We start from the raw sequence: 111,073 nt of genomic DNA, 5'->3' as shown, positions 1-111,073 counted from the left end.
CGGGCGAGTATGCCGGCGCCTTCGACTGGCCGGCCGAGCCAATCGGCGAGGAGGGGCTGCTGCGCCGGCTGGCCCGTGCGCTCGGCCGCGACTTCCCCGAGAACGCCCTGCGCATAGAGGCCGAGCGCGAAGGGTTCCGCATTTCTGGATTCGCTGGCCTGCCTACCTTCCATCGTGGCACCTCGGCCGGCGTGCATCTCTCGGTCAATGGCCGGCCGGTGCGTGACAAGCTCCTTCTGTCCGCCGTGCGCGGCGCCTATGCCGACGTCGTCCCCTCCGACCGGCACCCGGTGCTCTTCCTCGATGTCGGCTGCGAACCCCGCGCCGTCGACGTCAATGTTCATCCCGCCAAGAGCGAGGTGCGCTTCCGCGATCCGGCTCTGGTGCGCGGCCTCGTCGTCTCGGGGCTGAAGGCGGCGCTCGCCGCCGCCGGCCACCGCGCCACCACCACCGGCGGCGCCCGCACGCTGGACGCCTTCCGCGCCGTTTTCTCGGCGGGAGGCGGTCCTTCGATTCCGCGTCCTGCTTTCCCCGCGACGCCCGCCTGGCAGGCGTCGGAGCCATGGCCGGACGCAAGTGGCTGGCAGCCGTCGCATCCCGCAGCGCCGGCGCAATCCGGCTTTTCGGATTTCGCCGCGTCCTCCGCCGACGCCCGCGCCCATCTCGCCGAGCCCTCGGCAGACGCGCTCGACCGCCCGCTCGGCGCCGCCCGCGCCCAGCTCCACGAGACCTATATCGTCGCCCAGACGCGCGAGGGCGTCGTCATCGTCGACCAGCATGCCGCCCACGAGCGGCTGGTCTATGAGCGGCTGAAGGCGGAGCGCGCCCGCAACGGCATCGCCCGTCAGCCGCTGCTGCTGCCCGAGGTGGTGGAGCTCGGTCCGGTCGATGCCGATCGGCTGATCGCGGCGGGGAGCGAGCTCGAAAGCCTCGGCCTCGTGTTGGAATCCTTCGGGCCCGGCGCCGTGCTGGTGCGGGAGGCTCCCAGCCAACTTGCCGGGGGCAATCTGCAGCGTCTCGTCCGCGATGTCGCCGATGCGCTCGCCGAGCATGGAACCGCCGGCTCGCTCGAACGCCGCCTCGACCATGTGCTGGCGACGATGGCGTGCCACAACTCCGTCCGCGCCGGCCGCCGCCTTCGTCCCGAGGAGATGGACGCGCTGCTGCGCGAGATGGAGGTCACGCCCAATTCCGGCCAGTGCAATCACGGCCGGCCGACCTATGTCGAGCTGAAGCTTGCAGATATCGAGCGGCTGTTCGGGCGGCGGTGAAGCGGGACAGCCTCAGCCTCCGGGAGCGACCTCGTTCTGCGTTCCGTGAAGTCACGAAAAAGCCCGCGCGAGACGATCGCGCGGGCCTGACAACCAGTGCTGCCGAGCTTAGAGCAGGCCGAGCATCGTCTCGGCGCCCGAGCGATCGGCCTTGCCCGCGGCTTCCTCGACATTGAGCGCCTTCACCACGCCGTCTTCGACGAGCATCGAGTAGCGCTGCGAGCGAACGCCCATGCCGAAGCCCGAGCCATCCATGCTGAGGCCGATCTCCTTGGCGAAGTCGCCGTTGCCGTCCGAGAGAAACTCGATGACGCCGGCGCCGCCGGTCGCCTTCGCCCAGGCGTCCAGCACGAAGACGTCGTTGGTCGATGTCACCATGATGGCGTCGATCCCCTTGGCCTTGATCTCGTCGGCCTTGGCGAGATAGCCGGGCAGATGGTTCTTGTGGCAGGTCGGCGTGAAGGCGCCGGGCACCGCGAAGAGCACGATCTTGCGCCCCTTGAACAGGTCGTCCGTGGTCTTGGCCGCCGGTCCTTCGGCCGTCATGACTCGGAACGTCGCCTGCGGAAGCTTGTCACCCACCTTGATCGTCATACGCCCGTCTCCTGAAGCTTGCGGCTCGCCGGCCGCCGCCTCCCCGGATTAGAGCATCGCGCGACAAAGTGGAATTGATTTGGAGCATGAAGCCCTGGCCCCCGCCGCGGGCCGGGGCTCTCCCGCTACGGCTTCACCGGCGGGATGTCGAGTTCGAGCCGCGTTTCGACCGCCTTCGGCGCGCCGGTGACGGTGAAGATCAGCGGGATCGGCCCGGAAGCGCCCTTGGGCCGGTCGTTGATGCGGATCTGAGCCAGCACCGTGCCGTCCGCCTGGGGCGTCAGGCGCGGTCTCCCGAAGGACCACATGCCGGGCCCCTCGACGAAGATGTCCTCGATCCCGCCGCCATGGGGCACCTGCAAGGTGAGCTTGAGGCCGGGATCGACCACGCTGTCGTCGAGGCCAGCCTCGAGGATCGTGGTTTTCTCCCTGTGCGGGCCGGGCTTCACCGGGGCGGGCACGCGCGCCTCGTAAGCCTCCAGCCGTGGGGAGGTCACGGAGGTCACGCCGGGCTCCAGCCACAGCCGTGCCTCGCCATGGGCGGGGATGCAGATCTTCTGGCAGACGGCGAAGTCCAGCTTCAGCACGACCATCACCGGGCGCGACGGATCGACAGGCTGGAGGGAGACGGGGATGACCACCTCGCCGACATAGCCGACCGAATAGCCGGCCGAGTCCTCGAAGCGCTGCGGAGCCGGCCAGCGCACGTCGAGGCCGCCGATATTGCTGGAGCCCGACCAGTCGAAGCTCGGCGGCACGCCGAATTCGCCGGGACTGCGCCAATAGGTCTTGTAGCCGGGCGACATCACGATCTCGACGCCGACGCGCTGCTTGCCGCTGGGCGTGGTCGGCCCCGCAATGAGGCGCAGCCTGGCATGCTCGCCGGCCGACCAGGGCGAGCTGGCGGCCTCGTTCGGGGCCTCCTGCGCGCCAACGGCGCCGGCCCAAACCACTAGTACCAGAAGGGACAAGATGCGGATCACGGCATTGCCTTAGCGATTGCCGGGCCGGAAAGCGAACAAAACCGGGGGTCCTCACGCAAATGCGACGGAAGGGAAGGCAAGACCATGCCGGGGGAATGGGGCGCAATCGCGGTGCCGAGAATTTCTCTCACGCGCGGTTTTCAGTGCGAGGGTGTTTGATCTAGCATGCCGGAATGAAGATCGGCTCGCAGGCCCGCCTCGGCGGACGCAACTATCTCGACGGGCAGTGCCTGATCGCCATGCCCGGCATGGCCGACCAGCGCTTCAGCCGCAGCGTGGTCTATGTCTGCGCCCATTCCGAGGACGGGGCGATGGGCATCATCGTCAACAAGCCGGCGGGCGACACCAGATTCCCGGAGCTGCTGGTCCAACTCGACGTCATCCCCTCCGAGGAGATGATCCGCCTGCCGAGCCGCGCCGAGCGGATGCAGGTGCTGCGTGGCGGGCCGGTCGAGACCAAGCGGGGCTTCGTGTTGCACACGGCCGATTTCTTCCTGGAATCGGCGACGTTGCCGATCGATGACGGCATCTGCCTGACCGCGACGCTCGACATCCTGCGCGCCATCGCCGTCGGCAAGGGGCCGGAGAACGCCGTGCTGGCGCTGGGCTATGCCGGCTGGGGCGCCGGACAGCTCGAAGCCGAGATCCAGTCCAATGGCTGGCTGCATTGCGAGGCGGATGCGGCGCTGCTCTTCGACGAGGGCGTCGACACCAAATACCAGCGGGCGCTGAACAAGATCGGCATCGACCCGGCCTTTCTGTCGCGCGAGGCGGGGCACGCCTGAGGCCGGGCGCTTTGTCGCCCTGCGCGCAAGGCGGGATCAATCGAGGCGATACCGCGTTCCCTGGGCTTCTTTCACAGCCGCGGGATGCGCATGTCTCTCTCGATCCTTGCCCTCAACTGCACCTTGAAGCCGGAAGGCTCCTCGTCGACGCAGAAGCTCCTGGAACTGGTGCTGGCCGAATTCGGCCCCGCTTGCCGCCATGAGATCGTCCGCGTCGCGGCCCTCGACATCAAGCCCGGCGTTTCCTCGGACGAGGGGGACGGCGACGCCTGGCCGGAGCTTCGCCGCAAGATCGTCGCGGCGGACATCCTTCTGATCGGCTCCCCGATCTGGTTGGGGCAGCCGTCGAGCGTGGCCAAACGCGTGCTCGAACGGATGGACGCGTTCCTCGATGAGACGGACGACGCCAATCGCACGCCTGCCTACGGCAAGGTGGCCGCCGTCGTCGTCGTCGGCAATGAGGATGGCGCTCACCACGTCTCGGCGGAGCTCTACCAGGCGCTCGTCGATGTCGGCTTCACCATTCCGGCCGGCGGCCCGAGCTATTGGGTCGGCGAGGCGATGGGGGATGTCGACTTCCTCGATCTCGAGGAGATACCCGAGAAGACGGCGACGACGAACCGGATGCTCGCCCGCAATGCCGAGCATCTGGCTGGCCTGCTCGCGAACTCGGCCTATCCCGGCTACTGAAGCGCTCGGCGCCCCCTTCGCGCAGGGCTAACCTCAGGGCTGACGTCAGGCCGCTTCCGTCGCCACGACCTTGGCACCCATCAGGCGCCGCGCTTCCGCCGCGGTCATCGCCTGACCGAAGATGTAGCCTTGCGCATACTGGCAGCCGAGCTGGTAGAGCTCGATCGCGTCGGATTCGCTCTCGGCGCCTTCCGCGACCACATCCATGCCGAGGTCGCCGGCCAACTGGACGATCGAGCGCAGGATCACCGGCGGGCGGCCATTGCCCATCTGGCGCACGAAGCTCTGGTCGATCTTGATCGTGTCGAAGGGGAAGCGCTGCAGATAGGACAGCGACGAATAGCCCGTTCCGAAATCGTCGAGCGAGAGGCCAGCGCCGAGATCGCGGATGCGGTGGAGCATCTGCGCGGCGTATTCCGGGTTCTCCATCACCAGGCTCTCGGTGATCTCCAGCTTGAGCGTGCCCGGCAGCACGCGCCGGCGGCCGAGCACGGTCTTGACGTCGTGCAGCAGGTCGTGGCGCAGGAGCTGGCGGCTCGACACGTTGACGCTGGCGAAGATCGGCGGCTCGACCTCGAGCGCAGCCTGCCAGGCTTCCAGCTCGCGCGCCGTCTTGTCCATGACATAGACGCCGAGATCGACGATCAGCCCGGTCTCTTCGGCGATGGCGAGGAAGTCCTGCGGCATCAGCCGGCCCTCGCGCGGATGGTCCCAGCGCACCAGCGCCTCGAATCCCGCGATGGTCCGGTCCTCCAGCCGCACGATCGGCTGGTACATGACCTGGATCTCGCCGCGCTCGATCGCGCGGCGCAGGTCGCTCTCGAGAGCGAGGCGGTCGTTGCGATCAGTCCGCATCGCCGGCACGAAGACCTCGATCTTGTTGCCGCCCTGCCGCTTGGCATGGGCCATGGCGAGCTCTGCGTTCTTCAGCGCGTCGTCCTTGCGGGCGGCGGGGGCCGGATCGAACAGCGCGAGCCCGATCGAGGGCGTGAGCACGATCTCGCGCTCGGCATAGGTGATCGGTGTGGAGACGGCCCGCCGTACCAGCTCGGCCAGAGCCAGAATGCGCTCGGGATCGCGTTCCGAGACCAGGATCATCGCGAAGGTGTCGCCACCGATGCGCGCCAGCGTGTCCTGCGCCCGCAGCAGCCGGCCGAGCCGGCGCGCCAGCGTCAGCAGGATCGAATCGCCGGCCGAGAACCCGACCGATTCGTTGACCTGCTTGAAGCGGTCGACATCGACCACCAGCACCGTCGGGCGGATGTTGTCGTCGGCGCGGGTGAAGCCGAAGACCGCGCCGAGCCGATCCTGGAACAGCTTGCGGTTGGGCAGGCCGGTCAGGTTGTCGTGCACGGCGTCGTGCAGCAGCCGCTCCTGCGCCGTGCGTTGGTCGGTGACGTCGGCGAGCGTGCCGATGACGCGGATGACCTCGCCATCGGAGCCCAGCACAGGTCGCGCCTTGATATTGAGCCAGTGATAGGCGCCGCTCGAGGCCCGCAGCCGCACGTCGAGATTGAGCTTGCCGCGTCGCTGCTCCAGCACCGCGTCGAGCGTGACGCGGTAGCGGTCGCGGTCGGCGACATGCATGAGCTCGAGCCAGCGAGAGGCGGAGCCTTCGAGAGACCCCTTGGGCAGGCCGAGCAGCACCTCGATCTGAGGCGAGACGAAGATCTTGTCGGCACTCACGTCCCAGTCGAAGACGAGGTCGCCCGAGCCCGACAGCGCCAGCGCCCGCCGCTCCGTGTCCGAGACCAGCCCCTGCGACAGGCCGCTGCCGGCAAAGGCGTGCTGGATCACGGTGAAGCCGATCAGCAGTACGATCAGCACGAGGCCGCCCAGCAGGGCCGGCGCGACGAGGTCCCGCTGGAACTGACCCGTCACCGTGAAGCCCGCCGCCGTCACCCAGACCGCCAGCAGGAACCAGGTCGGGATCAGCATCACCGCTCGCTCATAGCCATGGGTGGCGAGATGCACGACGAGGATGAAGCCGACCGCCGCCACCGCTGCGATCGAGATGCGCGCGATGCCTGCCGCCATCGGCGCGTCGAACACCGCAAGCCCGACGAGGCCGGCGAGGCCCAGGATCCAGAGCAGGGTGATGTGGCCGTAGCGCACATGCCAGCGCGACAGGTTGAGATAGGCGAACAGGAAGACGACGAGCGTCGCCGCCAGCACCACCTCGGCGCCCGCTCGGTAAATTCTCTCGATCTGCGGCGTCAGCGGGAAGAGCCGCTGGAAGAAGCCGAAATCGAGGCCCGCATAGGCCAGAACGGCCCAGGCGAGCGCGGCTGCGGCGGGGAAGATCACCGCGCCCTTCACCACGAAGATGATCGTCAGGAACAGTGCCAGCAGGCCGGCGATGCCGATGATGATGCCCTTGTAGAGCGTCAGCCCGTTGGTCTTCTGCCGATAGGCGTCGGGCTCGTAGAGATAGAGCTGCGGCAGGTTTGGCGACTTCAGCTCGGCGACGAAGGTCACCGTGGTGCCGGGGTCGAGCGTGATCAGGAAGACGTCGGCATCGGGGCTGGCTTCGCGGTCGGGCGAGAGGCCCTGGCTCGCCGTCACCGCCTCGATGCGCCGGTCGCCGAGATCGGGCCAGATCACGCCGGAACCGATCAGGCGGTGGAACGGCGCAACCAGCAGGCGGTCGATCTGCTCGTCGGAATCGTTGGTCAGCGCGAAGACGATCCAGTCCGGCCGGGCGCCCGACTCGCGCGCCTTCACCGCGATGCGCCGCACGATGCCGTCGGGCCCCGGCGCGGTCGAGATCTGGATGACGTCGCCATCCGACTTGTTGCGCTCGACGATGGTGGTGAGGTCGATGACGGGGGCGTCGATCGGCACCCGCACCGCATCGACCGCCCGGGCCGGCTCGATGCCGGCAAAGCTGAACCATACGACAAGGCCGGCGACGGCCAGGCCGATCCGGAGGAGACGCTCGGAAATGGACAAGCTGAACTCGGGAACCAGACGGGAGAAGATCGTTCGATATTGAACGAATTTTCGTAGCCCCCGCTCGTGGCGAGGGCAAGGCACGCCTTGCCCTCCGTCCACCGCCGGCCTCACGCGCGGCCGTCCGTCGGCTTGTCGGTGGAGAGCGCGGCGTAAAGCAGATGGTCGGACCAGGCGCCGTTGATCTTGAGATAGGCCCTCGCCAGCCCTTCGTGCCGGAAGCCGACTCGCTCGAGCAGTCGCCGCGAGGGCTCGTTGTTCGGCAGGCAGGCTGCCTCGACCCGGTGCAGCGCCAGTTCCGAAAAGGCGAAGCGCAAGGCGCCTCGCACCGCTTCGCTCATATGGCCCTTGCCCGCATGGCGCTGTCCCATCCAGTAGCCGAGCGTGCAGGCCTGCGCGACACCGCGCCGGATCAGGCCGAGCGTCAGCCCGCCGAGCAGCGTCTCGCTATGAGCCTCGAAGATGAACAGCGAATAGGCCTCGTCGCTGGCGATCTCGCGGGCCGCGCGCTTGGTCCGCAGGCGGAAGGACTGGCGGGTGAGGTCGTCCTCGTTCCAGGTCGGCTCCCACGGCGTCAGGAATTCGCGGCTCTCCATGCGCAGCACCGCCCAGGCGGAATAGTCGTCCGGATCGGGCGCGCGCAGATAGAGGTTGCCGGTGCGGATCAGCGGGCGGCTCTGCGGCTCGCTCGGGAAGCGGAAGAGCGCCATGGTCGGTCAGTCCGCTGCCCGCGCGGCGCGGCGCAGGTGCTTGGCCGGCGGCAGGCCCTGGAGCAGGCCGATCGCCGCGATGGTCGGCTGATGGCCGAGCAGGGATCGCCCGGCCGCGCGCACATCGTCCAGCGTCACCGCGTCGAGCCGGGCCGCCAGCTCCTCGCGCGGGATCGCCCGGCCGAAGAGCAGCACCTGCCGCGCCATCTGCTCCAGCTTGCCGCCGGGGCTCTCCAGCGAGGCGAGCAGCCCGACCTTCATCTGGGCGCGGGCGCGCGCGACCTCGGCCTCCGTCACGTCCTCCGCCGCCTTGCGCAGGCAGGCGAGCGCGACCTCGACGAGCTCGCCGACATCCTCCGGCGCTGTGCCGGCCCCGATGCCGAAGACGCCGCAATCGGAGAAGGGCCAGTGGAAGGCGTCGACCGCATAAGCCAGCCCGCGCTGCTCGCGCACCTCCTGGAACAGCCGCGAGGACATGCCGCCGCCCAGCACGGAGGCGAAAATCTGCAGCGCGTAATGCTGCCCATTGGCGAAGGGCTTGCCGGGCAGGCCGATAACCAGATGCACCTGCTCCTCATCGGAGCCGATGCGGGCCTCGCCGCCGCGGTATTCCCCGCCTTGGCGCGGGACGATTTCGCTCGGCTTTGCCGGCAGGCGGGCGAGATGCTCGCGCGCCAGGGCGACCAGCTCGGCATGGTCGACGGCGCCTGACGCCGCCAGCACCATATTGTCAGCGTGATAGTGGCGCGCCAGATAGGCGCGGATCGCATCGGCCGTGAAGCTCTTCACCGTCTGCGCCGTGCCGAGGATCGGCCGGCCGATCGGCTGGTCGGGGAAGGCCGCCTGCAGGAAGCGGTCATAGACAAGATCGTCCGGCGTATCCTGCACGGCGGAGATTTCCTGCAGGATCACGCCCTTCTCGCGCTTCAGCTCCTCTTCGGTCAGGGACGAGGAGGTGACGATGTCCGCGAGGATGTCCACCGCCAGGCCGAGGTCCGAGCCCAGCACGCGCGCCGTGTAGCAGGTGTATTCGACGCTGGTCGCGGCGTTGAGGTCGCCGCCGACGCTCTCGATCTCCTCGGCGATCTGCAGCGCGTTGCGCCGCGCGGTGCCCTTGAAGGCCATGTGCTCCAGCAGATGCGCGATGCCATGCTCGTGAGGCAGCTCGTCGCGCGAGCCCGCACCGATCCACAGCCCCAGCGAGACCGTCGCGGCGTTGTCCATGCGCTGCGAGACGATGCGCAGGCCGGACGGGAGCGTGGTCAGCCCGACATCCGGATCATGCACGCCTTGTCCCGCCGCCGGGGCGGCGATCTCGGCGGCCTCGGCCGGTCCGGCGACGCTCACGCCGCCGCTCCACGCACCGCACGCGCCCGCTCGCGGACGAAGGTCTCGATGGCGGCAAGATCGTTGGGCAGGACCGTGAAGCGCTCCTGGCGTTCCATCAGGTCGGCCAGATGCGCCGGCAGCTTCGGCACGATGCCGCAGGCGGCCTCGACGGCCGCGGGGAACTTGGCGGGGTGCGCGGTGCCGAGCACGATCACCGGCGTCGCCGGATCGCGGCCCAGCCGCTGGCGCGCCGCGCCGACGCCGATCGCGCTGTGCGGATCGAGCAGATAGCCGCTCTCGCTCCAGGTCTCGCGGATTTCGGCGGCGATCTCCGCCTCGCTCAGCGCAGCTGCGTCGAACTCCCTGCGGATGCGCGCGAGCGGCTCCGCGCCGATCTCGAAGCGCCCCGATTGCTGCAGGGATTGCATCAGCCGCCGCACGGCCGCGCCGTCGCGTCCATGCGCCTCGAACAGCAGACGCTCGAAATTCGATGAGATCTGGATGTCCATCGAGGGCGAGGTCGTCGCATGCACGCCACGCATCTCGTAGACGCCGCTCTGGAGCGTGCGGGTCAGGATGTCGTTGCTGTTGGTGGCGATCGTCAGCTGCTCGATGGGGAGCCCCATCTGCTTGGCGACCCAGCCGGCGAGGATGTCGCCGAAATTGCCGGTCGGCACCGCGAACGACACCTTGCGATGCGGCGCGCCGAGCGAGACGGCGGCGGTGAAATAATAGACCACCTGCGCCGCGATCCGGGCCCAGTTGATCGAGTTTACGCCCGAAAGCCCGATCTCGTCGCGGAAGGCGTGGTGGTTGAACATCGCCTTCAGCAGGTTCTGGCAGTCGTCGAAGGTGCCCTCGACGGCGATGGCATGGACGTTCTGTGCATCCACCGTCGTCATCTGCCGGCGCTGCACGTCCGAGACGCGGCCCTGCGGATAGAGGATGAAGACATCGACGCTCTTCAGCCCCTTGAAGGCGTCGATCGCGGCGCCGCCTGTATCGCCGGAGGTCGCGCCGATAATGGTGGCGCGCTGGCCGCGTTGGCCCAGCACATGGTCCATCAGCCGCCCGAGCAACTGCATCGCCACATCCTTGAAGGCGAGCGTCGGGCCGTGGAACAGCTCCAGCACGAACAGATTGTCGCCGATCTGCGTCAGCGGGCACACGGCCGGATGCCGGAAGGTGGCGTAGGCCTCGTGGATCATCTGGCCGAGCGCGGTCGGCTCGACATCGCCATCGCTCAGCGCGCCGATGACGCGCTCCGCCACCTTGGCATAGGTCTGCCCCGAGAATCCGGCGATCGTGGCGGTGTCGAGGCGCGGCCAGCTCTGCGGCAGATAAAGGCCGCCGTCACGGGCGAGCCCGGCCAGAAGCGCGTCGGAGAAGGAGAGCGCGGGGGCTTCCCCACGGGTGGAGACATGCAGCACGTCGAATGAGCCCTGTGATGATCGCTGATGCTATAGGCCGGTCTGCGGCTTTGGGCAAAACCGGTTTGCGTCAGGGTGCGACCTTGGGTTTGCGAGACTGGACGGCGAATACCGTGAACACCCCGATCAGCGTCGCCGCCAGGCCGAACCAGGTCAAAGCGTAGGACAGGTGGTTGTCGGGAATGCGATCGATCAGCTCGCGCACATCGACGCCCGCGGGCGGGGTGAGACCGTCGCCCTCCCGCCTGGCCTCAAGATAGAACGGGGCTGCCGGCAGGCCCAGCGCCGCGGCGATGGCCGCCGGATCGCGCGTGTAGAATTCGCGCTTGGCCGGCAGGTCGGCCGGCGTGAAGCTGTTGCGCGGCTCCGGCGCGCGCAGGAAGCCGTCCACGACGGCACTGCCGGTCGCAGGGGCGACCTGGCCGAGCCGGCCTTCCGGAACGAAACCGCGATTGACGAGAATGACGCCGCCATCGTCAAGCCGGAAACCCTGGAAGATCCAGCGGCCGAAGCCGGAGAGCTGGCGCGAACCCGGCGGGCCGGAGGCGATGGTGGTGCGGACACTCGCGATGGCATCGCCGATATAGCTGCCCTTCGCCGCGACATGGGTCAGGTCGAGGGCGGCGGGATCCAGAGTGTTCCAGGTGGTGCCGGGCGGGACGGGAGCGGCGCTGCCGGCGGCCTGCTGCGTCAGCCGCTCGATATAGGCGTGCTTCTCGCCCATCCGCTCGATCTGCCAGACGCCGAGCCCGCACAGGATCACCGTGCCGAGCGCTGTCAGCAGGGCCGGGACCAGCAGGCGCGGTCGCTTCGCCATCTCGGACGCGGCGCTCATTTTTCGAGCCGGCCTTCCTCGGCCTTGTTGGCGTATTGCAGGGCAACGGCCAGCCCCTTCATCGGCCGCAGCAGCCCGAGGCAGACGATGATGGCCAACGGCAGCCAGATCACCAGATGCAGCCAGATCGGCGGCTCATAGGTGATCTCGACATAGAGCGCGCAGCCCAGCACCAGGAAGCCGGCGATCAGCATGATGAAGACGGCCGGGCCGTCCGCCGAATCGGCGAAGGCGTAGTCCAGCCCGCAGGCGCTGCAGCGCGGCTTCAGCTTCAGATAGCCGTCGAACAGCGTGCCTTCGCCGCAGCGCGGACAGCGCCCGGTGAGCCCTGTCGCATAGGGCGAGGGGAGAGCAGGGCCGGGCTGCGACATGAAGGAAGCCTCCGAAAGAGGAAAGGCGGCCGCGAGGCCGCCTTTCTTGCAGGTGACCGCTAGGAGCGCGGTACCGAACTTAGTGACCGGCGCTCGTCGACGCGCCGGCGCCCCAGACATAGATCGCGGCAAACAGGAACAGCCAGACCACGTCGACGAAGTGCCAGTACCAGGCTGCGAATTCGAAGCCGAGATGCTGCTTCGGCGTGAAGTGGCCGAGATAGGCCCGGTACAGGCAGATCGCGAGGAAGATCGTGCCGATGATCACATGGAAGCCGTGGAAGCCGGTCGCCATGAAGAACGTCGCGCCATAGATGTTGCCGCTGAAGGCGAAGGTGGCGTGCGAATACTCGTAGGCCTGGCACAGCGAGAACAGGATGCCGAGGATCACGGTGAGCCACAGGCCCTGCTTCAGGCCCGCGCGATCATTGTTGATCAGCGCATAATGCGCCCAGGTCACGGTCGTGCCCGAGGTCAGCAGGATCAGCGTGTTGAGCAGCGGCAGGTGCCAGGGATCGAAGGTCTCGATCCCCTTCGGCGGCCAGTGCCCGCCGGTGAACTCGTAGCGCAGGAAATTGATGTGCTCGCCCGCGAACAGGCTGGCGTCGAAATAGGCCCAGAACCAGGCCACGAAGAACATCACCTCGGAGGCGATGAACATGATCATGCCGTAGCGATGGTGGAGTTGCACCACGCGGGTGTGGTCGCCGTGCTGGGCTTCCTTCACCACGTCCATCCACCAGGACAGCATCGTGTAGAGCACGCCGAGCATGCCGACGCCGAAGACGAGCGGGCCCAGATGCATGCCGCCGACCGGCATGGCCTTCATCCACATCACGGCGCCGATCGCCAGCACCGTCGCGCTGGTGGCGCCGACGAGCGGCCACGGGCTCGGATCGACGAGGTGGTAGTCGTGGTGCTTGGTATGGGCCCCGGCCATTGTCGGTCTCCGCGTGCGGCTTTGTGATCCGCGCTTCGTCTTGAGCGCGTTTTACAGTTTCGGGTTCGTCGCGTCACCTGCGGCGGGGGCGGCCTTGCTTTCGACGACAGGCTGTCCCGCCTTGGAGGCGAAATAGGTGTAGGATAAGGTGATGGCGTTGATGCCGTCGAGCTCGCGGTTCGCCGCGATCTCCGGGTCGATGTAGAACACCACCGGCGCCTCGAAGCTCTCGCCGGGCTTCAGCGTGTGCTCGGTGAAGCAGAAGCACTGGATCTTGACGAAGTAGGCGGCGCTCTGCTCGGGCGTGATGTTGTAGGTCGCGACGCCTGTGACGGTGCGGTCGGACCGGTTCGTCATCTTGTAGAAGACGGTCTGGGTGATGCCGACCTGCGCCTTGATCTCGGGGCTCTCGGGCTCGAACTTCCAGCCGAGCCCGGGCGCGACATTGGCGTCGAACCGCACCGACATCGTCCGGTCCAGCACCTTGCCGGTGGCGGCGGTGCCGATCTTCGGCGTGCCGCCAAAGCCAGTCGCCTTGCAGAACAGGTCGTAGAGCGGCACGGCGGCGAAGGACAGGCCGAGCATGCCGAAGACGGTGCCGACGCAGAGCAGCGCGGTGCGGCCCATATTCTTCGGACGGGCGGGGGTTGGTGCGCCGGTCATCACAGCGGCCTGTTCAGGATGGCGGGGCCGGTCTTCACCAGCGTCACCACGAAGAAGAAGACGACGAGCCCGGCGAGCACGAGCGCGAGAGCGATCGAGCGCCTGCGGCGGCGCGCCATGTCCTCGCCCGAGAACGGCGCCGGAGCGCGCGGGGGCTGCCCGTTGTCGCTCATCCGAACACCTTGGGCAGGGATACCATCAGGCCCAGCCCATTCTCCGCCAGCAGGACGGCGAAGAGCAGGAAAAGATAGAAGATCGAGAAGCCAAACAGCGAATAGGCCGCCTTCACGGCAGGCTCGCCCTCGGTGCGTCGCCAGACGCGGAAGGCCAGCACGATCATCGCCAGACCCGTCGTCACCGACGCGACGAGATAGATCAGGCCGCCGAAGCCCATCAGGGCGGGCAGAACCGCGACGGGCGCCATCAGCAGCGAATACAGCACGATCTGCCGGCGCGTCGCGGCGGGGCCGGCGACGTTCGGCATCATCGGGATGCCAGCGCGGGCGTAATCGCCGGACTTCACCAACGCCAGCGCCCAGAAATGCGGCGGCGTCCACAGGAAGATGATCGCGAACAGCACCAGCGAGTGCCAGCCGAGATGGCCGGTGACGACTGCCTCGCCGATCATGGGCGGGAAGGCGCCCGCTGCGCCGCCGATCACGATGTTCTGCGGCGTCGAGCGCTTCAGCCACATCGAATAGACGACGGCGTAGAAGAAGATCGTGAAGGCGAGCAGGCCTGCTGCGAGCATGTTGGCGACGAGGCCGAGCACGAGGACCGCGCCGACCGACAGCGTCAGTCCGAAGGCCAGCGCCTCTGAGCGCAGGATGCGGCCGGATGGGATCGGGCGCTTGGCGGTGCGGCTCATCAGCGCGTCGATATCGGCGTCGTACCACATGTTGAGGCAGCCCGACGCACCGGCGCCGACCGCGATCGCCAGCAGCGCGGCAGCGGCCAGGACCGGATGGACGCTGCCGGGCGCGGTCGCCATGCCGGTCAACGCCGTCAGGATGACGAGCGACATCACCCTCGGCTTCAGCAGCGCGAAGAAATCGCGGGCTTCGCCGGTCGAGACGGCAACGGTGCCTTCGGTGTGGGTGTCGAACGCGGCGGACATCGATCGATTCGTCTTCGTACTCTGGCAAAGGCGCCTGGCGTCGGGCGCGGTATCGGTGCGGCGTCTTCAGTGCCGCCCGTCTCCGGAGCGCCTGCTGCCAGGCGCTCGGGGGAGGGGCGGCGGCGGGCCGGAAAGCCCGCCGCCTGCATTTTCAGTGATCCGAGCCGGTGATGCGCGGCAGCGTCTCGAACTGGTGGAACGGCGGCGGCGAGGACAGGGTCCACTCCAGAGTGGTCGCGCCTTCGCCCCACGGATTGTCACCGGCGAGCTCCTTGCGGCTGAAGGCCAAGGCGATGCCGTAGAGCCAGACCAGCAGGCCGGCGGCGAAGATGTAGGAGCCGATCGACGACCAGAAGTGCCACCCGGCGAAGGCGTCCGGATAGTCGACATAGTGACGCGGCATGCCGGCCAGGCCCAGGAAGTGCTGCGGGAAGAACAGCAGGTTGGCGCCGACGAAGGCGATCCAGAAGTGCAGCTTTCCGATCCAGTCGGGCATGATGTAGCCGCTCATCTTCGGGAACCAGTAGTAGAACCCCGCGAAGATGCCGAACACGGCGCCCAGCGACAGCACGTAATGGAAGTGGGCCACGACGTAATAGGTCGCGTGCAGCGAGCGGTCGACGCCCGCATTGGCCAGCACCACGCCGGTGACGCCGCCGACGGTGAACAGGAAGATGAAGCCGATCGCCCAGACCATCGGCGCGGTGAAGCGCAGCGAGCCGCCCCACATCGTCGCGATCCAGGAGAAGATCTTGATGCCGGTGGGCACCGCGATGACCATCGTCGCGAACACGAAATAACGCTGCGTGTTGAGCGAGAGGCCGGCGGTGTACATGTGGTGCGCCCACACGATGAAGCCGACCACGCCGATCGCGACCATGGCGTAGGCCATGCCGAGATAGCCGAAGATCGGCTTCTTCGAGAAGGTCGAGATGATGTGGCTGATGATGCCGAAGGCCGGCAGGATCATGATGTAGACTTCGGGATGGCCGAAGAACCAGAACAGGTGCTGGTAGAGGATCGGGTCGCCGCCGCCGGCCGGGTCGTAGAAGGTCGTGCCGAAATTGCGGTCGGTCAGCAGCATGGTGATCGCACCGGCCAGCACCGGCAGGGCCAGCAGCAGCAGGAAGGCGGTGACCAGCACACCCCAGGCGAACAGCGGCATCTTGTGCATGGTCATGCCGGGCGCGCGCATGTTCAGGATGGTGGTGATGAAGTTGATCGCGCCCAGGATCGAGGCTGCGCCGGCCAGATGCAGCGACAGGATGCCGAAATCGACCGAAGGGCCGGGATGGCCGGAGGTGGAGAAGGGCGGATAGACCGTCCAGCCGGTGCCGACGCCGTTGACGCCGGGCGCGCCGGGCACGAACAGCGAGATGCAGAGCAGCACGAAGCCGGCCACCGTCAGCCAGAACGAGATGTTGTTCATGCGCGGGAAGGCCATGTCCGGCGCGCCGATCATCAGCGGCACGAACCAGTTGCCGAACCCGCCGATGACCGCCGGCATGACCATGAAGAAGATCATGATCAGTCCGTGGCCGGTGACGAAGACGTTGTAGGTCTGGCCGTTCGCGAAGATCTGCAGGCCCGGATACATCAGCTCGATGCGCATCATGATCGACAGGAAGCCGCCGACCAGGCCCGCGACGATCGAGAAGATCAGATAGAGGGTGCCGATGTCCTTGTGGTTGGTGGACAGGAGCCAGCGCCGCCAACCGGTCGGGTGGTCGTGCGCGGCGTCGTGGCCGTGAGCGTGCTGAGCCGCTGTCGCCATCGTGGTCTCTCCTCGAATCTTACTGCGCTGCCGCGGCGAGCTTGTGGCCCGCATCTTCGGCATTCGCGAATTTCTGCTTCGCCTCGGCGAGCCACGCGGCGTAGCGCTCCTGGCTCACAACCCGGAAGGCGATCGGCATGTAGGCGTGGTTCTGCCCGCAGATGAAGGAGCACTGCCCGTAATAGATGCCTTCGCGCTCGGCCTTGAACCAGGTTTCGTTCAGGCGGCCGGGGATGGCGTCGATCTTGATGCCGAAGGACGGCACCGTGAACTTGTGGATGACGTCGGCGCCGGTGACCTGCACGCGCACGATCTTGCCGACCGGGACCACCGCTTCGTTGTCGACGGCGAGCAGGCGCGGGGCCTCTTCAGCGGCGATCTTCTTGCTCGCGATTGCCTCGGCGCGGGCCTTCTCGTCCAGCATCAGCGAATCGAAGCCGAACGGGCTGCCGCCGTCCTGCGCGTATTCATAGGACCAGTACCACTGCTTCCCGGTGACCTTGAGCGTCATGTCGGGCTTCGGCACCTCGAGCTGCAGCTTGAGCAGGCGGAAGGAGGGAATGGCGATCACGACCAGGATCAGGACGGGGATGATCGTCCAGGCCACTTCGAGCAGGGCGTTGTGCGTCGTCTTCGAGGGGACCGGATTGGCCTTCTCATTGAAGCGGAAGATCACATAGACGAGCAGCGCGGCGACGAAGAGCGTGATCACCGTGATGATGATGTTCAGCCAGTCGTTGAACCAGTGAATGTACTCGGAAACCGGCGTGGCGGCGCCCTGCAGGTTCATCTGCCACGGGGTCGGCATGCCGGTGCCGGCCCAGGCGGGCATGGCCGCCGCCGCCGCGGCAAGGGCGGATGCGGCCGCCATCGCAAAGGTCCTGCTCAGAAATCGCATCGGTCCGACATAGCTCCTCAATCGACCTGCATGGGAGCCGAACCCCCGGTCCACGCATGACGGGGCGGCCGCGAGGCCTCCCTGTTCTTCGGGATTGCGATAAATCAAAGATCACAGTTGCGCCAGAGGGCAATGGTAGGCTTGCGCAAGCTCCTGCGGCATTAAGGCGCGTATGGGCTGTGAAGGCCGGCGGCGGGAGGCCGCCCGTGCCTTGACAGGGCGGGGCCTGCATGGTCCCAACGCAGTTCTGACGATGGCCGGCGCCATGTCGCGGCGTGGTCGGGGTTTCGCCCGATTCCCGCAGCCTGGCTTGAGTCGCGCCGATCCGGCGGTTCTGGAAGAAGGTGCGTGGGATGATGAGGATCCTCGGGGCGTTCGGCGCTGTCGTGCTGGCGCTCTTGGCGACCGGCCTCGCCAGCGGCTCCGCTTTTGCGCAGGGCGCGGTGCGCTCCACACATGGCGACTGGCAGATGCGCTGCGAGACGCCCCCCGGCGCCAAGGCCGAGCAATGCGCGCTCGTCCAGAACGTCGCCGCCGAGGACCGTCCGAATCTGACGCTTCTGGTCATCGTGCTGAAGACCGCCGATCAGAAGAGCCGGCTGCTGCGCGTGGTCGCGCCTCTCGGCGTGCTGCTGCCGTCCGGCCTCGGCCTCAAGATCGACGACAAGGATATCGGCCGTGCGGGATTCGTGCGCTGCCTGACGACCGGTTGCGTCGCCGAGGTGGTGATGGACGAGACCCTGCTCGGGCAGCTCAAGGGCGGCAAGACCGCCACATTCATCGTGTTCCAGACGCCGGAGGAGGGGGTGGGCGTGCCCGTCTCGCTCAACGGCTTCGGACCTGGCGTGGAGGCCTTGCCGTGATCGACCGGAGCTTGAACGCGGGCCGCTGGCTCGCTCTGCCGCTGCTGTGCCTGGGCCTGGCCGGCTGCGGCTCCTCGGGTTCGTCCGGCGGCAGCACGGCGCTCAACGTACTGATGTTCCAGTCGGCGACGCCGCCCCCGGCCGACCAGCTGCCGAAGGACGAGGAAGACGTCATCGTTTGTCCGGAGGTCATCATCGCCGATGGCGGCGCGGCCGTCCGCCAGGGCGGTCAGGATGCCGGGGCCGTGCGCTACCAGATCTCGATCAACGACGTCGCGCGCGAATGCATCGCGACCGGCAAGGGCGGTGGCTACCGCCTCAAGGTCGGTGTCCAGGGCCGCGTCCTGCTTGGCCAGTCCGGCGGCGCCGGCGCCTATGGCGCGACGCTCTCCACCACGGTGACGCAGGGCGGCAAGGTCGTCGCACGGCGCACCTCCCGCGTCGGCGCGACCATCCCCGGCGGCCAGACCGGCGCTGACTTCACCCATGTCGAAGACGGCATCGCTGTGCCGCCCGGCAGCGGCGACGTCGAGATCATCGTCGGCCTCGGCCAAGGCGGCGCCGCTCCCGCCCGCCAGCGGCGCCGCTGACGCCGCCTCTCCTGGCGGCCGTCGCCTGTTGGCAAGGCAGCCACCGCCCTCAAAGAAGGCGCCGCCCGGATTGACTGGGCCGGCGCCTTCTGTATCTCTGCCTCCAGCCGCACATCCCCGCGGGAGAGACCGGGCCTGATCCGTCAGGGCCGGCGCCGAAGGCGCAACCGCCCCGGAAACGCTCAGGCAAAAGGACCGCTTGGGGACTTGGCGCTCTGGAAAGAGGCGGGAGCGATTCCGCCCACCGACGGGTGTAACCTGCGGCGGCCATGGCCCTGCGGGGAAATCTCTCAGGTCCCAAGACAGAGGGGGCGCGCTCCGGACATCCGTCCGGGGCTTGCGCTCGATTCTGGAAGGGCCCGCCATGGCCGAAGCCGCTGACGCCAAAACTGCCGACGGCAAGACCGCCGACGCCGCTGGCACCGCCACGCTGCTGAAGACCCCGCTGCACGCCCGCCATGTCGCGCTCGGCGCCCGCATGGTGCCCTTCGCCGGCTACGACATGCCGGTGCAGTATCCGATGGGCGTGCTGGGCGAGCACAACTGGACACGCGAGAAGGCCGGGCTCTTCGACGTCTCGCATATGGGCCAGTGCTTCCTCGTCGGTCCCGACCACGAGACGGTCGCCAGGGCGCTCGAAGCACTGATTCCCGCCGATATCGTCAATCTCGCCCCGGGCAAGCAGCGCTATTCGCAGCTCCTGAACGAGGATGGCGGCATCCTCGACGACCTGATGGTGACCCGCTCGGCCGATCCGGACGAGGACGGCGCGCTCTATCTCGTCGTCAACGCCGCCTGCAAGGAGGCCGACTACGCCCATATCGAGGCGCGCCTGCCGGCGAATGTGAAGCTGATCAAGGCGGAGCATCGCGGCCTGATCGCGCTGCAGGGGCCGGGCGCCGAGGCCGCGCTGGCCAAGCTCGCCCCCGAGGCCGCCGAGATGGGCTTCATGACCTCCCGCACCGTCAAGGTCGCCGGCATCAAGGCCAATGTCAGCCGCTCCGGCTATACCGGCGAGGATGGCTACGAGATTTCCGCCGCCGCGAACAGGATCGGCGAGATCTGGGACACGCTGCTGCTCGACGCCACCGTCAAGCCGATCGGGCTGGGCGCGCGCGATTCGCTGCGCCTCGAAGCGGGTCTTTGCCTCTACGGCCACGACATCGATACGACGACTTCGCCGATCGAGGCTGCGCTGAACTGGTCGATCCAGAAGCGCCGCCGCGAGGAAGGCGGCTTTCCCGGCGCCGCGCGCATCCAGCGCGAACTCGCCGAGGGCCCGGCGCGCCTGCGCGTCGGACTGCTTCCGGAGGGCCGCGCCCCGGCCCGCGAAGGCGCCGAGATCGCGACGCCGGAAGGCGAGGTGGTCGGCACTGTCACCTCCGGCGGCTTCGGCCCGACCCTGAACGGCCCCTGCGCCATGGGCTATGTCGCCAGGGCCCATTCCGCGCCCGGCACGAAGCTCAACCTCATTGTCCGCGGCAAGCCGCTGCCGGCCGTCGTGGCGCCGATGCCCTTCGTGCCCAACGGCTACAAGCGCTGATTCGCATTTCCATCTTTTGCCCGATTTGACGCTTCGTCAGGAGGAAGCCATGGCCGAGACCCGCTACACCAAGGACCACGAATACATCCGCATCGAGGGCGAGACCGGCACGGTCGGCATCTCCGACTACGCCCAGGGCCAGCTTGGCGACGTGGTTTTCGTCGAGCTGCCCGAGATCGGCAAGGCGCTCAGCAAGGGCGGCGAGGCGGCCGTGGTCGAGAGTGTCAAGGCGGCGTCCGAAGTCTACGCGCCCGTCTCCGGCGAGGTGGTCGAGGTCAACAGCGAGCTCGAGGCCGCGCCCGGCACGGTCAACGAGGATCCCGCCGGCAAGGGCTGGTTCCTCAAGATCAAGCTCAAGGATGCAGCCGAGCTCGAGAGCCTGATGAGCGAGGCCGAGTACCAGGACTACGTGAAGTCGCTCTGATCCCCCCGTCATTCTCGGGCGCCGCGTGCGGCGACCCGGGAATCTCCGGACGAGAAGGCACTGGTTAAAGAGATGCTCGGGTCGAGCCCGAGAATGATGCCATTCGAGGACCGCCCATGCGCTATCTCCCGCTCACAGAAGCCGACCGCGAGGACATGCTCGCGCGTATCGGCGTCTCCGATATCGATGCCCTGTTCTCCGACGTGCCGGCCGACAAGCTGCTGAAGGCACCGGTCGATCTGCCGCGCGCGAGGGGCGAGCTGGAGGTCGAGCGCATTCTCGGCCGGATGGCGGGGCGCAACACCGCGGCCGCTTCCGTCCCGTTCTTCTGCGGCGCCGGCGCCTACAAGCACCATGTCCCGGCGACGGTGGACCACCTGATCCAGCGCTCGGAGTTCCTGACCAGCTACACGCCCTACCAGCCTGAGATCGCCCAGGGCACGCTGCAATATCTCTTCGAGTTCCAGACGCAGGTCGCGGCCCTGACCGGCATGGAGGTGGCCAACGCCTCGATGTATGACGGCTCGACCGGCACCGGCGAGGCCGTTCTGATGGCCCATCGCGTCACGAGGCGCAGCAAGGCCGTGCTCTCGGGGGGCTTGCATCCGCACTATGTCGAGGTGGTGAAGACCCTTTCGGAGATGGCCAATGACGAGGTCGTGGCGCTGGCACCCGACGTCTCGGCTTCGGAAGACATCCTCTCCCAGATCGACGACCAGACCTCCTGCGTCGTCGTCCAGTCGCCCGATGTCTTCGGCAATCTGCGCGACCTGAAGCCCATCGCCGAAAAGGCCCACGCCCATGGCGCGCTGCTGATCGCCGTTTTCACCGAGGTTGTCTCGCTCGGCGCCGTCGTGCCGCCGGGCGCGCAGGATGCCGACATCGTGGTCGGCGAGGGCCAGTCGATCGGCAACGCCCTGAACTTCGGCGGCCCCTATGTCGGCCTCTTCGCCGCCAAGTCGAAATATATCCGCCAGATGCCGGGCCGGCTCTGTGGCGAGACGGTCGATTCGACCGGCCAGCGCGGCTTCGTTCTGACGCTCTCGACCCGCGAGCAGCATATCCGCCGCGACAAGGCGACCTCGAACATCTGCACCAATTCGGGCCTCTGCGTGCTGGCCTTCACCATCCACATGACGCTGCTGGGGCAAGCCGGCCTGACCCGCCTTGCCGAGGTCAATCATGCCAATGCCGTGAAGCTGGCGGATGCGCTGGCGGGCGTGAAGGGCGTCTCGGTGCTCAACGAGACCTTCTTCAACGAGTTCACGGTGAAGCTCGCCAGGCCTGCGGCGGAGGTGGTCGAAGCGCTCGCGCAGAAGGGCATCCTCGCTGGCGTGCCGGTCTCGCGCCTGCTGCCGAAGGCGGGCCTCGACGACCTGCTGCTGGTCGCCTCCACCGAAGTGAATAGCGATGATGACCGGGCGGCCTTCGTGGCGGCGCTCGCGGAGGTGCTGTGATGCTGAATCGTCAGGGACGTCCCACCCAGGCCGGCGCCGCCTCGCATGAGGATCACGCCACCTTCACCGGCAACAAGGCCCTGCAGCAGGTCGAGCCGCTGATCTTCGAGATCGGCCGCACCGAGACAACCGGCGTCGATATCGAACAGCCGGCGCCGTTCAAGAGCCGCCTCGGCAGCCACGCGCGCCAAAGCGAGCTCGGCCTTCCCGGCCTCTCGGAGCCTGAGGCCATGCGCCATTACGTGCGTCTCAGCCAGAAGAACTACGGCATCGACACCGGGCTTTTCCCGCTCGGCTCCTGCACGATGAAGCACAATGCCCGCCTCAACGAGAAGATGGCGCGGCTGCCGGGCTTCTCCGATGTGCATCCCCTCCAGCCGCTCTCGACCGTGCCGGGCGCGCTGGAACTGATGCTGGAACTCGCCCGTTACCTGATGACGCTGACCGGCATGCCGGCCGTGGCGCTGTCGCCCAAGGCCGGCGCCCATGGCGAGGCCTGCGGCATGATGGCGATCAAGGCCGCCATCGCCGCCAAGGGCGAAGGCGCGACCCGCAATGTCGTGCTCGTTCCCGAATCGGCGCATGGCACCAATCCGGCCACGGCCGCGCTGATCGGCTTCTCGGTGAAGTCGGTGCCGGCCCGTCCGGACGGCACCGTCGCGGTCGAGGACGTCAAGGCTCTGCTGGGTCCCGACATCGCCGCGATCATGCTGACCAACCCGAACACCTGCGGCATCTTCGAGCCGCAGATCGTCGAGATCGCGGCGGCAATGCACGAGGCCGGCGCCTATTTCTACTGCGACGGCGCGAACTTCAACGCCATCGTCGGCAAGGCCAGGCCCGGCGATCTTGGCGTCGACGCCATGCACATCAACCTGCACAAGACCTTCTCGACGCCTCATGGCGGTGGCGGTCCCGGTGCAGGCCCGGTCGTGCTGTCGGAGCGTCTGGCGCCCTTCGCGCCGGTGCCCTTCATCCATGTCGAGGACGGCAAGCCGCATCTCATCGAGACGCGCGCGGAAGCCCCGGAAGGCAACCAGCCCTTCGGCCGCATGACCGCCTTCCACGGCCAGATGGGCATGTATGTGCGCGCGCTCGCCTACATGCTGAGCCACGGTTCCGACGGCATGAAGCAGGCCTCCGAGGATGCGGTGCTGAACGCCAACTACATCCGCGCCGGCCTCGCCGACCTGATGTCGCTGCCCTTCCCCGACCACCCCTCGATGCATGAGGCGTTGTTCGACGATTCCTGGCTCAAGGGAACGGGCGTTTCGACGCTCGATTTCGCCAAGGCGATGATCGACGAAGGCTACCACCCGATGACGGTGTATTTCCCTCTGGTCGTCCATGGCGCCATGCTGATCGAGCCGACCGAGTCGGAATCCAAGGCCGCGCTCGACCTCTTCATCGCGACGCTGCGCGACCTCGCCATGGCCGCCAAGGGCAATGACAAGGAGCGCTTCACCGGCGCACCGCACCACGCCCCCATCCGCCGCCTCGACGAGACGCGCGCTGCCCGGCAGCCGGTGCTGAAATGGACTGAGGCCCAGCCGGTCAAGGACGCGGCGGAGTAGCAGCGAGAGGGCGTCATTCTCGGGCTTGACCCGAGAATCCCCGCTTGAGGAGGTGCCGGAGCCGCGCCCAATGTGAGATGCTCAGGTCCCGCCCGGGCATGACGGGCGCGCCACGCGCCGTCACCGCTGACGCCCGACGTCAGCATGGTGAAGGGGCCTGCATCGCCTTAAGCATTCCTTGACCATGTAGGCTGAATGATCGCCTTCGTGCCGCCTTGTGCGGCTCGGGGGTTGTTCGATGTTCCTGCGTAACGCCATCCTCGCGACGGCGGCATTTGCCGCCCTTTCGGCGCTTCCCGCACGCGCCAACGAGCCGAGCTATGGCCCCAACACCTATGACCGCACGCTCGAGGCGCTGATCGCGCATGAGGACGTCGCCACGCGGGGCGGCTGGCCCAAGGTCCCGGCGGCCGCCACCGCGCTGAAGCCCGACGCCACGGGGCCCGAGGTCGTCGCGCTGAAGCAGCGTCTCGTCGCCAGCGGCGACCTTTCCGTCGAGGCGCTGCAGGGCGATGTCTATGACGCCAGCGTCGTCGAGGCTGTGAAGCGCTTCCAGCGCCGCCACGGCCTGTCCGAGCTCGGCACCGTCGGGCGCCTGACGTTGAAGGCGATGAACACGCCGGTCGAGATGCGCCTGAACCAGCTCACCGCCACGCTGGAGCGGCTCAAGGGCAACGGCTTCAACTTCGCCCATCGCTATGTCGTGGTGAACATTCCCGGCGCCAGCGTCGAGGCGGTCGAGGACGGGCAGGTCAAGGAGCGCCATCTGGCGATCGTCGGACGGCCGGACCGGCCCTCGCCGGTGATCCAGGCCAATATCACCTCGGTCAACCTCAATCCCTATTGGACGGTGCCGATGTCGATCGTGAAGGCCGACATCATCCCGCATATGCGCAAGGATCCGGGCTTCATCGCCAAGTCGAACATGAAGCTCCTGGGTGCCGAGAACAAGGAGATCGACCCGGCGAGTGTCAATTGGGCGACGCTGAAGAGCCCCTATTTTTACGTGCGGCAGGAGCCGGGCCCAACCAATTCGCTGGGCCAGCTCAAGATCGACATGCCCAACGGCGACGCGGTCTATATGCACGACACGCCGAAGAAGACGCTGTTCAAGAACGATATCCGCTTCAACTCCTCCGGCTGCGCCCGCATCGAGGGCGTGCGTGAATTGGCCGCCTGGCTGCTGGAGGGGACGGAGTGGACGGTCCCGGCGATCGACGCCGAGATCGCCAAGGGCGAGCGCAAGAATATCGCGCTGAAGAAGTCCGTGCCGGTGGCCTGGGTCTATCTCACCGCCTGGCAGGGTGCGGACGGGCAGGTCCAGTTCCGCGATGACATCTACGGGCTCGACACGCCGCAGGGCATCGTCACCTCGACGATCCAGGCGCGCAAGCCGAGGCCCAAGGCGGCGGTCGTGCCGCCGGCTAGGCCGGTGACGACGGCCGGCGACGGACCAATGCCGGCGGCGACGATCCGCAACTGAGCGCTCAGGGCGTCTTGAGGATCGCCATGACCGCCGCGATCGCCTTTGCGCGGGCTTCCGGGTCGCTGCCGATCGTCACCATGCCGTCCGGGCGCTGCGAATAGGCCGCCTTGCGCTCCCGCAAGGGCAGGTTCGGATGGTCGAAGTCGTGATAGGCGCCGGGAAAGCCGACGAAGCGCGCGCCGCTGCGCTGCGCCAGCTCCTGGCATGGCGGCGCCGGCGTCCAATCATCCGCAAGGCCCTGAAAGATCGCCGTGTCGGTCTGCGGCCGCCAGTCGCGCTTCAGCAGAACGCGGCAGCCGGGATAGAAGGCGATGACATGGCGCAGGCGCCGGGCCTCGCGATCGCCAGCGATGCGCAGCGCCGTCGAGCCGCCATTCGACCAACCGATGACACTGACGCGTTTGGGATCAGCGAATCCCTGTCCCTCGAGCCAGTCGAGGGCGGCGAAGGCGTCCCTGGTGCGGCCGGCCGGAGTCAGCGAACGCTCGCGGCTGTTGCAGAGTGCCTTGATGCCACGCGGGCCGAAGCTGTCGACCAGCAGTACCGCGAAGCCGGCTGCGGTCAGACGCCGCGACCAGTCGGTCTCGCGCGGGCCGATCTCCCCCGTGCGGGTAGAGAGCCCGGCGCAGCCATGCAGCCCGATCACCACGGGGGAGGGGCCGGGAGCGGCCGGCCGCGACAGCCATCCGGCGAGTTCGCCGCCGTCGCGAGAGGGAAACGAGACCTTTTCGGAGGCCAGGGCTCCGCCGCAGGACAGGCAGGAGAGGATAGCGGCGAGCCGGACAGCCCGGTGGAGCATGGTCGTCACGTCGGTCTCCTTCGCGGACGAAAGAACTGCCCGCGGGCCGCCATCGGGAGCGTGGATTGCGGCGGAAGACGGGCAAAGAAAAAGCCGCCCCGTCGGGGCGGCCTGATCATCGTCTCGAGGGCGGGCGGGCTCAGTTGAGCTTGGCGCGGACCTCGTTCAGCCCGGATGCGAAGGCGGCGTCGCCGGCCTGTCCGGCCATCTGGCCGCGCAGGATCGTTTCGGCGGCCTTGGTGGCGGCTTCGGCGGCCGCGGCGCGGACCTCGGCCTCGGCCTGGCTCTCGGCCTGCGCGATCTTCTCTTCCGCGGCCTTGGTGCGGCGGGCGACGAAATCGGCGAGCTTGCCCTCGGCTTCCGCCGCGAGGCGCTTGGCCTCCTCATTGGCGGAGGAGACGATCTCGGCCGCCTCGGCCTCGGCCGCCTTGCGCTTGGCGTCGTATTCGGCCAGCAGCTTTTCCGCCTCCTGGCGCAGGCGCCGGGCTTCGGCGAGTTCCTGCGCGACGCGCTCGCCGCGGGCGTCGAGCGCCTTAACGATCGCCTTCGGCACGCCGAATTTCACCAGAATGGCGAGGAAGATGACGAGGGCGACACCGACCCAGAAAGTATCCATGGAGCCTCTCCTCAGCCGCGATTGAGCGTTTGGTCGACCGCGGCGGTCGCCTCGGCCGGGCTCGGAGCCTGTCCGGTCAGCTTGGTGACGATCGCAACCGCGATGTCGCTGCCGAGATCGCGCACATTGCTCATCGCGCCGGACTTGGTCTGGGCGATGGCCGCCTCGGCCTGCGCCATCTTGGCGGCGAGTTCGGCCTCGGTGGCGTGGCGCTGGGCGTCGCTCGCCTTGGCGCCGGCCTCGCGGGCGGCCTGGGCGATGCCCTGGGCGTTCTTGCGGGCCTCGGCCAGAGCCTTCTCATAGGCCTGCGCCATCTCCTCGGCCTTCGCCTGCATGGCGTTGGCCTTGTCGAGATCGCTGCTGATCTTGCCGGCGCGCTCCTCGATGATCTCGCCGACGCGCGGCAGCGCGATCGTCGACATCAGCCAGTAGAGAGCGGCGAAGGTAATGGCCAGCCAGAACAGGTTGCTGGCGAAATGGGTGGGGTCGAACGGCGGGAAGGATGCGCCTTCGCCGCTTTCGCCATGCGGGGCGGCAGCCTGCGCCGCGCCTGCCAGCAGAGTGGCGAGGCAGGCGAGGGCGGGCGCCCATCCATGTCGCACGAACCCTGAAGAACGAACCGGCATGAGGTGCCTTTCAGCGCGGAAAACAGGAAGGAGCCGCGCCAGCCGGATTAATCTGGCCGGCGCGACTTGGGCGTGGTGGTCGCGCGAGGCGTCAGACCACGAAGAGCAGGACGAGCGCCACGACGAACGCGAAGATGCCCAGACCTTCGGCGAGCGCCGCGCCGATGAAGGCGCGCGGGAACTGGCCGTCGGCCGCCGACGGGTTGCGCAGGGCGCCGGAGAGGAAGTTGCCGAAGATGGTGCCGACGCCGATGGCGGCGAGGCCCATGCCGAGCGAGGCGAGGCCGGCGCCGATGAACTTGGCTGCAACAGGATCCATGGTCTTATCTCCAGTGTGGAACGTTTTGGAAGGGTGGGATGAACTCTCGCGAGCGCTGCGGACTCAGTGGCCGGGATGCAGCGCGTCGTTGAGATAGACGCAGGTCAGGATCGCGAAGACATAGGCCTGCAGGAACGCGACGAGGAATTCGAGCGCCGTCAGCGCGACCGCCAGCAGCAGCGGCAGCGGCGCGATCGCGTAGTTGAGCGCGGCGCCCGAGCCCAGCAGCACGACAACGAAGCCGCCGAAGACCTTGAGCGCGATATGGCCGGCGAGCATGTTGCCGAACAGACGAAGGCTCAGCGACACCGGGCGCGACATGAACGAGACGGCCTCGATCAGCACCATGAAGGGCAGCAGCCAGCCGGGCACGCCAGAGGGCACGAACAGGCCGAAGAAATGGGTGCCGTGCTTGACGATGCCGTAGACCAGCACGACGGCCATCACCAGCACGGCGAAGGCGGCGGTGACGATGATCTGGCTGGTGACGGTGAAGGAGCCCGGCAGCATGCCGAGCATGTTGCTGGCCAGCACGAACATGAAGAGCGAGAAGACGAAGGGGAAGAACTTCATGCCTTCGCGGCCCATCACGCCCGTCAGCGTCTGGGCGACGAACTCGTAGATCATCTCGGCGAGCGACTGCAGCCGGCCGGGCACGACCGAGCGCTGGCTCGAACCGTAGATCATGATCGCGGAGACGACCGCGAGCACGATCACCATCCACAGCGACGTGTTGGTGAAGGACAGGTTGAGGCCGAACAGCTTCAGTTCCACGATCGGGTGGATCTGGAATTGGTGGATCGGATCGATACCGCCGCCGGCCGCCATGCTCTCGTCCCTTGCCGCGCGGCCGCAAGAGGGCCGCCCTTGTACTCAGTGGTTCTTCGGCGTCTTGCCAGACCCGGAGGTCGGGCGCGAGCCGAGCCGATAGACGGACCGGAAGCCGGCGATGGTTCCAATCGCCAGGAAGGCGATCAGCAGGAACGGGGACGTTCCAAGCCACCGGTCGCCGAAGTACCCGATCAGGGCACCCGCGATGACACCGCCTGCCAGATCCGTCGCGGCGCGAAAACCCGAGGACATCGCGCCTGCGAGCGCCTTGTCATCCCCAACCGGGCCCGCGCCCGGCTTTTCGGTTTCCTCGGCCCGCCGCAAAGCGGACTTCAGGGAACCCAGTCTTGCGCGCAACTCCGAATCTGAGGCGTTGGGATCGGGTTCGGACATGGTTTCGTCTCCGTCATCACCGTGGAAGCGCCACGATCCGGCGAAAAACCAGTGTAACCTCGTCCAAACCCGCGCATCGAGCCGTCGTCAGCACGGCCTCCTTTATTGGCAGCCCCCCGCGCTGTCAAGGCAGGGGAGGAAGGCTTAAGTCTTTGGAATGGCTGCAAATTCGGGTCAGATGCGACATTCTTGCCGCAATGCGGGGGCGATTGTGGCATTTTTTCAGCGGCTTATCGCGCTGTCGTTCCCGGGCGCAGCCAAGCGCAGGACCCGAGAATCCCGGGCGGGGAATACGAGGCCGCTCGTCGCGAGATGCTCGGGTCGAGCCCGAGCATGACCTAGCTCGTCCTACACTGCCTCGCGAATGCGCTCCGCCGTGGAAAGATCGACCGAGACCATCTGGCTGACGCCGCGCTCTGCCATGGTCACGCCGAACAGGCGTTCCATCCGCGCCATGGTGATGGGATTATGCGTGATCAGGATGAAGCGGGTGCTTGTGTTGCGCGCCATGTCGGCGAGCAGGTCGCAGTAGCGCTCGACATTCGCGTCGTCGAGCGGGGCGTCGACCTCGTCGAGCACGCAGATCGGCGACGGGTTGGTCAGGAACACCGCGAAGATCAGGGCCGTGGCCGTCAAGGCCTGCTCTCCGCCGGAGAGCAAGGTCATCACCTGCGGTTTCTTGCCAGGCGGGCGGGCGAAGATCTCCAGCCCCGCTTCCAGCGGATCCTCGGAGTCGACCAGCCGAAGTTCCGCCTCGCCGCCGCCGAAGAGCACGCCGAAGAGCCGCTGGAAATGCCCGTTGACGATCTCGAAGGCGGCGGTGAGCCGCTCTCGCCCCTCGCGGTTGAGCGCCCCGATCGCCTGGCGCAGCCGCCGGATCGCCTCGGTCAGGTCGTCGCGCTCGGTCGCAAGGCCCTCGCGCTTCCCCTTCACCTCGACGAGTTCATCCTCGGCCCGCAGATTGACCGCGCCCAGCCGTTCGCGCTCGGCCTTGAGATGGGCGAGCCGCCGCTCGATCGCATCTGCATCGGGCAACCCATCGCCAGGCTTGGTGCCGGCGATGGCGTGCAGCCCTTCGACGCCGGTTTCCAGCCCGTCCTCGATCTGGCGGACGACATCGGTGACGCGCTGGCGCGCGGCCTCCTGCCGCGCCTCGGCTGCCGCGCGCGTCTCGCGGGCTCCCGACAGGGCTTCGAACGCGATCCGGGCCTGACGGTCGCTCTCGGCCAGCGCCACCTCGCCGCTGGCGAGCCGGTCCGCCGCTGCGCGTCGCCCCGCCTCGGCCTGCTCGATTTCGGCGGTCAACCGGCGCTTCTCGCTCAGAAAGGTGTCCGGCGAATCGAGCAGCGCCTGCCGTTCGGCACTCGCCGCGGCAATCCGCTCGCGGCCTTGGCTCGCGGCCAGCAGGCTCGCTGCGGCGCGTTTGGTCCAGGCCGCGATATCGGCGGCAATGCTCTCCTGGCGCCGGGCTCGCAGCTCCGCCTCCCGCGCCAGGGTCTGCTGGCGGGCCCGGGCATCGGAGGCGGCAGCGCGTCTCTCGCCAAGCGCCGCGCGGGCCTCGAGCAGGGTCATCTCGAGCGCGGCGGCCACAGGCAGCGCCGTCATCGCCGCCTCCTGCTCGCGCCTCTGGCCGGCCGCCTCCATGGCGGCCCGCTCGGCCGCGGCAATCGCTTCTGACAGCCCGGAAAGCCGCGCGGCGGTCTCGGCCGCCTTCCGCTCGGCCTGCGCCAGCGCCTCGCGGCTCCGGTCGAATCTCTGCCGCGCCTGGCGCGCGTCCTCGATCTGGCTAGCCTCCGCCTTCGCCGCTTCGCGCGTCGCGGAAGCCGCGGCGTCCAGCGTGGAACGCGCCGCCTCGGCGAGCGCGCGCGCAGCCTCAGCCGCGCGCGCCAGCTCGTCGAGGCGGTTTGTCTCGGCGAGCCGCCGGGCGGCGGGGGAGGGCGCATCGGCTGCGCTGGTGAAGCCGTCCCAGCGCCAGAGATCGCCTTCGCGCGAAACCAGGATCTGGCCGGGCTCCAGCAGGGGGGCCATGGCGGCACCGGCCTCGCGCGCCACGATGCCGGTTTGGGCGAGGCGCCGGCGGATGGCCGCCGGACCTTCGACATGCAGCAGGAGCGGCTCGGCGCCGGCGGGCAGCGCCGGGTCATTGGCTGCGGGCGTCTCGCGCCAATGCGCGGGCGCCGCTATATCGGCCGAGGCGTCGAGATCCTCTCCCAGAGCGGCGCCGAGCGCGACCTCGAAGCCGCGCGCCACCCGGATCGCGTCGAGAATCGGCGGCCAGCGGCCCTCAGTGGCCGGCGCGAGCAGCTTGCGCAGCGTCGTAGCCTCGGTTTCCAGTTTCTGCGCCTTGCGTTCCGCCTCCGCCAGAGGCACGCGCAGGCGGCTTTCCTGGTCCCGGGCCGTCGCCAGCCTCGCGCGTGCGGCACCAGCCTGCGCCTCTGCTTCGCGGGACGCCGCTTCGGCCTCCCCCAGCGCCGTCCGCAACGCGCCGAGTCCGGTGCCGGCGCCCGCGGCATCGAGCGCCGCCCGGTCGCGCTTCAGCCTGTCCTGTTCGAGGGCGGCGCGCTCCTCCCGCCCACGCGCGCTTCGCAGCGCCTGCTCGAGCGCGCCGCGCCGTGCCGACAGTTCGGCCAGGGCCGCCTGTGCGGCGGCATGAGCCGCCTCCGCAGCGGCGAGCGCGTCTTCGGCGCTGCGCACGGCGAGCGCCGCAGCCTCGGCACCGTTGCCCACCTGAGCGCCTTCTTGATGCAGCGCGGCGTCCTCCGCCTGCAGGCGGGCGAGACTCTCCTGCGCGTCGCGGCCGATACCGTCCTGACGGGCGAGGTCGGCTTCGAGCTCCGCAAGGCGCTTGCCCAGTTCCTCGGCGCGCTGCCTGGCGCGGCGATTCTCCGCCTCCAGCTCGTCGAGCCCCCGCTTCAGCCGGACCAACGCAGCGGCCGCTGCCGCTTCCTCGTCTCGCAGCGCCGGCATGGCATGGGCGGCGATGGCCTGCATCTTCGCCGCCTCGGCCTGGACGCCGGTCGCATCGGCGACGAGCCGGACAGCCTCCTCCAGCGCCCGCGAGGCCTGTGCCTCCTGCGCGCGCGCCTCATGCAGCGCGAGCAGTGCGAGCACGGCCTCTGCACGGCGAATGTCGGAGGCGAGGCTGCGATAGCGCGAGGCCTGCCGCGCCTGCCGGTGCAGCGCCTCGATCTGCCCGTCGATCTCGCCGAGAACGTCTTCCAGCCTCGTAAGGTTGTCTTCCGCGCCGCGCAGCCGAAGTTCCGCTTCATGGCGGCGGCTGTGCAGGCCTGCGATGCCGGCCGCGTCCTCCAGGATGCGCCGGCGCGATTGCGGCTTGGCCGAGATGATCTCGCTGATCTGGCCCTGTCGCACCAGCGCGGGCGAGCGAGCCCCGGTCGCGGCATCGGCAAAGAGGAGTTGCACGTCCTTGGCGCGAACCTCCTTGCCGTTGACGCGATAGGTCGAGCCCTCCTCGCGCTCGATCCGGCGCGTCACCTCGAGCACATCGGTCTCGTTGAAGGCGGCCGGTGCCCTGCGGTCGCTGTTGTCGAGGGTGAGGGCGACCTCGGCCATGTTGCGGGCGGGGCGCTCGCCGGAGCCGCCGAAGATGACGTCGTCCATCCCCGCGCCGCGCATGTTCTTGAACGAGCTTTCGCCCATCACCCAGCGCAGCGCTTCGACGAGGTTGGACTTGCCGCAGCCATTGGGACCGACGATGCCGGTCAGCCCCGGCTCGATCGGGAATTCCGTCGGCTCGACGAAGGTCTTGAAGCCGGTGAGTCTCAGGCGCGTCAGCTGCATCGGCGCACCCTCTCTTCGTCCGCGCCCCTCATGCCCGAGCGGCGCGGCTGCGAACCGCCCGGAGTGACGGCGATCTCGGAACGGACGCTGGCGCGCCGCTCACTTCGCCAGGAGCGGCTCCAGGAGCTTGTCGAACTCGGCGATCGAGATGGCACCCGGAACCTTCTGGCCGTTGACGAAGAAGGTCGGCGTCGAGTCCACACCGGCCTTGGCCGCGCCGTCCTTCACCTTGTTGATGGCGTCATAGATGTCCTGCCTTTTCAAGCAGGCTTCGAAGGATTCCTGGGTGTAGCCCGCCTGCTTCACCAGCGACGAGAGAGCGTCGACCGGCTTGTCGACGAAGGCCCAGTTCTTCTGCTGCGAAAAGAGCAGGTCCGTCATCGGGACGTATTTGTCGTTGCCGTTGCAGCGCGCCAGCATGAAGCCGGCCGTGGCGAGCGGGTCGAGCGGGAATTCGCGCAGCGTGAAGCGGATCTTGCCCGTGTCGATGTACTTCTTCTTCAGCTCGGGCCAGGTCGTCTCGTGGAAATGCGCGCAGTGCGAGCAGGTCAGCGAAGCGTATTCGATCACGGTGACCTTGGCGTCTGCGGGGCCGAGCCAGACATCCCCGAGCGGGCCGGCATCGGGCAGCTTCGTCTGCGCCTGGACAGGGCCGATCAACTCGGCGCCCAGCAGCGTGGCGGCCGCGATCCCGGCTGCGCCGGTCAGGAGCTGTCGCCTGTTCGTCATCGTGAAAGGTCCTCGAGAAGGAGCAAAGATCGGATCGGCAGCTATAGAGGCCGTTCGATTGTGGCAAGAGCGCATCGCGCCGCGCGGGCGTAGCTCACGAAGCCGTGTCGGGGCCGGCGGGACTGCCGTGTCTCGCCCGCAGCGCGACCGCCTTGCCCAGACGCGCCAGCGCCTCTCGCAGGCCCTCGTCCTCCACGGTCGCGACCTGCCGGTCCACGGCGGCCGCGGCTTCCGCATCGAGCTTCGGCAACGGGCGGGGCATCCCAAGGGTGGCGACAGGTCCCTGTTTCAGCACCAGCTTGCCGACGGCGCGCCAGCCCAGATGCGTGTTGACGCGCTCGACCACCAGAGGCCCGAGCTGTTGCATCTCCAGTGCGAAGGCACCCTCGACGCGCACCACCAGCGTCGCCGGGTCGGCCGGCTCCCCGGGAGCGGGGCGCCGTTTCGGCCAGTCGATCTTGAGCGGGCGCGTGCGCGCGGCCAGCCGTTCGCCGACGATCTCCGGCCAGAGCGAGACGATGGAACGGCCGGCGAAACCCTGCGCGGCCAGCGCTGGCGCGATGCAATCCTCGATCAGTTCGGCAAGCGGCTTGGCAACCATGGCGCCATTGTCCGCCGCCCGGCCCCTTCTTACAAGATCGATCTCGCCGGGGCGTCGGCAGGATCGGGGGGGATCGAGATGCGTGAAATGCTTGCGGCGGTTTGCGCCGTCATGCTCGTCGCTGTTCCGGCGGCGGCCGTCGAGATCTCTCAGAGGGGGGCGGCGGCGCAGATCAGCGGGCCGATCAAGGACGGCGATCAGTTCAAGCTGCGCGATTTCCTGGCCCGCCCGGAGGCGGCACAGATCCGGACGATCTATCTCGACAGCCCTGGGGGACGCATCGATCCGGCCCGCGAGATGGCGCGCCAGATCCGCGAGAAGGGTTACGCCACCGCAGTGGATGCAAGCCGCGGACGCTGCGAGAGCGCCTGCACCGGCCTCTTCGTGGCCGGGACAAGGCGGCTCTACCTGAACGCCGGTGCCGTGGTCGATGGCGATACCAGGACCAAGCGCGGCCTCGGTTTCCACGAGGGCAACAGCCCGCAGAGCAGCGGCCGCAAGGGCTATTCCGGCACGGCTACGGCCGGCATGGTCAAAATCTACTATGAAATGGGCGTGCCCGGTGCCGCCTCGCTGATCACCAGGTCGAGCTTCGACAGCATGTTCCACATTTCGGGGCAGACGGCGCTGTCGCTGGGGATAGCGACGGCGCTGTCCGGCCCCTGAGTGAGCCTGGCGCCGCTCAGGCGTTGGCGCCGCCGTCGACGGTGATGCCCGTGCCGGTGATCTGCCGCGCACTCGGCCCCGCCAGGAAGGCGACGGCCGCCGCGATATCCTCCGGCTTGCCGTAATGCCCCAGGGCCGAGTTCGCCCGCTGCACGTCGGATTGCGGGCCGTCGGCCGGGTTCATGTCGGTGTCGGTCGAGCCCGGATGCACGAGGTTGACCGTGACGCCGCGCGGCCCGAGCTCCCGCGCCAGCCCGCGGGTGAAGGCGAGAAGCGCCGATTTCGTCATCGAATAGACCGTTACGCCGCCGAACGGGACGCGTTCGGCCAGGCAGGAACCGATCGAGACGATACGCCCGCCCTCCGGCAGATGAGCGATGGCCGCCTGCGAGGCAAGCACGACCGCGCGGATGTTGACGGCCAGAAGCGCATCGATATCGGCCAGGCTCTGTTCCGCGAGCGGGCCTCCCCGGGCGATGCCGGCATTGTTCACCAGGATGTCGAGCCCGCCCAGGCTCCTTGCGGCTTCGTCCACCGACCGTTTCACCGCAGCCGCATCGGCGCTGTCGGCCTGGAGGGCGAAGCCGCGCCGGCCCTTCGCTTCGATGGCCCTCACCACGTCGGCGGCCCTGTCCGCGGAGTGCTCATAGGTGATGGCGACATCGGCGCCCTGCTCGGCGAGGGCCAGTGCAATCGCGGCCCCGATTCCGCGCGAGGCGCCGGTGACGAGCGCGCGCTTGCCAGTGAGATCAGTCATGGTGCTTTCTTTCTGTATCGTTCGATACAAAATTAGCTAGGTCCATTGCCTCCGGGGGTCAAGCGATTTATATAATGACCGATGCAGATATCGGGTGGACGGGTTGGAGACGCCGGCGGAGCGAGCGCGCGAGCGCGCGGCAGGCCGCGCGCCTTCGATCGGGAACAGGCGCTGGCGCAGGCCATGCGGCTGTTCTGGAACAAGGGCTACGCCGCAACCTCGATCGCCGATCTGACGCAGGCGATGGGGATCGGCGCGCCGAGCCTCTATGCGGCTTTCGGCTCCAAGGAGGGCCTTTATGCCGAGGCCCTGGATTTTTACGCGGAGAATTTCAGTGGTCTGGTCTGGGGTCGTTTCGCCGCCGCCGAAACGGCGCGGCAGGCGATCGAGGCCTTCCTGTTCGATTCGGCCAGGGCGCTCAGCGGCAATGGCGGCAGCGGCGATCCGCGCGGCTGCATGGTGACGCTGTCTTCGGTCGGGTGCGAGGGCCATGCCGAACTGGGTGAGCGCGTGCGTGCCGCCCGTGCCGCTTCCGTGGCGCGCATCGAGGAGCGCCTGGCCCAGGGCGTAGCGTCCGGCGAGCTGCCTTCCGATGCCGACCCTGCCGGTCTGGCCCGCTTTTTCGCGGCCGTTCAGGGTGGCATGTCGGTTCTTGCGCGCGACGGGGCCGACGCTGCCGCGCTGGAGTCAGTGGCGCGCCGTGCGCTTTCGGCCTGGCCGAGCCGCCGAGACTGACCGACCCCCCCCGTTACCGGCTTGCCGGCCCGGCGGAAGGCGTTATCAACCGGCCCCATGACCGCGCCCGCCGCCGCCGATCTCCTCGCCTGGTACGACCGGCATCGCCGCAGCCTGCCCTGGCGGGCGGCGGCCGGGACGCGGCCTGATCCCTACCGCATCTGGGCCTCCGAGATCATGCTGCAGCAGACGACGGTCGCGGCGGTGAAGCCGTATTACGAGCGCTTCATGACCCGCTTTCCGAGCGTGAAGGCGCTGGCGGAGGCTCCCTCGGAGGAGGTGATGCAGGCCTGGGCCGGGCTCGGCTATTATTCCCGCGCCCGCAACCTCCATGCCTGCGCCAAGGCGGTCGTCGCGGAGCATGGCGGCCGCTTCCCCGAAAGCGAGGAGGGGCTGCGGGCCCTGCCGGGCATCGGCGCTTATACCGCAGGCGCGGTCGCCGCCATCGCCTTCGACAAGCCGGCAGCGGCGGTGGATGGCAATGTCGAGCGGGTGATGACGCGGCTGTTCGCCATCGAGGCCGAACTGCCCGGCGCCCGCCCGCTGGTGCGCGACAGGGTGCTGGCCCTGCTGCCGCCAACTCGTCCCGGCGATTTCGCGCAGGCCCTGATGGATCTCGGCGCGACGATCTGCACGCCGCGAAATCCCGCCTGCGGGCTCTGCCCCTGGCGCGAGCCCTGTGTCGCGAGGGCGGAAGGTACGCAGGAGACCTTTCCGCGCAAGGCGAAGAAGAAGGCTGGGCTCATCCGCTATGGCGCTGCCTTCGTCCTGACCCGCGCTGACGGTGCTCTGCTGTTGCGCACCCGCCCGGCCAAGGGCCTGCTCGGCGGCATGGCCGAGGTGCCGACCAGCGAATGGCGAGCGGACTATGAGCTGGACGGCGCCGCCCAGGATGCGCCGCTGCCGCTGCGCTGGACGCAGGCCGCCCAGGCCGTCCGCCACGTCTTCACGCATTTTCCGCTGGAGCTGACGGTGTTCACCGGCACTGTTCCGGCTGCTACGCCGGCGCCGGCCGGCATGCGCTTCACGCCGCTGGCCCAACTCGGCCAGGAGCCTTTGTCGGGTGTGATGGTGAAGGTGCTGGCGGCTGCCGGGCTCAAGCTGCCGCCATCTGCGCCCTGATCTCGCCGCGCAGCACGTCGAGCAGCATCAGTTTGCCGTCGCGCTCGACATGCCAGAAGGTCCAGCCATTGCAGCTGGGCAGGCCTTGCACCAGCGCGCCGACCTTGTGGATCGAGCCGATGGCGGGGCCGACCGACAGCGTGCCGTCGGCGCGGATCACCGCCTTGTGCCGGCGCCTGTCGTCGACCACTGTCTCGCCCGCCTTCACCAGCCCGGCCTCGACGAGGCTCAGGAACGGCACGCGCGGTTCGCTGCGCTTGGAGGGAGCGGTGGCGAAGGCTTCCGGCGGCAGCGGCGTCACGCCGGCGATGCGCTCGCGCGCCGCCTTGGCATAGACCGGATCGCGCTCCAGCCCGATGAAGCGCCGGCCCAGTGCCTTGGCGACGGCGCCGGTGGTGCCGGTGCCGAAGAAGGGGTCCAGCACCACGTCGCCGGCGTTCGAGGCCGAGAGCAGCACGCGGGCGAGCAGCGCCTCCGGCTTCTGGGTCGGGTGCACCTTGGCGCCGCCGGCATCCTTCAGACGCTCGTCGCCCGTGCAGAGCGGCAGATACCAGTCCGAGCGCATCTGGAGGTCGTCATTGCCGCCCTTCAGGGCCTCGTAATGGAACGTGTATTTCGAGCTCTCCCCGCGCGCCGCCCAGATCAGCGTCTCATGCGCGTTGGTGAAGCGCCGACCGCGGAAATTCGGCATCGGGTTGGCCTTGCGCCAGACGATGTCGTTCAGCATCCAGAAGCCGAGATCCTGCAGGATCGCGCCGACGCGGAAGATGTTGTGGTAGCTGCCGATGACCCACAGCGCCCCGTCCGGCTTCAGCACACGCCGCGCCGCGGCGAGCCAGGCCTTCGTGAAGGCGTCGTAATCGGCGAAGGAGGCGAACTTGTCCCAGTCGTCGTCGACGGCGTCGACGAGGCTGTCGTCGGGCCGGCGCAGATCGCCGCCGAGCTGGAGATTATAGGGCGGGTCGGCGAAGACGAGGTCGACGCTGGCCGGCGGCAGGGCGTCCATCGCGGCGATGCAATCGCCGACGAGGACCTGATCGAGCGGGAGCTCGACCGTCCCGAGAGGATGGAGAAGACCCTTGGTCTTCATCCGGGCCTCCAGCGCGGGCCGTCCGGTACGCGAAACCTGAATCCGGACGGGAGCGCTGGCGGTCCCGGTACGCGAGATACCCATGACGCCAAGACCGTTACGCAACTTCAACGGGGGCGATATTGGTCAGGCAGGGTAAAAGCCGGGTTTCCGGATTGAAAAAAATGCGTGTCGTTTTGGGGCTGCAGTTTTTGCCTAGGCCTTTGTCGGGCAAAGGAAATTCCTAAGCGGGCGTTAACGGTCGGATACCGTTGGGGCAGGCTCGCCCAACGCGGCGGCCTGCCGCTATCGCGTCCAGACGCCCTTCACCGGCGCAAAGGAGTAGCGATGCTCTGGGCAGGGACCGTGCTCCGCGATGGCGCGGCGGTGTTGCGGCGTCGCATAGCCGACATGGGCGGAAAAACCGTAGGCCGGAAAGCGCCGGCACAGCCGCGCCATCATCCGGTCGCGCGTGACCTTCGCCACGATCGAGGCGGCGGCGATCGAGGCCACCGCCCCGTCACCCTGGATGATCGCCTCGCAGCCGCAGGCGAGCACCGGCGGATCGTTGCCGTCGACCAGAACATGGAGCGGGGAGAGCGGCAGCGCCGCGACGGCGCGGCGCATGGCGAGCAGGGTCGCCTGCCGGATGTTGACCCTGTCGATCTCGATCGCCGTCGCGCTGGCGACACTGACGGCGAGCGCCTTCTCCATGATCTCGCCGAACAGCTCCTCGCGGATCGGCGCCGGCAGCTTCTTCGAATCGTCGAGCCCGGCCGGCACGCGCGCCGGATCGAGGATCACGGCGGCCACCACGACGGGCCCGGCGAGCGGTCCGCGGCCGACCTCGTCGATGCCGGCGAGCGGCCACAGGCCGCCGGCGATGGCATGGGTCTCGCGGGAGAAATCGGCGGGCATGGCGGGCTTATGCAACGGATGGGCGGAAGGGGCCAGAGGCGCGTAGTCATGAAGGGGGTCATGCTCGGGCTCGACCCGAGCATCTCTTGCCGAAGGGGGCGTGGAAAAAGCGCCATTCACGGCGAGAGATTCCCGGGTCACCGCTGGTGCGCCGCCCGAGAATGACGGGTTTGCTCAGAACAGGCTGAGCTGTGCCACCGCCTTTTGCGGCTTGACGAACAGGTCCGTCCGCAGCCGCTTGCGCGACGTGTTGAAGCCGATGCGCTCCGCCGCCATCTCGAAGCGCCGGCCGATCATCCAGGCATAGGGGCCGGAGCCGACCATGCGCTGGCCCCATTGCGAATCGTAGTCCTTGCCGCCGCGTGTGGCGCGTACCAGCGACATTACATGGCGCAGCTTGTCGGGGTGATGGGTCAGCAGCCATTCCTGCACGATGTCGCGGACTTCCAGCGGCAGGCGCAGCAGGACATAGCCCGCTTCCTGCGCCCCCGCGGCCTTGGCGGCGTCGAGGATGCGCTCGATCTCGTGCTCGTTGATGGCCGGAACGATCGGCGCGACGAGCACCGTCACCGGGATACCGGCCTCCGACAGCTTGCGGATCGTTTCCAGGCGCTTCGCCGGCGCGGCTGCGCGCGGCTCCATGCCGCGGGCGACCTTGGAGTCGAGCGTCGTCACCGAGAGCGCGACCTTCGCCAGTCCCTTCGCGGCCATCGGTGCCAGAAGGTCGATGTCGCGCTGAACCAGCGCCGATTTCGTCACGATCCCGACCGGATGGTTGAAACGCGCCAGAACCTCCAGCACCTCCCGCATGATCCGGAATTTCTTCTCGATCGGCTGGTAGGGGTCGGTGTTGGTGCCGATCGCGATCGTCCGCGGCTGGTAATTGGACGCCGAAAGCTCCTTCTCCAGAAGCGCCGCCGCATCCGGCTTCGCCGTCAGCTTGCTCTCGAAGTCGAGCCCCGGCGACAAGCCAAGATAGGCATGGCTCGGCCGGGCGAAGCAGTAGACGCAGCCATGCTCGCAGCCCCGATAGGGGTTGATCGAGCGGTCGAAGGAGATGTCGGGCGAGTCGTTGCGCGTGATGATCGTCCGCGCCTTCTCATAGGTGATCTCGGTCTTGAACGGCGGCAGCTCGCCGAGCGAGCCCCAGCCATCGTCCTCGGCGACGCGTTGCTCGGATTCGAAGCGGCCGGCAGGGTTGATGGTCGCCCCTCGTCCGCGCCGCCGGTCCGGATCGATGCGATGGCCGGCATGGGCCAGCGGATCGGCCGGCGCGACGCGCACCGACGCCGAGATGACATCGCTCTGCTGCTGCCGCAGGGGTTGGGCCGCCGGCATGGGCCTCGCTGTCGGCTTGATGCGAATCATCGCGTGGATCCTGGGCAGTGCCGTGAATCGGCTGCGTTTCCTGTCTTGGAATGTGAACATAACAGGAACATTTGGCAAGGGGCAGGATTGCGGCATGCTGCGCTGCGACATAGAGATGACGGATGCTGACAGCTGTCATCCGCGCGTCCGGCTCCACGCGGGCGCTCGCCGCCACCTTCGCCGTGCTGATCCCGGCGGTGGCCGAGGGTTTCCTCGGCCATGCGGTGGTCGTCGACACCGCCGGTGAGCTCGATATCGAGCGGATCGCGGATGCGACGGGCGCGAGCTATCTGCGCGCCGCCAGCGGCGAAGGCTGGCTTCTCGGTGCCCAGCAGGCGCGCGGCGACATGCTGCTGCTGCTCGATGCCGGCGACGTGCCGCAGCTTCACTGGGTTCAGGCGCTCGAGCGGCACTTCCTGCTCGTGCCGGATCGCCCCGCCTTGCTGCCGCTGCGCGGCGTCGCGGCGGGGCTGCGCGAGCGTGCGGCGATCTCTTTCGGAGGGAGCCGGCTGCGCGCCGGACTCGTCGCGCCGAAGGCGATGGTCATGGCCGGCCGGCTGGGAAAGGCCCCGGTGCGGCTGTCGGCGCGCCGGGAGCGCGCCGGCTGAGCGTCTTCCTCAGTGCGCGGCGGGCTGCACCTCGATCGCGTCGGCAAGCGTCGCCCGCTTGCCCCTGATCGCCGCGTAGGACTGCCAGGCCAGGAACAACCCGAGGATCGTCTGCAGCGTCGCGCTGATCATCAGCGGGAAGAGACCGGGCCCGGCATGAGCCAGGTCTCCGATCGGATAGCGCAGCGCGGTGGCGGCAAAAATGAGGGCGACCAGGGCCGGAAAGGGCCCTCGCGCGACATTCCGGTTGAGCATCCCCGGCTCCATTGATGTTGGTTGTTGCCGGGGATTGTTAAGGAGAAAAGTCACTGCCCCAGAAGGAGCAATGATTTGGTTCAGTCATGGCCATTCCCTGGGCTTGGCGGGTTGGCGCGGGTCGCCTGTCCAGCGGCGTCAGATCGCGTTCCTGAACGTGTCGCAGGACTGCAGCGAGCCGCTCTGGAAGCCGATGTTGAACCATTTCGTGCGCTGCGCGGACGAGCCATGGGTGAAGGAATCGGGGACGACCACGCCCTGCGCCGCCTTCTGCAGCTTGTCGTCGCCGATCGCGGCTGCGGTGCGCATCGCCTCCTCGATGTCGCCCTGGTCGAGGCGGCCCATGGACTGGATGTTGTGGCCCCAGACGCCGGCGAAGCAGTCCGCCTGCAGCTCGATCCGCACCGAGATCGCGTTCGCGTCTCGCTCGGAGGACCGTTCGCGGAGCTGGTTCGCCTTCGGCAGGATGCCGAGCAGGTTCTGGATGTGGTGTCCGACCTCATGGGCGATCACATAGGCGTAGGCGAAGTCGCCGCCGCCGCCGAGCTTGCGCTGCATCTCCTGGAAGAAGGAGGTGTCGAGATAGACCTTGCGGTCGTTGGGGCAGTAGAAGGGCCCCATCGCCGACTGGGCGACGCCGCAGCCTGACCGGTTGACGCCCGAGAAGAGAACCAGCTGCGGCGGCTGGTACCGGGTGTTGCCCTGCTGCGGCAGGAGCTTGGTCCAGACGTCCTCGTTCTGCGCCAGAACGGCCGAGACGAAGCGGCCCATCTCGTCCTGCGGCGGTCCCGAGGAACGGCGCGTCTCCTGCGTCTGCTCGCGCCCGCCGATGCCCCCGATCATCTCCGCCCCGCCGATCAGGATGCGCGGATCGATGCCGAGCGCCCAGCCGAGAAGGCCGAGGACCACCATGGTGCCGATGCCGATCCCGCCGCGGCCGCCCGGCAGGCCGGCGAAGCCGCCGCCACCGTCGCCGCGCCGGTCCTCGAGATTGTCGGACTGGCGATAGTCTTGCCACTGCATGGTTCGGCCCCCGAAATTCCCCGGCACTCTTGCGAACCGGCGCCGGGAACTCAAGCCCGGGTGAACGTGCGGCACAGCGAGCGGTTCCGGGCTTCAGCCCGGCACGGTCTCGTGCGGCACATGGCGGAGAAGTGTTCGGCGCTACGCTTTGCCGTCCAGCGCCGCGCGCAGCGCTCGCAGATCCCGCCAGGCCAGTCGCTTCTGAAGGGGCTGGCGCAGCAGATAGGCCGGATGCAGCGTCGCCATCGCCCGGATGCGCTTGGTGCCGGTATCGTACTCCACCCATTTGCCGCGCGAATTCATGATGCCCTTGAAGCCGAGCAGGCCTTGCGCAGACGGTGCGCCGACGCTGATCAGGATCTCCGGATCCGCGAGCTCGATCTGCCGCTGGACAAAGGGCAGGCAGATCGCGACTTCCTGCGGCGTCGGCGTGCGGTTGCCCGGCGGGCGCCAGGGCAGGAGATTGGCGATATAGACGTCGTTCTGCCGCGAGAGCCCGATGGCTGCCAGCATCCGGTCGAGCAATTGGCCGGATCGCCCGACGAAGGGCAGGCCGAGCCGGTCCTCGTCGGCGCCGGGCGCCTCGCCGACCATCATCACCCGGCCCGCCGGGTTTCCATCGGCGAAGACGAGATTCTTGGCCGTCGCCTTCAGGGCACAGCCTTCGAATTTCGCCATCGCCTCGCGCAGCTCCTCGAGGGTGCGCGCCTCGCGCGCCATCGCGCGGGCCGTCAGTGCCGCATCGTCGGGCGCGGCGACAGCGGCCGGCATCGGCCGGGCCTGCACGGGCCGCAGGGGGGACGTGCCCGGAGCCGGAAGAGGCCGGCGCATCGGCGCTGGTTGAGGCGCCTCGGCGAAGTGGTCGTGCGCTTCGTCGTCCAGCGCTTCGGTGACGCCGGATTCGGCATACCAGCTCAGCAACTCGTACGGGTCGAGATCGTCGGGCCCGCTGACATCGGAAAAGCTCATGCCGTCTTGTACATCGTCGCAATCGGCTCTGCGAGCTTGTGCAGTTGCAAAATGGACCCTTCGCTTGGATAGAGGGTTTCCAGAGTGCGCAAGGCCGGTCTTTGAAGCCGGGGCAAGATAGTTTATATATAAACTATACGTGGGGCCGGGATCGGCAGGCGGAGGACGGGATGGATCTGAAGGAAGCGCAAAGCGAACCGCGCGAGAGCATGGACTATGACGTCGTCATCGTCGGCGCCGGCCCTGCCGGCCTTGCCGCGGCGATCCGGCTGAAGCAGCTCGACGAATCCATCTCCGTCGTCGTCGTCGAGAAGGGGGCCGAGGTCGGCGCGCATATTTTGTCCGGCGCCGTCATCGACCCCAGCGGCCTCGACAGGTTGCTGCCCGACTGGCGCGAGGACCCCGGCCGCCCGCTGACCACTGAGGTCTCGGAAGACGTCTTCTATTTCCTGACAGAGCCCAACGGAATCCGCCTGCCGAATATCGGCATGCCCTCGCTGATGAACAATCACGGCAATTTCGTCGGCTCGCTCGGGCTGGTGACGAAGTTCCTGGCCGCCCGCGCCGAGGCGCTGGGCGTCGAGATTTATCCGGGCTTCGCCGCCGCTGAACTGCTCTGGAACGAGGACGGCTCCGTCGCCGGCATCGCCACCGGCGACATGGGCGTCGCCAAGGACGGCACCGTTTCGGAGCGCTACACCCGCGGCATGGAGCTGCGCGGGCGCTACACCCTGCTGGGCGAGGGCGCGCGTGGCTCGCTCGCCAAGATCGCGATCCGGAAATTTGCCCTCGACGAGGGGCGCGAGCCGCAGAAATACGGCATCGGCCTGAAGGAAATCTGGCAGGTCAAGCCCGAGAAGTTCCACAGGGGCCGGGTTCAGCACTCCTTCGGCTGGCCGCTCGACAACCGCACCGGCGGTGGCTCCTTCCTCTATCATTTCGACGATCATCTCGTGGCGGTCGGCTTCGTCGTGCATCTCAACTACGAGAACCCGACGCTCTCGCCCTTCGATGAATTCCAGCGCTTCAAGACCCACCCGCTGATCCGCGAGACCTTCGAGGGCGGCAAGCGCATCGAGTACGGCTCGCGCGCCATCACCGAGGGCGGCTTCCAGTCGGTGCCGAAGCTGACCTTCCCGGGCGGGGCGCTGATCGGCTGCGCCGCCGGCTTCGTCAACGTGCCGCGCATCAAGGGCAGCCACAACGCCGTGCTCTCCGGGATGCTCGCGGCCGAGAAGCTGGTGCCGGCCCTCCAGGCGGGCCGCGCGCATGACGAGGTCGTCGAGATCGAGAACGAATGGCGTGCCGGCCCGATCGGGCAGGACCTGAAGCGCGTTCGCAACGTCAAGCCGCTCTGGTCGAAATTCGGCACGCTGGTCGGTATCGCGCTCGGCGGGGCCGAGATGTGGCTGAACCAGCTCTTCGGCTGGTCGCCCTTCGGGACGCTGAAGCACGGCAAGCCCGATTTCGCGACGCTGAAGAAGATCGACGAGGTCAAGACGCTGACCTATCCGAAGCCGGACGGGAAGCTGACCTTCGACAAGCTCTCCTCGGTCTTCCTCTCCTCGACCAATCACGAGGAGGACCAGCCGGCGCATCTGAAGCTGACCGATCCCTCGATCCCGATCGCGCAGAACCTGCCGCTCTATGGCGAGCCGGCGCGGCTCTACTGCCCGGCCGGCGTCTATGAGGTGGTCTATGAGAATGCGGAGGCGAAGACCAATCCGCGCTTCGTGATCAACGCGCAGAACTGCGTCCACTGCAAGACCTGCGACATCAAGGACCCGGCCCAGAACATCACCTGGACGGTGCCCGAAGGCGGCGGTGGGCCGGGCTACGCGAATATGTGAACCGCGGACTTCCGGTTCGGATGTAAAAAAGGGGCGCGCCGCGAGGCGCGCCCCTTTGTCTTGCCGCCAGGCGGAGTCAGCCCTTGCGGACGATCGGCGCGGCCGGCTTCGTCTCGGTCTTGGCGCAACCGGCGGCGAAGCCGGCGAGAAGGGCGACGGTGGCGACGCTCAGAACGATCTTCTTCATTGGAAAAACCCTCGGATTTGATGCTCCTGCCGTTTGGGCAGGTACAGCAAGCCTAGCCACGGAAGCGCCGGATTCGCTGCCTGATTCTGCGGCAGGGTCAGCATTCTCGTGCGCTTTCCTGCGAGTGTTGCCCAGCCGCTACGAAACGGCGCATCATCGGGCCTCCGGCTTGCCGGCTCGCCCGGAAACCGCCATCTTGCCCGCCTACGCGAGCGGTCACGGTCCGATGACAGGCTTTGCCTCCGCGGCGATCGGGCGGCGGACCGAGGGAGAATGGCAATCGTGACGTTTTTGAAGAAGGTGCGTGCCTCCGGTACGGCCGCCGCTCTCTCGCTGATTCTCTCGTTTCCGGTCGCCGCTGCTGCCCAGGGCGCGACGCCGCGCTCCTCGGAAGGGCTCGAGCCGGGCGACAGCTTGGAAGGCAACTATCTCGCCGCGATCGTCGCCGGCGCCGGACGCGACCTGGGCGCTGCTTCCGTTTACCTGCGCGAGGCGGTGAAGGAAGACCCCCAGAACAACGACCTGCTGGAACGCGCGTTCGTCGCCTTCCTCGCCGACGGCTCGATGCCCGACGCCTTCCGTGCCGCCGACCGGCTGATTCGCATCGACCCCAGCAACGGCCTCGCCCAACTCGTCGTCGGCGTCCGCGCGATCAAGCAGAAGAGCTATGCCACGGCGCGCAACCACCTCCAGCGCGGCGGGCGCGGCCGCGCGGCGGACATCACCGCGACGCTGCTTTCCGCATGGTCCTATCTCGGCTCGAACAATCCCAAGCGCGCGATCGAGACCCTGGAACGGCTGAAGGGCGAGCCCTCCTACAATCTCTTCCGCGACTACCATGCCGGGCTGATCCTTGATGCAGCCGGGCGCAAGGCCGAGGCCGAGAAGCGCCTGAAGGCCGCCTACGACGCGGAGAAGACCACGCTGCGCCTGGTCGATCTCTGGGCGCGGCTTCAGGCCCGCCAGGGTGATTTCGCCGGTGCCGCCACGACCTATGCCGATTTCGACCGGCTGCTGCCCAATCACCCGATCATCCGCGAGGGCATGGCGCTCGTCGCGAAGAAGGAGGCGCCGCCGCGCCAGATCGCGAACGCGCAGCAGGGCGCCGCCGAGGTGCTCTACGGCCTCGCCAGCGCCGGCAACCGCCAGGGCGACGAGGCTGCCGCGCTTCTCTACCTGCGCATGGCGGTCTACCTCGACCCCAGCCATGACCTCGCCATCCTGACGCTGGGCGACATCCTTGAGCGCTCGCGCCAGCCGGAAGACGCGGTCGCGGTCTACGACAAGATGCCGCAGAGTTCCCCGCTGCGCCCGAACGCAGAAATTCAGGCCGGGCTTGCGCTGGAAAACCTCGGCAGGCGTGAGGAGGCGGTGAAGCATCTCGACAAGGTGATCGCCGAGCGTCCGGACGATGTCGATGCGCTGGCCGCTCTCGGCAACATCTATCGCTCGCGCAAGGAGTTCCAGAAGGCGTCCGAGACCTACGACAAGGCGGTCGACAAGCTCGCCTCGCCTGGCCGCGCCAATTGGGACCTGTTCTATTTCCGCGGCATTGCCCGCGAGCGCACCGATCGCTGGCCCGAGGCCGAGGCCGACCTGCGCAAGGCGCTGGAGCTGCTGCCCGAGCCGCTGGGACGGGAGCGGGCCCTGGTGCTGAACTATCTCGGCTATTCGTTGGTCGACAAGCATCTCAAGCTCGACGAGGCGCTCGACATGCTGCGTCGCGCCGTCGAGCTGCGGCCCCGCGATGGCTACATCATCGATTCGCTCGGCTGGGCCTATTATCGGCTCGGCCGCTACGAGGACGCCGCCCGCGAGATCGAGCGGGCGATGGAACTGCGCCCCTCCGATCCTGTGATCAACGATCATCTGGGCGACGCCTACTGGCGTGTGGGGCGCAAGCTCGAAGCGAAGTTCCAGTGGAACTATGCCCGCGACCTCAATCCCGAGCCCGAGGATCTCACCAACATCCTGCGCAAGATCCAGCGCGGCCTCGACGAGCCGCCTTCCGCCGACGCCGGCGGCGCGGCCAAGCCCGACGAGACGAAGAAGGACGGCGGCTGAGCCCGCGGAGCCTTCGATGGGACGGAGTGCCGCCGGTTCAGCGGCCGGCAAGCCGGCGGACCTGACGACCCGTGCCCGCGCCAAGGTCAACCTCGACCTGCGCGTTCTCGGCCGGCGTGCCGACGGCTATCACGAACTCGATAGCCTGGTGGCCTTCGCCGGAATCGGGGACGAGCTATCGCTCGACCCCTCCGGCCCTCTCGGACTGACCATCTCGGGGCCTCGCTCGGCCGGGCTGGAGGCTGGCCCGGGCAACCTTGTCCTGCGCGCGGCCGGCGCCTTTCTCACCGCCTATCCGGATTCGCGGTCAGGCGCCTTTCATCTGGTCAAGCGCCTTCCGGTCGCCTCCGGAATCGGTGGCGGCTCTGCCGATGCCGCTGCGGCGCTGCGCCTGCTCGCGCGGCTCAACGGCTTGCCGCCGGCGACGCCGCGTCTTCTGGAGATTGCCGCTGCAATTGGCGCCGATGTCCCGGTCTGCCTGGAATCGCGTGCCCGGCTGATGGGCGGCATCGGCGAGCGGCTCGGCCCTTCGCTGCGGCTGCCGCAACTGCCAGCGCTGCTGGTGAATCCCGGCGTGCCGGTGGAGACCGTCGCCGTCTTCAAGGCGCTGGGTCTCGCGGCCTCGGGAGAGCTGGCGCAGCTGCGTCCGGCCGCTGAAGCGGTTCCGGCCACGGTGCCGGGCCTGCATGCGAGGCTTGCCGCGTCGCGCAACGATCTGGAGCCGCCTGCGATGCAGGTCGCGCCTGTCGTGGCCGAAGTGCTGGAGCGGCTGAGGGCCCTGCCGGGCTGCCGGCTCGCCCGGATGTCGGGTTCCGGCGCGACCTGCTACGCGCTGTTCGAAGATAAGGCCGCAAGCCTGGCCGCCAGCCGGGACCTGCGCCGCGAGAGCGGCGGCTGGTGGATCGCTCCGACGGTGCTGCGCTGAATTCAGCAGCACTGGCCGCTGGGAAGGTGACTCAGTGCGCCCGCGCGATGCAGAAATCGACCGCGTCGTTCAGCGCCTGCTTCATCGGCGAGGCCGGGAAGAGGCCGAGGGCATCCTTCGCCATCTTGGCGTAGTGCTTGGCGCGCTCGATCGTGTCCTGCAAGGCCGCGTGCTTCCGCATCAGCGTCTGCGCCTGCTCGAGATCGCCGTCTGCGATGGTGCCGTCCTGGAGCGTCCGCTTCCAGAAGGCGCGCTCCTCGTCCGACCCACGGCGGAAGGAGAGGACGACGGGCAGCGTGATCTTGCCTTCGCGGAAATCGTCCCCGGTGTTCTTGCCGAGTTTGGCGGCGACGCCGCCATAATCCAGCGCATCGTCGATCAGCTGGAAGGCGATGCCGAGATTGAGCCCGTAGCTGCGGCAAGCGGCCTCGTTGGCTTTCGACGAGGCCGCGATCACCGGCCCGACCTCGCAGGCGGCGGCGAAGAGCTCGGCCGTCTTGCCGCGGATGACGGCGAGGTACTCGTCTTCCGTCGTCTCGGTGTTCTTGGCGACGGAAAGCTGCAGCACCTCGCCCTCGGCGATCACGGCGGCCGCCGTCGAGAGGATGTCGAGCGCGCGCAGCGAGCCGACCTCGACCATCATCCGGAAGGCCTGGCCGAGCAGGAAATCGCCGACCAGCACGCTGGCCTCGTTGCCCCAGAGCATGCGGGCGGCCGCCTTGCCGCGGCGCATGTCGCTCTCGTCGACGACATCGTCATGGAGCAGCGTCGCGGTGTGCATGAACTCGACCGAGGCCGCGAGCTTCACATGGCCTTCGCCGCGATAGCCGCACAGATCGGCCATCGCCAGCGTCAGCATCGGCCGCAGCCGCTTGCCGCCGGAGGAGATCAGGTGGTTCGCCACCTCCGGGATCATCGTCACCTCGGAGCCGGTACGCGACAGGATCATCGCGTTGACGCGCTCCATGTCGGCGCGCGTCAGGCCGACCAGGGACTCGATGCCGGGCTGGCTCTTCTCGCGCTCCTCGAACGATACGACGACACCCACGGCACGACTCCGCCAAGCTCCGCGCCGGATGGCGCCGCAGAGCCATGCCACAATCGCAGCACGGGACGCCAGCCCCCGGCGGCCTCAGCCGGCCTGTCTGCGCGGCATCGCCGCAGTCCGGATCGTCGCAAAAGCCGCGTTGGGAGCAGGGGCCGCCCCTTGCGCCGATGCCGGGGCTCGGGCTCCATGGCGGCATGCACGAGCTCATCCGCACCAACGACCTGATCCTGCTCGGCGCCATCGAGGCGCTGCTCGCTTCCGCCTCGATCGACAGCATGGTCGCCGACCAGCATATCAGCGCGCTCGAAGGCATGATCGGCGCCTTCCCGCGCCGCCTGCTGGTGCGCGAGGCCGATCGCCAGCGGGCACGGGCTCTCCTGCGCGATGCCGGCTACGGCGCCGAGCTGCGCGATGAGTGAGCCCACGCTGTCCTCGGCGTTGGGCGAGATCGTCACGGACCGGCTTCTGGACGGACGGCTCGTCCTCAGCCAGCCGCGCAAGGGCCACCGGGCCGGCAGCGACGCGATCCTGCTCGCTGCCGCCTTGCCCGATCTCGGCGCGGGCTCACTCGCCGATCTCGGCGCGGGCGTCGGCACGGTGGGGCTTGCTGCGGCGCTCGTTCAGCCGGCCCTCGAGGTCGCGTTGCTCGAACGCGATCCCGATCTTGCGGCGCTCGCCGCCGGGAACGCGGTCGCGAACGGGCTTGCCGGCCGGGTGCGCGTGGTGGCCGCCGATGTCGGCGCGCCGGCTGCCATGCTGTCGGAGAAGGGCATGCGGCCCGGCAGCTTTGCCGCCGTCGCGATCAATCCGCCCTTCTACCCAGCCGGCGAAACCCGGAAATCACCGATCCCCAACCGTGCGGCCGCCCATGTCGCCGAGGGCGGGTTTGACATCTGGCTCAAGGCTGCGCGGCGCCTGCTCAGCCCGGGCGGCACGCTCGCCATCATCCACCGGGCCGAGGCGCTGCCGGAACTGCTCGGCGGGCTGGCCACCGGCTTCGGCGCGCTGGAAATCCGCCCGGTGCATGCCTTCGCGGACCGCCCGGCCGTTCGCGTCATCGTCACCGCCGTCCTGAACAGCAGAAAGCCGGCAGCGATGCTGCCGGCTTTCGTGATCAATGGCGCGGATGGGCGGCTGACGCCCGCGAGCGATGCGGTGCATCGCGGCCGCGAGCGCCTTTCCGCTCACCAGTAGCGGGGGCCGTAGAAGCGCGGCGGCGGCGGGGGCGGCGGCGGCGCGTAATAGGGCCGGGCGTAGTAGGGCCGGCGCCAATACGGACGCGGGCCGTAATAGGGCCGCGGGCCGTAATAGGGCGGGGGCGGGGGTGGGCCGTAGTAGAACTGCGCCGGCTGGGCGAGTGTGTTGTTCAGCACCGTCGCCACGGCAGCGTCATAGGACGAGGGGCCGGCGGAAGCCGGGCCGGCGGCCAGAGCGAGGCCGCCTGCCGCAGCCAGAGCGATAAGCGTTGTCCGGAACATCGGATCCTCCGTGGACTGGCGCCGGTGACCTTGCCACCGGATCGAACGCCGTTTGTAAGATCAGGCTATCGGATTCAAGCTGAACGGAACGAGACCGCCCCGTTCAGCTGTCCTTCATCGGCGCCCGGCGGGCGCCTCCCGCCTCAGCGGCAGACCCGCACCGGGCGGACGACCCAGCGCCAGCCGTTCCAGACCCGGCGCTGCGACCAGAAGCAGCGCGGGCGGTAATAGGGCCGCGGGCGATAATAGCGCGGCCGGCCATAGTAGTACTGCGCATCCTGCACGAGGCCCTGGCCGGCCTGCGCGACCGGCGCGCCGGCCGTGCCGAGCGGAGCCGCCGAGGCCGGCGCTGCGATGAAGGCCGTGCCGGCGACGGCGCAGGCCAGAAGCAAAGAACGAATCATCGTGTCCTCCGTCTCTTCAAGGCGGTCTCACCGCCGTTAGCAATCGTCCCGCCTCGACCTTTAGGCCGCAAAAGCTGAACGAGGCGATACCGTGCCGTTCATGCCGCCTTCATCAACGGCCCGCGAGCTTCCAATCGACCGGCCGCTTCCTGTCCCGATTGAGACCTGCGATTGCGGCACGCGCTTGACCATGCCAAGCCCCGACCCTAATCACGCCGGCACTCCCTTAGCGTTTCGGAAGGCTTTTCGCCCTTGTCCGCCTCGGATCAGACCGTCTTGGCTCACGCCTCGCCCGCCGCCTCGCCGGCGATGGACCCGACCCGCTCCTTCCAGGGGCTGCTGCTGACGTTGCAGCGCTTCTGGGCCGAGCGAGGTTGCGTGGTGCTGCAGCCCTACGACATGGAGGTCGGCGCCGGCACCTTCCACCCGGCGACCACGCTGCGCGCGCTTGGCCCCAAGCCCTGGAAGGCGGCCTATGTGCAGCCGTCCCGTCGCCCCAAGGACGGCCGCTATGGCGAAAACCCCAACCGGCTGCAGCATTATTACCAGTTCCAGGTCATCCTGAAGCCGTCGCCGCCGGATCTGCAGCAGCTCTATCTCGACTCGCTGCAGGCGATCGGCGTCGATCTGGCTCTGCACGACGTCCGTTTCGTCGAGGACGACTGGGAGAGCCCGACGCTCGGCGCCTGGGGGCTGGGCTGGGAGTGCTGGTGCGACGGCATGGAGGTCAGCCAGTTCACCTATTTCCAGCAGGTCGCGGGCGTCGAATGTGCGCCGGTGGCGGGCGAGCTGACCTACGGGCTCGAGCGCCTGGCGATGTATGTCCAGGGCGTCGAAAACGTCTACGACCTCAACTTCAATGGCGGCGAGGGCGAGGATCGGATCTCCTATGGCGACGTCTTCCTCCAGGCCGAGCAGGAATACTCCCGGCATAATTTCGAGCACGCCAACACCGAGACGCTGTTCCGGCACTTCTCGGATGCGGAAGCTGAGTGCAAGGCGCTGCTCGCTGCCGGCGAGGCCCAGCCGGGCTCCAATGATCCGCGCCACCTCATGTCGCTGCCGGCCTATGACCAGTGCATCAAGGCCAGCCACATCTTCAACCTGCTCGATGCGCGCGGCGTGATCTCGGTCACCGAGCGCCAGAGCTACATCCTGCGCGTCCGCGAACTCGCCAAGGCCTGCGGTGCCGCCTGGCTGAAGACCGCTGGCGGGGGAGCTGCCTGATGCCCGATCTCCTGCTTGAACTGTTCTCGGAAGAAATTCCCGCCCGCATGCAGCGCAAGGCGGGCGAGGACCTGAAGAAGCTCGTCACCGATGCGCTGGTCGAGCGCGGCCTTGTCTATGAGGGCGCCAAGGCTTTCGTCACGCCGCGCCGCCTGGCGCTGCACATCGCCGGCCTGCCCGTGCGCGGCCGCGATGTCCGTGAGGAGCGCAAGGGGCCGCGCGTCGGCGCGCCCGACGCCGCCGTGCAGGGCTTCCTGAAGGCCGCGGGCCTGACCTCGCTCGATCAGGCGACCATCGTCAGCGACCCGAAGAAGGGCGACTCCTACGTCGCCATCATCGAGAAGCCCGGCCAGGAAACCGTCGCGGCCATCGCCGAGATCGTGCCGGCCTTGATCCGCTCGTTTCCCTGGCCGAAATCGATGCGCTGGGGCAAGGCCTCGGCGGCCGGCGCCAGCCTGCGCTGGGTGCGCCCGCTGCACTCGATCCTCTGCACCTTCGGGGCCGAGACCGAGGACACCGAGATCGTGCCCTTCGAGGTCGACGGCATCGTCTCCGGCAACGTCACCTATGGCCACCGCTTCCATGCGCCCGGCCCGATCACGGTGCGGCGTCTGGAGGATTATGTGTCGTCGCTGGAGAAGGCGAAGGTCGTGCTCGATGCCGATCGGCGCAAGGAAATCATCCTCGCCGATGCGCGCAACCTTGCCTTCGCGCAGGGCCTCGAACTCGTCGAGGACGAGGGGCTGCTGGAGGAGGTCGCGGGGCTGGTCGAGTGGCCGGTGGTGCTGATGGGCGCCTTCGAGGAGCGCTTCCTCGAGATTCCGGGCGAGGCGATCCGCGCCACCATCCGCGCCAACCAGAAATGCTTCGTGCTGCGCGATCCCGCGACGGGCAACCTCGCCAACCGCTTTCTGCTGACCTCGAACCTGATGGCGAGCGATGGCGGCGCCGCGATCGTCGCCGGCAATGAGCGTGTCGTCCGCGCCCGCCTCTCCGACGCCGCCTATTTCTTCGCGACCGACAAGGGCAATCTGCCCGATCTCGACACGCTCAAGGACAGCGCCGACAAGCTCGGGCTCGACCTCGCCAAGCCGCTCGACCAGCGCATGGCCAAGCTCGACAGGCTCGGCGTCGTCTTCCACGCCAAGCTGGGAACGCAAGGCGAGCGCGTCCAGCGCATCGCCGCGCTGGCGCGGGAACTGGCCCCCATCGTCGGGGCCAATCCCGACAAGGCCGAGCGCGCCGCCAAGCTCGCCAAGGCCGACCTGCCGACCGAAATGGTCGGCGAATTCCCGGAACTGCAGGGCCTGATGGGCCGCAAATATGCGGAACTGCAGGGCGAGGACGCTTCGGTCGCCGCGGCGGTCGAGGAGCACTACAAGCCGCTCGGCCCCTCCGACCGCGTCCCGACCGATCCGGTCTCGGTGGCGGTCGCGCTCGCCGACAAGCTCGACACGCTGGTCGGCTTTTGGGCCATCGACGAGAAGCCGACCGGGAGCAAGGACCCCTATGCGCTGCGCAGGGCGGCGCTGGGGGTTATTCGGCTGGTGGTCGAGAATGAGATCAGGGGGCGCTTGATTGTTCCACTAGCTCGGCAATTTGCTCGAGTTTCTACTGGTGGAAGGTTTGCGGAGCTTAATGCCCTCAAACAGCAGGCTGAGGTTTTGGAGGCCTTTGGCGCTACAGAGGTCGCTGCCGTCTTGAATGAGTATTTGCTGTCGCAACACTCGCCGGAGGCTGCGCGACGCTTTAGCGCAGAGACTGGCCCTCAGACCCTTGAAGCGTACAGGGACCTCCTCTCCTTCTTCCACGACCGCCTGAAGGTCATGCTCCGTGACCAGGGCGCGCGGCATGATCTCGTCGATGCGGTTCTGGGCGAGGGCGCTTCGGCGAACGACGATCTCCTCCTCATCACCCGCCGCGTCGCGGCGCTCGGCCGCTTCCTCGACACCGAGGACGGCAGGAACCTGCTCGCGGGCTACAAGCGCGCCGCCAACATCCTGCGCGCCGAGGAGAAGAAGGACGGGGAGGGCGCCTTTGCCGGCGCTCCGGATCTCCAGCTCATCGCCGCCGCCGGGCTGATCGAGGAGAAGGCGCTTGCCGTCGCGCTGGCGCAGGCGACGCCGAAGGCCGAGGGCGCCGTCGCCGCCGAGGACTACGAGGGCGCGATGGCGGCGCTGGCGGAACTGCGCCCCGCGGTCGATGCCTTCTTCGACAAGGTCACGGTCAACGACCCCGACCCGTCCCAGCGCGCCAACCGCCTGAAGCTGCTGAACCAGCTCCGGCAGGCGACGCGCGCCGTGGCGGATTTCGACCGCATCGCGGGGTAAGGCGCGTCATGCTCGGGCTTGACCCGAGCATCTCCTGAACGAGCGAGCTGGTTTTCGAGGTGGTCGGGTCAAGCCCGGCCATGACGGTGAGGGCACGCTCCCTTCGCCCGCAAATTGCTCCAGCGGAACCAAATTCCGCCTCACGACGTTGTCTCCGCGGGGCTGGCACCGCTTGCGAATGCGTCGCGGCGGCTGCTCCGGGGGGCCGGCATCCGGCCGTGATACGGAGAATTTGCAATGAACATCCTGATTTCCCTGCTCATCACCATTCTGGTCATCGGCGTCGTGCTCTATCTCGTGCGCATGCTGCCGCTCGATGGCGCGATCAAGAACGTCGTCCAGATCATCGTCATCGTGATCGGCATCATCTCGCTGTTGCGCTATCTCGCCGTGTTCTGAGCCAAGGCCATCATTGCGAGTGTAGCGAACCAATCCAGTGGTCTCGCTCGACGTCTCCCTGGATTGCTTCGTCGCTTTGCTCCTCGCGATGACGCCAACGCGCCCCGATTGACGCTCCAGCTTCGCTCATGCACACTCGAATAGGTCCAGAGGGCCCCGGACGCACTGCGTCGCGGGGCCCTTTCCTATTGCAGGCGATATCGCGATGAACGCGCCGAACCGCACCACCCATACCCGCCTGACCTCCTACCCGGAGCCCGGCAGCGCCGCGGCGCGCTTTCCCATCCGCTGGGGGGCCGAGACCGCCGCCGAGCGCGGCCCCATCATCGCCTCGACCACGACGCCTGCCGACCGCAACGTCATCGGCGCCCATGGCGGCTCCTATTCGGTCTACCGGGCGCTCGCGATCTCGGCCCGCGCGATGAATCCCTCGCAGCGCCCCGACCTCACCAACACCTATCCGACTGCCGAGATCGTGCCGCAGCCGCAATGGGCCGATCCGAAGGCGATCGTTTCGCTCGATCCCTTCGGCCATAGCGTCGCGCAGGATTTCGGCCAGCTGATCGGCGAGGGCATCGACATCCGCCCCTCGATCGCGGTCACCAAGGCCCGTCTCAACCTGCCCGAGATCCTGGCGGCGATGGGCGCCCACCGCCTCGCAGCGGACGGGCATATCCTGCACGGCACCGGCGACATCTCCGTCACCAAGATCGCGATCGATCCGGTCTGGTACCTGCCCGGCATCGCCGAGCGCTTCGGCACCACCGAAAGCGAGCTGCGCCGCACGCTGTTCGAGCAGACGGGGGGCATGTATCCGGAGCTGGTGACGCGGCCGGACATGAAGGTCTTCCTGCCGCCGATCGGCTCGATCACCGCCTATGTCATGGGCGAGGTTTCGGCGTTGTCGGACCCGCGCAAGCGCATCGCCTGCCGCGTCCACGACGAGTGCAACGGCTCCGATGTTTTCGGCTCCGACATCTGCACCTGCCGGCCCTACCTCACCCACGGCATCGAGGAGTGCGTGAAGGAGGCCCAGAGCGGCGGCGTTGGCCTCATCGTCTACAACCGCAAGGAGGGCCGGGCGCTCGGCGAGGTGACGAAGTTCCTCGTTTACAACGCCCGCAAGCGCCAGGAGGGCGGCGATTCCGCCGCGACCTATTTCGAGCGCACCGAATGCGTCGCAGGCGTGCAGGATGCCCGCTTCCAGCAGTTGATGCCGGATGTGCTGCATTGGCTCGGCGTCACCCGGATCGACCGGCTGATGTCGATGTCGAACATGAAATACGACGCGATGGTCGAGAGCGGCATCGCGATCGGCGAGCGCGTCGCCATCCCGCCCGAACTGGTCCCGCCCGATGCCTCGGTCGAGATCGAGGCGAAAAAGGCGGCGGGCTACTATTCCCCGGAGGGCGCGCCGGGCGACAATGCGCTCAAGGCCACCGTCGGCCGTGACCTCGACAAGTTCTGAGCTGACGATGGCTGACCGGAATCCCGAGGCGGTTCGCGCCTTGCTCAAGCCCGCCACCGTTCGGGCGCGTGCCCATGAGATGCTGCAGCTCGGCCTGGCCGGCCGGCTGCTGCATTTCAACGTGCATCCGGAGCGGCTCGAAGCCTGCGCCGATGATGTGCTGGAGACGATCCGCGCCAATTACCCGACGCTGGAGATCCCCTTCCACGCGCGCTGGCGCCATTTCGTGCTGGCGGGGGATGACCGCTGGGCGCGGCTCGATGCGGAGGCCTGCTTCACTGATGCCGGTGGGCGGGGACGGGCCGCCTACGACCTCGCCATCGTCAGCGTTCTGCTTGATGCCGGCGCCGGCCCGGATTGGCGCTATCGCGACCCGCAGACCGGACGCGAGATCGGCCGCTCGGAAGGGCTCGCGCTGGCCTCGCTCGACATGTTCGCCGCCGGGCTGTTCTCGGCCGATCCGGCCGACCCGCATCGCGCCGACGCCTCGGCGCTGCGACGCCTCGATGGGGTGGGCCTGGCCGCCGGCTTCCAGGCCGGTCCCGGCAATCCGCTGCTGGCTGTGGAAGGGCGCGCGGCGCTGTTGAACCGCCTCGGCGAGGAACTGGAGCGGCAGGGGATGGCCCGCCCCGGCGATCTGTTCGACCGCTTCGCGGGCGCGGCCGAAACCGGGACCGTGCGGGCGGGATACATGCTGGGAGAGGTGCTGACGACCCTCGGCGGCATCTGGCCCTCGCGCCTGACGATCGCCGGCGTTCCGCTCGGCGACACCTGGCGCCATCCGCTGATCGCGCCGGGCGAGCCGACGGCAGGGCTGGTGCCCTTCCACAAGCTCTCGCAATGGCTGACCTATTCGCTGATCGAGCCGCTGCAATGGGCCGGCATCTCGGTGGCCGACATCGACGGCCTGACGGGCCTGCCAGAGTATCGCAATGGCGGGCTCTTCCTCGACAGTGGCGTCATCGCGCTGAAGGACGAGGCGGATCGCGCCAGGGCGCATGAGGTCTCTTCGCCCCTGGTGGTGGAATGGCGGGCGCTCACCGTCGCCCTTCTGGACGAGATCGCGACGCTCATCCGCAGCCGCCTCGGGCGGACGCGGGAAGAGCTGCCGCTCGCCAAGGTGCTGGAAGGCGGCACCTGGGCCGCCGGCCGCCGCATCGCGCGCGAAAAGCGTGTGGATGGCGGCCCGCCGTTGGCCATCGTCAGCGACGGCACGGTATTCTGACGGCTGATGACGGGGACGGCAAAGACATGGTGACGAGCTTGGACGGCGTGACGGTCGTCGATCATCCGCTGGTGCAGCACAAGCTGACGCTGATGCGGCAGAAGGATCGCTCGACCAAGAGCTTCCGGCAGCTGCTGAACGAGATCGGCATGCTGCTCTGCTACGAGGTCACGCGCGATCTTCCGACCGAGCTGGTCGAGATCGAGACGCCGCTGATGAACTCGATGCAGCCGGTGATCGCGGGCAAGAAGCTCGTTTTCGCACCGATCTTGCGGGCCGGCGTCGGCTTCCTCGACGGCATGCTGGAGCTGGTCCCGGCCGCGCGCGTCGCCCATATCGGGCTCTACCGCGACCCCGACACGCTGCAGGCGGTCGAGTATTACTTCAAGGCGCCCTCAGACATCGCCGACCGCATGATCGTGGTGATGGATCCGATGCTGGCGACCGCCAACTCGGCCGTCGCTGCGGTGGAGCGGCTGAAGGAGCGTGGCGCGAAGGATCTGCGCTTCGTCTGCCTGCTGGCGGCGCCGGAAGGCATTGCCCGCCTGCGCGGCGCCCATCCCGACGTGCGCATCTGGACTGCGGCGATCGACGAGAAGCTCAACGATCACGGCTATATCGTGCCGGGGCTGGGCGATGCCGGCGACCGGATGTTCGGCACGCGCTAAGCGAGCCGCACGCGATCCAGATATGAAAAAAGCCCGCCTCTTTCGAGGCGGGCCTTCCAACCGATCAGGCGCGAGCCGGATCGAATGACTGCAGGATCACTCGATGATCTGCACGACGCGGCGGGTCCGCGGTTCCACGATTACGGCGCGGTCGTTCACGACGGTGTAGCGATAGTTCGTCGCATTCGGGCCGTAATCGGCCGGCAGCGCATGGTAAACGACGCCCTGCTGCGGAAGCACGGTGCCTACGGCGACCGGCTCGGCATAGGTGTAGGACGGGACACGCTGCTCGACGACATAGGTCTTGAACTTCGGCTCGGCCGCGTCACCGACGATCGCGCCGACGACAGCGCCGCCCACACCGCCCACAGCCGCACCCACCGGGCCGCCGACGATGGCGCCACCGACCGCGCCGGTCGCTGCGCCGCTGGTCGCGCCACCCACGGCGCCGCCCGAAGGCTGGTTCTGGGCGAAGGCGAGTGTCGGGGCCAAGGTCAGGGCCGCAACGATAGCAATCTTCTTGATCATGGTCGTCTCCTCTCGAAGTGAGCTTCGGCGAGGACAACTGAGCGCAGAGGTGGGAGTTCCCCAGCGATCGGTCACGAGATGTTAACAGCGCGAAAGATGCGCCTGAAAGTGGTGCCCGGCCAGCACCTTGCCAGTTCATGATCCGATGCGGTGAAAACCGTGCTTTGCCGGTTCGTCCAACAAAAACGGCAGGCCGAACCGGCCTGCCGCAACTGTTCCAGGGCTCTGGCGTGACCCGGACTGCTACTTGGACGCCGCCGAAAGCACCGGCGTCAGCTTGTCGGCATCGCGCTTGATCAGGGCGGCAAACCCGGCCGGGGTGCGCTCCTCGGCCGTCGGCAGCACGGTGCCGAGGTCGAGCAGGCGCTTCTTGGTCGCTTCGTCGTTCAGTGCCTTGTTCAGCGCATCGACCAGCTTGTCGACCGCCTCCTTCGGCATGCCCTTCGGCCCGGCAATGCCGTTCCAGGCCTCGATCTGGAATTCCGGCAGCCCGGCTTCCTTGGTGGTCGGCACATCCGGCAGCGCCGGTGAACGCGTTGCCGAGGCGACGGCATAGGCCTTGATCGAGCCGGCGCGGACCTGCTCGGCGACCGAGACGATCTGGTCGCACATGAAGTCGACCTGGCCGGAGACGAGGTCGTTCAGCGCAGGTCCCGTGCCACGATAGGCGACCGAGTTGATCTTCGGCGTGCCCAGCACGCCCTTCAGCAGCGTGCAGGTCGTCCAGGAGACGGAGCCGACGCCGGCATGCGCCTCGTTCACCTTGTCCTTGTTCTCCTTCACATAGGAGACGAAGGTCTTCAGGTCCTTGGGCTCGAAGGTCTTGCGCGCCACGATCAGGATCGGCGTTCCGCCGGCGAGCCCGATCGTCTGCATGCCGTTGATCGGATCGTATTTCAGGCCCGGATAGGTCGCAGGCGCGGCCGAGAAGGTGCCGAGATGGCCCATCGCGATGGTGTAGCCATCCGGCGCCGCTGTGATCGCCCGCGTGATGCCGGTGGTGCCGCCGGCGCCCGCGACGTTCTCGATGACGATCTGCTGGCCGAGCGTCTTCGACATGTGGTCGGCGACGATGCGGGCAATGATGTCGGTGGGGCCGCCGGCCGCGAAGGGCACGATCATGGTCACCGGCTTGGTCGGATAGCCTTGCGCCTGTGCGCCGCCGACGAGGGCCAGGGTGGCGGCCGTCGCGAGGCCGAGAACGAGCTTCTTCATCGATATCTCTCCCTTTGTCCTGTTCTGGTGCGAGCTTGGAGTGCGGCCGCCTGCGGCCGCAACCCCGTCATTCGGTGAAGACCTCGTCGCGCTTCTTCGAGATCGAGGGCAGCAGCGCGATCACCAGCACGATCACGGCGACGGCCAGGAGCCCCGCGGAGATCGGCCGCTCGAGAAAGGTCAGGAACGAACCGCGCGAGATGATCAGCGCCTGCCGGAGCTTTTCCTCCATCAGCTTGCCGAGCACGAAGCCGAGCAGCATCGGGGCAGGCTCGAAGCCGAACTTGATCAGCAGATAGCCGAACAGGCCGAACAGCGCCGTGAAGGCGACGTCGAGCGGCTGGTTGTTCACCGAGTAGATGCCGATGCAGCAGAAGATCAGGATCGCCGGGAACATCAGGCGGTAAGGCACCTGCAGCAGCTTCACCCAGACGCCGACCAGCGGCAGATTGATGATCAGCAGCATCAGGTTGCCGATCCACATCGAGGCGATCATGCCCCAGAACAGCTCGGGGTTTCGGGTCATCACCTGCGGCCCGGGGATGATGCCGTGGATCGTCATCGCGCCGACCATGAGGGCCATGACCGCATTCGGCGGGATGCCGAGGGTGAGAAGCGGGATGAAGGCGGTCTGCGCGCCGGCGTTGTTGGCAGATTCCGGTCCCGCCACGCCCTCGATCGCGCCCTTGCCGAAGCGGGAGGGGTCCTTGGCGAGCTTCTTTTCCACTGTATAGCTGGCGAAGGGGCCGAGCACGGCGCCGTTGCCCGGCAGGATGCCGAGAATGCCGCCGATGAAGGTGCCGCGTACCGCGGGCGCCGCTGCCTGCTTGATGTCCTCCCAACTTGGCAGGAGCCGGCCGATCTTGGCGCGCACCACGTCCCGAGCCTCCGGAGCCTCCAGATTGCGCAGCACCTCGGCGAAGCCGAAGACGCCCATCGCCAGCACCGAGAAATCGATGCCGTCCGAGAGTGAGGCGACGCCGAAGGTCAGGCGTTCCTGCCCGGTTTCGAGGTCGGTGCCGACGGTCGAGAGCAGCAGGCCGAGCATGATCATGCAGAAGGCCTTCAGGATCGAGCCGCGCGCCAAGACGACGGCAAAACACAAACCCATCACCATCAGCGAGAAATACTCGGCCGGGCCGAACAGCAGCGCCATCTTGGTCAGCGGCGCGCCCAGCGCCGCGATGATCACGGTGGCGACGCAGCCGGCGAAGAAGGAGCCGATCGCGGCGGTGCCCAGCGCAACGCCGGCGCGGCCCTGCTTGGCCATCTGGTGGCCGTCGAGCGCGGTCACGACGGCCGTGGCCTCGCCGGGGATGTTGACCAGGATGGCGGTGGTCGAGCCGCCATATTGCGCACCGTAATAGATGCCGGCGAGCATGATCAGGGCGCCGGTGGGATCGAGCCCGAAGGTGATCGGCAGCAGGATCGAGATCGTCGCGATCGGGCCGACGCCCGGCAGGACGCCGATCAACGTGCCGACGAGACAGCCGACAAAGCACAACGCGACATTCTGCAGCGACAGCGCGACGCCGAAGCCGAGCGAGAGGTTGGAGAACAGATCCATATCGCTCAGATTCCCAGAAGCCAGGGGGCGAGCGGGATCGGCAGGCTCAGCGCGTATTTGAACAGCGCGATGCAGGCCGCCGACATCGCGATCGCGAAGATCACGAGCTGCTTCAGGTTGAGATCGTCGGCGGCGAGTCCGGCATAAAGGATCAGCAGCGGGCCGGAGACGAGCAGGCCGAGCGCAGGCACGCTAATCGGTCCGATCTCGAAGCCGCGGATCGTCAGGGCAAACAGGCAGGCGCCGCCGAGGACGAAGAACACGCCCTTCCAGGACCAGCCGGACAGCGCCTCGCCCTCATAGCGCAGCGAGCAGAACACCAGCATCAGGCCGAGGACGCCGCAGATCACCGCGAAGGCCTTGGGCAGCATGCCCGGGCCGAGCTGCCGCAGCGTGCCGGCCGAAAGATCCCATGAGAAGGCAAAGGCGCCCAGAGCGAGCACGATCATGAACAGGCCTCCGGCGAGGTCCTGCGTCGAGCGGATGCGCAGGCCTTGCCCGCGTTCGATCTGGTTCAAACTCATCGGGCTCCTCCGGCTATCGCTTCGTATCGCTCCGCCTGTCTCGGCTGGGCGGATCTTGAGTAGGGCAGGACGTGGCGCTCCTCGATCAGCGTCACGCTCTCCCGCAGGATGGACAGGAAGTCGTCGCGGGGCGGCAGCTTCTGCTGCGGGCGCCAGGCCACGCCGATCAGCGCGCCGGGCGGCGGCGGATCGAGCAGGGCTCCGCGCAGCCGCCGCAGCGTCACGCCCGGAAAGCTCAGCCGTGACACCCAGTCAGGAGCCAGCGCCATGCCGAGCCCTGCCGCGACGGCCGACATCATCGCCGGCTTCTCGGTCGCTTCGATGGTGACGTTGGGCACGGCCCCGACGCTCTCGAAATAGGACATGACGAGGTCGTAGGCATAGGGCCGGGCGCGCTTGGAGGGCACGACGAAAGGCTCGCCGACGAGGTCGAGCATGGTCAGGTGGTCGCGCGCGGCGAGCGGGTGTTTCTCGTTCAGCACGACGATGGGCCGTTCGACGCGCAGGATCTCGAAGGCGCAATCGGTCGGCTTGCGCGGCGGGCGGACGAGGGCGAGATCGAGCTTGCCGGCCTCGAGCATCTGGACCAGCGCCGTCGTCATCGCCTCGACGAACTTGATCTCGGTGCCGGGGAAGCGCTCGCGGAAGGTCATCAGCGCTTCCGGCACGAAGCTCGACGAGGCCGCGTCGATGGCGCCGACGCGCAGCACCTTGCCTGAAGCCAGCGAGGCCTCGCGGACGGCGCGCGAAGCATGCTCCATCTTGACCAGGATTCCCTTGGCCTCTTCCAGCATGATCAGGCCGGCGCGGGTCAGAGCGACCTGACGGGTCGTGCGGGTCAGGAGATTGACCCCGAGCTCATCCTCGAGGGCGCTGATCTGCCGGGAGAGGGCAGGCGGCGCGATGCTCAGCCGCTCGGCAGCGCGGCCGAAATGCAGCTCTTCGGCGACCGCGATGAAACATCGCAGCTGTCGCACATCCATCGGCGTCCCCTGTCCCCGGTATCGCTTGTTGCGATATCTCAGTCCTCGGCTGAGCCGTGAACGACTGCGGCCGGTTAGTCGACACTACAGGAATTCATAATTATTAAGCAATAATCTCTGGCTAAACATAATTGCTAAGCAATAGCCCGGCGGCGGCGAAGGGCGCGGCCGTCGATCAGGGCCAAGCCGATGCCGATCGCCGCCATGCCGAAAACATGCCGCGGCAGCAGCGCTTCGCCGAGAAAGAGGGTGCCCAGCAGGATGGCGCTGACTGGGATCAGGAAGGTCACGAGCGTGACGTTCGTGCCGCCGGCCCGCCGCATGATCCGGAAGAAGATCGCATAGGCGAGGGCGGTCGACAGGAAGGCGAGGCCGAGCAGCGCGAGCACCGTCTGCGAATTCGGCACCGGCAGCGACCAGGGCGGCGCGAAGACCAGCACGAGCGGGATGCTCATCAGCGTCGTCGCGGTGACCTGGCCCGTTGCCGTCACCAGCGGTGGCAGTGCCCGGAACCGCCGGCCATAGAGCGCGGCGAAGCCGTATGACAGGGCGGCGCCGAGACAGGCGATCTGCGGCAGCAGCGCTCCGCCGACTCCTCCGATCGCATCGGGCCCCATCAGGATCGCCACACCGGCGAGCCCGGCGGCGACGCCGGCGATCTTGGTCCCGCTCGCCTTCTCGCCGCCGAACAGATGAGCGACCACCACGCCGAAAAGGGGCGTGGTCGCGTTCAGGATCGAGGCCAGCCCGCTCCCGATCTGCGTCTGGCCCCAGAAGATGAGCCCGAACGGGATCAGGTTGTTGAGCAGCCCCATGCCGAAGAAGCCGAGCCACATGGGCCGGCCGACACGCATCGACAGTCCCGACAGCCTGACGACGAGCAGCAGCGTGACCGAGGCCAGCCCGACCCGGGCCAGCACCACCGCCAGCGGCGGCCATTGTGCGACGGCGATCTTGCCGAAGAAGAACGAGGCGCCCCAGAGCAGCGAGAGCACCAGCAGGAGCAGCCAGTCGCTCGCATCCATGGCGTTGGGGCGGGAGGTGCTGTCGGTCATGGCGGCTCGCCGGTTTGACGTCGGTTGGCAGGGCTTCGGCACCCTTTGGGGGCCTAGGCCGTCATCAAGACGCGCCGAGTCAGCAGTGTCTCTAAGGATGGGGCCTGCGGGGAGGGTTATGCCCCTCCGCCGTCGTGCCCTACCCGTTTCCTGTCCGCCTCCGTGCGAAGGCTCAGGCCGGCTCTGCCTCGCGCGCCTGCCACATCGCCTTGAAGGCGGGGCGGGAATGACAGGCGTCGAGCCAGGCCTTCACATGCGGTGCGGCCTCGAAGAGCGCGGTCGCGGGCTTGGCGTAGCGGATGATCTCCGCGACGTTGATGTCGGCCACGGTGAACCTGCCGCCCATCACATAGCCACCTCCTTCGGCGAGCGTGCGATCGAGCACCGCGAAGGGACCTGGAAGCGCCGACAGCGCCGCCTCGACCAGCTCTGGCTTGCGCTTCTCCGGCGGGTAGGCTGCGAGGTGAAACTGCAGATTGAGCGCGTGGGTCTCGCATTCGGTCGCCGCCCAGAGCGACCACATCACGGCGAGCCCTTCCTCTTGCGCATCCTTCGGCGCCAGCGGGCCGCCATGCTTGCGGGCGAGATAGAGGTTGATCGCCAGGGATTCGTGCAGCTTGAAGCCGTCATCGTCGATGCTGGGAATGTGGCCGTTCGGGTTCACGGCCAGGAAGTCCGGGTGGCGCGTGTGCAGCGGCGCGTCGCTCGCCTGCGGATCGGCGAGGCGATAGGCCTGGACCACCGGCACATGCTCGAAGGACAGGCCGAGCTCGTTCGCCAGCCAGACCACGCGCGTGGCGCGGGAGCGATAGCAGCCATAGATCGTCAGGGTCATCGGAGCGTTTCCTGCCAGGCGGTGTGACGGATGCGGCCTTCGAACGGGGCCGATTGCGAGCCGCTACCATAGGTGAGCAGAGCCGCGGGAACCAAGCGCGGCGATGCATGCCGCACCGCGGAAAAAATGGTTTGACGACGGATCGGCGCAGGTGCATTGGCAGCCACGCCGGCCCTTGCGGCCGGCTCTCACAGGACAACCAACCCCGATGCCAACCGACAGTCCCAGTCGACAGTCGAAGCCGTCTGCTGCCGCTCTGCGCGGCTGATCCGGGGACCCGGCTCAGCCCTTGCGACCGGCCCCGGACGGCCGATCGCAAGGACAAGAGCCATGACCGATACCCATCTCGCCCCTGACCTCCTCGCGGTCACGCTGGCGAAGACGCTCGCCCAGGAACACGTCGCCGACATCGTCGAGACGCTGAACGAGCAGGACAACCCCACCGTCGCGCGCATCCTGCTGGAATTGCCCTTCGAGCGCGCCGTAGAGGTGCTCGACCAGCCCGAATTCGCCGAGACCCCAGAGGTCCTCTCGCTCCTGCCGGAGGCCCGTGCCGCCGCCTTCCTGCAGGCGATGTCGGCCGACCGTGCCGCCGACGTTTTCGAGGAGCTGGAGGAGCCGTTCCGCAGCGGGATCGGCGCGCTGATCGACCGCAAGACGCATTCGGAGCTGGAGCAGCTTTCCGCCTATCCCGAGCACAGCGCCGGATCGATCATGACGACCGAGTTCGTCAGCGTGCCGTCGAGCTGGACGGTGCAGCAGACGCTCGACCATATCCGCCGCGTCGAGCGCTCGCGCGAGACGGTCTACGCGATCTATGTGCTCGATCCGCTGACGCACAAGCTGGTGCGCTCGGCCTCCCTGCGCCGGCTGATCAGCGCCGATCCCGCCGCGCCGGTCGCCTCCGCCGGCTTCGAGCACAAGCCGATCACCGTCGCGGCCGAGACGGACCGCGAGGACGTCGCGCGGCTGATCTCGAAATACAACCTGCTCGCCGTGCCGGTCGTCGACGCGTCCGATCATGTCATCGGCATCGTCACGGTCGACGACGTCATCGATGCGATGATCGACGAGACCACCGAGGACGTGCAGAAGCTCGGCGGCATGGAGGCGCTCGACGAGCCCTATAACGAGATCGGCTTCGCGCGGATGATCCGCAAGCGCGCCGGCTGGCTCTCCATCCTGCTGATCGGCGAGATGCTCACCGCCTCGGCCATGCAGGTCTTCGAGTCCGAGCTCGAGAAGGCGATCGTGCTGACCCTGTTCATCCCGCTGATCATGAGCTCCGGCGGCAATTCCGGCTCGCAGGCGACCTCGCTCATCATCCGGGCGCTGGCCCTGCGCGAGATCAGCCTGAAGGATTGGTGGAAGGTGATCCTGCGCGAACTGCCGTCAGGCCTGGTGCTGGGCTCGATCCTCGGCACCATCGGCGTCGCGCGTATCGCGCTGTGGCAATGGCTCGGCTTCTACGATTACGGACCGCACTGGGCGCTCGTCGCAGCCACGGTCGGCTGCGCGCTGATCGGCATCGTCACCTTCGGCTCGATGATGGGCTCGATGCTGCCCTTCCTGTTGAAGCGGCTGGGCTTCGACCCCGCCAGCGCCTCTGCGCCGCTGGTGGCGACGATGGTCGATGTCACCGGCCTCATCATCTATTTCGGCGTCGCGGCCATGATCCTGCGCGGCACGCTTCTGTGAGCAGCTCAGTCTCCAATCCCGTCGTCCCGGGCACGCCCGCGACGACGGTTGCGGTTCGGCCAGAACTCGGCCGGCGCTAGCTCGCCAGCACCCGCTGCGGCGGGAAGGTGATCTCCACCAGAGTGCCTTCCTTCTTGACGCTGGTGATCGACATGGCCGCGCGGTTGGCCTCGACCAGCGCCTTGGTCAGCGGCAGTCCGAGGCCCGTGCCGCCCGAGCGGCGCGTCGTCGGCACCTGCCGGAAGGGCTCCAGCGCAAGCTTCAGCTCGTCGTCGTCCATCCCGATTCCGGTGTCGCGCACCCGCAGGATCGCCTCGCCCTGGTCGCCCAGCGCCGTGGAGATGATCACCTGGCCTCCGGCATCGGTGAACTTCACCGCGTTGGAGAGCAGGTTGATCGTGATCTGGCGGATCGAGCGCTCATCGGCCACCACCGGCGGCAGCTTCGGCGAAAGCCCCGAGCGCAGCACCACCCGTCCGCGCTGCGCCTCAGGCTGGAGCAGGGCGACCGTCGAGAGGGCGATATCGTTCAGGCTGACGCTGACGAAATCGAGATCGAGCTTGCCGGCCTCGATCTTGGCCAGATCGAGCAGATCGTTGACGAGGCTGATGACGTAGCCGCCCGACTGGTGGATGTCGCGCAGATACTCCTTGTAGCGCTCGTTGCCGATCGGCCCGAAGCGCTCCTCCGCCATCACCTCGGCGAAGCCGATGATGGCGTTGAGCGGCGTCCTGATCTCATGGCTGATCTTGGCCAGCACGTCGGACTTCTGGGCGCTTGCCAGCTCGGCCGCCTTGCGGGCATCGACCAGCTCGCCCTCGGTCTTCTTCCAGGCGGTGATGTCGCGCAGCACCGCGCAGAAGCGTGATTCCGCACCGTGGGCGATCTGGCCCATGGTCATGAACAGCGGGATCTTGCCGCCCTGTCGCACCCGGCCGAAGACCTCGCGCCCGTCGTTGAGGACAGAGGCGACGCCGCCGCCTTTCAGCCCCTCGAGATAGTCGAGGGCAGGGGCATGGCTTTCATTGGCGAAAAGCAGGGTCAGCAGTTCGCCGGTCACCTCGCGCTGGTCATAGCCGAACAGCGCCTCGGCGGCCTTGTTGAGCGACAGGATGCGCCCGCGGTCGTCGACGGTGACGACACCGTCCGTGGCGGTGTCGAGCATCGCGGTGAGCTCGGCGATACGCCCGTCGCGCACCTCGGCGTCGAGCCGCAGGGCCTCGACGCGGGCGGCCGCCTCCGCTTCCTCGGCCTCGAATTCGGCGGCAAGCTCCGCCTCCTCCGCCTCTTCGGGCGTCAGCACCGGCACTTCCCCGCCACCATCGGGATGGCGGAAGGCCATCAGCATCGCGGGCTCCTCCTGCCACTCGATGCTTGAGAGGGCCGCATCCACGCTGACCAGGTGGTTCAGCCGGTCGATCAGCTTCATGGCGCCACCGCCGCTGCGCGCCGCCTCCTTGATCAGGCGGCTCACTCCGCCGGCAGACCGCAGATCGTCGAGATCGGCGTAATCGAGCAGGTCGAGCAGGGTGCGGTTGGCGTAGAGCGCCTCTTCGCCGCGGCTGACCAGAACCGCGATCGGCAGCCGGTCGAGCAGGTCGGCATGGGCATTGCGCTGACGCAGCGGAGCTGGCGGCGCAACGGCCGCCGAGGCTGCATCGGCCTCCTTCGCCTCGCGCTCCTTCACGCGCAGCGGTGCGACGGGGGGCAGGCGCGGCTCGGAGACCGGTCCGTCCTCGGCCAGCCTCGCGCCGAGCGCCTTGGCGATCTCGCGGAACGCATTGCGCTCGGCCGAGCTGAGATTCGTCTTGGACGGCTCCAGCACCGGGCGGATCGCAAGCTGCCCGTGCCGCAGCGGGACGATGTTGCCGGGCGCGACATCGGGTTCCTGGGCCGGCTCCGGGGCAGCAGCGACAGGTGGCTCGGCAGCCGCTTCGTCTTCGGCGGGAGCTTCCGCCGCCAGCGGCTCGGAATCCTGCTCGGTCTCGGGGGCTTCGGCGCGCTCACCCTGCTCGTCGTCCTGGGCAGCCGTTTCGCCGGGCGCATCGAAAGGCTCGGCCGGCACCATATCGGCGATGGCCGGAGCGTGCTGCGCGGCACCCTCGGGCTCGACGGTATCGGCCCCAGCCGTCTTCGCCTCTGCCTCAGCGGCGGCAGCCGGCTCAGGCACGTTCACATCCACCGCTTCCGGCCCGACAGATGGCGGCTCGAGGGCGGCATCAGGTTGTTCTGGCAGCGGGCCGCGCTCGCTGAGCTTTGCCAGCCCGAAGCCGCGGAAGCCGGCCAATTGCCGGTCCACGTCGAAGACCGGCACGCCCGACAGCTCGACGGGAGCGGCCTCGCCCGGCGTCGATGTCCGCCACAGCACGGTATGCCCACTCCACGTCGCGGCGTTGCCGAGCCGGTCGAGAAGCCCACCCTCGTGATCGAACAGGTTGCGGCCGAGGAGTTCGCTCCAGCGCTGCCCGACAAGGCGCGATGCAGCCTCCGCGCCGGCCAGCACCGCGACGGCGTCCGAGACCTTGGTCAGACGGCCTTCGGCATCGCTCTGCCAGAGGAAGCGAATCGTGGCCGGGAGGGGCGCTTGAGACACTGGGGCCGCGGGAGCGGGGGGCGTCTCCGCCGGAGAAGCCGATTCGGGTCGCGTGGCCAGGACGGGACCCGGCAGACTGATCCCAAGCCGTCGCAGTTCCGACGCCGGAACCGCGATGGCCAGCACATCGGCCGATCCAGGCACGGAGATGAGCTTGCAGCCGCAGGTGAGGGCGAGGGCGGCGAAGCTCGGCGTCAGCCGCAGGCGTTCCATCCGGATGCCGGCGGGCGATGCGAGGCCGCTTGCGAGCAAAGCAAGGCGTTGGCGTGTCGGCGAAGGCAGGATGGCCTGCGCAGCCTTGCCTCCCAGCAGCGCCTCTCCCGGGGCGTTGGCATAACCGAAGACGTGGCTCTCGGCGTCCCACAGCAGCAGCGCGCCGCCGGCCGCAAAGGCCCTCAGCGCCGGATCCTCATCCGCCGCCGCGCCCCGTCGCGCCCAGTCCTGTCCGGCTTCGCTCATGCCCGTGCGCTCGTTCGATCCGCGTCGTTATGGATAACAGACCCTTAATAGACGCCAAACGCACAGGAATCCATGGAACCAAAGAGGGCTCTCCCGCTTCGCGTCGAAATAGCGTTAACATCGCCGGCAGCGGGCGTCGTCACGCGATTGTCACTGCGGCGCAGCAATGTTATTGCAGTGCACAATAAATCGGTTCTGCCTGTACTAAGGAGAGTCCCCCATGAACGGCAAGCTTCCCTATGAAGTGCCCACCGAGATGCGCGAGTTCGCCGAGCGCAGCGTGGATCAGGCCCGCAAGGCTTTCGACGGGTTCATGGGCGCTGCCCAGAAGGCTGTGGACAGCGCCCACGGCTCCGCCGAGACGGCCCGCCTGAGCACTCACGAGGCCACCCGCAAGGCCATCGCCTACGCCGAGAACAACGTCGCCGCCGCCTTTGAACTGGCCCAGAAGCTGGTGAAGTCGAAGGACCTCACCGAGGTGATGCAGCACCAGTCGGAGTTTCTGAAGGCGCAGATGTCCTCGCTGCAGTCCCAGCTCAAGGAGATGGGCGCCGCGGCTCATGATGCAGCCGGCCAGGCGGCCGATGCGGCCTCCAAGGCGGCAGAAACCGTCACCAAGGCGGCGACCAAGCCGCGCTGAGCCTCTGCGGCGCCGCCTTCGGGCGGCGTTCGCTGTCGCAAGGCATGCGGCCGGGGCTGTCCCGGCCGTAACCCGTTTCAAGCTTGAGGAGCGACGAGATGGCCAAACCGCCCCCCACCCGGACCAAGTCCAGGGCTCCCGTGAGCCTCGCGCCGGTCAAGGCGCTGGGTTCCGGTGCGGAGCGCAAGGCCCCGGTCGCAACGGCTCCGACGCCGAACCCCGACCCCAAGCCCAAGCCCAAGCCGCCGGTATCCGGCTCGTCTGCGCCGATGCCGAAGGCCGCAGCCAAGCCCGCGGCGGCCGCGCCCGTCGCTGCTGCTGCGCCTTCCGCCGCCAAGGCGACGGCGCCCAGATCGGCGGCCACCGCACCAAAGGCCGCCAAGCCTGCAAGCGCTGCCAAGGCGACCGCTCCGCGTGTTGCGGCGACGGCTGCACCTGTCGATGCACCAGCGGCCAGGCCGCCCGAGGCGCTCGCGACACCGAAGCCTGAGGCCGATGCGCCAAAGGCGAGTGCCCCTGCGGCAGCAACCACGAGCAAAACGGCGGCGCCCGCCGCCAGGCCGGAATCGCAGCCGCCGGTCGCTGCTGTCCCCGCCGCCAAGCCCGGCATCGAGCCGACATCGCCTGAAAGCGAGTCTGCGCCGCGAGAGGCGAAACCTGCTGCGCCCGAGGCGAAGCCGACCTTGCTCGGCGAACTGCCGCCGCCGCGTCTACCGGAGGTTGCCGCACTGACGAGCGATGCCGTGATGAGCCAGGCCCTGACGATGGCGCGCGCCTTCGGGGCCCTTCAGGCCACGATGCTCGACCATGCCTGCACCCAGTTCGATGCGACGATCGGAGACGCGGAGAAGCTCGCGCGCAGCAACAGCGCCTCCGAGGCGATCGCGCTGCAGGCCAAGGCGGTTCGCCGCAGCTTCGAATCCTACGCCGAGCATCTCAAGGAACTCGCCCGCATCGCCAGCGGGGCCCTGAAAAAGGACTGAAGCCCGCTGGCCCCGCTTGCCGCGTTTTATCCGGGGGCAGGCAAATTCCCCGGTTGCAAAAGCGCAGCGTCGGCACTAGGTTCCGCGCCGCTGGGGATCGCCGTGAGCGGCAGGTCCTCACGCGCCTGATGGGCAGCCATAGCTCAGTTGGTTAGAGCGCTAGATTGTGGATCTAGAGGTCCCCCGTTCAAGCCGGGGTGGCTGTACCATTCTTCCGGAACTCCGCCGGCCTCTCGTTGAGGTGTTCGAGCCGCCGGTCTTGAACCCCGGCGGTTTCCTCGCCATATCCTTTTCGAGCGGAAGGGTTCGCCTTGCGCTTGCGGGATGCTGCCCGGCGGCGGGTCCCGATGATTGACGAGGCGCCTTTCGAGGGCTTCCGGATGACGCGTACGCCTAGCCTGTCGCACCCGTTCCTGCTCGGCTTCGACGATATCGAGCGGGCGCTCGACAGGGTGACCAAAGGCGCCAGCGAAGGGTATCCGCCCTATAACATCGAGCGTATGCCCCGGACGGAGGCCGAGCCTGACCGGCTTCGGATCACCTTGGCCGTGGCGGGCTTTGCCCGCGAGCAGCTCGAGATCACGCTGGAGGAAAACCAGCTGACCATCCGCGGGCGTCAAAGCGACGACAAGAACCGCCAATTCCTGCACCGCGGCATCGCCGCGCGCCAGTTCCAGCGCAGCTTTCTGCTGGCGGACGGCATGCAGGTGATGGGCGCGGATCTTTCGAACGGCCTGCTTGCCATCGATCTGGTCAGGCCGGAACCGGAACGGCTCGTCCGGCGTATCGATATCGTGAGCCGAGACTAGAAGGGTCGGATGGCCCGAATGTGAAGGGTGCGAGGCGGTTTACGCATCTGTTCATTTTTGAAGGCGCAGTATCGAACCGCATTCGCACTGCTCGGAAGGAGGGCGCGATGAAACAGGACAGGACTTTCACGCAGAACGACCCGCTGACCCCCGCTGAATTCGCAGCGCTGGGCGCAGGAGAGGTCGCCTATGTCAAGCCGATGACCTCGGACGAATTGATGCGGCTTTACCCGCACGCGCCGAAGATCGAGCCGGGCTTGCATCTCTACACGCTGCTTTCGGCCGATGGGGCGCCGATCCTGGTGACCGACACCCGCGAGGCTGCGACCGCCAACGCCTGGGAACACGACCTCAAGATGGTCAGCGTCCACTGACGGAGCGCTCAGGCTGCGGTCGCTATTCCGGCGACCGCGGCGATGAGCCGCGTCAGGTCCTCCGGCGTTGACAGGCGGTGGTCGCCATCCTTGACCAGCGTCAGCACGACCGGATCCCCCACCAGATGCTCGACCAGCTTAACGGCCTGGCGCCAGGGCACGTCAGGGTCGCGCATGCCCTGGAGGATATGGACAGGGCAGCCGGGGCTGATCTGGCTGCCGAACAGGAGATGCCGGCGCCCGTCCTCGATCAGCCCCCGCGTGATCGGCGTGGGCTCGGAAGAATACTCGGAAGCGCGCTGCCAGGCGCCTTCTTCCATGATCGTCCTGCGGATCGAATCGGGCATCTGCGCCCACATCAGCTCTTCGGTGAAATCCACCGCGGGCGCGATCAGCACGAGCCCTGCCGGCTGCCTTGCGGTGCCGAGGAGGCGCCGTGCCGTCAGCAGCGCAATCCATCCGCCCATCGACGATCCGACGAGGATCGGCGGCCGGTCGCAGCGGCTCTCGATCGCGGCCAGTGCATCGGAGAGCCAGTCTGAGAGGGTAAAGTCGGCGAAGGCGCCTTCGCTTTCGCCATGGCCGCCATAGTCGAATCGCAGGAAGGCGCGGCCTTGTGCCGAAGCCCACTGCGCCAGCGCTTCAGCCTTGGTGGCCCGCATGTCGGAGCGGAATCCGCCGAGCCAGACGACGGGCGCCCCGTCACCCTCCTGCTGGAGATAGGCCAGGCGCCGCTGCGACGAGGCTCCGCCGACATCGAGCCATTGTGGTGGCTGGCGCTCCAAGGCAAATCTCCTGTGGCGAATCGGGTGCGAAGAGCAATTCGAGGCTGCGGCCTCTTTCGGACAGGGGCATAGTCGCCCGCAACAACGGAAGTCCAGATCATCGAGCGCATGACCTTCAAGCCGGGTGCCCATCTTTCGCTGCCGTCGACCGAGACGCATCCGCTCGCCGGACGCACGATTCTGCAGATCATCCCGGAGCTGGAAGCCGGCGGCGCCGAGCGCACCGCCGTCGATATCGCCAAGGGGTTGACGGAGGTGGGCGCGCGCGCCGTCGTCGCAACGGAGGGCGGCCGGCTCGTTGCGGAATTGCAGGCCAAGGGCGGCGTCTGGCTGCCCTTTCCGGCCGCCACGAAGAATCCCGTCGGCATGGCGCTCAATGTGCGCAAGCTCGTCGAGCTGTGCCGGGAGGAGGCCGTCGATCTGGTCCACGCGCGCTCCCGGGCCCCCGCCTGGGTCGCGCTGGCAGCCGCGCGCCTGCTCAAGCTGCCTTTCGTCACCACCTATCACGGCTCCTACAACAGCCGTTCGGCGGTCAAGACGCTCTATAATTCGGTGATGGCGCGCGGCGACGTCGTCATCGCCAATTCCGCCTACACCGCCGGCCTGATCCTGGCGAAGCATCCGATGGCGCGAGATCGCGTCCGCGTGGTCAACCGCGGCACCAATTTCTCCGCCTTCGCGCCGGCCGCGGTCACGTCAGAGCGGGTACAGGCGCTGCGCCGGGCCTGGGGCGTCGAGCCGCATCAGCGGATCGTTCTGCTGCCCGGCCGGCTGACGAGCTGGAAGGGCCAGCGGGTGCTGATCGAGGCCGCGCGCATCATGCGCGATGGCGGCGATGTCGAGACCGCCTTCATTCTCGCCGGCGACGCCCAGGGCCGCGACGGCTATGTGAAGGAGCTCGACGGGTTGATTGCGAAGGCCGGGCTCGAGGGGCGAGTGCGCCGAGTCGGCCATTGCAGCGACATGCCGGCGGCGATGTTGTCGGCAGCCGTCGTCGCGGTGCCTTCGACCGATCCGGAAGCTTTCGGCCGTGTCGCGGTGGAGGCACAGGCGATGGGCACGCCCGTCGTCGTTTCCGATCTCGGCGCCGTGCCGGAGACGGTGCTCGCGCCGCCGCAGGTCGCTCCGGGCGAGCGGACCGGCTGGCGCGTGCCGCCGGGCGATGCCGCCGCGCTGGCTGCCGGACTGGAAGAGGTCCTGGCGCTGCGCCCGTCCGCGCGGGACGCGCTGGCGCGCCGCGCGCGAACCCATGTCGAGCGCCATTTCTCGCTGGAAGCGATGGTGGCGGAAACCCTCGACGTTTATTGCGCGTTGCTTGGACGCTGACGCGGCTGGTATCGGGCGGCGCCAGAACAGCCGCTGCTGGCCGATCTGCCAGCGTCATCCATTGACAACGCGCGTCTTTGTGCAATGTGTCTCAGCCATCGGCGCCTGAAGCGCCATATTCAGGAGAAGACCCCATTCGTCGTCCGTACCGCGCAGCCCCGACCCCGGTTAAGGAAGGTCCCCGCTCGAACCGCGACATTCGCGGCGTTCGCGAAGTTCAGCTCATCGACGATACCGGCGCCAACCGTGGCGTGGTGTCGTTCTTCGATGCGCTGAAGATCGCCGAGGATGCCGGTCTCGACCTCGTCGAGATCGCCCCGAACTCCGTGCCGCCCGTCTGCAAGATTCTCGACTATGGCCGCTTCCGCTTTCTCGAGCAGAAGAAGGCGGCCGAGGCGCGCAAGAAGCAGCGCACCATCGAGATCAAGGAGATCAAGCTGCGTCCCGGCATCGACACCCACGATTACGAGGTGAAGATGAAGGCGATGCACGGCTTCTTCGAGGAAGGCGACAAGGTAAAGGTCACCCTGCGCTTCCGCGGCCGCGAAATGGCGCACCAGGATCTCGGCGTGAAGGTGCTCGAACGGGTCAAGGTCGATACCGCAGAGGTCGCCAAGGTCGAGAGCGACTGGCAGCTCGAAGGTCGCCAGATGGTGATGGTGCTGGCGCCGCGCTGAGCCGCGTCAGGCCTTCAGGCAGTATGATGAGCCCCGGCCTTATGGTCGGGGTTTTTCGTTGTGCAACTGTGTAGCGGATGCCGCAAATTTGTGCGTTCCGGCAGGCCGGCGCCCGATGCGAATCACGCGGCAAGATGATCTCCTAACGTCACGGAAGGATAGGCTGAGGCCTCGGCGCTTCCGTTGGCTATCGGTCGAGGCTGGCGTGCTGGATATCATCGGACCGGAAGAGCGGCGCCTCGCGCAACTGATCCGGCATATGCGCTCGGTCGACGACTATCGTCAGACCTTCGATCGCCTGCAGGCTTCCTGGGATACGCTGACGCTCCTGGGGCAATTGTCCGGTGGTGCGACCGAGATGGAGGGAACGCGAACCGCCTTCTCCCGCCTGACCACCGAACTGCTGGGGCATCTTGCGGTCGCGACGCGCGACAAGGTCGTGGCCGAGCTGCGCACCAAGGCGCAGAATGCGATCGACCTGCTGGTGCGCAACCTGTTCGAGCGGACCGCGGATATCGGCTTCCTCGCTGCCGACACGGACATCCGGGAGTTTCTCGAGCAGGGCACTGAGGATGGCGCCGCACGCGCCCGGATCGAGGCGCGCTTCCGCGACTACGTCGCCAAATATTCGGTCTATGCCGATATCGTGCTGGTGGATGGTGCGGGGACGGTCAAGGCCCGCCTGACGGAGCATCCGTCTGGCCAGATCCTGCATCCGGTGATCGGCGAGGCGCTCAACTCCGCCGGGGCCTATGTCGAGCATTACGGCCCCGCCGACTTCGTCTCGGAGACCAACGAGCTTCTTTATGCCTGGCGGGTGGAGGGGCAGGCCGGCCGGCCGCTCGGCGTGCTGGTGCTGGTCTTCCGGCTTGCCGACGAGATGGCCGGGATTTTCCGGAAGCTTCTGCCGGAAGCTGATTGGACCGTGCTTGGCTGCGTCACGCCCGAGGGGCGGGTCGTGGCGGGTTCCTGTCCGCTGCAAATGCCGCGCGGGCTGCGCGTCGCGACCGCGGATCTCCGGGGGCGCGCACCGATTCTGCGGCTCGGCGGGCGCCGCTATCTCGCCGTGGCCTGCCGGCCGGCGCCCTATCAGGGTTATGCCGGCCCCGGCTGGCTGGGGCTGGGCCTGGTGCCGCTGGAGGCGGCCTTCGATGCGGAGGATGGGCCGGCCGCCGAAATGGACGAGCAGGTGCTGGGCGCCGTCACCAGCCGGTCCGAGCTGTTCCCGCCGGCCTTGAAGACCGTTTCCCGGCAGGCCGCCGCGATCCAGAGCAACCTCAACCGCGCCGTCTGGAACGGTTCGATCCGGCAGGCCGGCTCCGCCCATGCCAACGCCGCCTTCTCCAAGATCCTGCTCTGGGAAATTTCGGATGCGGGCCGCAAGACCCAGGAGGCCTGCGACGCCTCGATCCGGGAGCTGCATCGCACCGTCGTGGCCGCCATGCTCGGCAAATGCCGGTCGCGCGCAGCGCTGGCGATCGATGTCATGGACCGCAATCTCTACGAGCGCGCCAATGATTGCCGCTGGTGGGCGCTGAACGCGACCTTCGCCCGTGCGCTCGCATCGCCCTCCCGCGAGATGGCCCAGCTCTGCGGCAAGACCCTTGCGACGATCAATGCGCTCTATACCGTCTACACCAACCTGATCCTCTTCGATGCGCAGGGGATGGTCGTGGCGGTCTCGCAGCCAGACCAGTCCGGCTGGATCGGCGTCACGCTGAAGGAGGAGTGGGTCGCGCGCACGCTCGCGCTGCGCTCCGGTCAACATTATGTCGTGTCGGGCTTCGAGCCGTCCCCGCTCTATGGCGAGGCGGCGACGCTGATCTACGCCGCCGCCGTGCAGGACGAGGCAGGCCGTGCGATCGGCGGCATCGCGATCGTCTTCGACGCCACCCCGCAATTTGCCGCGATCCTGAACGACTGCCTGCCCGCCGACGATTCCGGGCAGCCGCTTCCGGGCGGCTTCGCCCTGCTGGTCGGCCGCGATGGCCGCGTTCTCTCCTCGACCGAGCCTGGATTCGCCGTCGGCGCAGCCAGCCCCTTCGCGATCGACCCGGCCGCTCTGGCGAGGGATGGCGACATGGCGACGATCCGCCGTATCGGCGGGCGCTTTTTCGCCATTGGGGCCGCCTTCTCGAAGGGCTATCGCGAGTACAGGACCAGCGACGGTCATCAACCTGATGCGATGGCGATCTGCGCCGTGCCGCTGGGAGAAGCCGCCGCGGCGGCGCAGCCGCGGGTGATGCGCGGCGGCGGCGCGGCCGGACATGCCCAGCCAGCACTGCGTCGTCCCGAGGGCGCCGTGACCTTCGAGGCCGCGACCTTCGATATCGGGCGCCACTGGCTCGGCGTCGGCGCCGGGCAGGTGGTGGAGGCGGTGGACTTCGCCGATCTCAAGCCCTCTGCGCGCCGCGCGCCGGACGGCCTTCTGGCCGGCTACAAGCTGCATGAGGGCGAGCCGGTGCCCGTGCTGCGGCTGGACCGGATGCTCGGCTTCGAGGCAGGCGAGGCGGAGGAGCGTCAGATCGTGATCGTGAAGGCTGCGGGGCGGACCTTCGGTCTGGTGGTCGATGCGCTGGGGCCGATTCCCGAGATCGCCGAAAACGAGATCCAGCCGCTCCGCGAAATGGGGGGCCGTTTCGACGTGCCCGCTCGTGGACTTGTGGCGTCCGACTCCGTCGCGGGCGGCGCCCGCGGCATGCTGCTTCTGCTCGATGCCGAAAGGCTCGGCGTGCGGCTGGAGACCGAGGCCCGCGCGCTGGTCCACGCGGCCGAGTGACGGATCGGCCGGCGGCCGTTCGCCGGCTCTTGCCACAAGCCGGCTTTTCTGCGATACGCGCGTCCTTCGATCGCCCGGCTGATAAGGGCTGCCGTGGCGGTCGATCTTTGCTTCCTGAAAGCAAGAACTGGCCGAAGCCGCCGCAAGGCGCGCGGGCCTATGACCGATAGGAGCCGAAATGCCCAAGATGAAGACCAAATCGGCCGCCAAAAAGCGGTTCAAGATCACCGGTACCGGCAAGGTGCTCTACGCCCAGGCCGGCAAGCGTCATGGGATGATTAAGCGGACCAACAAGCAGATCCGCAATCACCGCGGCACGACGACCCTCTTCGAGGGCGATGCGGCCAACGTGAAGAAGTACTTCCTCCCCAACGGCTGACGCTTCCTGACACACCGGAGATCATGACATGGCTCGCGTGAAACGGGGCGTAACGTCCCACGCCAAGCACAAGAAAGTTTTCAAGGCTGCGAAGGGCTTCTACGGCCGTCGCAAGAACACGATCCGCGCCGCCAAGGCGGCCGTCGATCGCTCGATGCAGTACGCCTATCGCGACCGCAAGAACCGGAAGCGCACCTTCCGCGCGCTCTGGATCCAGCGTCTGAACGCTGCGGTGCGCGAGCACGGCCTGACCTATTCGGTCTTCATCGGCGGCCTGATCAAGGCCGGCATCGAGCTGGACCGCAAGACCCTGTCGGCCATGGCCATCGACGATGCGGCCTCGTTCGCCGCGGTCGTGGAGACGGTCAAGGGCGCGCTGGGCGCCGAAGCCAAGGCCGCCTGAGCGGGCTTGGCCGTTTGATTTCAGAAGAGGCCGGCGGAAACGCCGGCCTTTTTTGTTGGCGGTCGCTTCCCCGTCATTGCGAGCGCTTCAGCTCTGCACGCTGCCGTTCTGCGGCGGGTGCCAGCCGTCGCCCGCGCGGCTGACGATGCACTGATACGCCTCGTCCGGCGTATCGGCATAGGAGAACAGCTTGAGGTCTTGCGCGCGGATGAAGCCGGCCTCCAGCATCGTGTCGAGATTCACCAGCCCCTTCCAATAGGACGAATCGAACAGCACGATCGGCACCGCCCGCATCTTCCCGGTCTGCACCAGCGTCATGATCTCGAAGAGTTCGTCCAGCGTGCCGAAGCCGCCGGGAAAGACGACCAGCGCCGCGGCACGCATCGCCAGATGCATCTTGCGCATCGCGAAATAGTGGAAGCGGAAGGTCAGGTCCGGCGTCGACCAGGCATTCGGCTCCTGCTCGTGCGGGAGCGTGATGTTGAAGCCGATCGAGAGCGCCCCGGCTTCCGTCGCGCCGCGGTTGGCGGCTTCCATGATGCCCGGACCGCCCCCGGTCGCGATGACGTGGTCGCGGCCGGCCTCTCCGTCCCTCAGCGCGCCGCCCCGCACCGAGGCAATATGCGCGAATTCGCGCGCGGCCTCGTAGCGCGGGTCGCCCTCGCGCACCCGTGCCGAGCCGAACACGACGATCGTCGAGACGACGCCGCGCGCCCGCAGGCTGTCCTCCGCCTTCTGGTATTCCAGCATGAAGCGGGCGCCCCGCGTGGAATCGCCGAGGATGAAATCGGGATCGAGGGCAGCCAGACGGTAGGAGGGCGATTCCTTCTGGGCTGTGTTGTCGGGCATTTCGTCCTCCTGCATCCGTCGGCAAAGTGTCGGTCCGCTCTGGCATAACCCCGTCGTTCCCGCTAGAACGCGCCGGTTCCGACGCCTCCAAACGCTTGCGACCTGTTCATGACCGATCTTGCCACCCTGGAACGCGATGTTCTCGCCGCGATCGACGCCGCCGCCAACGAGGCAGCCGTCGAGGATGTGCGCATCGGCGCGCTCGGCAAATCGGGCTCGATCTCGGCCCTGCTGAAGACTCTGGGCGGCATGACGCCCGATGAGCGCAAGGAGAAGGGGCCGCTGATCAACGGCCTGCGCGACCGTGTGCAAACCGCGATCGTCGCCCGCAAGGAGGCTCTCGGCGAGGCGGCGCTGGAAGCCCGGCTCGCTTCGGAGCGCGTCGACGTCTCGCTGCCAGTGCAGGAGGGACCCGAGTCGCGCGGGCGCATCCACCCCATCACCCAGGTGATCGACGAGATCACCGCGATCTTCGGCGATATGGGCTTCACCATCGCCGAAGGGCCGGATGTCGAGACCGACGACCTCAACTTCACCAAGTTGAATTTCCCCGTCGGCCATCCGGCGCGGGAAATGCACGACACCTTCTTCTTCGCGCCGGACGCGAATGGCGAGCGCAAGCTGCTGCGCACCCACACCTCGCCGGTGCAGGTCCGCACCATGCTCGCCCAGGAGCCGCCGATCCGCGTGATCTGCCCGGGGCGCACCTACCGCAACGATTCCGACCAGACCCACACACCGATGTTCCATCAGGTCGAGGGGCTGGTGATCGACAGACAAGCCCATCTCGGTCACCTGAAGTGGATCCTCGAGGAATTCTGCAAGTCGTTCTTCGAAATTGACGACGTGAAGATGCGCTTGCGCCCGTCCTTCTTCCCCTTCACCGAGCCCTCGATGGAGGTCGACATCCAGTGCTCGCGCAAGGGCGGTGAAATCCGCTTCGGCGAGGGCGACGACTGGCTCGAAATCCTCGGCTGCGGCATGGTCCACCCGAACGTGCTGAGGAATTGCGGGCTGGACCCGGAAATCTACCAGGGCTTCGCCTGGGGCATGGGGATCGACCGCATTGCCATGCTGAAATACGGCATGCCGGATCTGCGCCCCTTCTTCGAGGCGGATGTGCGCTGGCTCGCCCATTACGGCTTCCGCCCGCTCGACCTGCCGACGCTGACGGGCGGCCTCTCGTCATGACGGCGACAGCACAGCAGAGGGCGCGATGACGCCCGCAGGCTGGGCGGCTGCGGGCGCCGGGGTCCTCGTCGCGACCAACCTCGCCAGCCAGGCGATCGCTCTGTGGCGGCTGCGCCGGCCGCTGCAGCACTCCGCCCTGCTCGACACCCTGCCGCCGGTCACCATCGTCCGGCCGGTGCGCGGCATCGAGGCCTTCAGCCGTGAAACCGCGATCTCCGGGCTGGAGCTGGATTACCCGCGCTACAGCACGATCTTCTGCGTCGCCGATGCGCAGGACCCGATCGTTCCGCTGATCGAGGAACTGGTCGGTGTCTATGGATCCGGCAAGGTGCGGCTGATCGTCGGCGACGTGCCGGTCAGCGCCAACCCCAAGCTCAACAACTGCGTGCGCGGCTGGGAGGAGGCGACGACCGATTGGGTCATCCTCGCCGATTCCAACGTGCTGATGCCGAAGGATTATATCCAGCGCATGCTGGCCGCCTGGCGGCCCGATACCGGCCTCGTCTGCTCGACGCCGGCCGGCTCGCGCCCGCAGAGCTTCGGCGCCGAGGTCGAATGCGCCTTCCTCAATGCCTTCCAGGCGCGCTGGCAATATGTCGGCGAGGCGCTGGGCCTCGGCTTCGCCCAGGGCAAGTCGATGCTCTGGAACAAGCCCTTCCTCGATGCCAATGGCGGCATCGCCGCGCTCGGTGCCGAGATCGCGGAGGATGCGGCATCGACCAAGCTCGTGCGCGCGGCGGGCAAGCACGTCCATCTTGTCGGCCAGCCCTTCGAGCAGCCGCTGGGACCGCGCCGCCTGGCTGACGCCGTGCAGCGCCAGTTCCGCTGGGCGCGGCTGCGGCGGGTAACCTTCCTGCCCTTCTTCGCGATGGAGATTATCGCGGCGCCGCTCCTGCCGGCCGTACTGGCCTTCTGGGGTGCGTCCGCGCTGGGGCTCGCGCCCTGGCTTGCGGCGCTGCTGGTGCTGGCGCTCTGGTATGCCGGTGACATCCTGCTCTCGGCCGCCACCGGCTGGTTCCTCAACTGGCGCTCACCCCTGGCCATGCTGGTCCGCGACATCGCCTTTCCTGGTATCTGGGCCTATGCCTTCGTCGGCGGCGAGGTGAGCTGGCGCGGTAATGCGATGAAGATCAGCACCGATGGCGACAACCGCCTGAACGATGCCGCGCCCGGCCTGACCACGGTCAACGCCAAGATTTCCGATTGATCCCGAGCCTGTCCTGACAAAGCGATGAAGTTCACCATCTCCTGGCTCAAAGAGCACCTCGACACCGACGCCTCCGTTGCGGAGATCGCCGGGACCCTGAATCGCATCGGCCTGGAGGTCGAGGCGATCGAGGACAAGGCCAAGGCCCTCTCGGCCTTCACCATCGCCTATGTCATCGAGGCCAAGCAGCATCCCAACGCCGACCGCCTGCGCGTCTGCATGGTGGATACGGGCGCGGGCGAGCCTGTCCAGGTCGTCTGCGGCGCGCCCAATGCCCGCACCGGCATGAAGAGCGTCTTCTCCCCGCCGGGCACCTACATTCCCGGCAAGGACATCACGCTCGGCAAGGGCGTGATCCGCGGCGTCGAATCCAACGGCATGCTCTGCTCGGCCGCCGAGCTCATGCTATCCGAGGATCATGACGGCATCATCGACCTGCCCGAGGATGCGCCGGTAGGCCAGTCCTATGCGGCCTATGCCGGGCTTGGCGATGCGGTCATCGAGATCGCGGTGACCCCGAACCGCGCTGACGCGCTCGGCGTCGCCGGCATCGCCCGTGACCTTGCCGCCGCCGGCCTTGGCACGCTGAAGAATGCACCGATCGAGTCGGTGCGCGGCACCTTCCCGTGCCCGGTTTCGGTGACGCTCGATTTCACCGGGGAGGACCGCAAGCTCTGCCCGGCCTTCGCGCTGCGCCTCGTGCGCGGGGTGAAGAACGGCCCGTCGCCGGACTGGCTGCAGGCGCGCCTGCGCGCCGTCGGCCTGCGCCCCATCAACGCGCTGGTCGACATCACCAATTTCATGACGCTCGACCGCAACCGACCGCTTCACGTCTTCGACGCCGCCAGGGTCAAGGGCGACCTCACCGTCCGCCGGGCCAGGGACGGTGAGACGATCCTCGCCCTTGACGGCAAGACCTACACGCTGACCAGCGAGCAGGTGGTGATCGCCGATGATCACGGCGTCGAATCGCTTGCCGGCATCATGGGCGGCGAGGCCTCGGGCTGCGACGAGACCACCACCGACGTGCTGATCGAGAGCGCCCTGTGGGACCCGCTCAACATCGCCCGTTCGGGCCGCGCGCTCGGTATCAACTCCGATGCCCGCTATCGCTTCGAGCGCGGCGTCGATCCGGAATTCGCACGGCCCGGCCTCGAGCTTGCCACCGCCATGGTGCTTGACCTCTGCGGGGGCGAGGCTTCCGAGATCGCCTTCGCCGGCGAGATCCCGGACAGCCCCGGCGCGGTCGACTTCCCCTGGTCGGAGGTGAAGCGCCTCACCGGCCTTGACCTGCCCCAGGCGGAAATGCAGCTCGCGCTGACCTCGCTCGGCTTCGACGTCTCGGGAGCGGGCGAGCGCGTCAAGGTCACAGCTCCGTCCTGGCGTGCCGATGTCGGTGGCAAGGCCGACCTGGTCGAGGAAATCGTCCGCATCGCGGGGCTCGACCGTGTCGTCTCCACACCGCTCCCGCGCATCAAGGGCGAGGTCGTCAAGCCGGTCCTGACCGTGCTGCAGAAGCGCACGCGCCTCGCCAAGCGCACGCTGGCGGCGCGCGGCCTCGTCGAGGGCGTGACCTGGTCCTTTATTTCAAAGGATCAGGCGACGCTGTTCGGCGGCGGCTCGCCCAAGCTCGCGCTGGCCAATCCGATCGCGGCCGATCTCTCCGACATGCGGCCCTCGCTGCTGCCGGGGCTGATCCGCGCCGCGCAGAGCAATGCCGATCGCGGCTATCCGGACGTGGCGCTGTTCGAGGTCGGCCAGATCTTCCTCAGCGACGAGCCGGAAGGTCAGCTGATCGCAGCCACGGGGCTGCGCCGCGGGACCGCCCATCTCGCGGCCCAGGGCCGCCATTGGGACGGGGCGGCCAAGCCGGTCGACGTCTTCGATGCCAAGGCCGATGCGCTCGCGCTGCTCGCCGGGCTCGGCGTGCCGACCGGCGGCTTGCAGATCGTGCCGGAGGGTCCGGCCTGGGCCCATCCCGGCCGGTCTGCCACGCTGCGCTTCGGACCCAAAGGCGTCATCGGCGCCTTCGGCGAGCTTCACCCGCGCATCCTCAAGGCGCTGGACGCCAAGGGTCCGCTGGTCGCCTTCGAGATCCATCTCGATGCGCTGCCGCTGCCGAAATCCAAGCCGACCAAGGTCAAGCCGAAGCTCGTGCTCTCCGATTTCCAGCCGCTGACGCGCGACTTCGCCTTCATCGTCGACCAGTCCGTGGCTGCCGGCGAGATGGCCAAGACGGCACAGAACGCGGATCGCGCCTTGATCGCCGGCGCCAACGTCTTCGACATCTATGAGGGCCAGGGCGTCGAGGCCGGCAAGAAGTCTGTCGCGCTCGCCGTGACGCTGCAGCCGACCGAGAAGACGCTGACGGACACCGAAATCGAGACGGTCGGCGCCAGGATCGTCGCGGAGATGGCCAAGCGCTACGGCGCGACGCTGCGGGGGTAAAGCGGTACGAAAGCGGCGTCATGCTCGGGCTTGACCCGAGCATCTCGTCCGTGGGCGCTGGCAACCGCTCTCTGGCAAGAGATTCTCGGGTCTGCGCTGCGCTTCGCCCGAGAATGACGCCGGAAGGCCGCGCGAACCATTGGTCAGGATTATGTAATAATCCGCGGCAGAACTCACGGCGCTTTCGCGCTATCCGCGTCCGATTATTGCAGAAATCCTTTCCATGACGATCACCGATAGTCCCGTCGCCGACAGCCTCTTTCCCGGTTTCCGCCTTCTCGATGTCCAGACCTCGGGAGCGCGCATTCGCGTCCGCACCGGCGGGGAGGGGGTGCCGCTGCTCCTGCTCCATGGCTATCCGCAGACCCATGTGCTCTGGCACAAGGTCGCCGAGCGGCTGAAGGACCGGTTCACCCTCGTCTGCGCCGATCTGCGCGGCTATGGTAACAGCGAGAAGCCGCCGACCGACGCCGATCACGCCCCCTATTCCAAGCGGGCCATGGCGCAGGACATGGCTGAGGTCATGACAGCGCTCGGCCATGAGCGCTTTTTTGTCGGCGCGCATGATCGCGGCGCCCGTGTCGCTCATCGCCTGGGGCTCGACCATGCCGAGCGCGTCCTGAAGCTGGCGACGCTCGATATCGCTCCGACTCGCGAGATGTATGCCGGCACCACCGACGCCTTCGCCCGCGCCTATTGGCACTGGTTCTTCCTGATCCAGCCGGCGCCTTTCCCGGAGCGCATGATCGGGGCCGATCCGGAGGCCTATTGGCGCAAGAAATGCGGTTCGGGCTCGGCCGGGCTCGCGCCCTTCGCGCCGGAGGCGCTGGCGCATTACCTCCGCTGCTTCGCCGACCCGGCTGTCATCCACGGCTCCTGCGAGGATTACCGCGCCGCCGCGACGATCGATATCCGCCATGACGACGAGGATGGCGGGCGCAAGCTCACCCAGCCGCTGCTCGCGCTCTGGGGTGCCAACGGCATCATCGGCAAATGCTTCGATCCGCTGGCGCTGTGGCGCGAGCGTGCGCAGGATGTGCACGGCCACGCCCTGCCGGGCGGGCATTATCTCGCGGAGGAACTGCCCGACCAGGTCGCGCAGGAGTTCGCGACCTTCTTCGGAGCCGCATCATGACCCGCACCAACCGCGTCTACCGCATCGCCGTCATTCCGGGCGACGGCATCGGCAAGGAGGTCATGCCGGAAGGGCTGCGCGTGCTCGAGGCGGCGGCAAAGCAATATGGCTTCGAATTGCGGCTCGATACCTTCGATTTCTCGTCCTGCGACTACTATGCCAAGCATGGCAGGATGCTGCCGGAGGATTGGAAGGAGCAGATTTCCGGCCATGACGCGCTCTATTTCGGGGCGGTCGGCATGCCCCAGCAGGTGCCGGACCATATCTCGCTCTGGGGCTCGCTGCTGCTGTTCCGGCGTGAATTCGACCAGTATGTGAACCTGCGCCCCGTGCGGCTGATGCCGGGCGTGCCCGGACCGCTCGTCGGCCGCAAGCCGGGCGACATCGACTTCTTCGTCGTGCGCGAGAACACCGAGGGCGAGTATTCATCAGTCGGCGGGCGCATGTACGCCGGCACCGAGCGCGAGATCGTCATCCAGGAGACGGTGATGAGCCGCGTCGGCGTCGACCGCGTGCTGAAATACGCTTTCGAGCTGGCGCAGCGCCGGCCACGCAAGAAGCTGACCTCGGCCACCAAGTCCAACGGCATCTCGATCACGATGCCCTATTGGGACGAGCGGGTGAAGGAGATGGCGAAGCACTATCCGGATGTGGCCGTCGACCAGTACCATATCGACATCCTGACCGCGCATTTCGTGCTGAACCCTGACCGCTTCGACGTGGTCGTCGCCTCGAACCTCTTCGGCGACATCCTCTCCGATCTCGGCCCGGCCTGCACCGGCACGATCGGCATCGCCCCGTCCGGGAACATCAATCCAACCCGCGAATTCCCATCGCTGTTCGAGCCGGTCCACGGCTCGGCTCCCGATATCGCGGGTCAGGGCATCGCCAATCCGGTCGGCATGATCTGGTCCGGCGCGATGATGCTCGACCATCTCGGCGAGCATGACGCGGCGAAGGGGATCGAGGCCGCGATCGAGCGGGCATTGGGCGATGCCCGCACCCGCACCCGCGATCTCGGCGGAACGCTCGATACCACGGCTGCCGGCAAGGCGGTCGCGGAGGCATTGGGCTGAACAGGGCCGGGACGCAGCCGCCTTTGGCGGCTGCGATGGCAAGAGCCGGAAACGGCCGAGAGAAGGAAGGGTCGCTCGACCATGGACTGGACGTCGCTGTCGCTGGGCGACCCGCTGCTTTGGGGCAAGCTCGCCGAGATCATCCTGCTCAATGTCGTCCTCTCGGGCGACAATGCCGTCGTGATCGCGCTGGCTTGCCGAGCGCTGGCGCCCGGGCAGCGCACCAAGGGCATCGCGCTGGGGGCCGCCGTTGCGGTGATCCTCCGCATCGCCTTCACCGTGGTCATCGCCTCGCTGCTCTCGATGCCCTTCCTGCGCATCGTCGGCGCCGGCCTGCTGGTCTGGATCGCAGTCAAGCTCCTGACCGAGGATGGCGAAGCCGACGAGGATGCCATCGCCGCGAACAGCAAGCTCTGGAAGGCGGTTCAGACGGTCGCGATCGCCGACATCGTGATGAGCCTCGACAACGTGCTGGCCATCGCCGGGGTCGCGCGCGATTCGATGCCGTTGTTGATCGCTGGCCTCGTCATCTCGATCCCGCTCATCGTGGTCGGCGCCTCGCTCATTACCGATCTGCTGACCCGCTTCCCCATCCTCGTCTGGGCGGGCGCGGCGCTGCTGGGCTGGGTGGCCGGCGAAATGCTCGATTCCGACCCCTGGCTCATCGGCCGCTTCGGCGCCGAGCTGCTGCACAAGCTCGAATACCCGGCCGCGGCGCTGGGCGCCCTGCTGGTGATCGGGCTCGGCTACCTCATCAAATCGCGCCGGCCCGATCCGGCTCTCTGAAAGGGACACGACCGACAGATGGATTTCGCATCCTCCACCTTCTGGATTTCGCTGCTCCAGATCATCTGGATCGACCTGCTGCTCTCGGGCGACAACGCCATCGTGATCGCGATGGCGGTGCGGTCGCTGCCGGAGAAGCAGCGCAAGCTCGGGATCCTGCTCGGCGCCGGCGCCGCCGTGGGGCTGCGCATCATCTTTGCCGTGGTGGTCTCCTATCTGCTGAACATCCCCTTCCTCAAGGTGGTCGGCGCGCTGCTGCTGTTCTGGATCGCGATCAAGCTCGCCAAGGGCGAGGAGGAGTCCCACAGCGACATTGCCGCCAGCGATAATCTCTGGAAGGCCGTGCGCACGATCGCCATCGCCGACGCGGTGATGAGCCTCGACAACGTGCTCGCCATCGCCGCGGCGGCGCGTGGCCATTTCGAACTCTTCATCTTCGGTCTGCTGCTGACCATCCCGCTGATCATCTTCGGCGCGAACGTGCTGTCGAAGGTCCTCGAGCGCTTCCCGATCCTGGTCTGGTTCGGAGCGGCGTTGCTCGGCTGGATCGCCGGCGAGATGCTGGTGAGCGACATCGCCGTGCTCCAGTGGTTCCAGACGGCCTTGCCGAGCTGGGTCCAGGTCGTGCCGGTCACCGACACCCATCCGGCGGGTCTGGCGACCGCAAAGGTCGTCTATTACGGTGCCGCCGTGGTCGGCGCGGCCTTCGTCTGCGTCGTGGCCTACCTGCTCAAGCGGAAGCCGGCCGACGAGCCGGGCTGAAGCCGGGTCAGGTCGCGTCGAGAACGATCGCCGCGGCGGCCAGGGCGACCTGGCCGCCGTTTTTGATGAGCCTTGTCTGGCCCCGCGGCGAATCCGCCCTTTCGGGGTCGAATACGGAAAACTCCGCCTCCGCCCGGAGCGCAACGGCGAAGCTCTCCGGCACTCGCAACAGGCCTGTGCCGAGCGCCTTCACATAGGCTTCCTTCGCAGCCCAGATCAGCGCGAAGGCCACGGCCTGCGCTTCTCCCGGCAGTGACCCCAGCGCCTCTCGCTCCTGCGGGTGGAGCAGGGCGAAGGGAATCTCGCCCGCCGGATCGACCGCCTCGACATCGACGCCGACCGCCGCCCGCGCCAGCCCGACCGCCACCACCCCGCCTCGCGTCGCCAGTGAGAGATGCAGGCCGGGATGAGCCCGGAGCACCGGCTGGCCCGAAGCGAGATGGCCGATATCGGCACCGGCCTCGGCGAACCTGTCCTGCCGCGCCAGCACGGCCTGCGCGGTCTCGCGGCGAAGGCGGGACCGGTCAGCCCGGTTCGCCGGCCGGGCAGGGGTCGCCACCAGCCAGATGGCGGGCAGGGTGGGGGCGCAAAAGGCGGGGTCGTCGGCCCAGATCATGCCGCAGGCTACCCGGCGGCCAAGCCCTTGTCGCGCCTTGCGCGCAAGGCATGCGTCGCCGCTGCCGATGCACATTGACCCTCATGCGCTTCGGTTTCAGGAGAAACCATGTCCGGAACAGAACCGCACCCGCCTGCCCCTCACGCGCCCCCCGTCACCCGCGCCGGCATGGTGCTCGGTGTCCGCAGGGTGTCCGTGCTGCTGCCCGGCATCATCGTCTTCGCCGTCGCCTTCGGCGCAGCAGCCGCGGCCAAGGGCATGACGCTGCCGGAGACGCTGCTGATGAGCGGGCTGGTCTATGGAGGCGTATCCCAACTCGTCGCCATGGAACTCTGGCGGCCGGAATGGACATGGGGCGCCATCGCGGGCCTGACGGTTGTCACCGCAACCGTGAATGCCCGGATGATCCTGCAGGGTGCGGCGCTTCAGCCCTGGTTCGCGCACTATCCCAAGCGGCTCAACGCCTTCCATCTGTTCTTCTACACCGACGCCAACTGGCTGATCGGTACCCGCTACCACGACGAAGGCGGCCGCGACCTTGGTGTCCTGATCGGCGCCGGACTGGCGCTCTGGGTCGTCTGGGTGCTGGCGACGATTCCCGGCCATGTCCTGGGCGCGCTGGTCTCCGACCCGCGCCGCTACGGCATCGACCTCGTCATGCCGATCTTCTTTGCGGCGATGATCGTGCCGATGTGGCGCGGCCGTCGCGCGGCCGTCCCATGGCTCGTGGCCGGGTTCGTCGCGCTCGTCACCGCCAAGCTGGTGGAGGGCTATGCCTTCATCATCGCCGGCTCGCTCGCCGGTGCCCTGACGGGGGCGTTCCGCGATGACGCTGCCTGATCCCGGCCCCTGGGGTGCCTATATCGCGATCGCCGCCATGGCGCTCGCGACCTATCTGTGCCGCATTTCCGGCGTGGCGCTGATGAGTGTCATTCCGCTGACGCCGCATGTGCGACGCGGTCTTGCCGCGCTTCCGGGCTCGATCGTCGTCGCGACCGTGCTGCCGCTGATCGAACGGCTCGGTCTGGCGGCGGGCGTCGCTCTTCTGGCCGCCATCGGCAGCATGATCCTGAGGCGCAGCGAACTGCTCGCGCTCGTGACCGGCATGGCAGTCATCTCGGGGCTGCGCGCGCTGGGCTTCTGAACGATCACCGCTTGCGATCGCTCCCATCACATCCCGTCATCGCGCCATGCGCCGCCGCGTGTTGACGCGCCGGGCTCTGGGGAGGACGGTGCAGGTCAGAAGAACTGACCCAAACGGAGCGCCGCCATGGCATGGTATTCCCAAACCTGGACCTGGTTCGATGGAGCCTGGCACGAGGGCAATCCGGGCCTCGTCGGCCCGCGCAGCCACGCGCTCTGGCAGGCCTCGTCCGTGTTCGATGGTGGCCGCTATTTCGACGGCGTGGCGCCTGACCTCGACCGGCATGCCGCCCGCGTGAACCGCTCGGCGGTGGCGCTCGGGCTTGCGGCGACGGTCACCGAGGATTTCATCATCGGCAAGGCCATGGAAGGCGTGAAGAAATTCGCCCCGGGCACGGCGCTCTACATCAAGCCGATGTATTGGGGCGAGGCCGATGGCCCCTCGACGATTATGCCCGATCCCGATTCGACGCAGTTCGCCCTGTGCCTGTTCGAGGCGCCGATGCCGCAGCCGACCAACGGCTTTTCGGTGACCAAGGGCATCTATCGCCGCCCCAGCTTCGAGACCGCGCCGACCGACGCCAAAGCCGGCTGCCTCTACCCCAACAACGCCCGCATCCTGAAGGCGGCCAAGGCTGCCGGCTTCGACAACGCGCTCGTGCTCGACATGCTCGGCCATGTCGCCGAGACCGCGACCTCGAACATCTTCCTCGCCAAGGACGGCGTGGTGAAGACGCCGGTGCCGAACGGCACCTTCCTGAACGGCATCACCCGCCAGCGCGTCATCGGCCTGCTGCGCGCGGCCGGAGTTGCCGTCGAGGAGTGCAGCCTGCGCTATGAGGATTTCGAGCAGGCCGACGAGATCTTCATCTCGGGCAATTACTCGAAATGCATGCCGGTCGTGCGCATCGACGACCGCACGCTCCAGCCCGGCCCGCTGTTCCGCAAGGCGCGCGAGCTCTACATGGACTTCGCCCATTCCAAGCCCAAGGCGGCCTGAGGCGCAGCGGTGGCCCGGCTCGCCACACGCCTGACGCAGCGCCTCGGCCTCGCGCACCCGATCCTGTCGGGGCCGATGGCACTGGCGGGCGGCGGGGCGCTTGCCGCGGCGGTGACGCGTGCCGGTGGGCTTGGCCTGATCGGCGGCGGCTATGGCGATCCAGGCTGGATCGAGCAGGAATTCGCGGCCGCCGGCAACATGCAGGTGGGCTGCGGCTTCATCACCTGGTCGATGGCGAGGCAGCCGGAGCTGCTGACGCAGGCGCTGGCGCATGAGCCGGCGGCACTGATGCTCTCCTTCGGCGATCCGCGCCCCTTCGCGGCCGAGATCGCCGCGGCAGGCGTGCCGCTGATCTGCCAGTGCCAGTCGCTCGCCCATGTCCGGCAGGGGGTGGAGGCTGGGGCTGCGATCATCGTCGCGCAGGGCGCCGAGGCGGGCGGCCACGGCCACCGCCGCGGCACTTTCCCCTTCGTGCCCGAGGTGGCGGACCTTCTGGCGCGTGAAAGCCCGGAGACGCTGCTGCTCGCGGCCGGCGGCATCGCGGACGGGCGCGGCCTGGCCGCTGCCCTGATGCTCGGCGCCGATGGTGTGCTGGTCGGCACGCGCTTCTGGGCGAGCCGAGAGGCGCTGGTGCATCAGCGTCACCACGCGGTCGCCGTGGCCGCCACGGGGGATGATACGGTGCGCTCCTCGCTGCCCGATATCGCCCGAAGGCTGGATTGGCCGAAGCCTTTCGACATTCGCGTGCACGCCAACGCCTTCCTCGGGCAGTGGGCCAGCCGGGACGATGAACTGCGCGCCGCGATCGAGACCGAGGCGCCGGCCTATCGCGAAGCGTTCATGGCCGGCGATGCCGACAAGGCGGCGGCGATCTTCGGCGAGGCGGCCGGGCTGATCAGCGATATCCCTGCGGCCGGCGAGATCGTCGAGCGGATGGTCGGGGATGCGGCGGCGCTGCTCGGTGGGGCGGGGCGATTTCTGTCCTGAGTCTCACCGCACAAGCCGCAGCAGTCCCGTCGCCCTCAGCCCAACCCCCGCAAGCACCGCGTAGACCGCCGCCGCGAGCCCCGAGAGCAGCAGCACGCCCATCAACAGAGGCTGGAACGGCAGTGCCGCGGTCAGCTTGAGCGCGAGCGGCGCGAACCACCAGGCGAACAATCCCGCCAGTGCGGCCGAGACCCCGACGATGGCGAAGAAGCCCGGCAGGCGCCGGTCGGGCGTCGTCCACCCTCGTCGCAGCCCGAGCACGAACAGCATCGTCAGGTTGATCCAGGCTCCTGCCGCCGTGGCCAGCGCGAGGCCGGGGGCACCCCAATCGCGCCAGAGCAGCAGCTTGAGCGCGAGGTTGCAGGCGATGGCGCCGAGCGAGACCAGCATCGGCGTCGTCGTGTCGCCGCGCGCCTGGAAGGCCGATATCTGCGAGCGCATCATCACGATCGCCGGCAGGCCGAGCGCATAGGCGAACAGCACGGTGCCGGATGCCAGGCTCGCCTGGGTGTCGAAGGCGCCGCGCTGGAACAGGCCGGCGACGATCAGCTCGGGCACGGCGATGAAAGCGGCGACGAAGGGCGCGCTCGCGACCAGGGCGATGGCCACGGCCCGGTTCTGGGCCCGGTTGGCGCCAGCCTCGTCGCCGCGCGCGATCGAGCGGCTCATCGCCGAGAGCGCGACCGTCCCGACGGCGATGCCGATCAGCCCGATCGGCAACTGGTAAAGCCGCTCGGCATAGTAGAGCGCCGAATAGGCGCCGCGCGGCAGAAGGGAGGCGATGATCGTATCGGCGAAGATCGCGATCTGCACGCCGGCCGAGCCAATCACGGCCGGACCGAAGGCCTTCAGGAAGCGGCGCACCCCGGCGTCCATATGCGGCCGGACCACCCGGCTGGAGACGCGCGCGCGCCGCGCGGCGACATAGAGCAGCAGCCACTGCGCCAGCCCCGAGGCCGAGACACCCCAAGCGGCGGCATAGGCCGCGCTGGGAAACAGGAAGGAGACCGACAAGGCCGCCATCATCCCGACATTGAGCAGGACCGGCGCCGCCGCGAAGGCGGCAAAACGATCGACCGCGTTCAGCGTCGCGCCGAGGAAGGTCACCATCGTGACGAAGAGCAGGTAGGGAAAGGTGATCCGCGTCAGCGACACTGCAAGCGAATACACGGCCGGATCGTCCGTCAGGCCGGGTGCAAGAAGCTTCACCAGCCAGGGCATCAGCGGCAGGGCGAGCGCCAGCAACACGATCTGGACAAGGAGGAGCACGGTGAAGAGCCGGTCGGCGAAGAGGTTCGCCGCCTCGGCACCCTCTCGCTCCGCGACATGGGCATAGGCCGGCACATAGGCCTGGTTGAAGGCACCTTCGCCGAAGATGGCGCGAAAATGGTTGGGCAGGCGCAGCGCCACCGAGAACGCGTCCATCGTCGCGCCGGCGCCCAGGACGGCGGCCAGCATGATGTCGCGCGCGAAGCCGGTCAGCCGGGAGAGCAGCGTATAGCCGCCGACCGACAGGATGTTCTTGAGCATTTCCGACCTCGTCATGCTCGGGCGTGACCCGAGCATCTCGGGACAGGAAGGCTCCCGAACCTCTTTCTGAACGTGATTCCCGGGTCAAGTCCGGGAATGAGGCGGCCGCTGGTTTAGCGGATGACCGGCGGCAGGGCGTCGCCGCGCGGATGGTCGACGGTCCGCGCCTCGAAGCCGACGCGCTCGCCGATCAGATAGAGCGGCCGGCGCTTCACCTCGGCGAAGATGCGCCCGACATATTCGCCGATCATCCCCAGAGAGACCAGCTGGATGCCGGAGAAGAACATGATCGAGACGATGAGCGAGGGAAAGCCCGGCAGGTCGGTGCCGTAGAACAGCGTGCGGATGAGGAAGTAGAGCGCCGTCAGCGTCGCGACGAGCGCGATCACCGCACCGCTCCAGGTCGCAACCTTCAGTGGAACCGTCGAGAAGGAGGACAGCCCGTCGAAGGCGAAGGAGAACAGCCTGCTGTAGCGGAACTTCGATTCGCCATGCGCGCGATCCGCCACCTCGAAGGGGACGCCGATCGAGCGGAAGCCGACCCAGGCATAGAGCCCCTTGGAGAAGCGGGCCCGTTCCGGCAGAGCACGCAGCGCATCGACCGCCTTGCGGTCGAGCAGGCGGAAGTCGCCCGCGCCCTCCGGCAGCTCGGTTTCACCGAAACGGCCGAAGATGCGGTAGAACGCCTTGGCGAAATTGCGCTTCAGCGCGGTCTCGCCGGCCCGGTCGGTGCGCTGGCCATAGACGTTCAGATAGCCCTCGCGCCATTTCTCGAGGAAGGCCGGAATCACTTCCGGCGGGTGCTGCAGGTCGGCGTCCATGATGACCACCGCATCGCCGAACGCATGGTCGAGCCCGGCAGCGATCGCGATCTCCTTGCCGAAATTGCGGCTGAAGGAGACGGCGCTGATGCGGGGGTCGGCCTTGTTCATTTCGCGGATGACGGCGAGCGTGCCGTCGCGGCTGCCATCGTCGACGAAGACGATCTCCCAGGCAGCGACCGCCCCCGCCAGCACCGCTTTCAGCCGCTCGACCAGCGGGCCGATATTCTCCGCCTCGTTATGCACCGGCACGACGACGGACAGCTCCGGCCAGCGCGAGGCGCGCGGCAAGCGGGTGGAGGGAGGGGACGCGACGTCCGACAAGGGGCGACCTTTCGACAGCGCGCCTTGGCGGCGCACGACGCACTGAAAAACGAAAGCTCGTGCTGCCACAAGCCCGGTGGGGTATAGCGCGGTTCGTCTGAACGGACGACAACAAGGACACCCCCCTGTCATGGCGAACGGCTTCGTCCTTTGCGCCGATGATTTCGCGCTGACCGACGGCATCAGCCGCTCGATCCTCGAACTGCTCGATCTCGGCAAGCTGAGCGCCACCGGCGCGATGACGAACCGGCCGCATTGGCGCAGGCTGGCTCGCGAGCTCGGGGCCTTTTCCGGCCGCGCCGATCTCGGCCTGCACTTCAACCTGACCTGTGCCGCTCCGCTCGGGCCGATGCCGAAGCTGGCGCCGGGCGGCACGTTCCCCGCCCTGGGGCAGGTCATGCGAACCGCGGTCCTCTCGGGAGCGATTCGGCGCGAGATCGCCGCGGAACTGGCCCGCCAGCTCGATGCCTTCGAAGATGCGCTCGGGCGCGCGCCCGATTTCATCGACGGCCACCAGCATGTTCACGCGCTGCCCGGAGTCCGGCGCGCGGTGCTCGATCTGCTGGCGCGGCGCTATCCCGCCGGTGCCGTCTATGTCCGCGATCCCGCCGACAGGTCGGCCGCCATCCGTGCGCGCGGCGTCGCCGTGGCCAAGGCGCTGACCATCTCCGGCCTCGCGGCCGGATTCCGCAGCGCGGCTTTGCGCCGTGGCCTTCGCCTCAACCGCGGTTTTTCGGGCGTGGCGCCCTTCGATCCGGAACGGGACTTCGCCGGCGATCTGAAGAGCTTCCTCCTGCGTCCCGGAGCGGCCCATCTCGTCATGTGCCACCCCGGCTTCATCGATGACGAGCTTGCGCGGCTCGATCCGGTGGTGGCGACACGGCCGATCGAGCACGCCGCCATCGCCGCTTTCGAGCCGCCGCCCTCACTGCCGATGCGGCGGCTGCGTGACCTGCTCTGAGAGGCGCTTCGGCTCCTGCGCGACAGCGATTTGTTTACCGCCTTAACGGACTATCGCTTCGGCCAGGATACGCCGTCGTGATGACGGTTCGTGCCGATTCAGGGATGTTCCGCTCAATGATTGGGTCCAAGCGGTCGGCCGAGGTCATCGACGAGGCCAAGGTGAACCCGATGGTCGCGGGCTCCGCCTCTCTTAGCCGGCGGATCGCCGTCGCGGCGGTGACGATCGTGGCCATTGCCATCATCATCGTCGTCCTGGCCGTGGTCCAATACAATGACCAGCGCACGCGGAACGATCTGGAGCAGAAGGCGAGCGCGCTCGGGCTGATGATCGGCAACGCAGCGCCGACGCTGATCCTCTCCCGCGACAACATCACCCTTGGAGCGATCCTGGATTCGCTGCGCCGGGATCCGGATTTCGACGCGGCGGTCGTCGGTGACGATATCACGGTCCTGGCTTCCTCAGGCCACAACGAGCAGGCGCGCCTGTCTCTCACGGCGCGATGGTTGAAAGAGGCGTTGGGGCAGGAGCCTTGGGCCGCGGTGGCGGCCAAAGGCTCGACCGAGATCGAGGACGACGCCTTCCTGACCAAGCTGAACGCGATTCAGGTGGGCAAAAAGCAGATCGGCTATGTGGCCGTCCGGTTCGACAAGAGCCGGCTGATCGCCCGTGCCCATTGGGAACAGCTCGTCATCGCCGGGCTCGGTTGCGCGATCCTGATCGTGCTCGGGCCGCTGTTGTGGATCTCGCTCTCGCGGACGATGCGCCCCCTGCGCGGCATGACCAATACGATCGTGCGCATGTCGGACGGCGATCTCGAGGCGCAGATCGACGCGCTGAACCGAAGCGACGAGATCGGCGCCATCGCTCGCGCGCTGCGGATTCTCAAGATCAGGCTGGCCGAGCGCGCTGCGCTCGAAGAAAAACAGACCGTGTCGGAAGCCGAGCGGCAGGCGCGCCAGCAGGGCGTCGACGGCGCGATCCTGCTGTTCCGCAACGAGGTGGGACTGGCGCTGGAGACCTTCAAGAACAACGCTGAGCGGATGCAGGAGGCCTCCGACGGCTTGGCCCGCGTCGCAGCCGAGGCCTCACAGCGGGCCGCCCGCGCTGCCGACAACGCCCATGGCGCCAGCGGCAATGTCGAGAGTGCCGCCCAGGCCGCCGAGGAGATGGGGGCGGCCATCCGCGAGGTCGAGTTCCAGGTTCGCCGCGTGCGCACCGAGATCGTCGAGGCGGCCTCGGCCTCCCGCGAGACGTCCGATTCCGTGCAGGAACTCGACGTCACGGCTCGCGCCATCGGCGAGGTCGTCAACCTGATCCGTGACATCGCTGCCCAGACGAACCTTCTGGCGCTCAATGCGACCATCGAGGCCGCGCGGGCCGGCGAGGCGGGACGCGGCTTCGCGGTCGTGGCCGCCGAGGTCAAGTCCCTCGCGTCGCAGACGGCCGATGCCACGGACCGTATCGTCGCGCAGGTCGCCGCCATCCAGGGCGCAACCGGGCAGGTCGTCGGCGCGATCCACAATATCGCCGAACGCATGAACGCCATCGAGACCTTCGCGAATTCGGTCGCGACCTCGATCGAGCAGCAGGCGATCGCGACAGGCGAGATCGCGAGCGGCGTCGCCATGGCGAGTTCGTCCTCGCTCTCGGTCTCCAGCGACCTCAGCGTGCTCGCCGACAGCGTCGAGGAGACGGGCCGCTCCGCCGAGCAGGTGCGCCATGCCGCCGGCGAGGTCGCGACGCAGGCGCATCGCCTCGATTCGACCGTGGACCAGTTTCTCCGCAGCGTCGCCGCCTGACGCCGTAGCTCGCCAGCGCGCTCTCATCGCCAGCCAAAAAAACGGGGCCCTTGCGGGCCCCGTTTCGTGTCGTGCGTGGAAAAGCGGCTCAGGCCTTGGCGGCCGAGTCGTAGAGCTCCGCCACGTACTCCCAGTTCACCAGGCTCTCCAGGAAGGCCTTGAGATAGTCGGGGCGGCGGTTGCGGTAGTCGATGTAGTAGGAGTGCTCCCAGACGTCGACGCCGAGGACCGGCGTGGCGCCATGCACCAGCGGGTTCTCGCCGTTCGGGGTCTTGCTGACGGCGAGCTTGCCGCCCTTGACCTCAAGCCAGGCCCAGCCCGAGCCGAACTGGCCGACGCCAGCGGCGGCGAAATCTTCCTTGAACTTCTCGACGGAGCCGAAGGACTCGACGATCGCCTTCTCCAGCGCACCGGGGATCTTGCCGCCGCCATTCGGCTTCATCCACTTCCAGAAATGGAGGTGGTTGTAGTGCTGGCCGGCATTGTTGAAGACGGCGGGGTTCTTGCCGTAGGAACCTTTGACGATCTCCTCGAGCGACTTGCCCTCGAATTCCGTGCCCTTGATCGCGTTGTTGCCGTTGTTGACGTAAGCGAGATGATGCTTGTCGTGATGATACTCCAGCGTCTCCTTCGACATGAAGGGCTGCAGAGCGTCGTGCGCGTAAGGAAGGTCGGGAAGCGTAAAGGACATGATGCCGCTCCTTGGGCTATGAAATTCGCTTGAATCAGAATGGCTTGCCGAATGGAGGCGGGGTTGTGGAGGCCCGGCCATTCCGCTCGTTAGTTAAGCGCATGAACGCGCCGCGACAACCGCCGCCAACGCGAAATGCGCATCTCCCCTCGACAGGACGCCGCATTGGAGCGAAGTTTCGCCGATTCAGCGGGTGAATCGGAAACAGTCTCTTATTCAATACGTTAGATGATGCGTTGCGCCCAGCCGCTTCCGGAGCGGTTCACGGGCGGTGCCGAGGGTAGCGAGTTGATAGCGATTTTCACGGTTGTGGGGTGCGGCCTTCTCAGTGGCGGCCTCTACGCGATCTACAGCGGCTGGCCCTATCTCGTGCTGGAGCGCGGCTTCACGCAGGTGATCGTCGGCTCGGTCGCCGCGACGGCGGGGCTGCTGATGCTGTCGCTGGCCTGGGTGCTGCGCGAACTGAAGGCAATGCGCCGCGACTTCGCTGAGGCCGCCGCGCCCGCATATGGCTATGCCGAAGACCCGGTGCCCGCCGCTATGCCTGCGCCGGTGCTGCCGCCGTCGGAGCCCCCGCGCGCGAGCCTCGGCCCCGTCCCCGATACTGGTGCCGCCGCGGTCGCCGGTGCCGCCGTAGCGGCAGCCTGGCCGCGGGCTGAGGTGAGCGAGGAGGACAAGGCGCCGGCACAAACGGCGGATCGCGACCTCTTCGGCGCACTGGTCGCCGAGCGCTTGGCGGAGGAGCCGATCGCCGCGCCCCATGCCGCCGAACTCGAGACAGAGGCGTCGCCGACGGTCCCGGACCTGTTCGCGCCGCCATTGGATAACGAGGCCGAAAGCCGCCCGGCCATCCTGCCGGAGGAGAGCGACGAGCCGGCGGAGGTCGTCGCAGCCAAGGTGCAGCCGCTGAGCCAGGACGAGGCCTTGGCGAAGAGCGATTCCGCCGAGGCGGAGCCGGTCGAGACGGGATTCGTGGCGGACTCGGGACTCGGTCCGGAGGCTGAAACAGCGCACGCCTCTGGCGATCCGGTCGCCGTCGCGCCGCCCGAAGCTGGGCGCGACCGTCGCCCGGCCGACGAAGCCGGTACGGCGACGCTGGAGCAGGTCCAGCCCCAACCGTTGCAAGCCGAGCCGGAGCCCGAGATCGACGAGTTCCGCGCCCTGCGCGAAAGCCTGACGAGCGAACTCAACGGCCCGGCCTATGCCCCCCGCCGCATCGAGCCCGCCTTGGGCATCGAAAGGCCGGTTTTCGGCGGCGGCGAGGAGTTCTTCCAGGGCTCGCCGCGGCGCGAGCCCTCCTTCGCGCCGGTCGAGGCCGAAGCTGAGCCAGTCCCCACGGCGGAGCAGCCGCTCCCGCCGGCCTGGCCGCCGCGCACCGGAACGGCCAGCTTCGACGAGCCGCTCGATGGCCCGACCGGAGAGATCGACGTCCCGCCTCAGCCCGCTTCGGATGTAAAGGCCGAGCCGGAGCGGCCGAGCGAGCCGGACGCGCCCGCGCCCGAAGAGCGCGCAAGTTCGGAGGAGGGGATCGTCGGCGCCTACCAGGTCGGCGACGCGCATTTCACCATCTTCGCCGATGGCTCGATCCGGGCCCGCACGCCGGATGGCGAGTACAGCTTCGCCTCGATGGACGAGCTGAAGGTCTACCTGGCGAGCGAGAAGAGCCGGCTCGGCGTCTGACGGACGCCGCCGGCCGCGTCTCAGGCTTTTGCCGGGACGCTCTGCGGCCAGCCATCCCCTGCCGCCTTGATCGCAAAGGCATAGGCCAGCGCTGTCTCCTTCAAGGAGTCGAAGCGCCCGGCCGAGCCGCCATGTCCGGCATCCATATTGGTGTGGAGCAGGATCGGCCCGCCGCCGGTCATCGAGGCGCGCAGGTGGGCAACCCATTTTGCGGGCTCCCAATAGGTCACGCGCGGGTCGGTGAGCCCCGCCATGGCCAGGATCGGCGGGTAGCTCTGCGCCGCGACGTTGTCGTAGGGCGAATAGCTGCGGATCGTCTCGAAGGCGCGGATGTCGCGGATCGGGTCGCCCCATTCAGGCCATTCCGGCGGCGTCAGCGGCAGCGTCTCGTCGAGGATGGTATTGAGCACATCGACGAACGGCACTTCCGCAACGATGCCGGCGAACAGCTCGGGCGCAATGTTCGCCACCGCGCCCATCAGCATGCCGCCGGCGCTGCCGCCCTCGGCGACGATGCGGCCGCGCGTGGTGAAACCGGCTTCGGCAAGGGCTTCGCCTGCGGCGATGAAGTCGGTGAAGGTGTTGCGCTTCTTCTCGCGCTTGCCGTCGAGATACCAGCGCCGCCCCTTTTCCGTTCCGCCGCGCACATGCGCGATCGCATAGACAAAGCCGCGATCGACCAGGCTGAGCGGGCGCGTGCGGAACGAGGCCGACATGGCTGAGCCATAGGAGCCATAGCCATAGAGCAGGCAGGGTGCGCTTCCGTTCAGGGGAAGGTCCGCCCGGTGCAGGATCGAGACCGGAACCTGTTCCCCATCCCGCGCCGTGGCGAAGATGCGCCGGACCTTGTAGGCCGCCGGATCGTGCCCCGAGGGCACCTCCTGGCGCTTCAGAAGCGTCCGCTCGGCGGTGGCGAGATCGTAGTCATAGGTTTCCGCGGGCCGCGCGAGCGACGCGTAGAGGAAGCGCAGCGTATCGGTCTCGAACTCGTAGCCGGGGTCGATGCCGAGCCCGTAGGCCTCCTCGTCGAAGGCGATGCTGCGCTCGGTTCCGTCGCCAAGCTCGCGGATGACGATGCGCGGCAGCCCGTCCTCACGCTCCAGCCGGATCAGCCGTCCCTTCAGGCAGAGATGGTCGAGGATCAGCCTCCCGCCCTTGTGCGGCACCAGATCGCGCCAATGCGCGGGCTCGGGCGAGCCGAGCGGTGCGGTCACGATCTTGAAGTCCTCGGCGCCGTCCGCATTGGTCAGGATCAGCAGGTCCTCGCCGTGATGCTCGACCTCGTATTGCCGGCCGACCTCGCGCGCGGCGACGAGGCGCGGCGGCGTCTCCGGGGCGTCGAGATCGACCAGCCTGATTTCGGAGGTTTCGTGGTCGCCGATCGAGATCAGCAGGAAGCGCCCGGACTGGGTCTGGTCGATATCGACGAACATCCCGGCATCGGCCTCGTCATGCAGGACCGTATCGCTTTCGGCAGGGGTGCCGAGCCGGTGGCGCTTCACTTGAGACGGGCGGTGGTCGGCATCGAGTGCGACATAGAAGAAGGAGCCCGCATCGTTGGCCCAGACAATGTCGCCGGTCGTGTCGGGAACGATGTCGGGCAGGTCTTCACCGGTCGCAAGGTCGCGGACGCGGATCCGGTAGAGTTCGGAGCCGGCTTCGTCCGCACTCCAGCCGAGCAGGGCATGGTCGGGGCTGTGCGCCGTGTCGCCGAGATCGAAGAAGTCCTTGCCATCGGCAAGCGCATCGGCATTCAGCATGATCTGCTCGCGCGATTTTTTTCGCGTCAGGTCTGAAACGCGCGGGCGCCGGCAGATCAGCGGGTGCTCGCCGCCCTTGCGGTAGCGCGAATAGTAGAGCCAGGGGCCGTCCGGCTGCGGCACGCTGGAATCGTCTTCCTTGATGCGGCCGCGCATTTCCTTGACGAGTTCGCGCTGCAGGGCCCGCGTCGAGGCCATCTGCGCCTTGCAATAGGCATTCTCGGCCTCGAGATGTCGGCGGATCTCCTCCGGAAGCACGTCCGGATCGCGCAGCACATCCTTCCAGTTCTCGGCCCGCAGCCAGGCATAGTCGTCGCGCAGCGTCACGCCGTGGACGACGGTCTCGACCGTGCGGATGGGCGCGACGGGCGGGCGTGCCGCGGTCCGTTGGCCGGCGCTTGCGCGCTTGGCGCGGCTGGTCTCATCGGCAGGCATGGCGTCTCTCCGGCGAAGGGGCGGCCGAGAGGTAGGGCGCCGTGCCTGCGCTGGCAAGCAGCGCGTGGAGCACGAATATGATCTTGCCAGGCAAGGATATCCCGCCAGAGTTGTGAAGTGGAATATTGAACAAGGGAAAGACTGATCGATACGGGAAGTTCTCTTGCACTGTTGTGAAGTATCGATTACAGCCGGACCGGCTTGATCGGCCCGGATGATTCCACGCTGCCAGTCCTCGCGCGGGCAGGTGGCAAGAACCGCCGGACGAATCGATTGCGGACGATGGTGGTCGAGAAGACACCAGTATCAGGGACAAGGAGACGTTTACCATGGCCGATGCCGAAGGGTCGGATTTCATCGAACTGACTGCGGATATCGTGTCCGCCTATGTCTCCAACAATTCTGTGCCGGCCGCCGAACTGCCTGCGCTGATCAGCGACGTGCATTCGGCGCTGAGCCGCGTCGTCGGCGGCGTCGCGCCGGTCGTTCCGGCCGAGGCGCCCAAGCCCGCCATCCCCGTCAAGAAGTCGATCACGGCGGATTATCTGGTCTGCCTGGAAGACGGCAAGAAGTTCAAGTCGCTGAAGCGCCACCTGCGCACGCAGTACAACATGTCGCCTGAGCAGTATCGCGAGAAGTGGGGCCTGCCGCCCGACTATCCGATGGTGGCGCCGAACTATGCCGAGGCGCGCTCGCAACTCGCCAAGAAGATGGGTCTGGGCCAGCAGCGCCGCAAGCGTCGCTGATAGCAAAGCCGGGCACCGCGCCCGTCAGTGATTCGTTCGAAGCCGCCGGTTTTCCGGCGGCTTTTTCGTTTCGCCGGCAGAGTTGAAGCCGCCGAACCGGCATCCCGAAGAATCTGCTTGCCAAAAGCTAAATAGGAATTTATGCCTATAGCTGGCTGAGCCCCAACGGGTAGGGTTCGCTGTTTATGGGAACATAAGATGAACGAGCGGGCGCCCGGCTTTGGCAGGATGTTGCAGGAGACGGCAGCGGCTCGTCTGGCGGAGGTCGCGATTGCGGCGTGCCGGCGCATTCCGCCTCGCAGACTGCGCACGGCCAGTCGTGGCAGGCGGCCCGTCGCGCAGGCGCGGCAGACGGCGATGTACCTCGCCCATGTCGCCTTCGGCATCACCCTGACGCGGGTCGGCACCTGCTTTGGCCGCGACAGGACGACCGTGCGCCATGCCTGCGCCCTGATCGAGGACAGCCGCGACGACCCTGTCCGCGAGTTCAGCCTTGGAGCGCTGGAGGCCGCCTTGCTGGCGCTCCGCTCCAGCCAGTTGCGCGAGACGATGGAGGACCGACGATGAGCGACGAAACGACAGACCGCGACCAGCAGCGCCTGCTTCGGCATCTCTCGGAACCACATGCCTATGCCATCCGCTCCCCGCTGGATTGCGGGCGGATCGCGCTGTATCGCGGCGATGGCGGTACGAGCCTGGGGGCGGGCTATGTCGCCGGGGCAGCGGCCGAGGCGCTGGTGGCGCGCGGCCTTCTGGCCTGGAGCAGCGCGGGCAGGGCGGCGCGGCTGGTGCCCGCTTCCGCGGCCGACAATCCCCGGCCGACCGAACCCCCGGCGGCCCGTCCCGGATATAATGATCGCGAGAGCCCGCTGCTCTGGCTGCATCGCCGGCCGGGCAAGGATGGGCAGCCGCAGATCAGTGCCGAGGAATTCGCGGCCGGAGAACGCTTCCGGGCGGATCTGACCCGGGCGCAGATGCTGCCGCGCACGACGATGAACTGGGACGCGGCACTGACGCCTGGGGAGCGCGGCGCCGGGCCGCATGACCACGGCGGAGCCTCGGATTCGGCCCTCGCGGCTCGGCAGCGCGTGCGCAAGGCCTGCGACAGGCTGGGGCCGGAGCTTTCCGGCATCGCCATCGATGTCTGCGGCTTCCTGAAGGGGCTCGACTGGGTCGAGCGCGAGCGCAACTGGCCGGCGCGCTCGGCCAAGGTGGTGCTGCGCGTCGCCCTGGCGGCGCTGGCCACCCATTACGGACTCGATCGCAAGGGCAGGGCGCCCGCGATATCGGCTTGGCGCGATCCGGATGCCCGTCCCGGCATCATGCCAGCCGGGCGGCTTTGACGCGGCTTAGCCGGCGGCGGCCCGCGCATCGGCCTTGATGCGCTCGATCATGGCGCGAACGCCGTTCGAGCGCTGCGGCGTCAGATGCGCGGCGAGCCCGAGCTTCTCGTAGATCGCGAAGGCGTCGGTTGTGAGGATTTCGGAGGCTGGCCGGCCCGAGTAGATCGCGAGAGCCAGGGCCACCAGGCCGCGCACGATATGGGCGTCGCTGTCGCCCCGGAAATGGAGTGTCGTCCGCGGGCCTGGCCCGCCTTCGGCGTGCATGTCGAGCCAGACCTGACTGGCGCAGCCGCGCACCTTGTTGGCCTCGTTATGCGCCTCTTCCGGCAGCGGTTCGAGCCCCTTGCCGAGTTCGATCAGGTAGCGGTAGCGATCGTCCCACTCGTCGAGCAGGTCGAAATTGGCGACGATTTCGTCGAGCTTCGCGGTCATGTCCTGCCTTGCGCCTGCCGCCTCGGCTGAGGGCGCGCTGTCTTCCCGCAGCGACCAGGTCCCGTCAAGCCGGGGTCGCGGCAGGCTGCCTCAGCGATGGCTTGCCGTGCCGGTTCCGAAAGTGGTTGCTGCACCGAGAACGCGCTCGCGGATCGCCGGATCGAGCGCCGCGAGGATCTGTGCGGCCTCGCGCGCCGCCGTGAGCCCGCCATTGCCCGCCCGCACCATGTGGGCGCTTGCGGCCGCGGCCTGATGGACAGCGGGCGCCGTCACAGGCGCCTCGTCCGACTTGCCTGCGAGAAGGGGCGAGTTCATGGCGATGAAGCCGATGATCGCGACCTTGCGCATGAGATGGGCCATGGCTGTCTCCAGCGGCGGGCTTCCGTAACCGCCTGGGGCCATCTAGGCGCAAACCCGGAAAAATCGCGTGTTCCGGATTGCTCAAACTCGACACGAATGCGAGGCGGCGTCTTCAGCTTCCGTTCACCCTGCCGCGAACATTCGCCGGGACTCGCCGCGATGGCAGGATAGGCGCAAGTCTCTGCAAAACATCGCTTAAATTTGTCGTGATGCGAGATCGGGGATCTCCCGCCCCGGCTGCCTTAAGCCGGGCTTAAAACCCCGCTGGCCAAATCCGGAAAGCGGGGCACAGCCCGAAAGTTCAGGCGTTGCGTTGGGTATGGCTATCTCCGAACTCGGAACACAGGCGGCGGCGTTGGTGCATGGCTCGGTGCGGGGCGATGCCCGCGAGAGCGGGCGCCATCAGCGCTTCATCCTGTCGCGGCTGCTCGTCGGCGGCGGGGCGCTGGCGCTGACGCCGGCCTATCTCGCCTGGCGCGGCAGTCCCGGGCTTGTCGACCTGGCGATGATCGTGTCGGCGGCGCTGCTGCTGCTCTCGGTTGTCCTGCTCTCCCGCACGGCGCGGCTCGACATCGCTCATCTGGTCTCGGCAGCCGCCCTCTCCCTGTTCGTCGTCGCGCTTGCCGCCGTCACCGGCGGCGCCATGTCGCCGCTTCTCGGCGCGCTCGCGCTGGTCCCGGTCGAGGCGGCCGGCTTCGGTTCGCGCAGATTGGTGTATCGCGCCGGTATCGCGGCGCTCACCGCCTTCCTGGGTTTGGTCGTCGCCGATCAGGCCGGCTTCCTGCGTGCGGCTCCGCTGGGCCGCGAGGCGATGCCCCTGCTGGTGGCCGCCGTGCTGGCTCAGACGCTCGCCGCGACGGCGCTCGTCGTGGCCTGGCGCGGCCAGGCGACGACCGCGCAGCCCGCCTTCGATCCGCGCAACCGGATCCTGCTCGACCATGTCGGCGACCTCGTGACCTGGCACGATGCCGGCGGGGGAGTGGTCTTCGCCAACGCGGCGGCGCGCACGCTTGCCGGTGCGGAACCGCAGGATCTGCTCGGCCGCGGGCTGTTCGAGCGGGTGCACATTGCCGACCGGCCGCTCTTCCTCAAGGCGCTCAGCGACGCAGCCCGCAACCCCGGAGGCGCGACCGCCTGCTTCCGCACGCTGTTCGTGCCGCTGGGAGCGCCGGGCGCGCACCGCCATCCGGTCGCGCTGTGGCTCGAGATGCAGGCCTATCATGTTGCCGATGCGGGATTGCAGGGACAGTCGCAGGCGACCGTCGTCTGCGTCATGCGGGATGTGACGGAGCGGCGCGCCCGCGAGGAGGAGCATGCGCTCGGCCATGCCGAGGCGCTGAAGGCGAACGACGTCAAGAACCAGTTCCTTGCCACGGTCAGCCACGAGCTGCGCACCCCGCTCAACGCCATCATCGGCTTCTCGGAAATGCTGAGCGGCGAAGAGGCCGGCCGGCTCGATGCCGCCAAGCGCGCCGAATATGCCGGCATCATCCACGCCTCCGGGCATCACTTGCTCGAGGTGGTCAACACCTTGCTCGACATCTCGAAGATCGAGAGCGGCGCGATGGAGATCGAGCGTGAGCCGGTCGATCTCGGCGGCATGGTCCGCGAATGCTGCGCCCTGATGGCGCTTCGCGCCGAGCAGGGCTCCGTCGCGCTGGAGAAGGTCGTCGGAACCGCCCTGCCGCCGATCGAGGCGGACAGGCGGGCGCTGAAGCAGGTGGTGCTCAACCTGCTCTCCAACGCCATCAAGTTCACGCCGCCGGGCGGCCGGGTGGTGCTCGCCGTGCTGCGCGATGGCGACGCCATCGACCTGTCCGTCTCGGACACCGGCATCGGCATCGCGGCCGGCGATCTGCCGCGCCTCGGCGACCCCTTCTTTCAGGCGCGCGGCTCCTATGACCGCGCCCATGAGGGCACCGGGCTCGGACTCTCCGTCGTGCGTGGGCTCGTCGGCCTGCATGGCGGGCAGCTCACCATCGAAAGCGCGCCGGGGGCCGGCACCCGCGTTTGCGTGCGTCTTCCGCTCCACGCCGCCGTATCGACGACCGAGGCCGAGCCGGCCGCCCGCATCGTCACCTTCGCCCGCGCGCCGCGCCGCGGCCTCGAGTCCAAAGCACCTCTCCGTTTGACCGCCTGAAGACGAGCTGAACCGATGTCCGCCACCATGGCCGCCCGCGCCCGCAACGGCGCTTCCCTGTCCGCTCCGGTCCGGCGTTCGCAGCAGCCGGTCCGGCGCAAGTCGACGCCGTGGATCGCGCGGGTTCTGCGCTCGGCCGCGCAGCGTCCCGGCCGAGCCCTGATCTTCCTCGCCTTCGGCCTCGCCTCGGCAGCGATCGTGACCAATGCGCTGATGTTCCAGAAGGCGCGGCATCCGCATCCCATGGTGACCTATGCGCCCGCGGGGGAGGCGCCGCGCGCCACCCAGCCGGTCCGCCGCAGCGAGGCTGCTCCCGAGGCGCCGGCTGCCCCGCTCCAGGCCTTGCCCAGCCAGAGCCTGCCCGCCTCGAACACCCTGCCTGCGCTGCCGCCGACCCGCCCCAGCGATCTCTCGCAGGCCCCGGCGCAGCGCGAGAGCGCGCCGCGTCCACCGGCCGCGGTTTCGGCCGTCGCACGCACGCCTGCCCCCGCAGCGGCACCCGCCGTCCAGCGGCCCGCCCCGGTGCGGGACCCGATCGCGGATCTGATCAATGGCGGCGACATGCGCCCGCCGGCCGAGGTCGGGTCTCGCCAGTCGGCCCCGCGCCGCGGCACGACGAACTGAGGGGCACCCGGCCGCATGGCGCGCCTCACCAGCGAGTTCTGGGTCTCGGCCTGGCTGCGTCAGGCTGCGCTCGACGGCTTGGTGGCGGTGCTCCGTCGTCGCGGCGCGGCCGAGGCCGGCGCCATTTTCGTCAAGCTCGACCGCCTCGATGGCACGGCGGCGCTCTATGGTCCGGCTCCGCAGAGCCTGGCGCAGGAAGATGGCCAGCGCCGCTTCCAGCTCTTGGTCGACGCCGATCCGGTCTCGATCGAGGACAGGGTGGAGCGGGAGCGTCGCTTCGATAGCGATCTCTGGCTGGTCGAGATCGAGAACCGGGCCGGCGATCCCCGGATCGAACGCGTGGAAAGCTGACGGCGCTTTAGCGGCGCTCGCGCGCCGGGACGATCTTGCCGATAACCTCCGACATGGCGGGCTGGCTCTCGCCGCGGCTGCCGCCACGGCCGGGCGTTCCGCTCGGATCCATCGCCGGCTGATGCTGGCCGCGTCGGCGGGCCGGAGCCGGTGCTTCGCCGGCGATCGACAGGACCAGCCTTCGGGCGACTGCCGGGTGGATGCTGCGCATCAGCGAGACCAGCGCGAAGACGCGCTCGACCGAATGCGCGGCCTCGTCGCCCAGCCGGATCAGGAAGCGGGTCGCGTCCTCCGCCCGCAGCCCGGCGCCGATCAGGGCGAGCGACGCGACCTCGCGGCTTGAATCCTCCAGCATGGCAGCGGCGAGCGCATGGCCTCCGCCGATGGCGTCCGCGATCATGGAAAATGCCGCGCCGCGGTCCTCAGCTGCCAGAGCGAGCCATTCGCCGAAGGCGCCGGCACCGATCGGCATGCGCCGCTCCGCGGGATGAAGCGCCTCCTGGGCCGCGAGGGAATCGACGATGGCCTGTCGGCGCTCCGGATCGGCGTGCACGAAGAGCGGTGCCAGCTCGAGATTGGACAGATCGCGTCGCGCCAGAAGGGCAGGCCGGTAGACGGGACGTTGCCGTGCCCGGGCGATCAGCAGGTCGGAGGCCACGCGGGGGAGCGGTGCGTCGGGATTGCCGAGGATCGCCAGATCGATCGCCTCGATATCGCGCTCGATCAGGAGCGTGCTGGCGGTCGCCGTCAGGTCGCGGCGTCTGGCGAGCGCGAGAGCGGCTTCGGCCGGCCCCGCCTCGGCAAGCCGTTCGATCTCGGCGGTGTCGAGCGGGGCGCCATGAGCCAGCAAGGCGACGGCGACCGGCCCGCCGCGGGCCCGCAACGCCTCCAGCACCATCGGCGTGGTATGGGGCCAGGCAGCGAGCTTGCGCGCCAGGATAACGGCGGTGCCCTCGTCGATCGCTGGAATCATGGCGACAGCCATGTCGGCGAAGGCGGCCAGATCCTCGCGGCGCGGCCGGGGCGCCGACATCAACAGATCGGCCGTCACGCGCAGCGAGACCTGGCTGAGATCCAGCCCGCCTCCGTCTGCGCGGCGGGCGAGATCGGCGAGTTCCTTGGCGGTCGGCGTTGGCATGCAGGTCTCGAAACGCGGATTCGGCTGATTCTCACCAGCTTATCCCCGAGGTTTTAAGACCGCGTTAACCATGTCGAGGCCTCATGGTCCCAGAGCAGCGAGTCGCCTGCGAAAGCCTGTCGCTTCGTGCTCCCGACGATCCACGGCGCTGGACAAGGAGGCGCTTCATGGCCGACGTCATCCCTCTCGCGCCGTTGCGGCGCACACGGCCCGAGGCCGGCGCCTTGCCGCCCGACGGGGCACAAATCCTGTTCTTCACCGGTGTTCGCTACGAGCGTGCCGCCGAGCCGCTGCCGCGCGAAAAGGCCGCGCGGCCTGCGCGCCGCCCCGCTGCTTCCGGTCTGCGCGGCGGCCGAAAGGCAAGGCAGCCCGCGTGATCTCCTGCAGCGCCGCACCGGCGCCTCGCCGGCCGCGGCGTGTGCCTCCAGCCTCGGCGCTGCTCCTCGCGCTGCTGCTCGGCGCCTGCAATGCGACCGATGGCGATCTGGGCCGACCGAAGCCGACGATCTGGTCGCAGATCGTCCTTCCCCAGGCAGGTTTCGTCGCCGCCGCGGGTCGTGGCGAGGCCGCCTCCTATTTCCGCTTCACCGACGATGAGCAGCAGCTTCGCGACCGGGCCTGGCGCTTCATCATGCCGGCGAGCCCCCAAAGCGTCTTCCAGAGCGAGCTGTCGAACCTCATCCACACCCGTATCCTGCCCGTGCCGATGCAGTCGGGCGACCGCTCCGACTATTTCCGTGGCCTGACCTCGGGCTCCTTCGCCTCGCAGGATTCGCGCTACAACCGGATGGCGGAGGACAGCAATGCCGATCGGCAGCTGATCGGGCCGTTCCGCGCCAACGCCATGCGCGTCGTGACCATGGACCGCGTCCGCATGCGCACCGCCGACGCCTCGGCGGAGATCGCGCCCGAAAAGCGGGACCCCGCCTTGGCGCGCGTGATCGAGAACGAGGGGCTGATCCTGTGGGTCTGCGAGCGGCTCGATTTCCGCATCCGCAGCTATCGCTATGCGCTGGCCAACCTTGTCGTGGAGATGCCGTCGCGAGATGCGATCCGCGCCGAGCGCAGCCTTATGGCCCTGGAAGCCGAGGCCGGCCCGCTCTGCAAGATGCCGCTCAACGGCACCTTCTATGGCGAGGGCGGGCAAGGGCAGGGCGACGGTGCCCGGCGCCCGGCGGTCTATAAGGGCTGAAGCGGCCCCAGGGCGAAGCCGGTCTCCGTCGCGAAACGCAGCCCAGCCCGGAAGCAAGTGTTCAGCTTGCCGGCCCGCACTGGACGCCGGCCGCCAGCGCCTCGGCGTCCGGCCTGTCGGAGGCCTGCTTGGCGAGCACGCGGATCACCACCAACCCCCGTTCGCTGTCCGAGA

At 68.0% G+C, this 111,073-nt stretch carries 109 protein-coding genes, 1 tRNA gene and 1 riboswitch (2 of these 111 cut by a window edge); of the genes, 58 read left to right on the top strand and 52 right to left on the bottom strand.

Features of this window, described 5'->3' with window-relative positions:
* Window positions 1–1,271: the 3' portion of a DNA mismatch repair endonuclease MutL gene (gene mutL, locus BW981_RS04065; protein ID WP_076436380.1), read on the top strand. 562 nt of this gene lie to the left of the window's left edge; 1,271 of the gene's 1,833 nt are visible here — the last part of the coding sequence; its start codon lies off the left edge, out of view; its stop codon occupies window positions 1,269–1,271.
* Between the two features lie 108 nt (window positions 1,272–1,379).
* On the opposite strand, the gene BW981_RS04060 is transcribed toward mutL, so the two are convergent.
* Together BW981_RS04060 and BW981_RS04055 are read right to left on the bottom strand one after the other, a co-directional pair.
* Entirely contained in the window at window positions 1,380–1,865 is a 486-nt protein-coding gene (locus tag BW981_RS04060) for a peroxiredoxin (RefSeq protein ID WP_076436378.1), read from the bottom strand.
* Window positions 1,866–1,990: 125 nt separating this feature from the next.
* Window positions 1,991–2,848: a protein-disulfide reductase DsbD domain-containing protein gene (locus tag BW981_RS04055; RefSeq protein WP_139333600.1), complete on the bottom strand. Its 858-nt coding sequence runs from the start codon at window positions 2,846–2,848 to the stop codon at window positions 1,991–1,993.
* A gap of 173 nt (window positions 2,849–3,021) precedes the next feature.
* Between BW981_RS04055 and BW981_RS04050 the strand changes: the two genes are divergently transcribed.
* On the top strand, window positions 3,022–3,633 hold the full coding sequence (locus BW981_RS04050) for a YqgE/AlgH family protein (protein WP_076436375.1): 612 nt from the start codon (window positions 3,022–3,024) through the stop codon (window positions 3,631–3,633).
* 90 nt (window positions 3,634–3,723) lie between these two features.
* Window positions 3,724–4,323 (top strand): flavodoxin family protein, encoded by a 600-nt coding sequence (locus tag BW981_RS04045; RefSeq protein WP_076436836.1) that lies wholly within the window; start codon window positions 3,724–3,726, stop codon window positions 4,321–4,323.
* Between the two features lie 45 nt (window positions 4,324–4,368).
* On the opposite strand, the gene BW981_RS04040 is transcribed toward BW981_RS04045, so the two are convergent.
* The 12 genes from BW981_RS04040 to coxB form a co-directional block, all read right to left on the bottom strand.
* Window positions 4,369–7,242, bottom strand: a complete 2,874-nt coding sequence (locus BW981_RS04040) for an EAL domain-containing protein (RefSeq protein ID WP_244560225.1) — start codon at window positions 7,240–7,242, stop codon at window positions 4,369–4,371.
* A gap of 143 nt (window positions 7,243–7,385) precedes the next feature.
* On the bottom strand, window positions 7,386–7,985 hold the full coding sequence (locus BW981_RS04035; RefSeq protein ID WP_076436374.1) for a GNAT family N-acetyltransferase: 600 nt from the start codon (window positions 7,983–7,985) through the stop codon (window positions 7,386–7,388).
* Window positions 7,986–7,991: 6 nt separating this feature from the next.
* Complete coding sequence (locus tag BW981_RS04030; RefSeq protein WP_076436832.1) at window positions 7,992–9,272, bottom strand: M16 family metallopeptidase; 1,281 nt, start codon at window positions 9,270–9,272, stop codon at window positions 7,992–7,994.
* A gap of 56 nt (window positions 9,273–9,328) precedes the next feature.
* A complete protein-coding gene (gene thrC / locus BW981_RS04025; RefSeq protein WP_076436372.1) occupies window positions 9,329–10,744 on the bottom strand; it encodes a threonine synthase in 1,416 nt (471 codons plus the stop codon).
* 70 nt (window positions 10,745–10,814) lie between these two features.
* Window positions 10,815–11,579, bottom strand: a complete 765-nt coding sequence (locus BW981_RS04020; RefSeq protein WP_083712129.1) for an SURF1 family protein — start codon at window positions 11,577–11,579, stop codon at window positions 10,815–10,817.
* The gene (locus tag BW981_RS04015; protein ID WP_076436371.1) at window positions 11,576–11,950 is read right to left on the bottom strand and encodes a DUF983 domain-containing protein; all 375 of its coding nucleotides are present in this window, start codon (window positions 11,948–11,950) and stop codon (window positions 11,576–11,578) included. Before BW981_RS04015 ends, BW981_RS04020 begins: the two co-directional genes overlap by 4 nt.
* 79 nt (window positions 11,951–12,029) lie before the next feature.
* Complete coding sequence (locus BW981_RS04010; RefSeq protein WP_076436369.1) at window positions 12,030–12,890, bottom strand: cytochrome c oxidase subunit 3; 861 nt, start codon at window positions 12,888–12,890, stop codon at window positions 12,030–12,032.
* A gap of 51 nt (window positions 12,891–12,941) precedes the next feature.
* On the bottom strand, window positions 12,942–13,553 hold the full coding sequence (locus BW981_RS04005; protein ID WP_076436367.1) for a cytochrome c oxidase assembly protein: 612 nt from the start codon (window positions 13,551–13,553) through the stop codon (window positions 12,942–12,944).
* Window positions 13,553–13,726: a hypothetical protein gene (locus BW981_RS22945; RefSeq protein ID WP_175624008.1), complete on the bottom strand. Its 174-nt coding sequence runs from the start codon at window positions 13,724–13,726 to the stop codon at window positions 13,553–13,555. The genes BW981_RS04005 and BW981_RS22945 overlap by 1 nt, the downstream gene beginning before the upstream one ends.
* Entirely contained in the window at window positions 13,723–14,670 is a 948-nt protein-coding gene (locus BW981_RS04000) for a heme o synthase (protein ID WP_076436366.1), read from the bottom strand. The genes BW981_RS22945 and BW981_RS04000 overlap by 4 nt, the downstream gene beginning before the upstream one ends.
* A 151-nt stretch (window positions 14,671–14,821) precedes the next feature.
* A complete protein-coding gene (gene ctaD / locus BW981_RS03995) occupies window positions 14,822–16,444 on the bottom strand; it encodes a cytochrome c oxidase subunit I (RefSeq protein WP_076436364.1) in 1,623 nt (540 codons plus the stop codon).
* 19 nt (window positions 16,445–16,463) lie between these two features.
* Window positions 16,464–17,315, bottom strand: coding sequence for a cytochrome c oxidase subunit II (gene coxB, locus BW981_RS03990; RefSeq protein ID WP_244560206.1), 852 nt, complete (start codon window positions 17,313–17,315; stop codon window positions 16,464–16,466).
* A 380-nt stretch (window positions 17,316–17,695) separates the two neighbouring features.
* Between coxB and BW981_RS03985 the strand changes: the two genes are divergently transcribed.
* The 7 genes from BW981_RS03985 to BW981_RS03955 all read left to right on the top strand — a co-directional run bounded on the left by BW981_RS03985 (window position 17,696) and on the right by BW981_RS03955 (window position 25,276).
* Window positions 17,696–18,205 carry an invasion associated locus B family protein gene (locus BW981_RS03985; RefSeq protein WP_076436360.1) on the top strand — a complete coding sequence of 170 codons (510 nt, stop codon included), beginning with the start codon at window positions 17,696–17,698 and terminating at the stop codon, window positions 18,203–18,205.
* Window positions 18,202–18,795: a hypothetical protein gene (locus tag BW981_RS03980; protein WP_083712128.1), complete on the top strand. Its 594-nt coding sequence runs from the start codon at window positions 18,202–18,204 to the stop codon at window positions 18,793–18,795. Before BW981_RS03985 ends, BW981_RS03980 begins: the two co-directional genes overlap by 4 nt.
* 110 nt (window positions 18,796–18,905) lie before the next feature.
* Window positions 18,906–19,003: riboswitch (glycine riboswitch) on the top strand.
* A 156-nt stretch (window positions 19,004–19,159) separates the two neighbouring features.
* Window positions 19,160–20,338 carry a glycine cleavage system aminomethyltransferase GcvT gene (gcvT, locus tag BW981_RS03975; RefSeq protein ID WP_076436359.1) on the top strand — a complete coding sequence of 393 codons (1,179 nt, stop codon included), beginning with the start codon at window positions 19,160–19,162 and terminating at the stop codon, window positions 20,336–20,338.
* Window positions 20,339–20,387: 49 nt separating this feature from the next.
* A complete protein-coding gene (gene gcvH / locus BW981_RS03970; protein ID WP_076436357.1) occupies window positions 20,388–20,762 on the top strand; it encodes a glycine cleavage system protein GcvH in 375 nt (124 codons plus the stop codon).
* Window positions 20,763–20,878: 116 nt separating this feature from the next.
* Window positions 20,879–22,219, top strand: coding sequence for an aminomethyl-transferring glycine dehydrogenase subunit GcvPA (gcvPA, locus tag BW981_RS03965; RefSeq protein ID WP_076436355.1), 1,341 nt, complete (start codon window positions 20,879–20,881; stop codon window positions 22,217–22,219).
* Window positions 22,219–23,793 carry an aminomethyl-transferring glycine dehydrogenase subunit GcvPB gene (gene gcvPB, locus BW981_RS03960; protein ID WP_076436353.1) on the top strand — a complete coding sequence of 525 codons (1,575 nt, stop codon included), beginning with the start codon at window positions 22,219–22,221 and terminating at the stop codon, window positions 23,791–23,793. Before gcvPA ends, gcvPB begins: the two co-directional genes overlap by 1 nt.
* Before the next feature lie 238 nt (window positions 23,794–24,031).
* A complete protein-coding gene (locus tag BW981_RS03955; RefSeq protein WP_076436351.1) occupies window positions 24,032–25,276 on the top strand; it encodes a L,D-transpeptidase family protein in 1,245 nt (414 codons plus the stop codon).
* 4 nt (window positions 25,277–25,280) lie between these two features.
* Here the strand turns inward: BW981_RS03955 and BW981_RS03950 are convergent, their stop codons facing one another.
* The 9 genes from BW981_RS03950 to BW981_RS03910 all read right to left on the bottom strand — a co-directional run bounded on the left by BW981_RS03950 (window position 25,281) and on the right by BW981_RS03910 (window position 33,994).
* The gene (locus BW981_RS03950; RefSeq protein ID WP_076436827.1) at window positions 25,281–26,078 is read right to left on the bottom strand and encodes a dienelactone hydrolase family protein; all 798 of its coding nucleotides are present in this window, start codon (window positions 26,076–26,078) and stop codon (window positions 25,281–25,283) included.
* Window positions 26,079–26,217: 139 nt separating this feature from the next.
* Window positions 26,218–26,694 (bottom strand): F0F1 ATP synthase subunit B family protein, encoded by a 477-nt coding sequence (locus BW981_RS03945; RefSeq protein WP_076436350.1) that lies wholly within the window; start codon window positions 26,692–26,694, stop codon window positions 26,218–26,220.
* Between the two features lie 11 nt (window positions 26,695–26,705).
* Window positions 26,706–27,320, bottom strand: coding sequence for a F0F1 ATP synthase subunit B family protein (locus tag BW981_RS03940; RefSeq protein ID WP_083712126.1), 615 nt, complete (start codon window positions 27,318–27,320; stop codon window positions 26,706–26,708).
* Window positions 27,321–27,411: 91 nt separating this feature from the next.
* Window positions 27,412–27,639: a F0F1 ATP synthase subunit C gene (locus tag BW981_RS03935; protein WP_038360954.1), complete on the bottom strand. Its 228-nt coding sequence runs from the start codon at window positions 27,637–27,639 to the stop codon at window positions 27,412–27,414.
* Window positions 27,640–27,702: 63 nt separating this feature from the next.
* Complete coding sequence (locus BW981_RS03930; RefSeq protein WP_076436348.1) at window positions 27,703–28,467, bottom strand: F0F1 ATP synthase subunit A; 765 nt, start codon at window positions 28,465–28,467, stop codon at window positions 27,703–27,705.
* Between the two features lie 45 nt (window positions 28,468–28,512).
* Entirely contained in the window at window positions 28,513–28,863 is a 351-nt protein-coding gene (locus tag BW981_RS03925; RefSeq protein ID WP_076436346.1) for an AtpZ/AtpI family protein, read from the bottom strand.
* 348 nt (window positions 28,864–29,211) lie between these two features.
* A complete protein-coding gene (gene smc / locus BW981_RS03920) occupies window positions 29,212–32,664 on the bottom strand; it encodes a chromosome segregation protein SMC (protein WP_076436344.1) in 3,453 nt (1,150 codons plus the stop codon).
* Window positions 32,665–32,763: 99 nt separating this feature from the next.
* A complete protein-coding gene (locus tag BW981_RS03915; protein WP_076436343.1) occupies window positions 32,764–33,393 on the bottom strand; it encodes a DsbA family protein in 630 nt (209 codons plus the stop codon).
* 94 nt (window positions 33,394–33,487) lie between these two features.
* Window positions 33,488–33,994, bottom strand: a complete 507-nt coding sequence (locus BW981_RS03910; protein WP_076436341.1) for a DUF721 domain-containing protein — start codon at window positions 33,992–33,994, stop codon at window positions 33,488–33,490.
* A 78-nt stretch (window positions 33,995–34,072) separates the two neighbouring features.
* On the opposite strand from BW981_RS03910, the gene BW981_RS03905 reads away from it, so the two are divergent.
* Window positions 34,073–34,660: a hypothetical protein gene (locus BW981_RS03905; protein ID WP_139333599.1), complete on the top strand. Its 588-nt coding sequence runs from the start codon at window positions 34,073–34,075 to the stop codon at window positions 34,658–34,660.
* A 16-nt stretch (window positions 34,661–34,676) separates the two neighbouring features.
* Here BW981_RS03905 and BW981_RS03900 read toward each other — a convergent pair whose 3' ends face one another.
* The gene (locus BW981_RS03900; RefSeq protein ID WP_076436338.1) at window positions 34,677–35,417 is read right to left on the bottom strand and encodes an SDR family oxidoreductase; all 741 of its coding nucleotides are present in this window, start codon (window positions 35,415–35,417) and stop codon (window positions 34,677–34,679) included.
* A 183-nt stretch (window positions 35,418–35,600) separates the two neighbouring features.
* Between BW981_RS03900 and BW981_RS03895 the strand changes: the two genes are divergently transcribed.
* A complete protein-coding gene (locus tag BW981_RS03895) occupies window positions 35,601–36,152 on the top strand; it encodes a TetR/AcrR family transcriptional regulator (protein ID WP_348521395.1) in 552 nt (183 codons plus the stop codon).
* 57 nt (window positions 36,153–36,209) lie between these two features.
* A complete protein-coding gene (gene mutY / locus BW981_RS03890) occupies window positions 36,210–37,274 on the top strand; it encodes an A/G-specific adenine glycosylase (protein WP_076436335.1) in 1,065 nt (354 codons plus the stop codon).
* Here the strand turns inward: mutY and BW981_RS03885 are convergent.
* From BW981_RS03885 to BW981_RS03875, 3 genes are all read right to left on the bottom strand, one after another.
* Window positions 37,249–38,364, bottom strand: coding sequence for a site-specific DNA-methyltransferase (locus BW981_RS03885; protein WP_076436334.1), 1,116 nt, complete (start codon window positions 38,362–38,364; stop codon window positions 37,249–37,251). The two genes, mutY and BW981_RS03885, sit on opposite strands and share 26 nt — an antisense overlap.
* 285 nt (window positions 38,365–38,649) lie before the next feature.
* Entirely contained in the window at window positions 38,650–39,261 is a 612-nt protein-coding gene (locus BW981_RS03880; protein ID WP_076436332.1) for a ribonuclease HII, read from the bottom strand.
* Window positions 39,262–39,435: 174 nt separating this feature from the next.
* The gene (locus tag BW981_RS03875) at window positions 39,436–40,629 is read right to left on the bottom strand and encodes a PA0069 family radical SAM protein (RefSeq protein WP_244560205.1); all 1,194 of its coding nucleotides are present in this window, start codon (window positions 40,627–40,629) and stop codon (window positions 39,436–39,438) included.
* A 122-nt stretch (window positions 40,630–40,751) separates the two neighbouring features.
* Here BW981_RS03875 and BW981_RS03870 point away from each other — a divergent pair, with 122 nt between their 5' ends.
* Entirely contained in the window at window positions 40,752–41,237 is a 486-nt protein-coding gene (locus BW981_RS03870; protein WP_076436330.1) for a hypothetical protein, read from the top strand.
* A 9-nt stretch (window positions 41,238–41,246) separates the two neighbouring features.
* Here the strand turns inward: BW981_RS03870 and BW981_RS03865 are convergent, their stop codons facing one another.
* From BW981_RS03865 to BW981_RS03855, 3 genes are all read right to left on the bottom strand, one after another.
* Window positions 41,247–41,492 carry a hypothetical protein gene (locus BW981_RS03865; protein WP_139333598.1) on the bottom strand — a complete coding sequence of 82 codons (246 nt, stop codon included), beginning with the start codon at window positions 41,490–41,492 and terminating at the stop codon, window positions 41,247–41,249.
* A 138-nt stretch (window positions 41,493–41,630) separates the two neighbouring features.
* Entirely contained in the window at window positions 41,631–42,515 is an 885-nt protein-coding gene (locus BW981_RS03860) for a KPN_02809 family neutral zinc metallopeptidase (RefSeq protein ID WP_076436327.1), read from the bottom strand.
* Between the two features lie 141 nt (window positions 42,516–42,656).
* The gene (locus BW981_RS03855; RefSeq protein WP_076436325.1) at window positions 42,657–43,484 is read right to left on the bottom strand and encodes a uracil-DNA glycosylase; all 828 of its coding nucleotides are present in this window, start codon (window positions 43,482–43,484) and stop codon (window positions 42,657–42,659) included.
* A gap of 170 nt (window positions 43,485–43,654) precedes the next feature.
* Here BW981_RS03855 and BW981_RS03850 point away from each other — a divergent pair, with 170 nt between their 5' ends.
* The 3 genes from BW981_RS03850 (at window position 43,655) to BW981_RS03840 (ending at window position 48,510) form a co-directional block, all read left to right on the top strand.
* The gene (locus tag BW981_RS03850) at window positions 43,655–45,334 is read left to right on the top strand and encodes an electron transfer flavoprotein-ubiquinone oxidoreductase (RefSeq protein ID WP_076436323.1); all 1,680 of its coding nucleotides are present in this window, start codon (window positions 43,655–43,657) and stop codon (window positions 45,332–45,334) included.
* 469 nt (window positions 45,335–45,803) lie between these two features.
* On the top strand, window positions 45,804–47,585 hold the full coding sequence (locus tag BW981_RS03845) for a tetratricopeptide repeat protein (RefSeq protein WP_083712179.1): 1,782 nt from the start codon (window positions 45,804–45,806) through the stop codon (window positions 47,583–47,585).
* A gap of 16 nt (window positions 47,586–47,601) precedes the next feature.
* A complete protein-coding gene (locus tag BW981_RS03840) occupies window positions 47,602–48,510 on the top strand; it encodes a 4-(cytidine 5'-diphospho)-2-C-methyl-D-erythritol kinase (protein WP_076436319.1) in 909 nt (302 codons plus the stop codon).
* A 31-nt stretch (window positions 48,511–48,541) separates the two neighbouring features.
* Here the strand turns inward: BW981_RS03840 and BW981_RS03835 are convergent, their stop codons facing one another.
* Window positions 48,542–49,558: a polyprenyl synthetase family protein gene (locus BW981_RS03835; RefSeq protein ID WP_076436318.1), complete on the bottom strand. Its 1,017-nt coding sequence runs from the start codon at window positions 49,556–49,558 to the stop codon at window positions 48,542–48,544.
* Window positions 49,559–49,752: 194 nt separating this feature from the next.
* Here BW981_RS03835 and BW981_RS03830 point away from each other — a divergent pair, with 194 nt between their 5' ends.
* Window positions 49,753–49,977, top strand: a complete 225-nt coding sequence (locus BW981_RS03830) for a putative signal transducing protein (RefSeq protein ID WP_076436823.1) — start codon at window positions 49,753–49,755, stop codon at window positions 49,975–49,977.
* Window positions 49,970–50,752 carry a tRNA1(Val) (adenine(37)-N6)-methyltransferase gene (locus tag BW981_RS03825; protein ID WP_076436316.1) on the top strand — a complete coding sequence of 261 codons (783 nt, stop codon included), beginning with the start codon at window positions 49,970–49,972 and terminating at the stop codon, window positions 50,750–50,752. The genes BW981_RS03830 and BW981_RS03825 overlap by 8 nt, the downstream gene beginning before the upstream one ends.
* Here the strand turns inward: BW981_RS03825 and BW981_RS03820 are convergent.
* Window positions 50,743–51,036 carry a hypothetical protein gene (locus BW981_RS03820; protein ID WP_076436315.1) on the bottom strand — a complete coding sequence of 98 codons (294 nt, stop codon included), beginning with the start codon at window positions 51,034–51,036 and terminating at the stop codon, window positions 50,743–50,745. The genes BW981_RS03825 and BW981_RS03820 overlap by 10 nt on opposite strands.
* A 143-nt stretch (window positions 51,037–51,179) precedes the next feature.
* Complete coding sequence (locus BW981_RS03815; protein WP_076436313.1) at window positions 51,180–51,440, bottom strand: hypothetical protein; 261 nt, start codon at window positions 51,438–51,440, stop codon at window positions 51,180–51,182.
* A 309-nt stretch (window positions 51,441–51,749) separates the two neighbouring features.
* Between BW981_RS03815 and BW981_RS03810 the strand changes: the two genes are divergently transcribed.
* The 6 genes from BW981_RS03810 (at window position 51,750) to upp (ending at window position 58,757) form a co-directional block, all read left to right on the top strand.
* Window positions 51,750–52,667: a glycine--tRNA ligase subunit alpha gene (locus BW981_RS03810; RefSeq protein ID WP_076436821.1), complete on the top strand. Its 918-nt coding sequence runs from the start codon at window positions 51,750–51,752 to the stop codon at window positions 52,665–52,667.
* Complete coding sequence (gene glyS, locus BW981_RS03805; RefSeq protein WP_076436311.1) at window positions 52,667–54,997, top strand: glycine--tRNA ligase subunit beta; 2,331 nt, start codon at window positions 52,667–52,669, stop codon at window positions 54,995–54,997. The genes BW981_RS03810 and glyS overlap by 1 nt, the downstream gene beginning before the upstream one ends.
* Before the next feature lie 237 nt (window positions 54,998–55,234).
* Window positions 55,235–55,396 (top strand): Thivi_2564 family membrane protein, encoded by a 162-nt coding sequence (locus BW981_RS22940; protein ID WP_175624031.1) that lies wholly within the window; start codon window positions 55,235–55,237, stop codon window positions 55,394–55,396.
* A 205-nt stretch (window positions 55,397–55,601) separates the two neighbouring features.
* The gene (locus tag BW981_RS03800; RefSeq protein ID WP_076436310.1) at window positions 55,602–56,864 is read left to right on the top strand and encodes a GTP cyclohydrolase II; all 1,263 of its coding nucleotides are present in this window, start codon (window positions 55,602–55,604) and stop codon (window positions 56,862–56,864) included.
* A gap of 7 nt (window positions 56,865–56,871) precedes the next feature.
* On the top strand, window positions 56,872–58,089 hold the full coding sequence (locus BW981_RS03795) for a URC4/urg3 family protein (protein ID WP_076436308.1): 1,218 nt from the start codon (window positions 56,872–56,874) through the stop codon (window positions 58,087–58,089).
* 26 nt (window positions 58,090–58,115) lie between these two features.
* Window positions 58,116–58,757: a uracil phosphoribosyltransferase gene (upp, locus tag BW981_RS03790; protein ID WP_076436307.1), complete on the top strand. Its 642-nt coding sequence runs from the start codon at window positions 58,116–58,118 to the stop codon at window positions 58,755–58,757.
* 96 nt (window positions 58,758–58,853) lie between these two features.
* Here the strand turns inward: upp and BW981_RS03785 are convergent, their stop codons facing one another.
* The 7 genes from BW981_RS03785 to BW981_RS03755 form a co-directional block, all read right to left on the bottom strand.
* Window positions 58,854–59,285, bottom strand: a complete 432-nt coding sequence (locus BW981_RS03785) for a DUF1236 domain-containing protein (protein ID WP_076436305.1) — start codon at window positions 59,283–59,285, stop codon at window positions 58,854–58,856.
* A 243-nt stretch (window positions 59,286–59,528) separates the two neighbouring features.
* Window positions 59,529–60,500, bottom strand: coding sequence for a tripartite tricarboxylate transporter substrate-binding protein (locus tag BW981_RS03780; protein WP_076436303.1), 972 nt, complete (start codon window positions 60,498–60,500; stop codon window positions 59,529–59,531).
* Between the two features lie 67 nt (window positions 60,501–60,567).
* The gene (locus tag BW981_RS03775) at window positions 60,568–62,067 is read right to left on the bottom strand and encodes a tripartite tricarboxylate transporter permease (protein WP_076436302.1); all 1,500 of its coding nucleotides are present in this window, start codon (window positions 62,065–62,067) and stop codon (window positions 60,568–60,570) included.
* Window positions 62,068–62,072: 5 nt separating this feature from the next.
* Window positions 62,073–62,591 carry a tripartite tricarboxylate transporter TctB family protein gene (locus BW981_RS03770; protein WP_083712123.1) on the bottom strand — a complete coding sequence of 173 codons (519 nt, stop codon included), beginning with the start codon at window positions 62,589–62,591 and terminating at the stop codon, window positions 62,073–62,075.
* Entirely contained in the window at window positions 62,588–63,574 is a 987-nt protein-coding gene (locus tag BW981_RS03765) for a LysR family transcriptional regulator (protein WP_076436300.1), read from the bottom strand. The genes BW981_RS03770 and BW981_RS03765 overlap by 4 nt, the downstream gene beginning before the upstream one ends.
* A gap of 134 nt (window positions 63,575–63,708) precedes the next feature.
* Window positions 63,709–64,629, bottom strand: coding sequence for a DMT family transporter (locus tag BW981_RS03760; RefSeq protein ID WP_244560204.1), 921 nt, complete (start codon window positions 64,627–64,629; stop codon window positions 63,709–63,711).
* Window positions 64,630–64,801: 172 nt separating this feature from the next.
* Window positions 64,802–65,464, bottom strand: coding sequence for a glutathione S-transferase family protein (locus BW981_RS03755; protein ID WP_076436298.1), 663 nt, complete (start codon window positions 65,462–65,464; stop codon window positions 64,802–64,804).
* Between the two features lie 330 nt (window positions 65,465–65,794).
* Between BW981_RS03755 and mgtE the strand changes: the two genes are divergently transcribed.
* Window positions 65,795–67,162 (top strand): magnesium transporter, encoded by a 1,368-nt coding sequence (gene mgtE, locus BW981_RS03750; RefSeq protein WP_076436296.1) that lies wholly within the window; start codon window positions 65,795–65,797, stop codon window positions 67,160–67,162.
* A 76-nt stretch (window positions 67,163–67,238) separates the two neighbouring features.
* Here the strand turns inward: mgtE and BW981_RS03745 are convergent, their stop codons facing one another.
* Entirely contained in the window at window positions 67,239–70,214 is a 2,976-nt protein-coding gene (locus tag BW981_RS03745; protein ID WP_076436294.1) for a sensor histidine kinase, read from the bottom strand.
* Window positions 70,215–70,434: 220 nt separating this feature from the next.
* Between BW981_RS03745 and BW981_RS03740 the strand changes: the two genes are divergently transcribed.
* The 5 genes from BW981_RS03740 (at window position 70,435) to BW981_RS03715 (ending at window position 73,020) form a co-directional block, all read left to right on the top strand.
* Window positions 70,435–70,854: a phasin gene (locus BW981_RS03740; RefSeq protein ID WP_076436292.1), complete on the top strand. Its 420-nt coding sequence runs from the start codon at window positions 70,435–70,437 to the stop codon at window positions 70,852–70,854.
* A 98-nt stretch (window positions 70,855–70,952) separates the two neighbouring features.
* Window positions 70,953–71,837, top strand: a complete 885-nt coding sequence (locus tag BW981_RS22270; RefSeq protein WP_083712122.1) for a phasin family protein — start codon at window positions 70,953–70,955, stop codon at window positions 71,835–71,837.
* A gap of 132 nt (window positions 71,838–71,969) precedes the next feature.
* Window positions 71,970–72,046: transfer RNA gene (locus tag BW981_RS03725), tRNA-His, on the top strand.
* Between the two features lie 171 nt (window positions 72,047–72,217).
* On the top strand, window positions 72,218–72,646 hold the full coding sequence (locus BW981_RS03720) for an Hsp20 family protein (protein ID WP_076436816.1): 429 nt from the start codon (window positions 72,218–72,220) through the stop codon (window positions 72,644–72,646).
* Between the two features lie 107 nt (window positions 72,647–72,753).
* The gene (locus BW981_RS03715) at window positions 72,754–73,020 is read left to right on the top strand and encodes a BQ00720 family protein (protein ID WP_076436287.1); all 267 of its coding nucleotides are present in this window, start codon (window positions 72,754–72,756) and stop codon (window positions 73,018–73,020) included.
* Window positions 73,021–73,028: 8 nt separating this feature from the next.
* Here the strand turns inward: BW981_RS03715 and BW981_RS03710 are convergent, their stop codons facing one another.
* Window positions 73,029–73,805 (bottom strand): alpha/beta hydrolase, encoded by a 777-nt coding sequence (locus tag BW981_RS03710; protein ID WP_076436285.1) that lies wholly within the window; start codon window positions 73,803–73,805, stop codon window positions 73,029–73,031.
* A gap of 108 nt (window positions 73,806–73,913) precedes the next feature.
* Here BW981_RS03710 and BW981_RS03705 point away from each other — a divergent pair, with 108 nt between their 5' ends.
* From BW981_RS03705 to rplT, 5 genes are all read left to right on the top strand, one after another.
* Window positions 73,914–75,131, top strand: coding sequence for a glycosyltransferase family 4 protein (locus BW981_RS03705; protein ID WP_076436284.1), 1,218 nt, complete (start codon window positions 73,914–73,916; stop codon window positions 75,129–75,131).
* A 134-nt stretch (window positions 75,132–75,265) separates the two neighbouring features.
* Entirely contained in the window at window positions 75,266–75,808 is a 543-nt protein-coding gene (gene infC / locus BW981_RS03700; protein WP_076436814.1) for a translation initiation factor IF-3, read from the top strand.
* A 205-nt stretch (window positions 75,809–76,013) separates the two neighbouring features.
* Window positions 76,014–78,587 (top strand): chemotaxis protein CheW, encoded by a 2,574-nt coding sequence (locus tag BW981_RS03695; RefSeq protein WP_175624030.1) that lies wholly within the window; start codon window positions 76,014–76,016, stop codon window positions 78,585–78,587.
* Between the two features lie 178 nt (window positions 78,588–78,765).
* Window positions 78,766–78,966: a 50S ribosomal protein L35 gene (gene rpmI / locus BW981_RS03690; RefSeq protein WP_038361062.1), complete on the top strand. Its 201-nt coding sequence runs from the start codon at window positions 78,766–78,768 to the stop codon at window positions 78,964–78,966.
* A 28-nt stretch (window positions 78,967–78,994) separates the two neighbouring features.
* Window positions 78,995–79,369: a 50S ribosomal protein L20 gene (gene rplT / locus BW981_RS03685; protein WP_076436282.1), complete on the top strand. Its 375-nt coding sequence runs from the start codon at window positions 78,995–78,997 to the stop codon at window positions 79,367–79,369.
* Between the two features lie 87 nt (window positions 79,370–79,456).
* Here the strand turns inward: rplT and BW981_RS03680 are convergent, their stop codons facing one another.
* Window positions 79,457–80,218, bottom strand: a complete 762-nt coding sequence (locus tag BW981_RS03680; RefSeq protein WP_244560203.1) for an LOG family protein — start codon at window positions 80,216–80,218, stop codon at window positions 79,457–79,459.
* Window positions 80,219–80,326: 108 nt separating this feature from the next.
* Between BW981_RS03680 and pheS the strand changes: the two genes are divergently transcribed.
* The 7 genes from pheS (at window position 80,327) to BW981_RS03645 (ending at window position 88,823) form a co-directional block, all read left to right on the top strand.
* On the top strand, window positions 80,327–81,409 hold the full coding sequence (pheS, locus tag BW981_RS03675) for a phenylalanine--tRNA ligase subunit alpha (protein ID WP_076436279.1): 1,083 nt from the start codon (window positions 80,327–80,329) through the stop codon (window positions 81,407–81,409).
* A 25-nt stretch (window positions 81,410–81,434) separates the two neighbouring features.
* Window positions 81,435–82,616, top strand: coding sequence for a ceramide glucosyltransferase (locus BW981_RS03670; RefSeq protein WP_076436277.1), 1,182 nt, complete (start codon window positions 81,435–81,437; stop codon window positions 82,614–82,616).
* Window positions 82,617–82,640: 24 nt separating this feature from the next.
* The gene (gene pheT, locus BW981_RS03665) at window positions 82,641–85,064 is read left to right on the top strand and encodes a phenylalanine--tRNA ligase subunit beta (RefSeq protein WP_076436276.1); all 2,424 of its coding nucleotides are present in this window, start codon (window positions 82,641–82,643) and stop codon (window positions 85,062–85,064) included.
* Window positions 85,065–85,287: 223 nt separating this feature from the next.
* Window positions 85,288–86,199: an alpha/beta fold hydrolase gene (locus tag BW981_RS03660; RefSeq protein ID WP_076436274.1), complete on the top strand. Its 912-nt coding sequence runs from the start codon at window positions 85,288–85,290 to the stop codon at window positions 86,197–86,199.
* Complete coding sequence (locus BW981_RS03655; protein WP_076436272.1) at window positions 86,196–87,275, top strand: tartrate dehydrogenase; 1,080 nt, start codon at window positions 86,196–86,198, stop codon at window positions 87,273–87,275. The genes BW981_RS03660 and BW981_RS03655 overlap by 4 nt, the downstream gene beginning before the upstream one ends.
* 81 nt (window positions 87,276–87,356) lie before the next feature.
* The gene (locus BW981_RS03650; protein WP_076436271.1) at window positions 87,357–88,061 is read left to right on the top strand and encodes a TerC family protein; all 705 of its coding nucleotides are present in this window, start codon (window positions 87,357–87,359) and stop codon (window positions 88,059–88,061) included.
* 18 nt (window positions 88,062–88,079) lie between these two features.
* A complete protein-coding gene (locus BW981_RS03645; RefSeq protein ID WP_076436269.1) occupies window positions 88,080–88,823 on the top strand; it encodes a TerC family protein in 744 nt (247 codons plus the stop codon).
* A gap of 7 nt (window positions 88,824–88,830) precedes the next feature.
* Here BW981_RS03645 and BW981_RS03640 read toward each other — a convergent pair whose 3' ends face one another.
* Complete coding sequence (locus BW981_RS03640; protein WP_076436268.1) at window positions 88,831–89,439, bottom strand: 4'-phosphopantetheinyl transferase family protein; 609 nt, start codon at window positions 89,437–89,439, stop codon at window positions 88,831–88,833.
* Between the two features lie 108 nt (window positions 89,440–89,547).
* Here BW981_RS03640 and BW981_RS03635 point away from each other — a divergent pair, with 108 nt between their 5' ends.
* From BW981_RS03635 to BW981_RS03620, 4 genes are all read left to right on the top strand, one after another.
* Window positions 89,548–90,279, top strand: a complete 732-nt coding sequence (locus tag BW981_RS03635) for an AzlC family ABC transporter permease (protein WP_076436266.1) — start codon at window positions 89,548–89,550, stop codon at window positions 90,277–90,279.
* Window positions 90,266–90,583, top strand: coding sequence for an AzlD family protein (locus BW981_RS03630; RefSeq protein ID WP_076436264.1), 318 nt, complete (start codon window positions 90,266–90,268; stop codon window positions 90,581–90,583). Before BW981_RS03635 ends, BW981_RS03630 begins: the two co-directional genes overlap by 14 nt.
* Window positions 90,584–90,709: 126 nt before the next feature.
* Window positions 90,710–91,582, top strand: a complete 873-nt coding sequence (locus tag BW981_RS03625) for a branched-chain amino acid aminotransferase (protein WP_076436263.1) — start codon at window positions 90,710–90,712, stop codon at window positions 91,580–91,582.
* Between the two features lie 9 nt (window positions 91,583–91,591).
* Entirely contained in the window at window positions 91,592–92,569 is a 978-nt protein-coding gene (locus BW981_RS03620; protein ID WP_244560202.1) for an NAD(P)H-dependent flavin oxidoreductase, read from the top strand.
* Window positions 92,570–92,572: 3 nt separating this feature from the next.
* Here BW981_RS03620 and murJ read toward each other — a convergent pair whose 3' ends face one another.
* Both murJ and BW981_RS03610 read right to left on the bottom strand, forming a co-directional pair.
* Window positions 92,573–94,099, bottom strand: coding sequence for a murein biosynthesis integral membrane protein MurJ (gene murJ, locus BW981_RS03615; protein ID WP_076436261.1), 1,527 nt, complete (start codon window positions 94,097–94,099; stop codon window positions 92,573–92,575).
* Between the two features lie 113 nt (window positions 94,100–94,212).
* A complete protein-coding gene (locus tag BW981_RS03610; RefSeq protein WP_244560201.1) occupies window positions 94,213–95,244 on the bottom strand; it encodes a glycosyltransferase family 2 protein in 1,032 nt (343 codons plus the stop codon).
* A gap of 130 nt (window positions 95,245–95,374) precedes the next feature.
* Here BW981_RS03610 and BW981_RS03605 point away from each other — a divergent pair, with 130 nt between their 5' ends.
* Complete coding sequence (locus BW981_RS03605) at window positions 95,375–96,205, top strand: ChbG/HpnK family deacetylase (RefSeq protein ID WP_076436258.1); 831 nt, start codon at window positions 95,375–95,377, stop codon at window positions 96,203–96,205.
* A gap of 116 nt (window positions 96,206–96,321) precedes the next feature.
* The gene (locus BW981_RS03600) at window positions 96,322–98,007 is read left to right on the top strand and encodes a methyl-accepting chemotaxis protein (protein ID WP_076436256.1); all 1,686 of its coding nucleotides are present in this window, start codon (window positions 96,322–96,324) and stop codon (window positions 98,005–98,007) included.
* Between the two features lie 88 nt (window positions 98,008–98,095).
* On the opposite strand, the gene BW981_RS03595 is transcribed toward BW981_RS03600, so the two are convergent.
* The gene (locus tag BW981_RS03595; RefSeq protein ID WP_076436254.1) at window positions 98,096–98,698 is read right to left on the bottom strand and encodes a superoxide dismutase; all 603 of its coding nucleotides are present in this window, start codon (window positions 98,696–98,698) and stop codon (window positions 98,096–98,098) included.
* A 288-nt stretch (window positions 98,699–98,986) separates the two neighbouring features.
* Between BW981_RS03595 and BW981_RS03590 the strand changes: the two genes are divergently transcribed.
* Window positions 98,987–100,378 carry a hypothetical protein gene (locus BW981_RS03590; protein WP_139333597.1) on the top strand — a complete coding sequence of 464 codons (1,392 nt, stop codon included), beginning with the start codon at window positions 98,987–98,989 and terminating at the stop codon, window positions 100,376–100,378.
* Between the two features lie 20 nt (window positions 100,379–100,398).
* On the opposite strand, the gene BW981_RS03585 is transcribed toward BW981_RS03590, so the two are convergent.
* Window positions 100,399–102,573, bottom strand: a complete 2,175-nt coding sequence (locus tag BW981_RS03585; RefSeq protein ID WP_083712117.1) for a S9 family peptidase — start codon at window positions 102,571–102,573, stop codon at window positions 100,399–100,401.
* A 329-nt stretch (window positions 102,574–102,902) separates the two neighbouring features.
* On the opposite strand from BW981_RS03585, the gene BW981_RS03580 reads away from it, so the two are divergent.
* From BW981_RS03580 to BW981_RS03570, 3 genes are all read left to right on the top strand, one after another.
* A complete protein-coding gene (locus tag BW981_RS03580; protein WP_076436251.1) occupies window positions 102,903–103,319 on the top strand; it encodes a Ros/MucR family transcriptional regulator in 417 nt (138 codons plus the stop codon).
* A gap of 198 nt (window positions 103,320–103,517) precedes the next feature.
* Complete coding sequence (locus BW981_RS03575; protein WP_210188641.1) at window positions 103,518–103,886, top strand: helix-turn-helix domain-containing protein; 369 nt, start codon at window positions 103,518–103,520, stop codon at window positions 103,884–103,886.
* Window positions 103,883–104,662: a DUF6456 domain-containing protein gene (locus BW981_RS03570; protein ID WP_076436250.1), complete on the top strand. Its 780-nt coding sequence runs from the start codon at window positions 103,883–103,885 to the stop codon at window positions 104,660–104,662. The genes BW981_RS03575 and BW981_RS03570 overlap by 4 nt, the downstream gene beginning before the upstream one ends.
* 6 nt (window positions 104,663–104,668) lie before the next feature.
* Here BW981_RS03570 and BW981_RS03565 read toward each other — a convergent pair whose 3' ends face one another.
* Window positions 104,669–105,094, bottom strand: a complete 426-nt coding sequence (locus BW981_RS03565; protein WP_076436248.1) for a SufE family protein — start codon at window positions 105,092–105,094, stop codon at window positions 104,669–104,671.
* A gap of 90 nt (window positions 105,095–105,184) precedes the next feature.
* Window positions 105,185–105,454, bottom strand: a complete 270-nt coding sequence (locus tag BW981_RS03560) for a hypothetical protein (RefSeq protein WP_076436247.1) — start codon at window positions 105,452–105,454, stop codon at window positions 105,185–105,187.
* A gap of 319 nt (window positions 105,455–105,773) precedes the next feature.
* On the opposite strand from BW981_RS03560, the gene BW981_RS03555 reads away from it, so the two are divergent.
* The 3 genes from BW981_RS03555 to BW981_RS03545 are packed head-to-tail and all read left to right on the top strand — an operon-like array spanning window position 105,774 to window position 108,569.
* Window positions 105,774–107,594: a sensor histidine kinase gene (locus BW981_RS03555; protein ID WP_076436245.1), complete on the top strand. Its 1,821-nt coding sequence runs from the start codon at window positions 105,774–105,776 to the stop codon at window positions 107,592–107,594.
* 15 nt (window positions 107,595–107,609) lie between these two features.
* Window positions 107,610–108,218 carry a hypothetical protein gene (locus BW981_RS03550; protein WP_076436244.1) on the top strand — a complete coding sequence of 203 codons (609 nt, stop codon included), beginning with the start codon at window positions 107,610–107,612 and terminating at the stop codon, window positions 108,216–108,218.
* 15 nt (window positions 108,219–108,233) lie between these two features.
* Window positions 108,234–108,569: a DUF1491 family protein gene (locus BW981_RS03545; protein WP_076436242.1), complete on the top strand. Its 336-nt coding sequence runs from the start codon at window positions 108,234–108,236 to the stop codon at window positions 108,567–108,569.
* A gap of 7 nt (window positions 108,570–108,576) precedes the next feature.
* On the opposite strand, the gene BW981_RS03540 is transcribed toward BW981_RS03545, so the two are convergent.
* A complete protein-coding gene (locus BW981_RS03540) occupies window positions 108,577–109,707 on the bottom strand; it encodes a DUF2336 domain-containing protein (protein ID WP_076436240.1) in 1,131 nt (376 codons plus the stop codon).
* Between the two features lie 167 nt (window positions 109,708–109,874).
* Here BW981_RS03540 and BW981_RS03535 point away from each other — a divergent pair, with 167 nt between their 5' ends.
* The gene (locus tag BW981_RS03535; RefSeq protein ID WP_076436239.1) at window positions 109,875–110,084 is read left to right on the top strand and encodes a hypothetical protein; all 210 of its coding nucleotides are present in this window, start codon (window positions 109,875–109,877) and stop codon (window positions 110,082–110,084) included.
* Between the two features lie 41 nt (window positions 110,085–110,125).
* Complete coding sequence (locus BW981_RS03530; protein ID WP_139333596.1) at window positions 110,126–110,899, top strand: hypothetical protein; 774 nt, start codon at window positions 110,126–110,128, stop codon at window positions 110,897–110,899.
* A gap of 61 nt (window positions 110,900–110,960) precedes the next feature.
* Here BW981_RS03530 and BW981_RS03525 read toward each other — a convergent pair whose 3' ends face one another.
* A protein-coding gene (locus BW981_RS03525) for a DUF1254 domain-containing protein (RefSeq protein ID WP_076436235.1) crosses the window boundary here: on the bottom strand, window positions 110,961–111,073 show its end. The gene runs 511 nt beyond the window's last position; 113 of the gene's 624 nt are visible here — the last part of the coding sequence; the start codon falls outside the window, past its right edge; the stop codon is at window positions 110,961–110,963.

This window comes from Allobosea sp. TND4EK4, from assembly GCF_900156025.1.
In the GTDB taxonomy this organism is placed as follows: domain Bacteria; phylum Pseudomonadota; class Alphaproteobacteria; order Rhizobiales; family Beijerinckiaceae; genus Allobosea.
Note: the sequence above shows the minus strand (reverse complement) of the source record. Positions and strands in the feature narration are given on the sequence as shown.

Bases quoted from the DNA above. Each gene is read 5' to 3' on its own strand.
- BW981_RS03955 (WP_076436351.1), top strand. From the start codon at position 24,032: ATGTTCCTGCGTAACGCCATCCTCGCGACGGCGGCATTTGCCGCCCTT.
- mutY (WP_076436335.1), top strand. From the start codon at position 36,210: ATGACCGCGCCCGCCGCCGCCGATCTCCTCGCCTGGTACGACCGGCAT.
- BW981_RS03985 (WP_076436360.1), top strand. From the start codon at position 17,696: ATGATGAGGATCCTCGGGGCGTTCGGCGCTGTCGTGCTGGCGCTCTTG.
- BW981_RS03540 (WP_076436240.1), bottom strand. From the start codon at position 109,707: ATGCCAACGCCGACCGCCAAGGAACTCGCCGATCTCGCCCGCCGCGCA.
- BW981_RS04035 (WP_076436374.1), bottom strand. From the start codon at position 7,985: ATGGCGCTCTTCCGCTTCCCGAGCGAGCCGCAGAGCCGCCCGCTGATC.
- BW981_RS03875 (WP_244560205.1), bottom strand. From the start codon at position 40,629: ATGATTCGCATCAAGCCGACAGCGAGGCCCATGCCGGCGGCCCAACCC.
- BW981_RS03765 (WP_076436300.1), bottom strand. From the start codon at position 63,574: ATGGATGTGCGACAGCTGCGATGTTTCATCGCGGTCGCCGAAGAGCTG.
- BW981_RS03895 (WP_348521395.1), top strand. From the start codon at position 35,601: ATGCGGCTGTTCTGGAACAAGGGCTACGCCGCAACCTCGATCGCCGAT.
- BW981_RS03635 (WP_076436266.1), top strand. From the start codon at position 89,548: ATGTCCGGAACAGAACCGCACCCGCCTGCCCCTCACGCGCCCCCCGTC.
- BW981_RS03860 (WP_076436327.1), bottom strand. From the start codon at position 42,515: ATGCAGTGGCAAGACTATCGCCAGTCCGACAATCTCGAGGACCGGCGC.
- BW981_RS03720 (WP_076436816.1), top strand. From the start codon at position 72,218: ATGACGCGTACGCCTAGCCTGTCGCACCCGTTCCTGCTCGGCTTCGAC.
- BW981_RS03815 (WP_076436313.1), bottom strand. From the start codon at position 51,440: ATGATTCGTTCTTTGCTTCTGGCCTGCGCCGTCGCCGGCACGGCCTTC.
- BW981_RS03940 (WP_083712126.1), bottom strand. From the start codon at position 27,320: ATGCCGGTTCGTTCTTCAGGGTTCGTGCGACATGGATGGGCGCCCGCC.
- BW981_RS04050 (WP_076436375.1), top strand. From the start codon at position 3,022: ATGAAGATCGGCTCGCAGGCCCGCCTCGGCGGACGCAACTATCTCGAC.
- BW981_RS03625 (WP_076436263.1), top strand. From the start codon at position 90,710: ATGGCATGGTATTCCCAAACCTGGACCTGGTTCGATGGAGCCTGGCAC.
- BW981_RS03680 (WP_244560203.1), bottom strand. From the start codon at position 80,218: ATGCCCGACAACACAGCCCAGAAGGAATCGCCCTCCTACCGTCTGGCT.
- BW981_RS03925 (WP_076436346.1), bottom strand. From the start codon at position 28,863: ATGTCCGAACCCGATCCCAACGCCTCAGATTCGGAGTTGCGCGCAAGA.
- gcvPA (WP_076436355.1), top strand. From the start codon at position 20,879: ATGCGCTATCTCCCGCTCACAGAAGCCGACCGCGAGGACATGCTCGCG.
- BW981_RS03535 (WP_076436239.1), top strand. From the start codon at position 109,875: ATGGCCGACGTCATCCCTCTCGCGCCGTTGCGGCGCACACGGCCCGAG.
- ctaD (WP_076436364.1), bottom strand. From the start codon at position 16,444: ATGGCGACAGCGGCTCAGCACGCTCACGGCCACGACGCCGCGCACGAC.
- BW981_RS04010 (WP_076436369.1), bottom strand. From the start codon at position 12,890: ATGGCCGGGGCCCATACCAAGCACCACGACTACCACCTCGTCGATCCG.
- BW981_RS03915 (WP_076436343.1), bottom strand. From the start codon at position 33,393: ATGACGAACAGGCGACAGCTCCTGACCGGCGCAGCCGGGATCGCGGCC.
- BW981_RS03775 (WP_076436302.1), bottom strand. From the start codon at position 62,067: ATGGATCTGTTCTCCAACCTCTCGCTCGGCTTCGGCGTCGCGCTGTCG.
- BW981_RS03545 (WP_076436242.1), top strand. From the start codon at position 108,234: ATGGCGCGCCTCACCAGCGAGTTCTGGGTCTCGGCCTGGCTGCGTCAG.
- coxB (WP_244560206.1), bottom strand. From the start codon at position 17,315: ATGGCGGCCGCATCCGCCCTTGCCGCGGCGGCGGCGGCCATGCCCGCC.
- BW981_RS03640 (WP_076436268.1), bottom strand. From the start codon at position 89,439: ATGATCTGGGCCGACGACCCCGCCTTTTGCGCCCCCACCCTGCCCGCC.
- BW981_RS03900 (WP_076436338.1), bottom strand. From the start codon at position 35,417: ATGACTGATCTCACTGGCAAGCGCGCGCTCGTCACCGGCGCCTCGCGC.
- BW981_RS04020 (WP_083712129.1), bottom strand. From the start codon at position 11,579: ATGAGCGCCGCGTCCGAGATGGCGAAGCGACCGCGCCTGCTGGTCCCG.
- glyS (WP_076436311.1), top strand. From the start codon at position 52,667: ATGCCCGATCTCCTGCTTGAACTGTTCTCGGAAGAAATTCCCGCCCGC.
- rplT (WP_076436282.1), top strand. From the start codon at position 78,995: ATGGCTCGCGTGAAACGGGGCGTAACGTCCCACGCCAAGCACAAGAAA.
- BW981_RS04060 (WP_076436378.1), bottom strand. From the start codon at position 1,865: ATGACGATCAAGGTGGGTGACAAGCTTCCGCAGGCGACGTTCCGAGTC.
- BW981_RS03930 (WP_076436348.1), bottom strand. From the start codon at position 28,467: ATGGCGGCCGGCGGCGGTATCGATCCGATCCACCAATTCCAGATCCAC.
- BW981_RS03670 (WP_076436277.1), top strand. From the start codon at position 81,435: ATGACGCCCGCAGGCTGGGCGGCTGCGGGCGCCGGGGTCCTCGTCGCG.
- BW981_RS03655 (WP_076436272.1), top strand. From the start codon at position 86,196: ATGACCCGCACCAACCGCGTCTACCGCATCGCCGTCATTCCGGGCGAC.
- BW981_RS04015 (WP_076436371.1), bottom strand. From the start codon at position 11,950: ATGTCGCAGCCCGGCCCTGCTCTCCCCTCGCCCTATGCGACAGGGCTC.
- BW981_RS03865 (WP_139333598.1), bottom strand. From the start codon at position 41,492: ATGCTCAACCGGAATGTCGCGCGAGGGCCCTTTCCGGCCCTGGTCGCC.
- BW981_RS03770 (WP_083712123.1), bottom strand. From the start codon at position 62,591: ATGAGTTTGAACCAGATCGAACGCGGGCAAGGCCTGCGCATCCGCTCG.
- BW981_RS03585 (WP_083712117.1), bottom strand. From the start codon at position 102,573: ATGCCTGCCGATGAGACCAGCCGCGCCAAGCGCGCAAGCGCCGGCCAA.
- BW981_RS03910 (WP_076436341.1), bottom strand. From the start codon at position 33,994: ATGGTTGCCAAGCCGCTTGCCGAACTGATCGAGGATTGCATCGCGCCA.
- BW981_RS03645 (WP_076436269.1), top strand. From the start codon at position 88,080: ATGGATTTCGCATCCTCCACCTTCTGGATTTCGCTGCTCCAGATCATC.
- BW981_RS03945 (WP_076436350.1), bottom strand. From the start codon at position 26,694: ATGGATACTTTCTGGGTCGGTGTCGCCCTCGTCATCTTCCTCGCCATT.
- BW981_RS03840 (WP_076436319.1), top strand. From the start codon at position 47,602: ATGGGACGGAGTGCCGCCGGTTCAGCGGCCGGCAAGCCGGCGGACCTG.
- BW981_RS04045 (WP_076436836.1), top strand. From the start codon at position 3,724: ATGTCTCTCTCGATCCTTGCCCTCAACTGCACCTTGAAGCCGGAAGGC.
- BW981_RS03780 (WP_076436303.1), bottom strand. From the start codon at position 60,500: ATGAAGAAGCTCGTTCTCGGCCTCGCGACGGCCGCCACCCTGGCCCTC.
- BW981_RS03785 (WP_076436305.1), bottom strand. From the start codon at position 59,285: ATGATCAAGAAGATTGCTATCGTTGCGGCCCTGACCTTGGCCCCGACA.
- BW981_RS03705 (WP_076436284.1), top strand. From the start codon at position 73,914: ATGACCTTCAAGCCGGGTGCCCATCTTTCGCTGCCGTCGACCGAGACG.
- BW981_RS03565 (WP_076436248.1), bottom strand. From the start codon at position 105,094: ATGACCGCGAAGCTCGACGAAATCGTCGCCAATTTCGACCTGCTCGAC.
- BW981_RS03745 (WP_076436294.1), bottom strand. From the start codon at position 70,214: ATGAGCGAAGCCGGACAGGACTGGGCGCGACGGGGCGCGGCGGCGGAT.
- BW981_RS03580 (WP_076436251.1), top strand. From the start codon at position 102,903: ATGGCCGATGCCGAAGGGTCGGATTTCATCGAACTGACTGCGGATATC.
- BW981_RS03885 (WP_076436334.1), bottom strand. From the start codon at position 38,364: ATGAAGACCAAGGGTCTTCTCCATCCTCTCGGGACGGTCGAGCTCCCG.
- BW981_RS03555 (WP_076436245.1), top strand. From the start codon at position 105,774: ATGGCTATCTCCGAACTCGGAACACAGGCGGCGGCGTTGGTGCATGGC.
- BW981_RS03595 (WP_076436254.1), bottom strand. From the start codon at position 98,698: ATGTCCTTTACGCTTCCCGACCTTCCTTACGCGCACGACGCTCTGCAG.
- BW981_RS03800 (WP_076436310.1), top strand. From the start codon at position 55,602: ATGAACGCGCCGAACCGCACCACCCATACCCGCCTGACCTCCTACCCG.
- BW981_RS03870 (WP_076436330.1), top strand. From the start codon at position 40,752: ATGCTGACAGCTGTCATCCGCGCGTCCGGCTCCACGCGGGCGCTCGCC.
- BW981_RS22940 (WP_175624031.1), top strand. From the start codon at position 55,235: ATGAACATCCTGATTTCCCTGCTCATCACCATTCTGGTCATCGGCGTC.
- BW981_RS03850 (WP_076436323.1), top strand. From the start codon at position 43,655: ATGGATCTGAAGGAAGCGCAAAGCGAACCGCGCGAGAGCATGGACTAT.
- BW981_RS03810 (WP_076436821.1), top strand. From the start codon at position 51,750: ATGGACCCGACCCGCTCCTTCCAGGGGCTGCTGCTGACGTTGCAGCGC.
- BW981_RS03820 (WP_076436315.1), bottom strand. From the start codon at position 51,036: ATGTTCCGGACAACGCTTATCGCTCTGGCTGCGGCAGGCGGCCTCGCT.
- BW981_RS03650 (WP_076436271.1), top strand. From the start codon at position 87,357: ATGGACTGGACGTCGCTGTCGCTGGGCGACCCGCTGCTTTGGGGCAAG.
- murJ (WP_076436261.1), bottom strand. From the start codon at position 94,099: ATGCTCAAGAACATCCTGTCGGTCGGCGGCTATACGCTGCTCTCCCGG.
- BW981_RS03905 (WP_139333599.1), top strand. From the start codon at position 34,073: ATGCGTGAAATGCTTGCGGCGGTTTGCGCCGTCATGCTCGTCGCTGTT.
- BW981_RS03740 (WP_076436292.1), top strand. From the start codon at position 70,435: ATGAACGGCAAGCTTCCCTATGAAGTGCCCACCGAGATGCGCGAGTTC.
- smc (WP_076436344.1), bottom strand. From the start codon at position 32,664: ATGCAGCTGACGCGCCTGAGACTCACCGGCTTCAAGACCTTCGTCGAG.
- BW981_RS03760 (WP_244560204.1), bottom strand. From the start codon at position 64,629: ATGACCGACAGCACCTCCCGCCCCAACGCCATGGATGCGAGCGACTGG.
- BW981_RS03950 (WP_076436827.1), bottom strand. From the start codon at position 26,078: ATGCTCCACCGGGCTGTCCGGCTCGCCGCTATCCTCTCCTGCCTGTCC.
- BW981_RS03550 (WP_076436244.1), top strand. From the start codon at position 107,610: ATGTCCGCCACCATGGCCGCCCGCGCCCGCAACGGCGCTTCCCTGTCC.
- BW981_RS03855 (WP_076436325.1), bottom strand. From the start codon at position 43,484: ATGAGCTTTTCCGATGTCAGCGGGCCCGACGATCTCGACCCGTACGAG.
- BW981_RS22270 (WP_083712122.1), top strand. From the start codon at position 70,953: ATGGCCAAACCGCCCCCCACCCGGACCAAGTCCAGGGCTCCCGTGAGC.
- BW981_RS03630 (WP_076436264.1), top strand. From the start codon at position 90,266: ATGACGCTGCCTGATCCCGGCCCCTGGGGTGCCTATATCGCGATCGCC.
- gcvH (WP_076436357.1), top strand. From the start codon at position 20,388: ATGGCCGAGACCCGCTACACCAAGGACCACGAATACATCCGCATCGAG.
- gcvPB (WP_076436353.1), top strand. From the start codon at position 22,219: ATGCTGAATCGTCAGGGACGTCCCACCCAGGCCGGCGCCGCCTCGCAT.
- BW981_RS03755 (WP_076436298.1), bottom strand. From the start codon at position 65,464: ATGACCCTGACGATCTATGGCTGCTATCGCTCCCGCGCCACGCGCGTG.
- pheS (WP_076436279.1), top strand. From the start codon at position 80,327: ATGACCGATCTTGCCACCCTGGAACGCGATGTTCTCGCCGCGATCGAC.
- BW981_RS03935 (WP_038360954.1), bottom strand. From the start codon at position 27,639: ATGGATCCTGTTGCAGCCAAGTTCATCGGCGCCGGCCTCGCCTCGCTC.
- upp (WP_076436307.1), top strand. From the start codon at position 58,116: ATGGTGACGAGCTTGGACGGCGTGACGGTCGTCGATCATCCGCTGGTG.
- BW981_RS03575 (WP_210188641.1), top strand. From the start codon at position 103,518: ATGAACGAGCGGGCGCCCGGCTTTGGCAGGATGTTGCAGGAGACGGCA.
- BW981_RS03605 (WP_076436258.1), top strand. From the start codon at position 95,375: ATGGCGAACGGCTTCGTCCTTTGCGCCGATGATTTCGCGCTGACCGAC.
- rpmI (WP_038361062.1), top strand. From the start codon at position 78,766: ATGCCCAAGATGAAGACCAAATCGGCCGCCAAAAAGCGGTTCAAGATC.
- BW981_RS22945 (WP_175624008.1), bottom strand. From the start codon at position 13,726: ATGAGCGACAACGGGCAGCCCCCGCGCGCTCCGGCGCCGTTCTCGGGC.
- BW981_RS03830 (WP_076436823.1), top strand. From the start codon at position 49,753: ATGCACGAGCTCATCCGCACCAACGACCTGATCCTGCTCGGCGCCATC.
- BW981_RS03560 (WP_076436247.1), bottom strand. From the start codon at position 105,454: ATGGCCCATCTCATGCGCAAGGTCGCGATCATCGGCTTCATCGCCATG.
- BW981_RS04000 (WP_076436366.1), bottom strand. From the start codon at position 14,670: ATGTCCGCCGCGTTCGACACCCACACCGAAGGCACCGTTGCCGTCTCG.
- BW981_RS03825 (WP_076436316.1), top strand. From the start codon at position 49,970: ATGAGTGAGCCCACGCTGTCCTCGGCGTTGGGCGAGATCGTCACGGAC.
- mgtE (WP_076436296.1), top strand. From the start codon at position 65,795: ATGACCGATACCCATCTCGCCCCTGACCTCCTCGCGGTCACGCTGGCG.
- BW981_RS04005 (WP_076436367.1), bottom strand. From the start codon at position 13,553: ATGACCGGCGCACCAACCCCCGCCCGTCCGAAGAATATGGGCCGCACC.
- BW981_RS03660 (WP_076436274.1), top strand. From the start codon at position 85,288: ATGACGATCACCGATAGTCCCGTCGCCGACAGCCTCTTTCCCGGTTTC.
- gcvT (WP_076436359.1), top strand. From the start codon at position 19,160: ATGGCCGAAGCCGCTGACGCCAAAACTGCCGACGGCAAGACCGCCGAC.
- BW981_RS03795 (WP_076436308.1), top strand. From the start codon at position 56,872: ATGGCTGACCGGAATCCCGAGGCGGTTCGCGCCTTGCTCAAGCCCGCC.
- BW981_RS03715 (WP_076436287.1), top strand. From the start codon at position 72,754: ATGAAACAGGACAGGACTTTCACGCAGAACGACCCGCTGACCCCCGCT.
- pheT (WP_076436276.1), top strand. From the start codon at position 82,641: ATGAAGTTCACCATCTCCTGGCTCAAAGAGCACCTCGACACCGACGCC.
- BW981_RS03570 (WP_076436250.1), top strand. From the start codon at position 103,883: ATGAGCGACGAAACGACAGACCGCGACCAGCAGCGCCTGCTTCGGCAT.
- BW981_RS03880 (WP_076436332.1), bottom strand. From the start codon at position 39,261: ATGCCCGCCGATTTCTCCCGCGAGACCCATGCCATCGCCGGCGGCCTG.
- BW981_RS03600 (WP_076436256.1), top strand. From the start codon at position 96,322: ATGATTGGGTCCAAGCGGTCGGCCGAGGTCATCGACGAGGCCAAGGTG.